General features: G+C 74.2%; 80 protein-coding genes, 1 tRNA gene and 1 pseudogene. 52 read left to right on the forward strand and 30 right to left on the reverse strand.

Annotation, left to right across the window (positions count from 1 at the left end; translation table 11 throughout):
* Positions 1-43: 43 nt before the first annotated feature.
* Positions 44-475, reverse strand: coding sequence for a DUF6153 family protein (locus RM572_RS23615; protein WP_311675427.1), 432 nt, complete (start codon positions 473-475; stop codon positions 44-46).
* Between the two features lie 73 nt (positions 476-548).
* Here RM572_RS23615 and RM572_RS23620 point away from each other — a divergent pair.
* From RM572_RS23620 to RM572_RS23660, 9 genes and pseudogenes are all read left to right on the forward strand, one after another.
* Positions 549-622, forward strand: a tRNA-Met gene (locus RM572_RS23620).
* A gap of 158 nt (positions 623-780) precedes the next feature.
* The gene (locus tag RM572_RS23625) at positions 781-1,587 is read left to right on the forward strand and encodes a MerR family transcriptional regulator (protein ID WP_311675428.1); all 807 of its coding nucleotides are present in this window, start codon (positions 781-783) and stop codon (positions 1,585-1,587) included.
* Entirely contained in the window at positions 1,584-2,291 is a 708-nt protein-coding gene (locus tag RM572_RS23630) for a hypothetical protein (RefSeq protein ID WP_311675429.1), read from the forward strand. Before RM572_RS23625 ends, RM572_RS23630 begins: the two co-directional genes overlap by 4 nt.
* 102 nt (positions 2,292-2,393) lie before the next feature.
* A complete protein-coding gene (locus tag RM572_RS23635; protein WP_311675430.1) occupies positions 2,394-3,200 on the forward strand; it encodes a VOC family protein in 807 nt (268 codons plus the stop codon).
* Between the two features lie 58 nt (positions 3,201-3,258).
* Positions 3,259-3,717 (forward strand): RrF2 family transcriptional regulator, encoded by a 459-nt coding sequence (locus RM572_RS23640; protein ID WP_136183018.1) that lies wholly within the window; start codon positions 3,259-3,261, stop codon positions 3,715-3,717.
* Between the two features lie 176 nt (positions 3,718-3,893).
* On the forward strand, positions 3,894-4,841 hold the full coding sequence (locus RM572_RS23645) for a sulfite exporter TauE/SafE family protein (protein WP_311675484.1): 948 nt from the start codon (positions 3,894-3,896) through the stop codon (positions 4,839-4,841).
* A 70-nt stretch (positions 4,842-4,911) separates the two neighbouring features.
* Positions 4,912-5,886, forward strand: a complete 975-nt coding sequence (locus tag RM572_RS23650) for a LysR family transcriptional regulator (protein ID WP_311675431.1) — start codon at positions 4,912-4,914, stop codon at positions 5,884-5,886.
* A 174-nt stretch (positions 5,887-6,060) separates the two neighbouring features.
* Positions 6,061-7,418: pseudogene (locus tag RM572_RS23655) on the forward strand (carbohydrate-binding protein).
* Positions 7,419-7,693: 275 nt separating this feature from the next.
* On the forward strand, positions 7,694-8,956 hold the full coding sequence (locus RM572_RS23660) for a lipase family protein (RefSeq protein WP_311675432.1): 1,263 nt from the start codon (positions 7,694-7,696) through the stop codon (positions 8,954-8,956).
* A gap of 63 nt (positions 8,957-9,019) precedes the next feature.
* Here the strand turns inward: RM572_RS23660 and RM572_RS23665 are convergent, their stop codons facing one another.
* On the reverse strand, positions 9,020-11,431 hold the full coding sequence (locus tag RM572_RS23665; RefSeq protein ID WP_311675433.1) for a SpoIIE family protein phosphatase: 2,412 nt from the start codon (positions 11,429-11,431) through the stop codon (positions 9,020-9,022).
* A 237-nt stretch (positions 11,432-11,668) separates the two neighbouring features.
* On the opposite strand from RM572_RS23665, the gene RM572_RS23670 reads away from it, so the two are divergent.
* Entirely contained in the window at positions 11,669-11,857 is a 189-nt protein-coding gene (locus RM572_RS23670) for a hypothetical protein (protein ID WP_311675434.1), read from the forward strand.
* Positions 11,858-11,935: 78 nt separating this feature from the next.
* On the opposite strand, the gene RM572_RS23675 is transcribed toward RM572_RS23670, so the two are convergent.
* The 3 genes from RM572_RS23675 to RM572_RS23685 form a co-directional block, all read right to left on the reverse strand.
* Complete coding sequence (locus RM572_RS23675) at positions 11,936-12,964, reverse strand: rod shape-determining protein (protein WP_311675435.1); 1,029 nt, start codon at positions 12,962-12,964, stop codon at positions 11,936-11,938.
* Positions 12,965-13,158: 194 nt separating this feature from the next.
* Entirely contained in the window at positions 13,159-15,066 is a 1,908-nt protein-coding gene (locus tag RM572_RS23680; RefSeq protein ID WP_311675436.1) for an ABC transporter ATP-binding protein, read from the reverse strand.
* Positions 15,067-15,234: 168 nt separating this feature from the next.
* Positions 15,235-16,290 (reverse strand): DUF3048 domain-containing protein, encoded by a 1,056-nt coding sequence (locus RM572_RS23685; protein WP_311675437.1) that lies wholly within the window; start codon positions 16,288-16,290, stop codon positions 15,235-15,237.
* A gap of 455 nt (positions 16,291-16,745) precedes the next feature.
* On the opposite strand from RM572_RS23685, the gene RM572_RS23690 reads away from it, so the two are divergent.
* Entirely contained in the window at positions 16,746-16,985 is a 240-nt protein-coding gene (locus tag RM572_RS23690) for a DUF397 domain-containing protein (RefSeq protein ID WP_027764139.1), read from the forward strand.
* 85 nt (positions 16,986-17,070) lie between these two features.
* On the opposite strand, the gene RM572_RS23695 is transcribed toward RM572_RS23690, so the two are convergent.
* Positions 17,071-17,847 (reverse strand): ATP-binding protein, encoded by a 777-nt coding sequence (locus RM572_RS23695; RefSeq protein WP_311675438.1) that lies wholly within the window; start codon positions 17,845-17,847, stop codon positions 17,071-17,073.
* A 273-nt stretch (positions 17,848-18,120) separates the two neighbouring features.
* Here RM572_RS23695 and RM572_RS23700 point away from each other — a divergent pair, with 273 nt between their 5' ends.
* From RM572_RS23700 to RM572_RS23720, 5 genes are all read left to right on the forward strand, one after another.
* A complete protein-coding gene (locus RM572_RS23700; protein ID WP_311675439.1) occupies positions 18,121-19,014 on the forward strand; it encodes a helix-turn-helix domain-containing protein in 894 nt (297 codons plus the stop codon).
* Between the two features lie 222 nt (positions 19,015-19,236).
* On the forward strand, positions 19,237-19,800 hold the full coding sequence (locus RM572_RS23705; RefSeq protein WP_311675440.1) for a DinB family protein: 564 nt from the start codon (positions 19,237-19,239) through the stop codon (positions 19,798-19,800).
* A gap of 340 nt (positions 19,801-20,140) precedes the next feature.
* The gene (locus RM572_RS23710; RefSeq protein WP_311675441.1) at positions 20,141-21,781 is read left to right on the forward strand and encodes a threonine/serine exporter family protein; all 1,641 of its coding nucleotides are present in this window, start codon (positions 20,141-20,143) and stop codon (positions 21,779-21,781) included.
* 159 nt (positions 21,782-21,940) lie between these two features.
* A complete protein-coding gene (locus RM572_RS23715; RefSeq protein ID WP_311675442.1) occupies positions 21,941-23,743 on the forward strand; it encodes a SpoIIE family protein phosphatase in 1,803 nt (600 codons plus the stop codon).
* Between the two features lie 161 nt (positions 23,744-23,904).
* Positions 23,905-24,183, forward strand: coding sequence for a hypothetical protein (locus tag RM572_RS23720; RefSeq protein ID WP_311675443.1), 279 nt, complete (start codon positions 23,905-23,907; stop codon positions 24,181-24,183).
* Positions 24,184-24,257: 74 nt separating this feature from the next.
* On the opposite strand, the gene RM572_RS23725 is transcribed toward RM572_RS23720, so the two are convergent.
* Both RM572_RS23725 and RM572_RS23730 read right to left on the reverse strand, forming a co-directional pair.
* Positions 24,258-25,904 (reverse strand): glycerol-3-phosphate dehydrogenase/oxidase, encoded by a 1,647-nt coding sequence (locus RM572_RS23725; protein WP_311675444.1) that lies wholly within the window; start codon positions 25,902-25,904, stop codon positions 24,258-24,260.
* A gap of 5 nt (positions 25,905-25,909) precedes the next feature.
* Positions 25,910-26,533, reverse strand: coding sequence for a TetR/AcrR family transcriptional regulator (locus RM572_RS23730; protein WP_311675445.1), 624 nt, complete (start codon positions 26,531-26,533; stop codon positions 25,910-25,912).
* Between the two features lie 20 nt (positions 26,534-26,553).
* Here RM572_RS23730 and RM572_RS23735 point away from each other — a divergent pair, with 20 nt between their 5' ends.
* Both RM572_RS23735 and RM572_RS23740 read left to right on the forward strand, forming a co-directional pair.
* Positions 26,554-28,197 (forward strand): FAD-binding oxidoreductase, encoded by a 1,644-nt coding sequence (locus tag RM572_RS23735; RefSeq protein WP_311675446.1) that lies wholly within the window; start codon positions 26,554-26,556, stop codon positions 28,195-28,197.
* Positions 28,194-29,165 carry a diacylglycerol kinase gene (locus RM572_RS23740; protein ID WP_311675447.1) on the forward strand — a complete coding sequence of 324 codons (972 nt, stop codon included), beginning with the start codon at positions 28,194-28,196 and terminating at the stop codon, positions 29,163-29,165. Before RM572_RS23735 ends, RM572_RS23740 begins: the two co-directional genes overlap by 4 nt.
* A 90-nt stretch (positions 29,166-29,255) precedes the next feature.
* On the opposite strand, the gene RM572_RS23745 is transcribed toward RM572_RS23740, so the two are convergent.
* On the reverse strand, positions 29,256-29,747 hold the full coding sequence (locus RM572_RS23745) for an inorganic diphosphatase (protein WP_027764132.1): 492 nt from the start codon (positions 29,745-29,747) through the stop codon (positions 29,256-29,258).
* 86 nt (positions 29,748-29,833) lie between these two features.
* On the opposite strand from RM572_RS23745, the gene dacB reads away from it, so the two are divergent.
* The 6 genes from dacB (at position 29,834) to folE (ending at position 37,422) form a co-directional block, all read left to right on the forward strand.
* Positions 29,834-31,375 (forward strand): D-alanyl-D-alanine carboxypeptidase/D-alanyl-D-alanine endopeptidase, encoded by a 1,542-nt coding sequence (gene dacB / locus RM572_RS23750; RefSeq protein WP_311675448.1) that lies wholly within the window; start codon positions 29,834-29,836, stop codon positions 31,373-31,375.
* A gap of 123 nt (positions 31,376-31,498) precedes the next feature.
* Complete coding sequence (locus RM572_RS23755) at positions 31,499-32,653, forward strand: zinc-dependent metalloprotease (RefSeq protein WP_311675449.1); 1,155 nt, start codon at positions 31,499-31,501, stop codon at positions 32,651-32,653.
* A gap of 197 nt (positions 32,654-32,850) precedes the next feature.
* A complete protein-coding gene (tilS, locus tag RM572_RS23760) occupies positions 32,851-33,900 on the forward strand; it encodes a tRNA lysidine(34) synthetase TilS (protein ID WP_311675450.1) in 1,050 nt (349 codons plus the stop codon).
* 92 nt (positions 33,901-33,992) lie between these two features.
* Complete coding sequence (gene hpt, locus RM572_RS23765) at positions 33,993-34,532, forward strand: hypoxanthine phosphoribosyltransferase (protein ID WP_311675485.1); 540 nt, start codon at positions 33,993-33,995, stop codon at positions 34,530-34,532.
* Positions 34,533-34,705: 173 nt separating this feature from the next.
* Complete coding sequence (gene ftsH, locus RM572_RS23770; RefSeq protein ID WP_136183000.1) at positions 34,706-36,727, forward strand: ATP-dependent zinc metalloprotease FtsH; 2,022 nt, start codon at positions 34,706-34,708, stop codon at positions 36,725-36,727.
* Between the two features lie 89 nt (positions 36,728-36,816).
* Positions 36,817-37,422, forward strand: a complete 606-nt coding sequence (folE, locus tag RM572_RS23775; RefSeq protein ID WP_027764126.1) for a GTP cyclohydrolase I FolE — start codon at positions 36,817-36,819, stop codon at positions 37,420-37,422.
* 18 nt (positions 37,423-37,440) lie between these two features.
* On the opposite strand, the gene RM572_RS23780 is transcribed toward folE, so the two are convergent.
* The 8 genes from RM572_RS23780 to folP form a co-directional block, all read right to left on the reverse strand.
* Complete coding sequence (locus RM572_RS23780; protein WP_311675486.1) at positions 37,441-38,646, reverse strand: cytochrome P450 family protein; 1,206 nt, start codon at positions 38,644-38,646, stop codon at positions 37,441-37,443.
* A 92-nt stretch (positions 38,647-38,738) separates the two neighbouring features.
* Positions 38,739-40,022: a cytochrome P450 gene (locus tag RM572_RS23785; RefSeq protein WP_311675451.1), complete on the reverse strand. Its 1,284-nt coding sequence runs from the start codon at positions 40,020-40,022 to the stop codon at positions 38,739-38,741.
* Complete coding sequence (locus RM572_RS23790) at positions 40,019-40,639, reverse strand: GTP-binding protein (RefSeq protein ID WP_311675452.1); 621 nt, start codon at positions 40,637-40,639, stop codon at positions 40,019-40,021. The genes RM572_RS23785 and RM572_RS23790 overlap by 4 nt, the downstream gene beginning before the upstream one ends.
* Positions 40,640-40,715: 76 nt before the next feature.
* The gene (locus tag RM572_RS23795; protein WP_199779605.1) at positions 40,716-41,081 is read right to left on the reverse strand and encodes a DUF742 domain-containing protein; all 366 of its coding nucleotides are present in this window, start codon (positions 41,079-41,081) and stop codon (positions 40,716-40,718) included.
* On the reverse strand, positions 41,081-41,524 hold the full coding sequence (locus RM572_RS23800; RefSeq protein WP_311675453.1) for a roadblock/LC7 domain-containing protein: 444 nt from the start codon (positions 41,522-41,524) through the stop codon (positions 41,081-41,083). Before RM572_RS23800 ends, RM572_RS23795 begins: the two co-directional genes overlap by 1 nt.
* The gene (locus tag RM572_RS23805) at positions 41,521-43,347 is read right to left on the reverse strand and encodes a sensor histidine kinase (protein ID WP_311675454.1); all 1,827 of its coding nucleotides are present in this window, start codon (positions 43,345-43,347) and stop codon (positions 41,521-41,523) included. The genes RM572_RS23800 and RM572_RS23805 overlap by 4 nt, the downstream gene beginning before the upstream one ends.
* 198 nt (positions 43,348-43,545) lie before the next feature.
* Entirely contained in the window at positions 43,546-44,004 is a 459-nt protein-coding gene (locus tag RM572_RS23810) for a nuclear transport factor 2 family protein (protein WP_311675455.1), read from the reverse strand.
* Positions 44,001-44,861, reverse strand: a complete 861-nt coding sequence (gene folP / locus RM572_RS23815) for a dihydropteroate synthase (protein ID WP_311675456.1) — start codon at positions 44,859-44,861, stop codon at positions 44,001-44,003. The genes RM572_RS23810 and folP overlap by 4 nt, the downstream gene beginning before the upstream one ends.
* A gap of 384 nt (positions 44,862-45,245) precedes the next feature.
* On the opposite strand from folP, the gene folB reads away from it, so the two are divergent.
* Genes folB through RM572_RS23830 form a run of 3 tightly spaced genes read left to right on the forward strand, consistent with a single transcriptional unit; the run spans position 45,246 to position 46,701 of the window.
* The gene (gene folB, locus RM572_RS23820) at positions 45,246-45,605 is read left to right on the forward strand and encodes a dihydroneopterin aldolase (protein ID WP_311675457.1); all 360 of its coding nucleotides are present in this window, start codon (positions 45,246-45,248) and stop codon (positions 45,603-45,605) included.
* Positions 45,602-46,198 carry a 2-amino-4-hydroxy-6-hydroxymethyldihydropteridine diphosphokinase gene (gene folK, locus RM572_RS23825; protein ID WP_136182991.1) on the forward strand — a complete coding sequence of 199 codons (597 nt, stop codon included), beginning with the start codon at positions 45,602-45,604 and terminating at the stop codon, positions 46,196-46,198. Before folB ends, folK begins: the two co-directional genes overlap by 4 nt.
* A gap of 14 nt (positions 46,199-46,212) precedes the next feature.
* Positions 46,213-46,701 (forward strand): DUF3180 domain-containing protein, encoded by a 489-nt coding sequence (locus RM572_RS23830; RefSeq protein WP_027764117.1) that lies wholly within the window; start codon positions 46,213-46,215, stop codon positions 46,699-46,701.
* A gap of 103 nt (positions 46,702-46,804) precedes the next feature.
* Here RM572_RS23830 and RM572_RS23835 read toward each other — a convergent pair whose 3' ends face one another.
* Positions 46,805-47,971 carry an ABC transporter ATP-binding protein gene (locus tag RM572_RS23835; protein ID WP_311675487.1) on the reverse strand — a complete coding sequence of 389 codons (1,167 nt, stop codon included), beginning with the start codon at positions 47,969-47,971 and terminating at the stop codon, positions 46,805-46,807.
* A gap of 85 nt (positions 47,972-48,056) precedes the next feature.
* Between RM572_RS23835 and RM572_RS23840 the strand changes: the two genes are divergently transcribed.
* The 4 genes from RM572_RS23840 (at position 48,057) to RM572_RS23855 (ending at position 51,654) form a co-directional block, all read left to right on the forward strand.
* The gene (locus RM572_RS23840) at positions 48,057-48,755 is read left to right on the forward strand and encodes an ABC transporter permease (protein ID WP_394813694.1); all 699 of its coding nucleotides are present in this window, start codon (positions 48,057-48,059) and stop codon (positions 48,753-48,755) included.
* 3 nt (positions 48,756-48,758) lie between these two features.
* On the forward strand, positions 48,759-49,535 hold the full coding sequence (locus RM572_RS23845) for an ABC transporter permease (RefSeq protein ID WP_311675459.1): 777 nt from the start codon (positions 48,759-48,761) through the stop codon (positions 49,533-49,535).
* A 58-nt stretch (positions 49,536-49,593) separates the two neighbouring features.
* Positions 49,594-50,589: an ABC transporter substrate-binding protein gene (locus tag RM572_RS23850; RefSeq protein ID WP_394813695.1), complete on the forward strand. Its 996-nt coding sequence runs from the start codon at positions 49,594-49,596 to the stop codon at positions 50,587-50,589.
* 105 nt (positions 50,590-50,694) lie between these two features.
* Positions 50,695-51,654 (forward strand): hypothetical protein, encoded by a 960-nt coding sequence (locus RM572_RS23855; protein ID WP_311675460.1) that lies wholly within the window; start codon positions 50,695-50,697, stop codon positions 51,652-51,654.
* Between the two features lie 63 nt (positions 51,655-51,717).
* Here RM572_RS23855 and RM572_RS23860 read toward each other — a convergent pair whose 3' ends face one another.
* Positions 51,718-52,407, reverse strand: a complete 690-nt coding sequence (locus RM572_RS23860; protein WP_027764111.1) for a response regulator — start codon at positions 52,405-52,407, stop codon at positions 51,718-51,720.
* Positions 52,408-52,459: 52 nt separating this feature from the next.
* The gene (locus tag RM572_RS23865; RefSeq protein WP_311675461.1) at positions 52,460-53,695 is read right to left on the reverse strand and encodes a sensor histidine kinase; all 1,236 of its coding nucleotides are present in this window, start codon (positions 53,693-53,695) and stop codon (positions 52,460-52,462) included.
* Between the two features lie 176 nt (positions 53,696-53,871).
* Between RM572_RS23865 and RM572_RS23870 the strand changes: the two genes are divergently transcribed.
* Entirely contained in the window at positions 53,872-54,882 is a 1,011-nt protein-coding gene (locus RM572_RS23870; protein WP_311675489.1) for an SAM-dependent methyltransferase, read from the forward strand.
* Between the two features lie 54 nt (positions 54,883-54,936).
* Here RM572_RS23870 and RM572_RS23875 read toward each other — a convergent pair whose 3' ends face one another.
* Together RM572_RS23875 and RM572_RS23880 are read right to left on the reverse strand one after the other, a co-directional pair.
* Positions 54,937-56,376 carry a PH domain-containing protein gene (locus RM572_RS23875; protein WP_311675462.1) on the reverse strand — a complete coding sequence of 480 codons (1,440 nt, stop codon included), beginning with the start codon at positions 56,374-56,376 and terminating at the stop codon, positions 54,937-54,939.
* Complete coding sequence (locus RM572_RS23880; protein ID WP_311675463.1) at positions 56,373-56,921, reverse strand: PH domain-containing protein; 549 nt, start codon at positions 56,919-56,921, stop codon at positions 56,373-56,375. Before RM572_RS23880 ends, RM572_RS23875 begins: the two co-directional genes overlap by 4 nt.
* 105 nt (positions 56,922-57,026) lie before the next feature.
* Here RM572_RS23880 and RM572_RS23885 point away from each other — a divergent pair, with 105 nt between their 5' ends.
* From RM572_RS23885 to RM572_RS23935, 11 genes are all read left to right on the forward strand, one after another.
* Positions 57,027-58,172, forward strand: coding sequence for an NADH-quinone oxidoreductase subunit D (locus RM572_RS23885; protein WP_311675464.1), 1,146 nt, complete (start codon positions 57,027-57,029; stop codon positions 58,170-58,172).
* Positions 58,173-58,327: 155 nt separating this feature from the next.
* Complete coding sequence (locus RM572_RS23890) at positions 58,328-59,281, forward strand: Rossmann-like and DUF2520 domain-containing protein (protein ID WP_311675465.1); 954 nt, start codon at positions 58,328-58,330, stop codon at positions 59,279-59,281.
* On the forward strand, positions 59,278-60,228 hold the full coding sequence (panC, locus tag RM572_RS23895) for a pantoate--beta-alanine ligase (RefSeq protein ID WP_311675466.1): 951 nt from the start codon (positions 59,278-59,280) through the stop codon (positions 60,226-60,228). Before RM572_RS23890 ends, panC begins: the two co-directional genes overlap by 4 nt.
* Before the next feature lie 97 nt (positions 60,229-60,325).
* A complete protein-coding gene (locus RM572_RS23900; protein ID WP_311675467.1) occupies positions 60,326-62,107 on the forward strand; it encodes an L-aspartate oxidase in 1,782 nt (593 codons plus the stop codon).
* Positions 62,104-63,195, forward strand: coding sequence for a carboxylating nicotinate-nucleotide diphosphorylase (nadC, locus tag RM572_RS23905; RefSeq protein WP_311675468.1), 1,092 nt, complete (start codon positions 62,104-62,106; stop codon positions 63,193-63,195). The genes RM572_RS23900 and nadC overlap by 4 nt, the downstream gene beginning before the upstream one ends.
* Positions 63,196-63,197: 2 nt before the next feature.
* Complete coding sequence (locus RM572_RS23910; RefSeq protein WP_311675469.1) at positions 63,198-63,992, forward strand: type III pantothenate kinase; 795 nt, start codon at positions 63,198-63,200, stop codon at positions 63,990-63,992.
* A gap of 134 nt (positions 63,993-64,126) precedes the next feature.
* Positions 64,127-64,765, forward strand: a complete 639-nt coding sequence (locus RM572_RS23915; protein WP_311675470.1) for a hypothetical protein — start codon at positions 64,127-64,129, stop codon at positions 64,763-64,765.
* A gap of 322 nt (positions 64,766-65,087) precedes the next feature.
* Positions 65,088-65,306, forward strand: coding sequence for a hypothetical protein (locus RM572_RS23920; protein ID WP_311675471.1), 219 nt, complete (start codon positions 65,088-65,090; stop codon positions 65,304-65,306).
* A gap of 30 nt (positions 65,307-65,336) precedes the next feature.
* A complete protein-coding gene (locus RM572_RS23925; protein ID WP_078529007.1) occupies positions 65,337-65,720 on the forward strand; it encodes a BlaI/MecI/CopY family transcriptional regulator in 384 nt (127 codons plus the stop codon).
* Positions 65,721-65,924: 204 nt separating this feature from the next.
* Positions 65,925-66,422 (forward strand): amino-acid N-acetyltransferase, encoded by a 498-nt coding sequence (locus tag RM572_RS23930; RefSeq protein ID WP_311675490.1) that lies wholly within the window; start codon positions 65,925-65,927, stop codon positions 66,420-66,422.
* 143 nt (positions 66,423-66,565) lie between these two features.
* Positions 66,566-66,895, forward strand: a complete 330-nt coding sequence (locus RM572_RS23935; RefSeq protein WP_027764100.1) for a histone-like nucleoid-structuring protein Lsr2 — start codon at positions 66,566-66,568, stop codon at positions 66,893-66,895.
* Here RM572_RS23935 and RM572_RS23940 read toward each other — a convergent pair.
* The gene (locus tag RM572_RS23940) at positions 66,874-67,575 is read right to left on the reverse strand and encodes an SCO3374 family protein (RefSeq protein ID WP_311675472.1); all 702 of its coding nucleotides are present in this window, start codon (positions 67,573-67,575) and stop codon (positions 66,874-66,876) included. The genes RM572_RS23935 and RM572_RS23940 overlap by 22 nt on opposite strands.
* Positions 67,576-68,022: 447 nt before the next feature.
* Here RM572_RS23940 and RM572_RS23945 point away from each other — a divergent pair, with 447 nt between their 5' ends.
* The gene (locus RM572_RS23945; protein WP_311675473.1) at positions 68,023-70,551 is read left to right on the forward strand and encodes an ATP-dependent Clp protease ATP-binding subunit; all 2,529 of its coding nucleotides are present in this window, start codon (positions 68,023-68,025) and stop codon (positions 70,549-70,551) included.
* A gap of 151 nt (positions 70,552-70,702) precedes the next feature.
* Here RM572_RS23945 and RM572_RS23950 read toward each other — a convergent pair whose 3' ends face one another.
* The gene (locus RM572_RS23950; RefSeq protein WP_311675474.1) at positions 70,703-72,322 is read right to left on the reverse strand and encodes a phosphodiester glycosidase family protein; all 1,620 of its coding nucleotides are present in this window, start codon (positions 72,320-72,322) and stop codon (positions 70,703-70,705) included.
* 92 nt (positions 72,323-72,414) lie between these two features.
* Complete coding sequence (locus RM572_RS23955; RefSeq protein WP_311675475.1) at positions 72,415-75,021, reverse strand: NACHT domain-containing protein; 2,607 nt, start codon at positions 75,019-75,021, stop codon at positions 72,415-72,417.
* A gap of 222 nt (positions 75,022-75,243) precedes the next feature.
* Between RM572_RS23955 and RM572_RS23960 the strand changes: the two genes are divergently transcribed.
* Positions 75,244-75,702: a DinB family protein gene (locus RM572_RS23960; RefSeq protein ID WP_311675491.1), complete on the forward strand. Its 459-nt coding sequence runs from the start codon at positions 75,244-75,246 to the stop codon at positions 75,700-75,702.
* A 45-nt stretch (positions 75,703-75,747) separates the two neighbouring features.
* On the opposite strand, the gene RM572_RS23965 is transcribed toward RM572_RS23960, so the two are convergent.
* Entirely contained in the window at positions 75,748-76,269 is a 522-nt protein-coding gene (locus RM572_RS23965; protein ID WP_311675476.1) for a DUF1707 SHOCT-like domain-containing protein, read from the reverse strand.
* Positions 76,270-76,418: 149 nt separating this feature from the next.
* On the opposite strand from RM572_RS23965, the gene RM572_RS23970 reads away from it, so the two are divergent.
* From RM572_RS23970 to RM572_RS23980, 3 genes are read left to right on the forward strand one after another with little or no spacing between them, the layout of a single operon-like run.
* Positions 76,419-76,988, forward strand: coding sequence for a PadR family transcriptional regulator (locus RM572_RS23970; RefSeq protein WP_311675477.1), 570 nt, complete (start codon positions 76,419-76,421; stop codon positions 76,986-76,988).
* A 49-nt stretch (positions 76,989-77,037) separates the two neighbouring features.
* Positions 77,038-77,466, forward strand: a complete 429-nt coding sequence (locus RM572_RS23975) for a helix-turn-helix transcriptional regulator (protein ID WP_311675478.1) — start codon at positions 77,038-77,040, stop codon at positions 77,464-77,466.
* A gap of 58 nt (positions 77,467-77,524) precedes the next feature.
* The gene (locus RM572_RS23980) at positions 77,525-77,983 is read left to right on the forward strand and encodes a VOC family protein (RefSeq protein WP_311675479.1); all 459 of its coding nucleotides are present in this window, start codon (positions 77,525-77,527) and stop codon (positions 77,981-77,983) included.
* Positions 77,984-78,088: 105 nt separating this feature from the next.
* On the opposite strand, the gene RM572_RS23985 is transcribed toward RM572_RS23980, so the two are convergent.
* On the reverse strand, positions 78,089-79,009 hold the full coding sequence (locus RM572_RS23985; RefSeq protein ID WP_027764093.1) for an HhH-GPD family protein: 921 nt from the start codon (positions 79,007-79,009) through the stop codon (positions 78,089-78,091).
* A 217-nt stretch (positions 79,010-79,226) separates the two neighbouring features.
* Between RM572_RS23985 and RM572_RS23990 the strand changes: the two genes are divergently transcribed.
* Positions 79,227-80,078 (forward strand): hypothetical protein, encoded by an 852-nt coding sequence (locus RM572_RS23990; RefSeq protein WP_311675480.1) that lies wholly within the window; start codon positions 79,227-79,229, stop codon positions 80,076-80,078.
* A 208-nt stretch (positions 80,079-80,286) separates the two neighbouring features.
* On the opposite strand, the gene disA is transcribed toward RM572_RS23990, so the two are convergent.
* Positions 80,287-81,426, reverse strand: a complete 1,140-nt coding sequence (disA, locus tag RM572_RS23995) for a DNA integrity scanning diadenylate cyclase DisA (protein WP_027764091.1) — start codon at positions 81,424-81,426, stop codon at positions 80,287-80,289.
* Positions 81,427-81,588: 162 nt separating this feature from the next.
* Positions 81,589-83,022, reverse strand: coding sequence for a DNA repair protein RadA (gene radA, locus RM572_RS24000; protein ID WP_311675481.1), 1,434 nt, complete (start codon positions 83,020-83,022; stop codon positions 81,589-81,591).
* A 174-nt stretch (positions 83,023-83,196) separates the two neighbouring features.
* On the opposite strand from radA, the gene RM572_RS24005 reads away from it, so the two are divergent.
* Positions 83,197-84,873, forward strand: coding sequence for a BACON domain-containing protein (locus tag RM572_RS24005; protein ID WP_311675482.1), 1,677 nt, complete (start codon positions 83,197-83,199; stop codon positions 84,871-84,873).
* Between the two features lie 24 nt (positions 84,874-84,897).
* Here RM572_RS24005 and RM572_RS24010 read toward each other — a convergent pair whose 3' ends face one another.
* Positions 84,898-85,755, reverse strand: a complete 858-nt coding sequence (locus tag RM572_RS24010) for a hypothetical protein (RefSeq protein ID WP_394813696.1) — start codon at positions 85,753-85,755, stop codon at positions 84,898-84,900.
* 49 nt (positions 85,756-85,804) lie between these two features.
* On the opposite strand from RM572_RS24010, the gene RM572_RS24015 reads away from it, so the two are divergent.
* Both RM572_RS24015 and RM572_RS24020 read left to right on the forward strand, forming a co-directional pair.
* Positions 85,805-86,734, forward strand: a complete 930-nt coding sequence (locus RM572_RS24015) for a Ppx/GppA phosphatase family protein (RefSeq protein ID WP_311675483.1) — start codon at positions 85,805-85,807, stop codon at positions 86,732-86,734.
* A gap of 294 nt (positions 86,735-87,028) precedes the next feature.
* Positions 87,029-87,847 carry a sugar phosphate isomerase/epimerase family protein gene (locus RM572_RS24020; protein ID WP_311675493.1) on the forward strand — a complete coding sequence of 273 codons (819 nt, stop codon included), beginning with the start codon at positions 87,029-87,031 and terminating at the stop codon, positions 87,845-87,847.
* Positions 87,848-87,895: the final 48 nt, after the last annotated feature.

Genomic DNA, 87,895 nt, shown 5'->3' on the forward strand with positions numbered 1-87,895 from the left:
TGCGCATATAGGCGCGCCGGGGTGGCGTCGCGGCCGGGCGCGCCTATATGCGCAGGAGTTGCAGGGCGCTGAGGGACGGCGGGGCGCGGGTGCCCCGGGTGTCGGTGTGGCCCGGGAGAGCGGGCGCGGTGTCCGCGACCGGGGTCCCGGCGGACCGCGGGAGGTCCGGCAGGGCGGGTGCGCCGGCCACACCGGCGGCTGCACAGGTGGCGTCCGCGTGCCGGAGGTGGCCGTCGTGGCCGCCCTCGGTGAGCGCGGCGTGCCCGCACGGCGCGGAGGCCCGGCCGTGCGCGGACGCGGACGCGGGCGCCGTCACCGGAGCGGCGGCGTGGTGGCCGTGCCCCCGGTCGGCCGTGGGGGCCGGGGTCGGCCCCAGGCCGTGCATGGCCAGCACACCGGCCAGCAGCACGAGCACCAGCACCGGCAGGGCTCGTGCCCGACCGTGCCGTGCCGAACGCCGCTGCCGCCCTGTCATGGCGGTCATCGTACGGGTGCCGGGAACGGATTTCGTGGATGGGCGGGGCATGCCGTACAGTAGGGATCACCGACGCGGGGTGGAGCAGCTCGGTAGCTCGCTGGGCTCATAACCCAGAGGTCGCAGGTTCAAATCCTGTCCCCGCTACTGAAGGCGAAGGCCCGGCAGATTCTGCCGGGCCTTCGTGCTGTCGGCATGCGGAAGCCAGGCCGACCCGCGTGCCCTTTCCGCGACCGTTCCGCCCACCGCCGCGCGCCCGTGCGCCGGGTTGACCTTGTCGCGACGTCAACGTTTCTACTGGCCGCATGCGGATCGGAGAACTCGCCGCACTCGCCGGGGTCAGCACCCGCGCCGTGCGGCACTACCACCGGATCGGGCTGCTGCCCGAGCCCGCCCGCCGTGCCAACGGCTACCGCGCGTACGGGCTGCGCGACGCCGCGGTCCTGGTCCGGGTGCGGCGGCTGACGGAACTGGGGCTCAGCCTCGACGAGGTACGGGACGTCCTCGCCGACGAAGCGGGCCGGGACCTGCGGGACATCCTCACCGAACTCGACGCCGACCTCGCACGGCAGGAGGAGGCGGTCCGGCAGCGGCGGGCGCGCCTCGCGGAGCTGCTGGCCCAGGCGGCGGACGGCGAGGGCATCCCCGCCGAGGGCCCGGTGTCGCCCGAACTGACGGAGGTGTTCCGCCGGATGGCCCGCACCTCCGCCCGGCTGCCCGGTCCCGAGCCCGAGATGGCGGCCCGGGAACGGGAGTTGCTCGCCCTGCTGGAGGGCTCGGCGCAGGCGGCCGAGACGCACGGCTGGCTCACCGGCATGCTCCAGGCTCTCGGCTCCGATCCGGATGCGATGCGCCGTGCGTACGACGTGTACGCCCGGCTGGACGAACTGGCGGAGGCGGACGTGGACGACGAACGGATCGACGCCGTGGCCCGGGCCGTGGTCGACGCGGTGCCCGAGGAGGTGGCCGCGACGATGGGCCGCGGCGTACGTGAGGCGACGCGCAGCGCGGACGACGACGCTTTCGCGGACGCGCTGTTCGCGGACTTCGCGCCCGCCCAGGCGGAGGCGGTGCGGCGGGCGATGCGGCTGATGCAGGAGCGTGCCGGATGAGCCGGGCGGTGAAGCGGACGCCCGGCGCCCTCGCGGCGGTGGTCGCGTCGCGGTCCGGTCGCGCCCTCGCCTCCGTGGCCGGAGCCGTACGGGCCGCGGTGCCCGTGCCGCTGCGCCGGTTGCTGTGGCACGAGCTGCTGCTGTGGGCCTCCCTGCTGCGCTGGGTCGCACGGCGGCCGCAGGGCGTCGGGCCGGGGGACACGGCGGTCGCCTATGCCGGGGCGCAGGCGGCCATGGCGTGGGGGCTGCTCTTCGTGTCCGTGGTGGAGACGGTCGCTCTGGCGTTCCTGATCCCGTGGCCGCTGGTGCACGCGGTGCTGCTGGTGGTCGATGTCTGGGGGGTGTTCTTCGTGGTCGGACTGCACGCCTCCTGCGTGGTGCGGCCGCACGTCGTCGGTGCCGACGGTTCGCTGCGGGTGCGGTACGGGGCGCTGGTCGACGTCACCGTGCCGGCGCACCTGATCGTCTCGGCCCGTGTGGACCGGCGGTACCCCACCGGATCGCTGCTGCACCTGGGCGCGGACGACGCGGTGGACCTGATCGTCGGGTCCTCCACGACGGTGACCGTGCGGCTCGCCGAGCCGGTCGCGTTCCGGCGGCCGCTGGGGCGCACGGCCCGGGCGCGGACGCTGCGGTTCCACGCGGACGAGCCGGGGCCGCTCGTGGCCGCCCTCGCCCCGCGCGAGCCCGAGGCGAAGCGGTAGCCGCCGACAGCCCCTGCGGGGCGCGCCGAGCGGCGGGTGTCGGTGGGTGGTGGGACGCTGAGAGAGCAGAGGTGCTGCGACCGGAGGACAGAGGGGCTCCCCATGATCACCACCGACTTCGTGAACGGATCACCGTGCTGGCTGGACCTGGGGGCGCCGGACGTCGACGCGGCGGCCTCCTTCTACAGCGGGGTCTTCGACTGGGAGTACCAGTCCTTCGGGCCCGACGCGGAGGGCTACGGCGCGTTCCGCAAGGACGGCAGCACGGTGGGCGCCGTCGGAAAGCTCACCGAGGAGGGCGCCCGCTCGGCGTGGATGGTCTACTTCCGCACCGACGATGCCAAGGCCGTCGCCCAGCAGGTGGAGAGCGCGGGCGGCGCGTTGCGCGGCGAGCCGATGGACGCCGGTCCGTGGGGCACGATGGCGCAGCTCACCGACCCGCAGGGGGGCCAGTTCGCGGTCTGGCAGCAGGGGGCCGAGAGCAGCGGTCTGGAGCGCGTGGACGACACGGGGTCGCTCGGCTGGATCGAGTTGTACACCCCGGACGCCGGAGGTGCGAAGGACTTCTACCGCGGGCTGTTCGGCTGGCAGTACGAGGACATGCCGATGCCGGGCGACGACAGCATGACGTACACGCTGATCACCCCGGCCGGGAAGGAGGCCGAACGGATGCACGGCGGGCTGATGCAGATGCCCGCCGACCAGCTTCCGCAGACCGGCGGCAAGGCCTACTGGCACCCCGTCTTCGGCACGGACGACTGCGACGCCACCGTGGCGCGGGTGCGGCAGCACGGCGGCGACCTGCTGATGGGCCCGGAGGACGCGGAGGGCGTCGGCCGGATGGCGGTCTGCACCGACCAGAACGGCGCCGAGTTCGTCGTCCTCAAGCCCGCGCCGATGGAGGGCTGACGCCGCGTCCGGCGGGGCCTGCGCCCGGCCGGTCCGAGGCGTGCACGATAATGGGCGCATGCGGATCTCGGCCAAGGCGGACTACGCGGTGCGGGCCGCGCTCGAACTCGCGGCGGCGGGGGACGCCGGTCCGGTGAAGGCCGAGGCGCTCGCCCAGGCGCAGGGCATTCCGCACAAGTTCCTCGAGGGCATCCTCGGCGACATGCGGCGCGGTGGACTGGTGGTCAGCCAGCGCGGAGGCAACGGCGGTTACCGGCTGGCCGCGCCCGCCGAGAACATCACCATCGCGGACGTGATCCGCGTCGTCGAGGGGCCGCTGGTGTCCGTGCGCGGTGCCCGGCCCCCGGAGCTCTCCTACACCGGCCCGGCGGAATCGCTGCTGCCGCTGTGGATCGCGGTCCGGGCCAACGTGCGGCAGATCCTGGGCGAGGTCTCGCTCGCCGACGTCGCCGCCGCGCGGCTGCCCCGTCGCGTGCACGCGCTGGCCGAGGATCCGGACGCCTGGACGAACCCGTAGTACTGCGGTGCTCTCGATGATCATGCTCTGAACTGCGGCGTTCTCACCCTTCGAGACCGCGCTTGCGCGGCGTCGTGTTCTCGTGGACTCTATTCCTGTAAAACCAGTAGGGAAACTAGGGAAACGAGGGGGCGGCGCTCCCGGACGATTCCCGCGGTCGAGTGAGTGGGGTGGAGATGCGCACGCTGATCGTGCTGGCGCTGGCCGGCCTGGGGGCACAGCTGGTCGACGGGAGCCTGGGCATGGCCTACGGCGTCACCTCGACGACGCTCCTGCTCGCCGCCGGCACCAATCCGGCCGCCGCCTCGGCCACCGTGCACCTGGCCGAGATCGGGACCACGCTCGCGTCCGGCCTGGCGCACTGGCGCTTCCGCAACGTCGACTGGCGGCTGGTCGCCAAGGTCGGCGTCCCCGGCGCGGTCGGCGCGTTCGCCGGTGCCACCGTGCTCAGCGGGCTCTCCACCCAGATCGCCAAGCCGGTGATGGCGGTCATCCTCATCGTTCTCGGCCTCTACGTGCTGACCCGGTTCACCCTCGCCGGCCTCCCGACCGGCAATCTCGGCAAGCCGCTGCGGAACCGTTTCCTGTCGCCGCTGGGTCTGGTGGCCGGGTTCGTCGACGCCACCGGCGGCGGCGGGTGGGGGCCGGTCGCCAACTCCACCATCCTGGCCAGCGGCCGGCTGGAACCGCGCAAGGTCATCGGCTCGATCAGCACCAGCGAGTTCGTGGTGACCGTCGCGGCGAGCGCCGGGTTCCTCGTCGGCCTGGGCACCGAGGGGGTCAACCTCGGCTGGGCGGCGGCCCTGCTGGTCGGCGGCGCGGTCGCCGCGCCGTTCGCCGCCTGGCTCGTACGGCACGTGCCGCCGCGGGTCCTCGGCTCCGGCGTCGGCGGCCTCATCATCGTCACCAACGTCCGGACGCTGCTCGACGGCGACCTGGTCACCCTGGGCGGTACGGCGACGACCGCCGTGTACGCCGCGCTGTTCGCGGTCTGGGCCGCCGCGCTGACGTACGCGGTCCGCGCCCACCGGCGCACCCGCGCCCGGGAGATCGAGGTGGCGCGCAGTCGCGTGGCCGAGGGTGCGGAGGAGCACGAGCAGCAGCGGGCGGTTCCCTCCGCCTGAGCCCGGCCCGTGGCCGGGACCGCCGCACGCGTCTTGCCGAGACGGCCTCCCCGCACCAAGCTGTCCTGGTATGGACCTGGAGCTGCGGCATCTCAAGGTGGTCCGCGCCATCGCCGAGGCGGGGAGCCTCACCGGCGCGGCGACCCGGCTCGGGCTCGCCCAGCCGGCCCTGAGCACCCAGCTCAAGCGCATCGAGCGGCTGCTGGGCGGCCCGCTGTTCGAACGCGGCAGGTCGGGCGTCCGGCCCACGCCCCTCGGCGAACTCGTCGTGGCGCGGGCCGCCTTCCTGCTTCCCACGGTGCGCGATCTGCAGGAGGAGGCGGTGCGCCTCGCCCAGGGACGGGACGCCGGCACCGACCGCTTCCGGCTCGGCGGTACCCACGGGCCGCTGCTCGGCGGCCTGGTGGACCGGCTCGCCACCGTCCGCCCGGACGCGCCGGTGAGCACCTGCACGTCCTGGTCGGAGGGCGAGATCGCCGAGTCGGTCGTGCGGGGCCGCCTGGACTTCGCCCTCGTGGGTGCGTGCGGGGAGAGCCCGGCGCCGCTCGCGGACCGGCTCGTGTGGCGGGAGGTGGGCGTCGATCCGGTGTTCGTGATGCTCGCGAACGACCACCCGCAGGCCGCCCGGGAGGAGGTCGCCCTGTCCGAACTCGCCGGTGAGGCGTGGACGGACGTGCCGGGGGACGGCTGCTTCGCCGACTGTTTCGCCGCCGCCTGTGCGCGGGCGGGATTCACCCCGGCGCGGGTGTACGAGACGGACACCGCGTCCTGCGTGCACCTGGTGCAGGTGGGGCGAGCGGTGGGACTGTGCCGCGCGACCTTCCCCACGACGCCCGGCATGGTGACCCGCCCGCTGGCCGGGGCGCCGCTGCGCTGGCGGCACCTGCTCGGCTGGCACGAGGGTGCGCCGGCCGCACGGCGCGCCGCCGAGGTCGCCGCCGCCGCCCGCGCCGCGCACCGGGGCGCGGTCGCCGGCAGCACCACGTACCGGCGGTGGCGCGAGGCGCACCCGGAGTTCGCGGACGGTTCACCGGCCGCGGCCTGAGTCCCGGTGGTGTCGCCGGAGCGTTCGTCGGGGCCTCGCGGCGGCCGGGGCGGACACGAGCGGACCGTCGGCGGGCCCGGGACATAGCACCGGGGGAGGGGCGGGATGACAGCTCCCGGGAGGGCGGGCGCGGTGCCAGATTGGGCGGGCACCCCCGACCCCAAGGAGAATCCCATGCTCCACAGACGTGCCCTGGGCGTCTGCGCGGCCGTGCTCGCCGTCGGCGGCCTCGGTCTCGCCGGACCGTCCGCCGCGGCGCAGCCGGACGCGCGCACCGCGGCCTACTCCGCGGCCACCGCCGACGACGTGCCGCCGTCCCTGCTGGCCGCGATGCAGCGCGACCTCGGACTCACCGCCTCCCAGGCCCGGGAGGCGCTGGTCAACCAGTACGAGGCGGGCGCCACCGCGGGCGAGCTGCGGCTCGCGCTCGGCGACAGCTTCGCAGGCAGCTGGGTGACCGGCAGGACCGGCGCCACACTCACCGTGGCCACCACCGACCGCGGCGAGGCGGCGGAGATAACCGCCCGCGGCGCCCGCGCCGAGGTGGTCGAGCACAGCCTCGCCGAACTCGACGCCGCCAAGGCGGAGCTGGACCGGGCGGCCGAGCGCCGTGCACCCCGCCACTCGCCGGTCTGGTACGTGGACACCCGTCACAACCAGGTCGTGCTGCTCAGCTCCGACCCCTCGCGGGCAGGGGAGTTCGTCCGCGCCGCCGGGGCGGACCGGGACGCGGTGACCGTGCGGCGTTCCGACGAGCAGCCGCGCCCGTACTACGACCTGCGGGGCGGGGACGCGTACTACATGGGCAGCAGCGGGCGCTGCTCCGTGGGCTTCGCCGTCACGCGCGGCGGGCAGGCAGGGTTCGCCACCGCCGGGCACTGCGGCAGGACCGGCACCAGCACCTCCGGCTTCAACCGCGTGGCCCAGGGCACCTTCCAGGGGTCCAGCTTCCCCGGCAACGATCACGCCTGGGTGGCGGCGAACGGCAACTGGACCCCCACGGCCCGGGTGAACGGCTACGGCCGCGTACAGGACCGCGCGGTGACCGGTTCGACCGTGGCGCAGCCCGGTTCGGCGGTGTGCCGCTCCGGTTCCACGACCGGCTGGCACTGCGGCAGGTCCAGCAGCTCAACACCAGCGTCACCTATCCGCAGGGCACGGTGTCCGGGGTGACCCGCACCACCGTCTGCGCCGAACCCGGTGACTCCGGCGGGTCGTTCATCGCCGGCACCCAGGCGCAGGGCATGACCTCCGGGGGCTCCGGCAACTGCTCCTCCGGCGGGACGACCTACTTCCAGCCGGTGAACGAGGCGCTCCAGACGTACGGACTCACCCTGTACACCGGCGGTTCGGGCGACCCCGGAGACCCGGGGGGCCCCGGTGATCCGGGCGGCACGTGGGCGGCCGGCACCGTCTACCAGGCCGGTGACACCGTGACCTACGGCGGGGCGACCTACCGGTGCCTCCAGGGCCACCAGGCGCACACCGGATGGGAGCCGCCGAACGTACCGGCGCTCTGGCAGCGCGTCTGAGGCGTGTGCTCCGCGGCTCCGCGGCTCCCCGTGGATGCCCTCCTCCGGTCTCGTGGGCCGGAGGAGGGCATCCCCGTGTACGGGGTGCGGGTGCGGGCGGGCCGGAGGGCGGACGGGGGCGGCCACGAAGAAACCTACTCGCGAGTATTGACAGGGCTGCGACACGCCCAGCATCCTCCGGATAACTTACTCAAGCGTAAGTTACTGTCGGTAATCCCCCCCAGTGCCCGACCCCCACCCCACGGCACCCCCGACGCTCCCGTGAGGAGTCGCCCGTGAAGTCCCGCCTGCTGCGGGGCGGCAGCCGCCTGCCCCGAAGAGTTCTGACCGTGCTGCTCACCGCCGCGACGGCCGCCTCCCTCGGTCTGGTCTCCGCACCCGCGGCGGCCGCCGAGGAGAACCGGCCGCCGTTCTACGAGCCCCCTGCCACCCTCCCCGCGCACAACGGCGACGTCGTCCGCTCCGAGCCGTCGGTCTTCTACCTCGACCCGCTCAAGGTGCTGAAGGTCGACGCCGTCGTGAACCGCGTGATGTACCGCTCGACCGACGGGAACGGCGAGGCGATCGCCGTCACCGGCACCGTCATCACCCCGAAGACGCCCTGGACCGGCGAGGGCGAACGGCCCGTCATCGGCTACGCCCCCGGCACCCAGGGGCTCGGCGACCACTGCGCGCCGTCCCGCCGACTGGCCGGCGGCACCGAGTACGAGGGCCTGTTCGCCAAGGGCCTGCTCGCCCGCGGGTACGCGATCGCCATGACCGACTATGCGGGCCTCGGCACCCCGGGCGTGCACACCTACGTCAACCGCGAGGTGTCCGGCAACGCCGTCCTGGACGTCGTCCGCGCCGCGCAGCGGCTCCCGGAGGCGAAGCTGCCGGACGACGGCCCCGTGGCGATCACCGGATACTCGCAGGGCGGCGGCGCGGCCGCCGCCGCGGCCGAACTCGCCCACAGCTACGCCCCCGAGCTGGACCTCGAGGGCGTGGCCGCCGGAGCCGTCCCCGCCGACCTCGCCCCCGTGGCCGACCAGCTGGACGGTTCGCTGTACGCGGGCTTCCTCGGCTACGCCGTCGCGGGCCTGTCCGCCGGCTACGACCTCGACCTGGGCCCGTACCTGGACGAGGACGGCGAGCGGTTCGTCGCCAGGGCGCAGGAGTACTGCACCGAGGAGGCCGTGCTGCGCATGGCCTTCACCCGGTCCAGCACCCTCACCGAGGACGGCCGGCCGCTGACCGACTACCTGGACGAGGAGCCGTTCGCCTCCGTCGTCGCGGAACAGGAGATCGGCGACGGCACCCGCGCCCCGCAGGTGCCGACACTGGTGACGCACAGCCTGCTGGACGACGTGATCCCGTACCGGGTCGGCCGGGAGATGGCCGCCGACTGGTGCGCGGCGGGAGCGGAGGACGTGCGGTTCGTCTCCAACCTCGGGCCGACCCACCTGGGGGGCGCGGTCGCCGGGTTCCCGACGGTGTTCGGCTGGCTGGAGGGGCGGTTCGACGGCCGTCCGGCGCCGTCCAGCTGCAGCCGCCTGTAGCGCGCGGTGAGGGAGGCCGGGCGACGCGCCGTCGCCCGGCCCGGCCCTCGCGGCGCACGCCCGTCATCCGCACACGTCCGCGCCCGTCGGGCCCGTCGTGTCCGCAGCGCTCCGCGCCGCGGTCGCCGCGGCCGGCCCGGGCGCGGCCGTGAGCCGTACGAGCACGGCCGCGATGTCGTCGTGCAGCGGCCGGGACGCGGCGGGTTCGGCGATCCGCTGCACCGCCGCCTCCAGGCCGCCGCCGGCCCCTTCCGGTCCTTCCGGTCCTTCCCGTCCGCCCGGCGCGCCCGGCGCGCCCGGCGCGGACCCTGCCGTACCGCCCCACCAGGCCAGACGTTCGCAGAGCGCGGCCACCCCGTCCGCGTAGTCGCCGCCGCGGCGTTCCACCAGGCCGTCCGTGTACAGCAGGAGGGCGCCGCCAGGCGGCAACGCGGTCTCCGTCACGGGGTAGTCGCGCTCCTCGAAGGTGCCCAGCGGCACCCCTCCCGGCACCTCCAGCTCCCGCACCCGGCCGTCCCCCTCCAGCAGCAGCGGGTACGGGTGGCCCGCGCGGGCGACGCGCAGCACGCCGTCGCGCGGGTCGATCTCCGCGACGCAGCAGGTGGCGAACCGGTCGGTGTCCAGCTCCTCCAGTGCCAGACCGCCGCGCACCAGCAGGTCGGCGGGCCCGTGACCCTCGGAGGCGTAGGCGCGCATCGAGGTGCGCAACTGGCCCATCACGCCCGCCGCCTGGACGCTGTGCCCCTGCACGTCGCCGATGATCACCGCGACCCGGCCCTCCGAACGGGGCACCACGTCGTACCAGTCGCCGCCCACCTCCAGGCCCGCCGAGCCGGGCCGGTAGCACGCCGCGACCTCCAGTCCCGGCGTCTGCGGCAGACGCATCGGCAGCAGCAGGCGCTGCAGCTCCGTCAGGTACCGGCGGCGGGTGTCGTGCAGCCGGGCACGGGCGATGGACTGGCCGAGGATGCCTCCGGCGGCGGTCAGCACCGTACGGTCGTCCGAGGTGAAGGAGCGCGGCCGGTCGTAGATGAGCGTGCAGACGCCCACCAGTCCCTCCGCCGACGTCATCGGCAGCAGCGCCCACGCCTGCTGGCCGGCGGGCGGCGCGAAGTGCTCGCCCGGCATGCGTTGCGTCCACTCGCGGGGCGACTCCACGAACATGGGGTTTCCGGAGCGGAGCGCGTCCAGCAGCGGGTCGCGGTGCACGCGGCGGGCGAGCCGTTCCATGCGCCGTGCGTCCGCCGCGTCGAACCCGGTGCTGCCGACCAGCCGCGCCGGGCCGTGCTCCTGGCGCAGGTACACCGCGAGCCACCGGGCGCCGAGGGTGGGCATCGCCTCCCGGATGACGGTCTGCACCACGTCGTCCGTGGTCACGGCGGCCGTCAGGCCGCGGGTGAGGTTGAGGACGAAGTCCCTGCGGGTGCGCCGTTCCTCCTCCCGCTCGATCTCCTCCGTGCGGTCCTGCGCGATGCCGGTCATGCCCCGCGCCTCGCCGCCGTGCAGGAACACCACCCGGCTCTCCGCGTCGATCCAGCGCACCGAGCCGTCGGGGCGGGCGATCCGGAACACGGCGTGGTACCTGCCGGTGGTCCGGCTCTCCGCCACGGCCTCCTCCACCACCCGGCGGTCCTCGGGCAGCACGGCGGCGAAGAACGTCTCGATCCGGCCGTCGAAGGCGTCCGGTGCGATGCCGAACAGCCGGCACAGCCGCTCGTCCCAGACCAGCCGCCCGCTCGGGAAGTCCCAGTCGAAGGAGCCGATGCCCGCGCCCGCCATGGCCAGGTCGAGCATCGAGACCCGGCCCCGGTCGGTGGCCAGCGCCACCGGAGGCTCCCGCTCCGTCGCACTGCCGGACGCCACGGAGGCGCCCCGCGACCTCGCGGGCGAGGGCCCGCCGATGGCACCCGGGTTGCCGTCGCCGCCCGCGTCGCCGACCCCGTCGTCGCCGTCGTCGCCGTCGTCGCCGTCGCTCGCGAGGATCCGCTGCCGCCGGTGCGCGCATACGGTGGCGACGGCTCGCAGCCTCGCCCGGTGCCCGTCCATCGCGGCGAACCCGGCGGGCAGCAGGAGGGCGAGGACGCCCAGGCAGTCGCCGTCGGCGAGCAGCGGCAGTGAGACGTAGACGTAGTCGGCGCCGGCGCCCCGCAGCCGTGCGGCCGGCTCCGCCAGGGTGCGGGGGAAGTCGGCGGCGGGCGAGTAGACCGGCACCCGCGAGCGCACCGCCTCCGCGACGGGGACGTCCCAGCCGACGGTCATCGTGGCGTACGCACGGAGGGCGGCTTCGCTCACACCGAGGGAGGCGTCCAACGTCAGCCGCCCGTCGGCGTGCTGACGGTAGAGCGCGCCGACCCGCTGGGCGTCCTCGGGAAGGGCGGCGTCCATCGCGGCGGACAGGAGCGTCGGGGCGTCCACGCAGGTCAGCAACCGGACGAGGGCATGGTCGCGCCCCCACGTGATCGGGTCGCCTGCCATCTGCGGCTCCTCGGCACCGGAGCGTTCGCCTCCCTTGTCATGGTGGGGCAGAAGGGGCCGGACCGCACTCCCGGGGCGGTGGGGACGGGGCCGGGCCGACGGCGGGCGAACCGGCCGAAAATCGTTCCCCGGAAGAGGCGGAAAACGCTGGCTCACGGGCGCCGCGCGAGGCACCATCGGCGGTACACCCTCTTGGTCGCCGGGGTCCCCCGGCCGGTAGCAGGAGACCGATCCCCCATGCGCGCATCCTGGACCACCGTCGTCCGCCTGTGCAGGGAAGTGGCCTACGGCATCGATGCGGTGACCGCCGTCAGGCACGGCAGGCAGCCGGGCGTGCCGCCGTATCCGCCGCCGTCGCTCTTCAGCGCGCCGTCCGACGTTCCGGCACGCGTTCCGCTGCCGCAGCCGCGGCCACCTCGCTCCTGACGAACGGGCAGCCGCCCGGGGCGCCCGGCAATCCGTCCTCCGGTCCGGCCACGGGTTCCCCGTGCGCCGTGCGCCTCGTCAGGCGCGTGCGGCGGCGGCGAGGGGCCGGACACGGCCCTCGATCATCGCCGCCAGGCCCCGTACCGCGCACCCCGCCGGATCCTCCGCGACGTGCACCGCCATACCGGTGCTCGCCCGCAACCGGCTGTCCAGGCCGGGCAGCAGCGCGGTCCCGCCGGCCAGCACCATGCCCCGGTCGGCGAGGTCGGCGACCAGGTCCGGCGGGCAGCGGTGCAGCACCGAGCGGATCGCGTCCACCAGACCGGTCAGCGGTGCCTGGATGGTGGCGCGCACCTCGCCCGGGTCGATCCACACCGTCCGGGACAGGCCGGTGACCACGTCCCGGCCGTGCACCTCGGTGGGCCCGGCCGCTCCGGAGGCCGCCCCGTGCAGCGCCAGGTGCAGCGGCCGTACGGACTGGTTGAGCAGCACGATCTCGTGCTCGTTGCGCAGGTGCTGGACCAGGGCCGTGTGGATGGTGTCGCCGCCCATCGGCACCGTCGCCGCCGCCACCACCGCACCCAGCGCCAGCACGGCCACCTGGGTGGTGGTGGCCCCGCAGACCAGGATCATGGTGGCCTCGGGCTGCTCCACCGGCAGTCCGCAGCCGATGCCGGAAGCGGTCGGCGCGTCGACCAGCTCGACCCGACGGGCGCCCACGCCGGCCAGCGTCTCGATGGCCGCGCGGCGGGCGAGCGGGCCCGCGTCGTGCGGCACGCAGGCGGCCGCCCGCAGCGTGGGCCGGAACCGCCAGGCACGGCGCACCTTCCCGCCGATCATCGCGCGCAGCATCCGCTGGGCCATCTCGATGTCGCTCACCGTGCCGCCCGCCACCGGCCGGACCACCCGGATGTGCTCCGGCGTGCGCCCCTCCATCCGTTCCGCCGAGGCGCCCACCGCGATCAGCGCGCCGGAGAGGGTGTTGACGGCGACCACGGAGGGGGCGTCGACGAGCAGCCCCGCATCCTTGACGTGCACCCGTGTTCTGGCGGCACCGACGTCGACGGCCACGGAGCAGCGGCGCAGCTGGTCAAGGCTGAAGGTCACGGCGGATCGGGTCCTTCCCGGTGGGTGGTCGGCGGGCCCGGGCCGCCCACCCCGGCGGCCCTCACGACCACTCTGCGGGCGTCCGGGCGGTCCCGCCCGCTGGGATGGTCCGGACGGGCGAGGCCCGGTTGCGGGGCGTCCCGCCCGGTCCTCCACCGCCTACTCCGCCTGTGCCACGCGGCGCTGACGCCGGGTCAGTCGCGGGCGGCCCGGGCCAGCGCCCCGGAGGTGTCCTCCTCCGCCTGCTCGCTGAACTGGGTGCGGTACAGCTCCTCGTACCGTCCGCCCAGGTCCAGCAGTTCGGCGTGCGTCCCGCGCTCCACGATGCGGCCCTCCTCCAGCACGAGGATCTGGTCCGCCGCGCGGACCGTCGACAGCCGGTGTGCGATGACCACCGAGGTGCGGTCCGCCAGCGCCTCGGCCAGCGCCTCCTGCACGGCCGCCTCGGAGGTGGAGTCCAGGTGCGCGGTGGCCTCGTCGAGGATGACGACGCGCGGCCGGGCGAGCAGCAGCCGGGCGATCGTGAGCCGCTGGCGTTCGCCGCCGGAGAGCCGGTAGCCGCGTTCGCCGACGACGGTGTCCAGGCCGTCCGGCAGGGCCGCGACCAGGCCGTCCAGGCGGGCGCGGCGCAGCGCGTCCCACAGTTCCTCGTCGTCGGCGTCCGGCCGGGGCAGCAGCAGGTTGGCGCGGACGGTGTCGTGGAAGAGGTGGCCGTCCTGGGTGACCATGCCGAGGGTCCGGCGCAGCGACTCGGCGCTCAGGTCCCGCACGTCCGTCCCGGCCAGCCGCACGGCGCCGCTGTCCGTGTCGTACAGCCGCGGCACGAGCTGGGCGACGGTGGACTTGCCGGCGCCGGACGAGCCGACCAGGGCGATCATCTGCCCGGGCTCCGCGCGGAACGAGACGCCGTGCAGCACCTCCTCGCCGCCGCGCCGGTCCAGGGTGGCGACCTCCTCCAGCGACGCCAGGGAGACCTTGTCGGCGGAGGGGTAGGAGAAGCGGACGTCGTCGAACTCCACCGACACGCCGCCCGCGGGGACGGCTGTGGGGCGGGGCCGCTCGGCGATCAGCGGCCGGAGGTCGAGCACCTCGAAGACCCGCTGGAAGCTCACCACGGCGCTGCTCACCTCCACCCGTGCGCTGGCCAGTGCGGTCAGCGGGGCGTAGAGGCGGGTGAGCAGCAGGGCGAGGGCGACCACCGAGCCGGGGTCCAGCGTGCCGCGCAGCGCGTAGAAGCCGCCGAGGCCGTAGACGAGCGCGAGGGCGAGCGCCGAGACGAGGGTGAGCGCGGTGATGAAGTAGTGCTGGAGCATCGCGGTCCGCACGCCGATGTCCCGCACCCGCCGCGCACGGGCCGCGAACTCGTCGGACTCCTCCGCGGGCCGTCCGAAGAGCTTCACCAGTGTGGCGCCGGGCGCGGAGAAGCGTTCGGTCATCCGGGTGCTCATCGCGGAGTTGTGGGCCGCGCGCTCGTGCTCCATGGCGGCGAGCCGGGTGCCCATCCGGCGGGCGGGCAGCACGAACACGGGCAGCAGGGCCAGCGCCAGCAGGGTGACCTGCCAGGAGAGCGTCAGCATGACGACCAGCGTGAGCAGCAGCGTCACGAGGTTGCTGACGACGCCGGAGAGGGCGCCGCTGAAGGCGCGTTGTGCGCCGATCACGTCGTTGTTCAGCCGGCTGACCAGGGCTCCGGTGCGGGTGCGGGTGAAGAAGGCGACGGGCATCCGCTGCACGTGGTCGTAGACCGCGGTGCGCAGGTCGAGGATGAGGCCCTCACCGATCCGGGCGGACAGCGCACGGGTGGCGATGCCCGCCGCCGCCTCGGCGAGCGCGATGCCCGCGATCAGCGCCGCGAGGCCGAGCACCATGCCGGTCGACGCGCCGCCCACGATGGCGTCGACCACCCGGCCGGCGAGCAGCGGGGTGGCCACCGCGAGGCCCGCGACGACGCTGCTGAGCAGCAGGAAGAACAGGATGCGGCGGTGGTGGGGGCGGGCGAAGCGGACGATGCGGCCGAGGGTCTCCCGGGAGAACGGGTTCTCGCCCTCCTTGGCGTTGCGGGCGTGGTGCAGAGCGCTCCACGCGGTGATCTCCATGCTCATCGCGTTCGTCCTCCGTGAGGTCTCGCCGGGTGCGACAACTGCGACGCTAGAATTTCAACTTCACTTGAAGTCAAGGGGCGGACGGACGTCGCTATTCCGCCGGCGGACCGCAGGCGGCCCCGGCCGGCCGCTGCGGGTGCCGGGCGGGGGACCACTGCGGGCTGCGGCTCAGCGTTCCGCGTAGACGATCCACACCTGCCCGCGGTCGAAGGGCATCCGCGCGCCGCCGGGCAGGGTGAACGCGGTGCCGTCGGCGGCCGAGGGCCGCTTCCAGCGCACGTCGTACGCCCGGCCGTCGCGCAGCACCTTCGCCCGCCCGGAGCCGACGCTCTCGATGTACGGCGTGACGGCCCCGGCGACGTCGCGGAACCGCGAAGGGCGCATCGTCACGTACTGCACGACCACGGTGGGGGCGCCGAGCCGGTCGCCGTCCGTGCCGCGTGCCGGTGCGCCGTCCATCGAGACCAGCCAGCGCTCCTGTTCGGCCGACCAGGTGAAGCCGAAGCGCGCGGCGGGGTAGCGCACGGTGTGGCTGCCGTCCTTCGTCCCGCCGTCCGGTGCGGGGCCGAAGCGGAACCCGATGTCGCGCGGCCGGCTCGGGTCCTCGGCGGTGCGCAGGGCGGCCTTCGGGCGAACGTAGAGGTTGTCGGGCACGGCCCGGCCGGAGGAGCGCGTGTACGCGTTCGGCGACTCGCCGGCCGGCACCCGGCGGACGGGCGACTTCCGCAGGTCGTCCTTGAGGGCGCTGCGCACGCCCGAGTAGGCGAACGCGGGGTGGCCGAACTGCCGCAGCAGCTCCAGGTCGGACTCGCGGGCGCTGCGCACCGGGCCGACCCGGTCGGGCGTGCGGCTCGCGTAGACGGCCATGAGGCGGCTGAGGCCGCCCTCGACCTTCTCCACGTACACCAGGTCGGCCGCCCGGAGGCCGGTGTGCGGGCGGGCGGAGGGGGTGTTGCCGAGCTTGACGGCCAGCACCCCGTGCGGCTTCCCCTCCTCCCCGGTGAAGGGGGAGACCGCGGGCGCGTCGGGTGTCTCGGGTGTGCCGGTCGGGGGCTGGGCGGTGGGCTGCGGGGTCGGGGTGGAGGGGGGATCCTCGTCGCCGTTCTGGCCGGTGCAGGCCGCGGCGGCGAGCGCGAGGACCAGCACCCCGGCCGGGACGGTGCGGCGCCGCGCCCGCTGACGCCGTCGTCTCGGGCGTATGTCGTCCCTGGCGAGTGTCCCCACGGCAGCCACCTCCCGTACGGGTCGTCCTGGTGTTCGACCCCTGCCTGCAGTGGTACCCCCGAACGAGGGAGCCGCACCGCGGGTGGGTCTGGTGAAGATCCTCCGCTCCGTCGGGCCGCCTCGCACGCGGGTCTATCCGCCGATGGTCTACGGAAAGTGATTCCGCAATTCCGCATTGCACCGTCCTTCGGGTCGGTGGCGCGTTTTCGACGGTCGATATCCACGTTCCGTCATGCAGTGCCTGCACGCCGCACGCAAGGGCGGTGGATGAAATTCCGCTTTCCTTCGCGACTCGCCTACGCACCTCTCTGACCGGCTGTGATGGCGTCACGACCTGGAGTCGCACCCGAGATTCATGCATGCGGAAGCGGCAGCAACATGGTTATGATTCACGGCAGTTGAATCGTCTGCGTCATGCGGGCCACCCAACTTCCCTGCGTTTCACGGAGATTGCAATGCCTCACCCGTACAACGGCATGACGGCCGCCGACCTGCACGACGTCGCATGGCAGAAGAGCCGCTTCAGCAACCAGCAGGGTACGTGTGTGGAATTCGCGAAGCTGCCGGGCGGCGACGTCGCGGTGCGCAATTCCCGGTTCCCGGGCGGCCCGGCGCTGGTCTACACGCCGGCCGAGGTGGAGGCGCTGCTGCTGGGCGTCAAGGCGGGCGAGTTCGACCACCTGGTGCACGACTGACCGAGTCCCGCCGGGCTGCTCCAGGGCTGCCCGGACGCGTGGTGCCCCGGACCCGTGTCGGCAGGGCGGACGCGGTGCCGGGGATTCAGGCGCGGGACGTGCCCGGCCGGGACGAGCGGGGCGCGTAGCGGAACATCGCCCACACGACCTTGCCGGTCCGCACCCCGGTCAGCCGGTGCCAGCCCCAGCCGTCGCTGAACGAGTCCACCAGGTACAGCCCCCGTCCCGATTCGGCGGCGAGTCCGGGGCACGCCTCCAGCGCGTCGAGGTCGGCGAACTCGGCCAGGTCCCGCAGTTCCTCGCTCAGGCCCGCCGCCTCGGTGGGCAGACCCGGCGCGGACCGCCTGCCGGACGCCGGACCTGCGGCGTCGGGACATCCGGCCGAGGAGGGTCCGCTCTTCTGCGGCGGCGCCTCGCTGGGGTCGCGCACCGCGCACACGAGCCGGGCCGACCAGCGCATCAACTGGAGCCGCACCCCCTGTCCGTGGCCGCCCCCGGGCTCCTGCCGCGAGGGTCGCGGGTCAGGGTGCCGTGCGTCCGGGCGGCGCTGGTCCGGAACGCGCCGATGCCGCACTTCCGGGGCCACCGGGTGCGCGGGTCCCGGCGGGGCGTCCGTGCGCAGTTCCAGACCGTGCCGCAGGGCGTTGGTGACCAGTTCGGAGACGACCAGGGCGATCTCGTCGAGGTCGCGGGTGATCTCCCAGCGCTGCAGGGTCCGACGGGTGAAGTCCCGGGCGCTGCGCACCGCCTCGTGGCGCGGGGGCAGCGCACAGGTGGCGGAGCCCGACAGCGTCTCGGAACCGAGCGGCGGGAGGCCGCGCCATAACGGCTCGATCACGGCGGTCGGTCGTTCGGTCCCCATGACGAGCCACTCCAGGCATGTGCGGTCGTGAACGATCCTGGTCGGATCCGGTCGTTCGTGTTCCCCGTGCGCGCGGTCCTGCCCGTGGTGTGGTCGAGGGTTCAACTTCTATGGCCGCGCGTGCACTTGTGCGATGTCATCGTTCCGAATGCTCCGTACATATGCAAGGGCAGATGCACGTGCATCTGTAAGTTTCCGTCGTGTGTAACCGCACGGGCACGGAACGGAGCCCGAGATGGCAGACTGCTCCGTTCAGGGGTGGAGGTTGACGAGATGGACACCAGGACGGCGGGTGCCGTGGGCGGCGCAGCGCAGGGCGCCAGCGGTTCGATGGTCCGCCGCATCCTGCTCGGGTCCCAGCTGCGGCGGCTGCGGGAGGCGCGCGGGGTGACCCGGGAGGCCGCGGGCTGGTCGATACGCGCCTCCGAGTCCAAGATCAGCCGCATGGAGCTCGGCCGGGTCGGCTTCAAGACCCGCGACGTCGAAGACCTCCTCACTCTCTACGGCGTCACCGACGCCGGGGACCGCGAACCGCTGCTCGACCTGGCCCGGGACGCCAACAAGGCCGGCTGGTGGCACAGTTACAGCGACGTGCTGCCCGGCTGGTTCCAGACCTACGTCGGACTGGAGAGCGCGGCCTCCGGGATCAACACCTACGAGGTGCAGTACGTCCACGGCCTGCTCCAGACCGAGGAGTACGCCCGCGCCGTCGTCACCAGCGGCCGGAACGGGCTTCCCGCCGAGGAGGTCGAACGCCGGGTCGCGCTGCGCATGGAGCGGCAGAGACTGCTGCTCGCCGACGACCCGCCCCGGTTCCTGTGCGTCCTGGACGAGGCCGCTCTGCGGCGGCCGTTCGGCACCCCGGCCGTGATGAACCGGCAGCTCGAACACCTCGCCCAGCTCTCCGAGCGCGACAACGTCACCCTCCGGGTCTTCCCGCTCGGCGCCGGCGCGTACTCGGCGGAGAGCGGCGCCTTCACGCTGCTGCGCTTCCCCGAGTCCGACCTCTCCGACATCGTCTACATCGAGCAGCTGACGAGCGCGCTCTACCTGGACAAGCCGGAGGAGGTCGAGCGCTACGACGGCGTCCTCTCCCGTCTGGTGGAATACGGCCGCTCCGCCGCCGAGACCCGCGACCAGCTGCTGCGCCTCCGCCGCGCCGACTGAGCGGCCCCGCCCCGCCGGTCTCCGGACGGCGGACGCCCCCGGCGTCCGCCCCGCCGCCGCCGCACCAGCTTCCTGCCGCCTTCGGCGCTCTCCCGCACGCCGCCCTCGAGGACCGGAATCGTCCGCAACTCTCCGTAGCGTGAGAGGTGACGGGAGAGGGAGGGCCGGTTCCCCGGCTCGCGACACGCGAGCGGGCGGCGGCCCCGACGAAAGGTGGCGATCATGCCGGTCGTGGTGGAGAACGAGGCCCCGGGCGACGAGCGCGGCGCGCTCCTGGCCTACCTGGAGGCCCAGCGCGGCGGTGTCCGCCGGGCCCTGCACGGGCTGACCGAGGAGCAGGCGCGCAGCGTGCCGTCGGCCAGCGCCCTGTCGGTGCTCGGTGTGCTCAAGCACCTGGCGCACGGCGAGCGCGGCTGGTTGCGGACCATGCGCGGCGGGACGACCGACTACGAGGAGGCGAGCAAGGAGTGGGAGGACAGCTTCACGCCGCACGCGGACGAGACGGTCGAGGCGCTGCTGGCCCTCTACGACGAGGTCGCCCGGGAGACGGAGGAGTCCGTCCGCGCGGTCGCGTCCATGGACGCGACCTTCACCGTGCCGCCCGCCCCGTGGGACGCCGGCGGCGACCGGAGCTGGCGCTGGGCGCTGCTGCACCTGATCGAGGAGACCGCGCGGCACGCCGGGCACGCGGACGTGATCCGCGAGTCGATCGACGGCAAGGGCGCGTTCGACCTCGTCTTCGAGACCGGCGCGATGCCGGAGCCGGACTGGTCCGCCTTCGAATGAGGCTCCCGTTCCGGAGGGCCGCGGGCGGAGGGCGGTGGGCGGAGGGATGCGCCGAGGGTTCGGCCTCCCCGCGGCTCTCCGCGGCGCGGGGTTTCGTCCGTATCGCGGTGTGACATCCCCGACAGGGGGTTTCACCCGTTTCGGGGTATGCCGGGGCATGCGGCATGCTTGCCGGGGCGTGCGGAGAGACATCACCTCGACCGGGCGCCCACCCTGGTGCCTCCTGTGACGGACATCGCAGTTTCGGTGTGCCCGTTCCGGGAACGGCGAGGGCCGGAAACGGCGTTCTCCCCCTCGGCGTCCAGGGTGGACGGCGAGGTACCGAAGGAGCAGGAGGACAGTGGCCGGGGAGCCCAGGTGGAACGGCGCCGACGCACAGGCGGAGGACGCGAAGCCGCAGTCGGACGAGGCGCGCAGCGCATTCACCCCGCCGCAGGGGCTGCCCCTGCGGCCGCCCGCCGAAAGTGACCATCCCTCCTCCGAGTTCACGATCCCGGAGGGTCTGCGCACCCAGTCGGTGTACGAACCCGGCAGCCACTTCACCCCGCCGGACGGAATCCCGGTCCTCGCCGGACTCGACCGGCCCGGCCTGCCCTGGCAGGACCGGATGCGCACCATGGTGCGGATGCCGCTGGCCGAGCGGCCGGCGCCGGAGCGCCCGGTGCGCACCGAGGACGGCGAGAGCGGCCCGTCCGTGCCGCGTGTGCTCGACCTGACGCTCCGTATCGGCGAGCTGCTGCTGGCCGGTGGCGAGGGAGCGGAGGACGTCGAGGCGGCGATGTTCGGCGTGGCCCACGCCTTCGGGCTGGACCGCTGCGAGCCCACGGTGACCTTCACCCTGCTGTCCGTCACCCACCAGCCTTCGCTGGTCGACGACCCGGTCACGCTCAGCCGGACGGTGCGGCGCCGCGGCACCGACTACACGCGGCTCGCCGCGGTCTTCGAACTCGTCACCGACATCTCGCACGGCGAGGTGACGCTGGAGGAGGCCTACCGGCGGCTGGCCCGCATCCGCCGCAACCGGCACCCGTACACCAAGGGCGCGCTGACGGTGGCCAGCGGCCTGCTCGCCGGCGCGGCCTCCCTGCTGGTCGGCGGCGGGTGGCTGGTGTTCCTGCTGGCCGCGCTGGGCGCGATGCTGGGCGACCGGTTCGCCTGGTACCTCGCCGGGCGCGGGCTGCCGGAGTTCTACCAGTTCGTGGCGGCGGCGATGCCCCCCGCCGCGATAGGGGTCACGGTGGCGCTGGTCAGTTCGGGGCTGACCGCCGACATCCGGGCGGGGGCGGTGATCACCGGTGGGCTGTTCGCGCTGATCCCCGGCAGGGCCCTGGTGGCGGCCGTGCACGACGGGCTGACCGGCTTCTACATCACCGCCTCGGCACGCCTGCTGGAGGTCGTGTACCTGATCGTCGCGATCGTGTGCGGCGTGCTGCTGGTGCTGTACGCGGGCGACGAGCTGGGCGCAGAACTGGACCCGGAGAACCAGCTCCACCTGGAACGTCCGGCGACGCAGCTCGTCGCCGCCATGCTGCTGGCGCTGGCGTTCTGCGTCCTGCTGCAGCAGGAACGTCACACCGTCCTGCTGGCCACCGTCAACGGCGGCATCGCCTGGCTGATCTACGGCACGCTGCACGACCTGGCAGAGCTGAACGCCGTCGCGTCCACGTTCGCCGCCGCCGGACTCGTCGGCCTCTTCGGCCAGCTCGCCTCCCGGTACCGGTTCGCGTCCTCACTGCCGTACATCACGGCGGCGATCGGGCCGCTGCTGCCGGGCAGCGCCACCTACTTCGGTCTGCTGAACGTGGCCCAGGGCAACGTCGAGGCCGGCATGGGGGACATCGCCCGTGCCGTCGCACTGGCGTTGGCCATCGCCATCGGCGTGAACCTCGGCGGCGAACTCGCGCGGCTGTTCATCAAGACGCCCGGTGTGGAGACTCCGCTGCCGGGCCGCCGGGCGGCGAAGCGCACCCGCGGGTTCTGACCCGCGGTTCGGGCGCGTCTCGGTTCCATCTCCCTTGCCGTATCGGGGCCGTAACGCGCCTTGCGTGGCTACGATGGCGTCTCAGCAGGCGGGGCCTCCGGAGCAGGGGGCACACTGGAGTCGGCATGGCGTCGATCGGCGCGATGGGAGGCCAGCACGGTGAACGGCGGCAGCCGCGCCCGGCGCCTGACCAGTCGTCTGGCCGCACAGGGAGCCGTCTTCGGCAGGGGGTCGGCGGCCCGGCGCTTCCGCATCCGCCGCACCCTCGCCGCGCAGGACGAGGGGTTCACCACCCGCAGCCGGCTCGGCTGGCTGAACGCCGCCGGCACGCGCATCGGCACCACCCTCGACCTGGAACGCACTGCGCAGGAGCTGGCCGAGTACGTGGTGCCGCGGCTCGCCGACGCCGCCGCCGTGGACCTGCTGGAGTCCGTGCTGCGCGGCGAGGAGGGCGACCACGTCGTGGGCACCGGGGTGCCCGTCACCCGTGCCATGGCGGTGGCGGCCGTGGAGGCGCTGCGCGAGCTGGAACCCTCGCCGGTCGGGGAGATCGTCGACCGCGAGCACCGCCGCGAGACCCTGCTGACCACCCGTTGCCTGGGCGCCCGCGAGTCGGTGATGGTCGCCTCGATGACGGCCGAGGACCTGGACCGGGTGGCTCCCACGGAGAGCGCGGCGGCGGCGATGCGCCGGCAGGGCGTGCACAGCTACATGGCGGTGCCGCTCATCGCCCGCGGGGTGCTGCTCGGCTCCGCCGACTTCGTACGGGCCGGGGACAGCCCGCCGTTCACCGGCACGGACCTGGCGCTGGCCGAGCAGCTCGCCTCGAAGGCGGCCGTCTACATCGACAACGCCCGCCTGTACGGGCGGGAACGCGAACACGTCGTCTCCCTCCAGCGCAGCCTGCTGCCCCGGGCGACGCCCAACACCCCCGGCCTGAAGGTCTCCACGGACTACGCCCCCGCGGTCGATGCGCGGGGCGTCGGCGGCGACTGGTACGACGTGGTCGCGCTGCCGAGCGGCCGCACGGCGCTGGTCGTCGGCGACGTGATGGGTCACGGACTGCCCGCGGCGGCCACCATGGGACGTCTGCGGTCGGTGGCCCGCACGCTGATGACCCTGGACATCGCTCCCGACCGGGTCCTCGCCCGGCTCGACCTCGCCACCCGTGACCTGGAGGACGACCAGGTCGCCACCTGCCTGTGCGCCGTCTACGACCCCGCCGACGCCAGCTACACCCTCGCCAGCGCGGGGCACCCGCCGCCGCTGCTGATCGAGGGCCCGGACGGTGTGCCGCGCTTCCTCGACGTGCCGACCGGTGCCCCGCTCGGTACCGGCGTCATCCCCTACGACCCGCTGCGGCTGGAGAGCGCGCCGGGCAGCCGGCTCCTGCTCTACACCGACGGGCTGATGAAGACGCGCACCGAGGACGTCGACGCGCAGCTCGCCGGGCTGCGCGCGGCCGTGACGGGGATGAGCGAGGAGCAGCTCGCCGACGGCGGGCTGCTGGCAGCGGCGCCGCAGGGCGACGGACGCTTCGACGAGGCGGTCCTGCTGGTCGCGCAGGGTTGCGGGCCGGCCGCCGGGACGGAGTTGCGCACCTGGACGCTGCCCGAGGGCGGCACGGCGGCTTCCACCGCCCGCCGTCTGGTCACCGAGCAGCTCGCCGCCTGGAACCTCGGCGAACTGGCGGACGTCACGGAGCTCGTGGTCAGCGAACTGGTCGGCAACGCGCTGCGGTACGGCGGCGGACCGGGGCAGCTGCGCATGCTGCGCAACGAGCGCCTGATGGTCGAGGTGTCGGACACCGGGCCGGACCTGCCGCAGATCCAGCACGCGGACGTCAGCGACGAGGGCGGGCGCGGGCTCCAGCTGATCAACATGCTCTGCCGCCGCTGGGGCTCCTGCCGCACCGCTGTCGGGAAGGTTGTCTGGGCGGAGCAGAACATCCCCCGCGGGTAACCGTTTCTCCGTGGTCAAGCAACCGGGCTCGGTGTGTCGCGGGCCGGTCGGGTGGTAGGGCGCGCGAAGGCTCAAGGAGCGCCGTTTTCGCGCCGATTCTCATCTTGTCGGATCACGAGCTCACGGCTCGTGGCGATTCTCTGAGGAATAGAGGAGAAACCATGCGTAAGTTCCGCTCCGCGGCTGCCGTCGCCGCCCTCGTCGCCGCCCTCGGTACCGCCGGTGCCGGTACCGCCGTCGCGGGTGGCCCGGCCGTCGAGTTCGAGCAGGAGAACGGCGCCGTCTGCAAGCAGTCGGTCAAGCAGGCCTCGAACTCCCTCATAGGGGACATCAACCTCGGCCTGGGCATCGGCGTGCTCGGCGAGGGCGAGGGCGAGGCGGCCTCCGACCGCTCCGTCGAGGTCGAGTGCGAGATCGTTCAGGGCAACGAGGTCGACTGACCTCGGTCCGCGTTCCGGACGGAAGCGCTCCGGTGCCGGCGGCCCCGCCTCGTGGGGCGCCGGTACCGGAGCGCTCACCCGTTTTGGGGCGGACCCGCGGGCGACACCGGCGACGACGTTGCGGGCGAGGCCGCGGCGAGCGCCGCCCGCGCCGCGGGAAGGGCGCGCTCGCGGTCCGCGGGCACCAGCCCGACGCGCGTACGGCGGTCGAGCACGTCGCCCTCGTCCAGCGCTCCCTCGCACCGCACGGCCCAGGCCAGCTCGGCCTCGGTCACGCCCGCGGAGACCTCCGTCGCCGCCCCGCAGCCGAGCACCTCGGGAGCCTCCGTCCCGTACCGCGCGACGAGCCGCGCGGGAGCGGGTACGCGTGACAGCGCCGCCGCCGACCCCGCGCCGACGAGTGGCAGCCGGCCCGTGCGGCAGGGTCCGGCGGCGAGTCCGCCGCCCGTGACTGCCGCGTCCACCGCGTCCTGGGCCATCCGCCGGTAGGTCGTCAGCTTGCCGCCGACGACGGTGGTCACGCCGTCCGGCGAGGTGAGCACCGCGTGCCGCCGGGACAGGTCGGCGCTCGACCCGGTGCCGTCGCCGGACTCCAGCAGCGGTCGCAGTCCCGCGTACGAGCCGAGTACGTCCTCCCTGGTCAGACGCGCGTTCAGGGCGCCGCCCACGACGTCCAGCAGGAAGTCGACGTCGCGCTGCGGGACGGTGGGCACGTCGGGCACCGGACCGTCCAGCGGCTCGTCGGTGAGGCCGACGTACACCCGGTCGCCGTCCTCCTGCGGCAGCACCATGACGAACCGGCTGAGCGCCCCGGGCACCGGGATGGTCAGTGCCGTGCGCAGGCCGCCGAACCGCTCGCCGGACAGCACCAGGTGGCTGCCCCGGCTGGGACGCAGCCGCACGCCGGGCACCAGCCGGTCCGCCCACACCCCGGCCGCGTTCACGACCGCCCGCGCGCGGATCTCCAGCCGCTCGCCCGTGAGTCCGTCGCGGAGCACCGCACCCCGGCCGTGCAGTTCCTCCGCCGCGCAGCGGGTCAGGACCGCCGCGCCCTCCCGGGCGGCCGTACGCGCCAGGCCGACCACCAGCCGGGCGTCGTCGACCAGTTGGCCGTCGTAGGCGAGCTGGCCGCCGCGCAGTCCGTGGGCCCGGACCGACGGGGCGAGGTCGAGCACCCGTTCGCGCGAGACGCGGCGTGCGCGGGGCAGCACGCCGCGCCGCGTACCGGCGGCGACGCGCAGCGCGTCGCCGAGCACGAAGCCGGCCCGGGTCATCGCGGCCTGCGCCGGGCCCACGCTCTCGTGCAGCGGCAGCAGCATCGGCAGCGCCCGCACCAGGTGCGGAGCCGTGCGGGAGATCAGCACGTGCCGCTCGCGGGCGCTCTCGTACGCGATGCCCATCCGGCCCTTGGCGAGGTAACGCAGCCCGCCGTGCACCAGCTTCGAGCTCCAGCGGCTCGTGCCGAAGGCGAGGTCGTGCTGTTCCACCAGCACCGTGCGCAGCCCGCGTGCGGCGGCGTCCAGGGCGATGCCGGTGCCGGTCACCCCGCCGCCGACCACCAGCAGGTCCACCTCGGGACGGTCGGCGAGCCGTTCCAGTTCGCGGGAGCGGCGGGTGGCGTTCAGCGCGGCGGCCTCGCGGGCCGCGCCGCGCGCGGCGGCAGCGGCGGACGCGGCCGGTGTCGGGGCCGGTGTCGGGGCGGCGGAAGGGGCTGGGGGCATGGCGCTCAGGCCTCCTCGGGGCGCAGGTAGGAATCCAGCAGGCGGCGCAGTTCCTCGGTGAGCCGGTCCAGCGGCAGCACGTCGTCGACGAGCCGCCAGGACAGGGCGGTCGTCTGGACCTGGAGCATGACCATGCGGGCGAGCGCGTCCGGGTCGCCGGCGCGGACGGTGCCGTCGGCCTGGCCGGCGGTGATCTGTGGCCGGAGCAGTTCCAGCGCGCCGCGCTGGCTGGAGCCCAGCCGCTGGAAGGTGTACGTGACCAGCGCCTCGGGCTCGGTCTCCAGGATCCGCGTCAGCAGCGGGTGTCCGCGCAGCGCCCGCAGCAGCTCGGACGCCTCGCGCACCAGCCGCTCGCGGACGCCGCCGGGCCCGTCGGCCGGGCCGGCCTGCTGCGCGGCGGTCACCAGCGCCGCATGCATCTCGCGGGTGAGCAGGTCGGCGACGAGCGTGTTGACGTCCCGCCAGCGCCGGTAGACGGTCGGGCGGCTGACGCCCGCCTGCCGCGCCACGTCGGTGAGGGTGATGCGGCGCAGTCCGAACGCGGCGATGCAGTCGTACGCGGCGTCCAGCAGCGAACCGGCCACCGGGTCCTGCGGAGTGTCGTTCTCGTCCTCGTTGCTGATTGACATCACATGTAAGACTGTAACGCATGACGACTCCCAGCACCCCGGTCGGTGAGATGTCCTGGAACGCCTGGGGCGACCCCGACCGCGCCTCCGCCCTCCCCGAGTCCGTACGCGGCCTGGTCGCGTCCGTCCTCGGCGTCGCCCTGCGCGACGCCCCCGCCGTCGAGGAGTCCGCCCTCGCCGTCCCGCCCTCCGCTCTGCCCGCCGCCGCGCGCGACGCCCTGGCCGCCGCCGTCGGCCCGGACCACGTCGACCTCGCCGACGCCGCCCGCGTCCGGCGCACCGGTGGGAAGAGCACGCCCGACCTGCTGCGCCGCCGGTCCGGGGACGTCGCGGACGCCCCCGACGCCGTCGTCCGGCCCGCCTCGCACGCGCAGGTGCTCGACGTGCTCCGGGCCTGCGCCGAACACCGTGTCGCCGTCGTGGCGTTCGGCGGCGGCACCAGCGTGGTCGGCGGCGTGGAACCGCTGCACCCCGGCTTCGAGGCGGTGATCTCCCTCGACCTCGGCCGGATGAAGGCGCTGCTCGCCGTCGACCCGGTCTCCCGCACCGCCACGCTCCAGCCCGGCCTGCGCACCCCGGAGGCCGAAGAACTCCTCGCCGCGCACGGCCTGACGCTCGGTCACCAGCCGCAGAGCTACGAGTACGCGACCATCGGCGGCTACGCCGCCACCCGCTCCTCCGGCCAGTCCTCGGCCGGGTACGGCCGGTTCGACGCCATGGTGCTGCACCTGCGCGCCGCGACCCCGCGCGGCACCCTCGACCTCGGCCGCTCGCCCGGCTCCGCCGCCGGACCGGACCTGAAGCAGCTCCTCCTCGGCTCCGAGGGCGCGTTCGGGGTGATCACCGAGGTGACCGTACGGGTACGGCCGCTGCCCGAGGCGCAGCGCGACGAGGCCTGGACCTTCCCCGACTTCGCCACCGGAACGGCCGCCCTGCGCGCCCTCGCCCAGGGCGGGGTGCCGCCCACCCTGGTGCGGCTCTCCGACGAGACCGAGACCTTCGTCAACGCGGCCCTCGCCGGCGAACAGGCGACCGGCGGCTGCCTCGCCGTCGTCGCCCACGAGGGCACCGCCGGCCAGGTCGCCTCCCGCCGCGCGGAGACCGCTGCGGCGCTGGAGGCCGCGGGCGGCACCTGCCTGGGGGAGGAGCCCGTCGCGCAGTGGCGGCACAGCCGCTACGCCGGCCCGTACCTGCGCGACGGGCTGCTCGGCGCGGGCGTGCTCGCCGAGACCCTCGAGACCGCCACCACCTGGAGCCGGCTGCCGGAACTGCGCGAGGCGGTCACCGAGGCCCTGACCGGCGCGCTCGCCGTGGACGGCACGCCCCCGGTGGTCAACTGCCACATCTCGCACGTCTACCCGGAGGGCGCCTCGCTCTACTTCACGGTCGCCGCGGCCGGGGGCGACGACCCCGCGGGCCGCTGGGAGCGCGCCAAGCGGGCGGCCGGCGACGCGATCGCCGGGCACGGCGGCACCATCACCCACCACCACGCGGTGGGAGCCGACCACCTGCCCTGGATGGCCGACGAGGTCGGTGACCTGGGCGTGGAGGTGCTGCGCGCGGTCAAGCGCACCCTCGACCCGGCGGGTGTCCTCAACCCGGGCAAGCTCATCCCGCCCTCCCCGGCGGCCGTCGCCGAGGCGGCCCCGGCAGGCGACGCGTGAGCGCCACGGGCGCGCGGCGCCGGGTCGCGATGCTGGTCAACCCGGCGGCGGGCGGCAGCCGCGGCACGGACCTGGCGGCGACGGCCGCCCGGCGGCTCCTCGCCCGCGGCGCCGAGGTCGAACTGATCGCCGCGCAGGACGTCGGCGCCGCCCGGGACCAGGCCCGCCGCTGTGTCGCGGACGGCGTGGACGTGCTCGCCGTCGTCGGCGGAGACGGCATGGTCCACCTGGCCCTCCAGGCCCTCGCGCCCGCGGGCGGCGCTGTCGGCCCCGGGACGCCTGCCACGGCCGGGGCGCCCGCCCTGGCCGTGGTGCCGGCCGGCACCGGGAACGACTTCGCGCGGGTCCTGGGCATCCCCCGACGGGACGCGGAGGCCGCGGCCGATCTGGTGCTGGACGGTGAGGAACGCACCCTCGACCTGGGCCGCGTCACCGGCGACGGCACGCCGCCGCGCTGGTTCGGCACCGTGCTGACCAGCGGATTCGACGCGCTCGTCACCGACCGGGCCAACCGGATGCGGCGCCCGCGCGGCCGGATGCGCTACAACCTCGCCATGGTCGCCGAACTGGGGCTGCTGCGGCCCCTACCGTTCGTCCTCGACGTGGACGGCGCACGGCACGAGCTGGAGGCCACGCTGATCGCCGTAGGCAACACCACGACGTACGGCGGCGGCATGCGCATATGCCCGCACGCCGCCCCGGACGACGGGCGCCTCGCCGTCACCGTGGTCCCGGCGGTGGGGCGGGCCGAGCTGCTGCGGGTGTTCCCGCGGGTCTACCGCGGCACCCACGTGAGCCACCCGGGGGTGCGGACGTTCACCGGGCGGCGGGTGCGGGTGGAGACGGCGGACATGCGGGCCTACGCGGACGGCGAGCCGCTGGGGGCCCTGCCCCTGGAGGCCGAGGCCGTTTCCGCCGCGGTAGGCGTCCTGGTCCCGCCGCACCGACGTCGCGCCGCGCGTGCGTGAGGGGCCGGGCGGGCCGACATCCGCCGGCCCGCCCGACCCCTCACGCACGGGAAGGTCCGGCCGGGCGTCGGCCGGACCTCCGCGGGAGACTCAGTGGCCGCCCTGCGCCTCGAGCCGCTTGACCGAGGCCTCGACCTCCGCCTCCGCCTCCGAACGGCCGACCCAGTCGGCGCCCTCGACCGACTTGCCGGGCTCCAGGTCCTTGTAGACCTCGAAGAAGTGCTGGATCTCCAGCCGGTCGAACTCGCTCACGTGGTGGATGTCGCGCAGGTGCTCCATCCGCGGGTCGGACGCCGGCACGCAGAGCAGCTTGTCGTCGCCGCCCGCCTCGTCCGTCATGCGGAACATGCCGATGGCGCGGCACTTGATGAGACACCCCGGAAAGGTGGGCTCGTCGAGCAGCACCAGCGCGTCGAGCGGGTCGCCGTCCTCGCCGAGGGTGTGGTCGACGAAGCCGTAGTCGGCCGGGTACACGGTCGAGGTGAAAAGGTGACGGTCCAGCCGGATGCGACCGGTCTCGTGGTCCACCTCGTACTTGTTCCGCGAACCCTTCGGGATCTCGATGACGACGTCGAACTCCAAGGGAGGCTCCTCCGTGATCAACACATGTTCTGGTGATTAAGTGTCCCTCACGCAGGTTCGTGCTCGCGAAAGGGGCTGGTCTTCCGATGCCTGACGACACGGTCCGGGCACGTGCCGCGGCCCTCGCCGCCTCCGCGCGCCGCAGCGTGCGGGGTGCCCCGACGGCGCTCCGGCGGCGGTGGCGGACCGCCCCGCCGCACCAGCGGCAGACCTGGCGGCTGTCCGTGACCTCCGCCGTGGTCGGCCTCGTGGTCGCGTTCACGGCGGTGGCCGTGGCGGGACCGTGGGACTCGGGTCAGCGTACGGCCGAGCGGACGCGTGCGGGCACCTGGCCGGACGACAGTGGCAGGGACCACACCGCCGAGGACCCGGCCCTGCCCGAACCCGCGCCGAGCGCACCGGAGGTGCTGCGGGCCCTCGGCGCCGCGCCCGCCGACGGCGCCGAGGGGGCGGGCGACGACGCGCCGCCGCCCGCGCCCACCCCGACCGCGCTGGCCGACACCCTGGAGCCGCTGCTGGACGACCCGGCGCTCGGCCCGGTCGTCTCCGCCTCCGTCGTCGACGCCCTCACCGGCAAGCAGCTCTTCGGCGAGGGCGCGGCCCGACCGGTGACGCCCGCCTCGACCGTCAAGATCGCCACGTCCGTCGCGGTGCTCTCCGCGCGCGGCCCCGGCCACCGCATCGAGACGCCCGTCGTCCGGACCGGCGAGGGGCGCATCGTGCTCGTCGGCGGCGGCGACCCGACGCTCACCGGGAAGGACCTCGACGCCCTCGCCGCCGACGTCGCACGGGAGCTGAAGCGGGCAGACGACGCGTCCGACGTCCGCCTGGGCTTCGACGTCTCGCTGTACTCCGGGCCCGGCCTGCACCCCATCGGCCCCAACGACAACCTGGCGCCGGTCAGTCCGCTGATGCTGAACGAGGCGCGGCTCGACGGCAGCGATCACGGCCCCGCCCCCCGCGCCGCCGACCCCGCGGCCGAGGCCGCGCGCACGTTCGCACAGCGCCTCGACGACCACGGCGTCACGGTCTCCGGCCGGCCCTCGAAGGTCACCGCCGGGGACGACGCCGAACGGATCGCCGTGCACCGGTCCGCGACCGTCGCCCGGCTGGTGGAGCGGACCCTGACCCACAGCGACAACGACCTCGCCGAGGCCCTGGCGCGGCAGACCGCGCTCGCCGTCGGCGAGCCGGCGAGCTTCGACGGCGCGGGCCAGGCCGTCCGCGCCCGGCTGAAGGACCTGGACCTGCCGGTGCGCGGCGCCCGCTTCGCCGACGGCAGCGGCCTCGACCGCACGGGCAAGGTGACCGCCGGACTCCTCACCGGGCTGCTCGCCCTCGCCGCCGACCCCGGACGGCCCGAGCTGCGCGTCGCCCTCACCGGCCTGCCCGTGGCCCACTTCACGGGCACGCTGCACGGGCGCTACGAGGGCGCGCGGGGCGCCGGCGTCGTCCGGGCGAAGACGGGGACGCTGACCGGGGTGAACACCCTGGCCGGCACGGTCGTGGACGCGGACGGGCGGCTGCTGGCCTTCGCGTTCCTGACGACGGGCACGAAGGACCGCTACGGCGCGCAGGCGGCCCTGGACCGCATGGCCTCCGCCCTCGCGAACTGCGGCTGCAGGTAGGTCGCCTGCGGCCGGAGTCCCCGGGCCCTTCGGCCCGTCGCGGTCCCGTCGCGGTCCCGTCGCGCCGGAGGGACTCTGCTCCGTCGGCTGCCGCACCGCGCGGCGGGCACGTACCGTGAAGGCATGACGAGCCTCGGTGGTGTGCAGATGGTCGACTGGAACCTCGCGGTCACGACCGCGACCCGGCTCGTGCGGCCCGGGCCGGAGATCAGCCGGGAGGAGGCCCGCGCGGTCGTCGCCGAGCTGCGCCGCCACGCCACCGCCTCCGAGGAGCACGTGCGCCGCTTCACCCGCATGCATCCGCCCACCCCGGACGGCGGCCCGGCCGGGAACGGCGACGCGGACGCCCCGGTGCTCGTCGTGGACCGGGCCAGCTGGGTACGGGCCAACGTGGCCGGTTTCCGCGAGCTGCTGGCGCCGCTGCTGGGCAGGATGAGCGAGCGCCGCGCGGGCAGTCCCGGCGGCGCGGTGCTCGGTGCCGTCGGCGGCAAGGTCACCGGCGTCGAGGTGGGCATGCTGCTGTCGTTCCTCGCCTCCCGCGTGCTCGGGCAGTACGAGACGTTCGCACCGGTCTCCCGCGACCTGCCGGGCGCGGCGGACGGCGGCGGCCGGCTGCTGCTCGTCGCCCCGAACATCGTGCACGTGGAACGGGAACTGGAGGTCGCGCCGCACGACTTCCGGCTGTGGGTGTGCCTGCACGAGGAGACGCACCGCACGCAGTTCTCCGCGGTGCCGTGGCTGCGGGACCACGTGCGCGGCGAGATCCAGGCGTTCCTCGCCGAGACGGACATGGACGCGTCCACGCTGCTGGAGCGGCTGCGGGACGCCGTGCAGTCGCTGACCGGCGCCCGCCCGCAGGGCGAGGAGGGCGAGGAGAGCGGCGACCGCAGCTTCGTGGAGCTGGTGCAGACCCCGGCCCAGCGCGAGATCCTCGGCCGGCTGACGGCCGTGATGTCGCTGCTGGAGGGCCACGCCGACTACGTGATGGACGGCGTCGGGCCGCAGGTGGTGCCGTCGGTGGTGGAGATCCGGGAGAAGTTCACCAAGCGGCGGGCCAGCGGAGCCGGGCGGCTGGACCAGGCGCTGCGCAAGCTGCTCGGTCTGGACGCGAAGCTGCGCCAGTACCGCGAGGGCGAGCGGTTCGTACGCACCGTCGTCGACGAGGTGGGCATGGAGGGCTTCAACAAGGTGTGGACGTCGCCCAACACGCTGCCGACCAAGGCGGAGATCGCCGACCCGGCCGGCTGGGTCGCGCGCGTGCACGGTAAGGGCGAGTGAGCCGTCGGGGGCGGCCGGACAGGGCCGCCCGCGCCACGTAATCACCCGTCCGAGGGACCGTCCGCGCGGGGTCGGCGTGCGATGCTCGGGGAACGCAACTCGTCTCTGTCACCATCGACACACGCACCGTGATCGGGGCGGGTGTCGTATCGGCTCGCATCGGCGCGATCAGACTCCCTCGAGGAAGTGAATCGGACATGGGTCCCCATCCCGCGGTCGCCGCAATACGCCTGGCGGTCCGCCGCGTTCTCCACGACGTCCTCCGGGACGCGACCCGGGGCCGGGCGGCCCCGGCCGGCCCGCACCTCCGCGGCGGCGGGACCGAGCCGCCGCTCGCTCTCGTCGCCTGCTCCGGCGGCGCCGACTCCATGGCGCTCGCCTCCGCCGTCGCCTTCGAGGCGCCCCGCCTGGGCCTCCGGGCCGGCGCCGTGACCGTCGACCACGGTCTCCAGCCCGGCTCCGCCGGACGCGCCGCCGAGGTCGTCTCCCGCCTCGCCTGCCTCGGGCTGGGCCCCGTCGACTCGCTGGCCGTGACCGTCGGCCGCAAGGGCGGCCCCGAAGCCGCCGCCCGCGACGCCCGGTACGCCGCGCTCGACGCCGCCGCCGAACGCCACGGCGCCGCGGCCGTCCTCCTCGGCCACACCCGCGACGACCAGGCCGAGACCGTCCTCCTCGGCCTCGCCCGCGGCTCCGGCACCCGCTCGCTCTCCGGGATGGCCGCCGTCTCCGGGCCCGGCGGCCGCTACCGCCGGCCGTTCCTGGCGCTGGACCGGCAGACCACCCGCAAGGCCTGCCTGGAGCAGTCCCTGCCGGTCTGGGACGACCCGCACAACGCCGACCCCGCCTTCACCCGCTCCCGGGTGCGGCACGAGGCGCTGCCCAGTCTGGAGAAGGCCCTGGGCCGCGGCGTGGTCGAGGCCCTGGCCCGTACGGCCCGCCTGTCCCGCGACGACGCCGACGCCCTCGACGCCTGGACCGACGAGGCGGAACGGTCCTCCCGGGCCGACGACGGCGCTCCCGGCGAGCTGGACGTCGGCCGGCTGTACGCCCTGCCGCCCGCCGTGCGCCGCCGGGTGCTGCGCCGTACGGCCGTCGCGGCCGGTGCCCCGGCCGGGTCGCTGTTCGCCCGGCACATCGAGGAGGTGGACCGGCTCATCACGGCCTGGCGGGGTCAGCGGGCCATCAATCTCCCGGGCCGGGTCGAGGCACGCAGGCAGGGTGGCAGACTGGTCATCCGGCAGAGCTGAGCCGAGCCGGGGCGCGCCCGCGCGTGGCGGTGCGGACGGCGGCCGGCGTACCGACATCGAGCGAGAGCGGCTACCGGGTGGACGAGAAGGACATGGGCACCGACCTGAAGAAGGTGCTCATCACCAAGGAAGAGATCGACGCGAAGCTGGCCGGCCTGGCCGAGCAGATCGACGCCGAGTACGCGGGCAGGGAGCTGCTCCTGGTCGGCGTGCTCAAGGGCGCGGTGATGGTGATGGCCGACCTGGCCCGAGCCGTGCGCACGCCTGCCACCATGGACTGGATGGCGGTGTCGTCCTACGGCGCCGGAACGCAGTCCTCCGGGGTGGTGCGCATCCTGAAGGACCTGGACACCGACATCCAGGACAAGCACGTGCTGATCGTCGAGGACATCATCGACTCCGGCCTGACGCTCTCCTGGCTGCTGTCGAACCTGGGTTCGCGCGGCCCGGCCTCGCTGGAGGTCTGCACCCTGCTGCGCAAGCCGGACGCCGCCAAGGTGGCGATCGACGTCAAGTGGGTCGGCTTCGACATCCCCAACGAGTTCGTCGTCGGCTACGGTCTCGACTACGCGGAGAAGTACCGGAACCTGCCGTTCGTCGGCACTCTGGCCCCGCACGTCTACGGCGGCTGACCCGTCCGGGGGCCGTACGGGAACGTACGGCCGTCCCCTACCGTTGGTGAGGGGAGGGCATACGGTTGCCCGTCCGCGGCGGCACCTCGCGTCGATGCTGAGGTACCGTCCGAACGTCAGGCTATTTCAACTCACTGTGGCAGGAGGGACGGGGCGCGAGCCGCTCCGTGTGGATGGACGTGAAGAGATACTTCCGCGGGCCGGTCATGTGGATCGTGCTGGCCGTCCTCGCCGTAGTCGTGTTGATGCAGTTCGTCAGCTCGTCCGGCGGCTACAAGACGGTGGACACGGGCCAGATCGTCAAGGCCATCAGCGACCAGCGGGTCGCCTCGGCCGAGATCACGACCGGCGACGAACAGATCGTCAAGATCGACCTCAAGGGCGACCAGAAGATCGAGGGCGCCAACAAGGTCAAGGCCAGCTACATCGACGACCAGGGCGTCGACCTGCAGAAGCAGCTCCAGGCGCAGTACCAGAGCGGCGACCTGCGGGACGGCTACACCGTCGCGCCGACCGAGCAGAACATGTTCGTCGGGTTCCTGCTGTCGGTGCTGCCGTTCCTGCTGATCATCGTCGTCTTCCTGTTCCTGATGAACCAGATGCAGGGCGGCGGCTCCCGGGTGATGCAGTTCGGGAAGTCGAAGGCGAAGCTGATCACCAAGGACACGCCCAAGACGACCTTCGTGGACGTCGCGGGCGCGGACGAGGCGTGTGAGGAGCTCCAGGAGATCAAGGAGTTCCTCCAGGAGCCCGCCAAGTTCCAGGCGGTCGGCGCCAAGATCCCGAAGGGCGTCCTGCTGTACGGCCCGCCCGGTACCGGTAAGACGCTGCTGGCGCGCGCCGTGGCCGGTGAGGCCGGCGTCCCGTTCTACTCGATCTCCGGTTCCGACTTCGTCGAGATGTTCGTCGGCGTCGGCGCCTCCCGGGTCCGCGACCTGTTCGAGCAGGCCAAGCAGAACGCCCCGGCCATCGTCTTCGTCGACGAGATCGACGCCGTCGGCCGCCACCGCGGCGCCGGCATGGGCGGCGGTCACGACGAGCGCGAGCAGACGCTGAACCAGCTGCTCGTCGAGATGGACGGCTTCGACGTCAAGGGCGGCGTCATCCTGATCGCCGCCACCAACCGGCCGGACATCCTGGACCCGGCGCTGCTGCGCCCCGGCCGCTTCGACCGCCAGGTCGCGGTGGACCGCCCGGACATGCAGGGCCGGCTGGAGATCCTCAAGGTGCACCAGAAGGGCAAGCCGGTCGCCCCGGACGTCGACCTCGGCGCCGTGGCCCGCCGTACGCCCGGATTCACCGGTGCGGACCTGAGCAACGTCCTCAACGAGGCCGCGCTGCTCACCGCCCGCAGCGACCGGAAGCTGATCGACAACCACTTCCTGGACGAGGCGATCGACCGCGTCGTGGCCGGACCGCAGAAGCGGACCCGGATCATGAGCGACAAGGAGAAGAAGATCACCGCGTACCACGAGGGCGGACACGCCCTGGTCGCGGCGGCCTCACCGAACTCCGACCCCGTCCACAAGATCACGATCCTCTCCAGAGGCCGTGCCCTGGGCTACACCATGGTCCTGCCGGACGAGGACAAGTACTCGACCACGCGCAACGAGATGCTCGACCAGCTGGCGTACATGCTGGGCGGGCGCGCGGCCGAGGAACTCGTCTTCCACGACCCGACCACGGGCGCGGCCAACGACATCGAGAAGGCGACCGCGACCGCCCGCGCGATGGTCACGCAGTACGGCATGACCGAGCGGCTCGGCGCGATCAAGTTCGGCTCCGACAACTCCGAGCCCTTCCTGGGCAAGGAGATGGCCCACCAGCGCGACTACTCCGAGGAGGTCGCCGGGCTGGTGGACGAGGAGGTCAAGAAGCTGATCGAGACGGCGCACAACGAGGCCTGGGAGATCCTGGTCGAGAACCGGGACGTCCTGGACAACCTCGTGCTGGCGCTGCTGGAGAAGGAGACGCTCAACAAGGAGGAGATCGCCGAGGTCTTCGCCCCCATCGTGAAGCGCCCGGCCCGCCCGGCGTGGACCGGCTCCACCCGCCGCACGCCGTCGACCCGGCCCCCGGTCTCCGTGCCGGCCGCCGTGTCCGCCAACGGCGAGCACCCGGTGCTGGAGAAGGGCAAGGAGATCGGCCCGACCGACTCCGTCGAGCTCCTGGAGGACCCCCGCAAGGAGTCCTGACCCGCCCGGAATGCGGAGCCGCGCCCCCAGGGTTCTACCCTGCAGGGGGCGCGGCTTTCTGCTGCACTGGCACGAGAAACGAGGCACACATGACCGATCCGGTGACGCTGGACGGCGAGGGCACCATCGGAAAGTTCGACGAGAAGCGGGCCCAGGACGCCATCCGGGAGCTCCTCATCGCCGTCGGCGAGGACCCCGACCGGGAGGGCCTGCGGGAGACCCCGGCCCGGGTCGCACGTGCGTACCGCGAGATATTCGCCGGTCTCTGGCAGGAGCCCGAGGACGTCCTGACCACCACCTTCGACCTCGGCCACGACGAGATGGTGCTGGTCAAGGACATCGAGGTGCTCAGCTCCTGCGAGCATCACCTGGTCCCCTTCGTGGGCTTCGCCCACGTCGGCTACATCCCGTCCGCCAGCGGCAAGATCACCGGCCTGTCCAAGCTGGCCCGCCTGGTCGACGTCTACGCCCGCCGCCCCCAGGTGCAGGAGCGGCTCACCACCCAGGTCGCCGACTCCCTGATGGAGATCCTCGAACCGCGCGGCGTCATCGTCGTGATCGAGTGCGAGCACATGTGCATGACCATGCGCGGGGTGCGCAAGCCCGGCGCGAAGACCCTCACCTCCGCCGTTCGCGGCCAGCTCCGCGACCCCGCCACCCGCTCCGAGGCCATGAGCCTCATCATGGCCCGCTGAGGCCGGCCCTCCGCCGGCTCAGACCCCCAGCCGCACCGGCAGGGCGTACAGCTCATTCTGCGTCACCGTCGGCTTGTTCCGCAGCTCCGTCGCCGGCACGGCCAGCTCCAGCCCGGGGAACCGCGCGAACAGCGCGGGCAGCGCGATCCGTGCCTCCAGCCGCGACAGCCCCGCCCCGGGGCACACGTGCGGCCCGTGCCCGAACGACAGGTGCCGGTTCGGGGAGCGCGTGACGTCGAAGCGGTCGGCGTCCTCCCCGTGCTGCTCCGTGTCGTGCCCGATCGCCCCGTACGACATGATCACCGCGTCGCCCTGCGGGATCACCGTGCCGCCGACGGCCACGTCCTCGGTGGCGAACCGGATCAGCACGTGCGAGGTGGGCGCCGACCAGCGCAGCGTCTCCTCGATGACCTCGTCCCAGCCGACCCGGCCGTCCCGCACCATGGCCAGCTGCTCCGGGTGCGTGAGCAGCGCCACCACCGCGCTGACGATGAGGCTGATGGTGGTCTCGTGCCCGGCGGTGACCATCACCTGCAGCGTGGAGACGATCTCCGCCTCGCTGAGCCGGTCACCGTCCTCGCCCGCGGCGATCAGCGCACTCGTGAGGTCGTCGCCCGGGGCCTGCCGCTTGCGGTGCACCACGCCGGTGTAGAACGTGCGCAGCTCGCCGATGACCTGCTGCACCAGTTCCGGCCGGGTGAGGCTGGAGAAGAAGCTGTCGTACAGCTCCAGGAGCCGCGGGTGGTCGGCGGCGTCGATGCCCATCAGGTCGCTGATCACGGCCATCGGCAGCCGGTACGCGAAGGACTCCTTCAGGTCGACGTGCCCCTCCGCGTCGGCCCGGTCTCGGGCACGGTCGAGCAGCCCTGCCGTGATCTCCTCGATCCGCGGCCGCAGCTCCTCCACCCGGCGCGGAGTGAGCGCCTGCGCGACCAGCGTGCGCAGGCGCCGGTGGTCGGCGCCGTCGAAGGTCAGCATGCTCGGCCCGGGTGCGGCCAGTCCGATCAACGGCCAGGTCTTCGGGATCTCCCCGCGCTGCCAGGCCGCCCAGTGCGCGATGTTCTTCACCAGCCGCGCATCGGTGAGCAGGCGCCGGGCCTCGGCGTGGTGCGTCACCGCCCACACCGGCACCCCGCCGGGCAGCTCCACGGCGGCGACCGGGCCGGCGTCGCGCAGGGCCGCCGTCTCGGCGGCCAGGTCCCGCACGAGCGGGTCGATGGCGATACGGCCGCCCGCGCCCCCGCCGCCGGAACCCCCGGCGGCAACCGCCGCGCTCTGCCCCGTGGCCGTCGTCTGCGGCGTCTGTCCGGGTCCGGTCACCGTGAGCCTCCAGCGATGTGCGTCGGGGTGAAGTGGACGGGCAGGCTGACCAGTCCCCGCAGCCAGGGCGACGGCCGCCACACCAGGTCGTGCTCCGCGACCGCGAGATCGACGTCGGGCAGCCGGTCGAGCAGCACCTCGATGCCCTTGCGGGCGATGGTCTCCGCAATCTCCTGGGCCGGGTAGGGGCAGCGGTGCTCGCCGTGGCCGAAGGAGAAGAAGGCGTTGTTGCCCCCGGTCAGCGCGTGCTGGTCGGGCCGCACCTGCGGGTCGCCGTTGGCGGCGGCGAAGCTGAGCACCAGCAGGTCGCCGGACCGGATGCGGGTGCCGGCCAGGCGGGTGTCGCGGGTGGCCCACCGGCCGGCGATGTTCTGGGTGGGGGTGTCCTCCCACAGCACCTCGTTCATCGCCTCGGCGACGCTGTGCCGGCCGCCGGTCAGCGAGGCGGCGAACCGGTCGTCGGTGAGCATCAGGCGCAGCGAGTTGCCGATCCAGTCGGCGGTCGGCTGGTGCCCGGCGGTCATGATGACCCGCATGTCCTGCACCAGCTCGTCGAGCGTGAACTCTCCGGCGTTCGGGTGTGCCAGCATCCGCCCCGCGACGTCCGCGGGCGGCCCCGCCGCATCGGGCACCGCGCGGCGCGACTCCAGGAGCCACTGCATCGCCCCGGTGGCGTGCCGGGCGCCCGCGATGGCGTCGGCGCCGCCGTTGACCAGGGCGTTCACCGCGTGCGCCAGGTCCTTGCCGTCCGCGTCCGGGAAGCCGTAGAGGCGGGCGAGGACCAGGGCGGGCAGCATCTTGGCGTAGTCGGCGGCCAGGTCGGCGCCGCCCCTGCCGCAGAAGGTGTCGATGAGGTCGTCGGCGAAACGCTCCACGTGGTCGCGCAGCTCGAACGGGTCCACGTCGGCGAGGGCGTCGCCGAGCACGGCCGAGCGCCGCCGGTGCCGCTCGCCGACGGTGTAGAGGATGGACGGCTGCTTGCCGACCATGGGCAGCATCGGCCAGTTCTCCGGGATGCGGTCCCACATGTTCCACAGCGCGGAGTCGCGGCTGAACAGCACCGGGTCGGAGGTGACCTGGTGCAGCTCGCGGTAGCCGAGCACCAGCCAGGCGGGAACACCGCCGGGCAGCTCGATCGGCGCCACCGGGCCGTGATCGCGCCGCAGTTCGCGGTAGAACCGCGCCGGTCCGGCCAGGAAGCGTTCGCCGCCCAGCGGCACCGGGCAGCCCGCAGCCTGCGCCTGCCCCTGGGCCTGCGTGGGTACGGTCGGGCCGTTCATCGGGCGATCTCCTCCTCGGCGCCGTTCTGCGCGTAGTGCGCGGTCGCCAGGGCGTGCAGGTGGTTCACCAGGGTGAGCAGCACGTCCTTGCTGGACTCGCGGGAGCGGGCGTCGCAGTCGATCAGCGGTACGTCCGGGGAGAGGTCCAGCGCCTCGCGGATCTGGTCGTGCGTGTGGTGCGGGCCCCCGAAGTCGTTGTGCGCCACGATGAAGGGGGTGCCGTGGTGCTCCAGCCTGTCGATGGAGTACCAGGAGTCCGCGAGCCGCCGCGTGTCGACCAGCACGACCGCGCCGAGCGTGCCCGAGAACAGCCGGTCCCACAGGAACCAGAAACGTTCCTGTCCGGGAGCGCCGAACAGGTACAGCACGGTCTGCTCGTCGATGCCGATCCGGCCGAAGTCGAACGCGATCGTCGTGGTGGTCTTCCCGGCCACCGCGCTCGGGTCGTCGACCCCCTCGCCGGCACGCGTCATCGTCTCCTCGGTGTTCAGCGGACGGATGTCGCTGACCGAGCGGACCATGGTCGTCTTGCCGACTCCGAAGCCGCCCACGATCACGATCTTGAGACCGTTCTCCGCACTGTCGCGCAGCGGCGGGCGCCAGGACCGCGCCGGCACCTCGGGGAGCTCCGGCGGGACACCGCGGTCCGAGGCGCCCCCCTGCGGTGACGCACCGGGGAAGCGGGAGGTCGGGTCAGAGGTTGCGGAGGCCAACGAGCACCTGCTTCAGAAGTTCGGGGTCGGGCATGCGGTCCGTCGCCGCGGCGGCCGTACGGGGGTGGCGGGCCGTGATCCGGCCGGCGGCCAGCAGGTCGCCGAGCAGGATGCGGACGATGCCCACCGGGAGGCCGAGGTCCGCCGCCACCTCCACCACCGCCGTCGGGTGGCGGCAGATCCGCAGGATCGCGGCGTGCTCGGACTGCATCGCCGGGGTGGGGTCGCACTCGGCGACGACCAGGGTCACCAGGTCGAAGGTGAGAGTGTCCGAAGCGTCCGACCGGCTGCGGCCACCGGTGACGGTGTACAGCCGGTCCGGATCGTCGTCCCGTCCCGGGCGCATCAGGCGGCGCCGCGGTCCGTGCGGTCGCCCCGGGCGCCGTCCCCGTCGCCGCTCTCGCGGGGCGGGGCACTGAGGTGCTCGCCGATCTGCTCGACGAGCTCGTTCATGTTGTGCCCGACCAGGCCGACGTCCGCGTCCTCACCCGCCACGACCGCCAGGTGCGCGCCCTCGCCCGCCTCCACGACGAACAGGATGCCGCCGTAGAACTCCGTCATCGCCTGCCGAACGCCGCCCGTGCCGTCGCCGAACTCCACGGAGGCGCCGTGCGACAGGCTCTGGATGCCCGCGGCGATGGCCGCGAGCTGGTCCGCCTGGTCCACGGACAGCTCCGGCGAGCGGCACAGCTTCAGTCCGTCGCGGGACAGCACGAGCCCGTGGCGCGCTCCGGGCGTCCGCTCCAGCAGGTTCTCCAGCAACCAGTCCAGCTTGCCGTCGGTCATCATTCCGGGCGTTCCTCCGCGCGCGAATCGGAAAAGGTGGGCGAGGCGGCGGCTTCGGTGGCCGCCTCGGTGGTCGCCGGGCCGTTGCCGGGCGGTGCGCCGGGGCCCGTGGTGGCGGGCGCCGGAGCGTCGCCGCGGCCGGCGGAAGCGTCGCCGCGCACGGCCGGAGCGGTGTCCGTGCCCGCCGCGGGGGTGTCGCCGCGCACGGCCCGCCGGAAGGCGCCGAGCCGGGAACCGGCGTCGGCCGCGGTGCGCGGGCGGCGCGGGCGTTCGGCGGCGGCGGTCTCGGCCGCCCGCCGTGCCGCGGCGAGCGTACGGCCGCGCCGGCGCCGGGGCAGCCCGCTCTCGCCGTACTGCACCGTCTCGTCGCCGGGAGCCTCGTCGGCCACGCGCCGGTGCTCCCGGCCCTCCGGCGCCTCGGCGGTGTCCGCCTGGCGGCCGGCGTGGTCCGGGGTCCCGGGGTAGCGGGGGATCACCATGGTGGCGTCGTCCGCGGCGGGCTCCGGAGCAGCGCCGGGGCCCGCGGTGAGGCCTGCGCCCGCGGACGCTCCCGCGCCCGCCCCGGCGGCTGCGGGGGCTGCCGTGCCGGCGCCGGCCTCCGTGCGGGCGCGGTCGGGGGCGGGCGGAACGTCGCCGGTCCCGCCGCCCTGCCGGGCGGCGGGGTGGGGGAGTCCGCGGCCGTGGGTCTCGCCGGACGACGGCGTGCTCTCGGTGACCAGCTCCTGCGGAATGCGCAGCAGCACGCCCGTACCGCCGTGGGCGGAGGGGCGGAAGGAGACGGACAGACCGTGCTTGTGCGCCAGGCGTCCGACGACGGAGAGGCCGAGACGGGTCCCGGGCAGGGCGCTCAGGTCGCGCGCCGAACGCGGCTCCACCGCCTCCTGGGCGCGGCGCAGCGCGACCTCGCCCATCACCAGGCCGCCGTCCTCGACGGTCACCACGACCCCGGCCGACACCTGCTCCACGTACACGTGGACCTCGGCCGTGGGCGGGGAGAAGTTCGCCGCGTTGTCCATGAGTTCGGCGAGGGCGTGCATGACGCCCTCCGCCGCGTGTCCGGCGACCGCGACGGTGGACGTCGAGTGCAGCCGCACCCGCTGGTAGCCCTGGATACGGCCCATCGCGCCGCGCAGGATGCTCTCCATCCGGATGGGCTTGGCCCAGCGGCGTCCCGAACGGGCGCCGGTGAGCACGGCGATGCTGTCCGCCAGCCGCCCGGTCTGCGCGGTGCGGTGGTCCAAGTGCAGCAGGTCGCCGAGCACGTCCGGGTCGGAGTGCCGGTGTTCCATCTCCCGCAGGTCGGCGGCCATGGACGTGGTCAGCGCCTGGACGCGGCCTGCCGCGTTGGCGCAGGCGGCCATCGCAGCGGCCCGGCGGCTCTCGCCGCGGTGCACCTCGGTGGCCAGCGTGCCCAGCACGCGGCGCTGCGCGTCGTCCTCGACGCGTCCGGCCGCGGCGAGCGCGGTCTCCGCGGAGGCGCCCTCGCGCAGCCGGCGCACCACCTCGGGCACGGTCATGTCGGCGAAACGGTCGGTGGCGGCGCGGTGTTCGGCGGCGTCGGCGTCCCGTGCGGCCAGCTCGCCGCGCAGGCGGCGGGCGGTCAGCCGCTGGTACGCGGCCACGGCGACGCAGACGCACAGCAGCAGCGCGACGGCGCCGGACGTCCAGGCGATCTCGGGGCGTAGCGACGTCGGAGCCAGGTACACCGCGAGCAGGCAGGCGGGCGAGGTCACCGTCACCGCGATCAGCAGGGCGAGCGCGGTCCCCGTCGCCGCGCCGGCAGCCGCGGACGGACTGTTCCGCCGGGGGGCGTTTTCGGTCGTCATCTCTTCTGGTCCTCGGGACTGGTCAGGTCCGGACAGCGTGACCGTGATCAATAGAGGACCAATATAGAAGAGTTCACGTCAATAAGAGGTGCCCGGTAGGTGAACAACCCGACGGGCGAGGGTGGTTCGTGACCGTTCTGGTCCGTTTCGGGTGCCCGCATGACCGGACGGGCGTCCGGCGGGTCCGAACGGGGCCCGTCAGGCGCCGAGTTCCTCGCTGCCGTCGTCGTCCTCGCCCTCGACCAGGACCGGCGAACCGTGGTGCGACCACAGCTTCCAGCTCCCGTCCTCGACGCGGCGGAAGACGTTGGTGGCCACCACCAGTCCGCCGACCAGCGGGCCGAGGTCCCCGTCCTCCTCGGCCTGACCGCCGCTGAGGATGTTCTCCGTGCAGCTGACCACCGCGGTGTCGCCGATGACGGAGATCTCCACGTTCGTCAGGAAGAACTGGATGTACTCCGTGTTCGCCATGATCAGCGCATAGCTGCGCATCACCTCGCCACGGCCGGTGAGCACCGGCCAGCCGGGGTGCACGACGCTGACCTCCGCGTCCAGCCACAACCCGCCGAGCGTCTCCAGATCACCGCGCTCGACCGCCTCGTACAGCGCGGTGTTGGCCTCCTCGACGGCCTCGATGTCCGTGCGGGCGCGGCTCACGCGGCTCCCTCGACGGCCCGGGCGACGCGCACGGCGTCGGCGCTCGCCCGCACCTCGTGCACCCGCACCGCCCAGGCACCCTCCCGGGCGGCGAGCGCGGTCACGGCGGCCGTGGCGGCGTCCCGTTCCCGGGCGGGCGGCGGCGCCGCGTCCCCCTCGCCCGCCAGCACCCGGCCGAGGAAGCGTTTGCGCGAGGCGGCCACCAGCAGGGGCAGCCCCAGTTCCGCGCGGAACCGCCCCAGCGCGGCCACCAGCGCCAGGTCGTGACCGGCGTTCTTGGCGAAGCCCAGGCCCGGGTCGACGACGATCCGTTCCGCCGCGATGCCGCCCGCGACCGCGCCGTCCACGGCCGTGCGCAGTTCGTCGATCACCTCGGCGACCACGTCGCCGTACACCGCCCGGTCGTTCATGTCGACGGACCGGCCGCGCCAGTGCATCACCACGAACGGGGCACCCGCCGCGGCCACCACCGGCACCATCGCCGGGTCGGCCCGGCCGCCGCTGACGTCGTTGACCAGCGACGCACCCGCCGCCAGCGCCCGTTCGGCGACCGAGGCGCGCATGGTGTCGACGCTGACCAGCACCCCCGCCGCGGTGAGGTCACGCACCACCGGCAGCACCCGGCGCAACTCCTCCGCCTCGTCCACCCGTGTGGCCCCCGGCCGGGTCGACTCCCCGCCGACGTCCACCAGGTCCGCGCCCCGGGCGACGAGGTCCAGCCCGTGCTTGACCGCCACCTCGTGATCGAACCACCGGCCGCCGTCCGAGAAGGAGTCCGGCGTGACGTTCACCACGCCCATCACCGCACAGCGGTCCCACTCCGGCAGACCGGCGACCCGGCCACGCAACGCTCTCATGGCCCCAAGACTAGGCCGTCGTACCGTCGCGGCGTCCTACCCGTCGCGGCCGGGGCCGCACGTCAGCGCGAGGCCCGCGGACCACTCCTTCGTGCCCACCGAGGGGCGTGTGAGACTGTGCCGCCACGCTGCCGGGTAGGTCCCGCGCACCACGGCGCGGAGCTTCGACCGGCCCCGCGCACGGGCGCCGGCGGAGCCCGCGGGTAGATTCGACCCGCGGCGCGCCCCGGCGCGCCGCGTGTCCGTCCGGACACGTACCGACATGCACCGACCCGTACCGGCCCGCACCGGTGTGTACCGGCGCGCGACGTGTACCGGCACGCACGCGCCCGTCACGAAACGGGCGGCCAGGACCGCACCGGACCCGGAGGAAGGAGAGACGCGATGGACCGAGTGGCGCTGCACGGCCTGCGTGCCCGCGGGCATCACGGCGTGCTTCCGCGGGAACGGGAAGAGGGACAGACCTTCGTCGTGGACGTCGACATGGGCGTGGACACCCGCGCCGCCGCGACCGGCGACGACCTGGCCCGGACCGTGCACTACGGCGTGGTGGCCGAGGAGGTCGTGGCCGTCGTGTCGGGCGAGCCGGTCGACCTGATCGAGACGCTCGCCCAGCGCATCGCCGACGTCTGCCTCGCGCACGAGGCCGTCGCCGAGGTGCGGGTCGTGGTGCACAAGCCCGAGGCCCCCGTCACCGTGCCCTTCGACGACGTGACCATCACCATCCAGCGGAGCCGCGCATGACGCCGAACAGTGACCCGACCGTACAGCCGGTGCCCGCCTCCGTCGTGCGCCAGGTGGATGCGGCCGACATCACCCTCAGCAACCCCAAGCACGCCGTGATCGCCCTCGGCAGCAACCTCGGCAACCGCCTGGAGACGCTGCAGAGCGCCGTCGACGCGCTCGCCGACACCCCCGGCCTCAAGGTGAAGGCGGTCTCCCCGGTCTACGAGACCGAGCCGTGGGGCGTCGACCCCGCGAGCCAGCCGGCGTACTTCAACGCGGTCGTCCTCGTCCGCACCACGCTGCCGCCCGGCTCGCTGCTCGAACGCGGCCACGCCATCGAGGAGGCGCTGGAGCGGGTGCGCGACGAGCGCTGGGGGCCGCGCACCATCGACGTCGACATCGTGTCCTACCAGGACGTGATCTCCGACGACCCGCTGCTCACCCTGCCGCACCCGCGCGTGCACGAACGGGCCTTCGTCCTCGCGCCGTGGCACGATGTCGACGCGGAGGCCGAGGTGCCCGGCCGCGGCCAGGTCGCCGACCTGCTGACGGCCGTGGGGCGCGAAGGCGTCTCCGCGCGCAACGACCTGGAACTGAGCCTGCCCGACTGAGCGTTGGTGTCCGCGTGAGAGAACTGCGAATCAGGGTTCTGGCGGGCGTCTTCGCGGTCGCCGCCGTCCTCGGCTGGGCGCTGGCCGGACTGCTCGACCGCTGGGGCGCGCTGCCGAGCGTCCCGGTCGCCGCGCCCGTCGTGCTGGCCGTCATCGCGACCGTGCTCCTCGCGACCGCGCTCGGCCTGCGCGCCCGGCTGAAGGCGCAGCGCGAACGGCAGCCCGGTGCGAAGGGCGTCGACCCGATGATGGCCGCCCGCGCCGTCGTCTTCGGCCAGGCCAGCGCGCTCGTGGCGGCGCTCGTCGCCGGCCTCTACGGGGGGACCGGCGTCTTCCTGCTGCTCAGCGACATCGAGGGCCCGGCGCGGCGCGCCGACACGCTCTACGCGGGCCTGTCCGTCGCCGCGGCCGTCGCCGTCGTCGCGACGGCCTTCCTCCTCCAGCGCGTCTGCCGCCTCCCGGACGACGACAACGACGACCCCCAGGCTCCCGCCGCCGCGTAGCGCCGCGCCCGCCCGCCCGCCCCGTCGCGCGTACGGGCGCCCGCGTCGTGCCGGGGTCGTGCCTGCGCGCTGCCCGCGCCCTGCCCGCGAGAGCGGGGTGCGGCTACGCGCCGGTGATGGAGTGCAGGTCGACGTCCTCGCGGGGGACGTCGCGCTCGTCGGCGTCGACGGACCGGCGCAGCGCCTCGTGCAGCCGGGCCGGGGTGAGGACGCCCGCGAAGCGGGAGCCGTCGCCGTCGAGCACGGCGACCCAGCCGGCGTCGTACTGGAGCATCGTGCTGAACGCCTGCTTGAGGGAGGCCCCGAGCGGCAGCCACGCCTTCATCCGGCGGGCGTGGTCGCGGACGGTCCCGTCGCCGGAGGCGGAGACGTCGTCGGCGTCGATCCACCCGTGCAGGCTGCCGTCGTCGTCGAGGACGACGGCCCACCGCGCCGCGTCGGCGCGCATCCGGTGGGCGGCGTCCGACACCGCGTCGTTCCTGCGTACGACGGGTGGCTGCACCAGATCGCCGGGCTCGATCGGTGTCACCGACAGTCGCTTCAGGCCGCGGTCCGCGCCGACGAAGTCCGCCACGTAAGGCGTCGCCGGGGCGCCCAGCACCTTCGCGGGAGGGTCGAGTTGTTCGATGCGCCCCTCGCCGTAGACGGCCATCCGGTCGCCGAGCCGGACGGCCTCCTCGATGTCGTGGGTGACGAAGAGCACCGTCTTGCGCACCTGCGCCTGCAGCTTGAGGAACTCGTTCTGGAGGTGTTCGCGCACGACGGGGTCGACCGCGCCGAACGGTTCGTCCATCAGCAGAACGGGCGGGTCGGCGGCCAGCGCCCGCGCGACGCCGACCCGTTGCCGCTGCCCGCCGGAGAGCTGGTCGGGGTAGCGGTCGCCGAAGACCGAGGGGTCGAGTCCGACGAGGTCGAGCAACTCCGCCGCCCGCTTCCGCGCCTGCGCCTTCTTCACGCCCAGCAGGTGCGGCACGGTGGCGGTGTTGTCCAGCACGCTGCGGTGCGGGAAGAGCCCGACCTGCTGGATGACGTAGCCGATGCGCCGCCGCAACTCCACCGGGTCGACCCGGGCGATGTCCTCGCCGTCGACCAGGATGCGGCCGGAGGTCGGCTCGATCAGGCGGTTCACCATCTTCATGGTGGTGGTCTTGCCGCAGCCGGACGGGCCGACGAGCGTCACCATCTCGCCCTCGGCCACCTCGAAGGTCAGGTCGTCCACGGCGACCGTGCCGTCGGGGTATCGCTTGCCGACGCTCTCGAAACGAATCACACTCGTCATACTGACAGGTGATCGTGAGGCGTGTCCGGGTACGTCCGCCCACAGACCGGAAAGCGCGCGAACCGGCGAAAGCGGGATGGGAGCCCTGGTGGCCTCGAGGGACTGCCTCAGAGACAACGACTGGATATGCGCCGAGTACCTGCGCTCCCGCAGCGGAGAACTCGCCGACGCGACGGTCCAGCACATCGGCATCGCGGCCGTCTCGGTCGTGCTGGCCGTGCTGGTCGCCTTCCCCCTGGCACTCGCCGCCCGCCGCTGGCGGGCCGCCCGGGAACCCGTCCTGGGACTGACGACGGTGCTCTACACCATCCCGTCGCTGGCGATGTTCGCGCTGCTGCTGCCCGTCTTCGGCCTCTCCGTCTCGGTCGTGGTGACCGGGCTGGTGCTGTACTCGCTCACCATCCTCGTGCGCAACATCCTGGCCGGCCTCGACGGCGTGCCCGCCGAGGCCCGGGAGGCGGCACGCGGCATGGGGTACGGCCCGGGACGGATGCTGTTCGAGGTGGAGCTCCCACTCGTCGTCCCCGCCCTCATGGCGGGCGTACGGATCGCGACGGTCTCCGCCGTCTCGCTGACCACGGTCGGCGCCATCGTCGACTACGGCGGCCTCGGCAACCTCATCTACAGCGGGCTCCAGACCGTCTTCAAGGCACAGGTGCTCACCGCGTCCGTGCTCTGCGTGGTGCTCGCCGTGCTCGCCGACCTGCTGCTGCTCCGGCTCCAGCGTGCGCTGACGCCGTGGACCCGGCACCGGGCCGCTACGGGGAAGGGCTGAACCATGGGCGTGTTCCAGGGAGCCTGGACCTGGCTGACGACAGCCGGCAACTGGACCGGCGACGGCGGTGCGCTGGCCCTGCTCGGCGAGCACCTCTACCTGACCGCGGTCTGCCTCGGCATCGCCGCGGCCGTGGCGCTGCCCACGGCCGTGTGGCTCGGCCACCTCGGGCGCGGCGGGCCGCTGGCGATCAACCTGTCCAACGTCGGCCGCGCCGTCCCCACCTTCGCGGTGCTCGTGCTGCTGATGCTCACCCCGCTCGCCACCGTCGGCGGCGGCGACCTGCCGACGATCGTCGCGCTCGTGCTCTTCGCGATCCCGCCGCTGCTCACCAACGCCTACGTGGGCATGCGCGAGGCCGACCGGGAGGTCGTGGAGGCGGCCCGCGGGATGGGCATGTCCGGTGGACAGCTGCTGTTCCGCGTCGAACTGCCGCTGGCGTACCCGCTGCTGATGACCGGCGTCCGGTCGGCCGCCGTGCAGGTGGTCGCCACCGCGACGCTCGCCGCGATGGTCGGCGGCGGCGGCCTGGGCCGCATCATCACCGCCGGCTTCAACACCTACGACACCGCCCAGGTGGTGGCCGGCGCGGTCCTGGTCGCGGTGCTGGCGCTCCTGGTCGAGTTGGCGATGATCGCCCTCGGCCGCGTCCTGGACCCGATGCGCGGACGTCGCGGCGCCAGGCGTACGAACGGCCGCAGCGGGGAACCGGCCGACGAGGACGGTCACGACCGTACGGGTGCCGCACCGGAGCGCGAGTCGCTGAAGGCGCCCGTCTGACAGCCTTCCGTGGCATGCTGACGCCTCGCTCATATCGAACAGATGGACGGTGAAGAACGTGATCGGGACGACCAGAGGGACCCGCGCACGCCGCGGCGTGCGCGCCGCGGCGGCCGCCGGGACGGTGGCGCTGCTGGCCGCCGGCCTGACCGCCTGCGGCGGCGGCGAGAGCCTGGAGGAGCAGGGCGGCGCCTCCGACGGGGGCGGCGGGAAGTCGCTGGTGATCGGCTCGGCCGGGTTCACCGAGTCCAAGGTCCTCGCGAACCTCTACGCCCTGGCGCTGGAGGACGCGGGCTTCGACACGACCATCAAGACGGTCGCCAACCGCGAGCTGTACGAACCGGCCCTGGAGAAGGGCCAGATCGACGTGGTGCCGGAATACGCCGCCACGCTCGCCGAGTTCCTCAACGCCCAGGTCAACGGCGCCGACGCCCCGGCGGAGAACCCGGTGGCCTCCAGCGACGTGGAGACGACCGTCGCCGCCCTGGAGAAGCTCGCCGGGAAGCGGGGCCTGAAGGTGCTCGACGCGGGCGAGGCCGTCGACCAGAACGCCTTCGCCGTCACGAAGGAGTTCGCGGCGAAGCACGATCTGGAGACCCTCTCCGACCTCGGCGAGGCCGGCGTCGAGGTGCGCCTCGCCGCGGGCGACGAGTGCGTGGAACGCCCCTTCTGCCAGCCCGGCCTGGAGAAGACCTACGGCATCGACGTCGCCGAGGTCGACCCCAAGGGCGTCGGCACCACCCAGGCCAAGCAGTCGGTGAAGAACGGCACCAACGACATGGTGCTCACCACCACCACCGACGCCACCCTGGAGGACTTCGGGCTGGTGCTGCTGAAGGACGACGAGGGCCTCCAGAACGCCGACAACGTGCTCCCCGTGGTCAACGCGAAGGACGCGGGCGGGAAGAAGGTCGCCGAGGCCCTCGACGGCGTCACCGCGGCGCTCACCACGCAGGACCTGGTCGGCCTCAACCGCCAGGTCGACGCCGACCGCCGCAAGCCGGAGGACGTCGCCCGCAGCTACCTGGAGGACGAGGGCCTGCTGAACGGCTGAACGCCGGGGCCGCACGGGACGCCCGTCCGCCGGACCGATGACCGGCCGATAACAATGCCTTCGTGAGGTGTCGCACAGCGGGGCACACACGGTAAATTTCAGGCCATGCCACGTGGACGTCATCGCCATGAGCAGCCACTGCACCGCCTCCTCCCACCGGCGGCGGTCGCGGCGGCTGCTCTGGCGTGTGCGGGCGGCGCCTGGCTGGTCGGCCCCGCCGGACTCGGCGACACCGACACCGTGGTGCTGCGCGGTCTGGCCGCCGCTGCCGCACTCGCGGCCGTGACCGGCGCCGTCCTCACCCGCCGCTGGGACCGCCGGGCGGGCCGTCGCGTCTCCGAACTCGACGCGCGCCGCGCGAGCATGGAGTGGCGCGCGGAGGAGCAGGAGGCCGAGCACGAGGCGGAACTCGAGGAGGCGCGCGAGCTGCGTGCCGCGGTGGAGCGGAAACTCACCGCCAGGCGGGCGGAGCTGGGCCGCCTCCGCAACGAGCACGCCGCGCTGCTGCGGCGGTACGCCAACGCCGAGACCGAGCGGGCCAGCGCCCTCGAGGGCCGCCGCCTGCTGGAGCTGGAGGCCGCGGCGCCCGTGCGCGCGGCGCTCACCTCCGGCGCGGCGGACCACCGCAGCGCGTCGGGAGCCCCGACACCGCTGACCTATCTTCAGGCGAGCGAGGCGCTGCGGCATCTGCGGCGCAGCGCGGAGCGGCAGCGGAGGCTCCGGGCCGTCGAGGGCGGCGAGGCGGACGGGCCGCCGACGCCGGCATCCCCGGCCACTGCCGCCGCGCCGGTGCCGCCTCCCGCGGTGCGTCCGGCGCCCGCACCCCGCCGTCCCGGCGGCGGCTTCGACTTCTTCGGGGCCGCCAGGGCGAAGCCCGCCGGCGCCCCGCATGCGTCGGGCCCGGCGCCGCGCCGGGACGCCGGTTCTCCCGGAACCGCGGAGGACGCGGAGCCCGAACCCGCCCCCCGCTCCCGCCGGACGCACCCCGCGGCGGGCAAGGTCGTCGACCTCGCCGACGACGCCGCCGCCCTGGACATCACCGAGCTCCGCAGCGCCCTCCCCTGACGGGCCGGGCCGGGCCGGGCCGCGGGCCGCCGTCCGCCGCCCGCGCCGACCGGCCGCCGGGCGTCAGCGGGACCCGTCGCCGGCGCGGACCAGGCCCGTCTCGTACGCGAGGACGACCGCCTGCACCCGGTCCCGCAGGCCCAGCTTCCCCAGGATGCGCCCCACGTGCGTCTTCACCGTCGCTTCGGACAGCACCAGCCGCGCCGCGATCTCCCCGTTCGACAGGCCCTGGGCGATGAGCACCAGCACCTCGCGTTCCCGGTCGGTCAGCCGTTCCAGCTCGCGGGCGACGGGCTGTTCCACCGCCGAGGGCAGCACGGTGGAGAAGCGGTCGATCAGCCGCCGGGTCGTGCTGGGCGCGACGACCGCGTCGCCGCTGTGCACGGAGCGGATCGCGGACAGCAGCTCGTCCGGGGGCACGTCCTTGAGCATGAACCCGCCGGCCCCCGCCTTGAGCGCGCTGAACGCGTACTCGTCCAGGTCGAAGGTGGTGAGGATGAGCACCTTCGGCGCGCCCGGCCCGCCCTCGCCGCCACAGATCCGCCGGGTGGCCTCGACGCCGTCGAGGTGGGGCATCCGCACGTCCATGAGCACGACGTCGACCGCACGGGAGCGCAGCACGTCGAGCGCCTCCGCCCCGTCGCCCGCCTCGGCGACCACCTCCATGTCGGGCTGGGCGGCCAGCACCATGCGGAAGCCGGTGCGCAGCAGTGCCTGGTCGTCGACCAGCATCACGCGGATGGTCGTGGTCATCGCGTTCCCTTTCCCACGGTTCCCCCTCGGAGCCCGGCGGCCGGGCGCGGTCTCACTGCGTTCCGCCCCTGAGCGGCAGGACGGCGCTGATCCGGAAGCCGCCGCCCGGTCGCGGCCCCGCCTGGAGGCGGCCGCCGACCATGCCGACGCGTTCCCGCATGCCGATGAGGCCCTGCCCGAGCCCGTCCGCGCCGCCGTCCTCGTACAGTTCGGGCTGCGCGCCCCGCCCGTCGTCCTCGGCCAGCAGCTCCAGCTCGCCGTCGCCGTACGTCAGCCGCACGTTCGCGCCCACGTGCGGGCCGCCGTGCTTGCGGGTGTTGGTCAGCGCCTCCTGGACGATGCGGTACGCCGTCAGTTCGACGCCGCTGGGCAGAGGGCGGGGCGTCCCCTCGATGGCGAACTTGACCGTCACCCCGGTGCCGCGCACCTGGTCGACGAGTTCGGCGAGCTGTTCCACACCCGGCTGCGGCACGTACTCGTCGCCGTCGCGGCGCTGCTCGCCGTCGCCGGTGCGCAGCACGCCCAGCAGACGGCGCATCTCGGCGAGCGCCTGCCGCCCGGTGCCGGAGATGGTCTGCAGCGCCTGGCGCGACTGCTCCGGCGCGCTGTCCAGCACGTACGCGGCGCCGTCCGCCTGGACCACCATCACCGACACGTTGTGCGCCACGACGTCGTGCAGCTCGCGCGCGATGCGGGCCCGTTCGGCGGCCACCGCGACCTTCGCCTGGGCCTCGCGTTCCTTCTCGAGCCGGGCGGCGCGCTCCTCCAGCTGCTCGTAGTACGCCCGGCGGGTGCGCAGCGAGTCGCCCATCACCCAGGCCAGGGCGAAGGGCACGGTGAGGAACAGCCAGCCGAGCACGGTCTGCGGGGCGGACTGCTCGGGCGGCCAGCGCAGCGTGGCGATGAGCGGTGCCAGCAGGCCGCCGACCAGGGCCAGCCGCGAGGCCCAGCGCACGTGCCGGGAGGCGACAGTGAAGATGATCACCAGGAAGGCGAAGTCGCCGGGGTTGGTCTCCACGCCGGTGATCAGCTGGGCGATGCCGGTGCCGATCGCGAGCAGCAGCATCTTCTCCGGGGCGCGCCGCCGCAGCGCGACCACCAGTGACAGCGCCAGGGCGATGGGGACGGCGGCGATCTGCTGAGCCGTGCTGTCCGCCATTCCGGTGGCCTGCGGGGGTGCGGCGATGCTCGCGACGATCCACACCGCCGACGGCAGGAGCAGGACGAGCGCCCAGAGGCTGTCCACCCAGGTCGGGTGACGGCGGACGAACTCGTAGATGCGGTGCACGTGACCCAGCGTATGCAGGCCGGGCACGTGCCGGGGTCAGCCGTGAAGCGGATCCTCCGGCCCGCGTCTACTCCGCAAGGTGGAGGCGCCGCCCGCCCCCGCGTCGCGCCCCCGCGCGTACCGTGAGCCGCGTGACGGACGCAGAAGCGGAATCGCCGCGCCGGTGGCGGTCGGCGATGACGGACAGCCTGTACGCGCCACCGCACGGCTTCTTCGTGCGCGAGGCGCCGGGAGCGCACTTCCGTACCTCCGTCCACGTGTCGCCGCTGTTCGCGCGGGCGGTGACACGGCTGCTGCTGCGCCTCGACGAGGCGCTGGACCGCCCCCGCGAGCTGACCCTGCTCGACGTCGGCGCCGGGCGGGGCGAGCTGCTCGCACAGGTCGCGGAGGCCGTGGCGGAGGACGATCCGCACGGTCTCGCACGGCGGCTGCGGCGGGTGGCCGTGGAACTCGCGCCCCGCCCGGACGGGCTGGACCCCGGCATCGTCTGGCAGGACGTGCTCCCGCCGCCCGGTTCCGTCACCGGACTCCTCTTCGCCAACGAGTGGCTGGACAACGTGCCGTTGGACGTCGTCGAGGCGGACGACGCGGGCGTCGTGCGGTACGTCCTGGTGGACCGGGAGGGACGGGAGTCCGCGGGTGAGCCCGTCGCCGGCGAGGACGCCGCGTGGCTGCGGCGCTGGTGGCCGCTCGACGCCGAGCCGGGTCTGCGCGCCGAGGTCGGCCTGCCCCGGGACGTCGCCTGGACGGCGGCCGTCCGCACGCTCCGGCGCGGACTGGCCGTTGCCGTGGACTACGCGCACACCCGGGCCGCCCGCCCGCCGCTGGGCACGCTCACCGGCTACCTCGACGGCCGGGAGGTGCCGCCCGCGCCGGACGGGGCCCGCGACCTGACCGCGCACGTCGCCGTCGACGCGTGCGCGGCCGCCGCGGGCGGGCCGTGGCGCACGCTCACCCAGCGGGAGGCGCTGCACGACCTCGGCGTGCACGGCGGAAGACCGCCCCTGTCCTGGGCGTCCACGGACGCCCTGGCGTACGTGCGGGGGCTCCGCGACGCCTCGCAGGCGGCGGAGCTCACGGACCTCGCCGGCCTGGGCGCCTTCACCTGGCTGACCCGTCCGGTCGACGCGCCCGACCTCTTCGGCGCGCCCGCGCAGACTCACGCCGTGGCCGGGCCCGACGGCTGACGCCGCCCGGCCCGTGCCCGGCGGACCGGGGCGATCCGCCGGGCAAGGCAGGGCCTACGTCAGCCAGCGCTCCGGGCGGGCCGTGCGGCGGCCCGTGCGGGACCGCTCGGCCTGCGCGGCGACCAGGGCGCGGGCCTCGTCCGCGTCGCGCAGCCGCGCCCTCGCCCAGCCGTTGGCCCCGTGGTCCACGGTGACGTCGGCCAGCCCCAGCCGCCGCTGCCACGGCCCCTGCTCGGAGCGGACGCTCTGCACCTTCGCGTGCGGCACCAGCTCGGTCTGCCGGCGCACGCGTCCGGTGCGCGTGGCGAAGACGGTGCCGGTCACGCCGTGGGCGTAGGAGCGCCACCAGAACGGGGCGCACCAGCGGGCCCGCGGCGGCGCGGGCGACAGCGACGCCGCGACCGCGTCCAGCTCCACGCCGGGCAGCGCCCGTGCCAGCACCCGTGCGGCGTCCGCCCGGGTCGCCACCGGCAGCAGCACGCCGCCGCGCTCCTTCCCGGCGCCCGCGACCTGCAGCTCGACCCGCACCCAGCCGCGTCGCCGCCACAGCAGCGGCTCGACGACCCGCACGTACTGGATGCGGCCGGGCGGCACCGTCTCGTGCGCCCGGTCGAGCAGGCCGCGATCGATGCGCAGGCCGTCCGGCGACTCCTGGACGGTCCAGTCGAACTCCTTCAGCACCCGCCCGGCGGTGTTGCCCCACATCGCGCCCGCGAGCGGTACCACGGCCGCCAGCGCGGGCCACACGTTGCCGGTGGCCGTGTAGATCAGGGCCGGGACCAGCACCAGAGCCACGAGCAGCAGCCAGCCGCCGGACAGCAGCAGCACCGAGACGATCAGCATCCGGGGGGTGACGCGCAGCAGGTCGCGGGCCGGGGCCTCGCCCGCCGTCGGTGCGGCCTCGGGCGCCATCCCGGCGGCGCGGGCGAGCAGTTCGGCGCGCAGCGCCACCGCCTCCCGTTCGCCGAGGAACGCCAGCTCGTCCTTGGCGTCGGCGCCGACCACGTCCAGTTTCAGCTTGGCGACCTGCGCGATCCGCGCCAGCATCGGACGGCCGACGTCCACGGCCTGGATGCGGTCCAGCCGGATGTGCGCGGTGCGGCGGAAGAGCAGGCCGGTGCGGATGCGCAGCTCGGTGTCCGTGACCAGGTAGCTGGTGTACCACCAGGACAGGAAGCCGTACGCGGCGGCGACCGGCACCAGCACGGCGAACGCCGCCAGCAGCCAGCCGAGCGTCAGCTGCTCGAACCACTGCCGGGTGCGTTCGAAGTCCTGGAAGGTGAAGGCGGCCAGGCCGGCGATCGGCGCCCAGGCGCGGCGCCAGGGCGTCACCGGGTGCAGCCGCTTGCCCTCCGGCTGTTCCTCGGTCGCCGCGGAGCCCTGCGGCCGCTCCTCGGGCGCCCCGGAGCCCTGCGGCCCCCGGCCGGTGTCCTTGCCCTCTGCGACGTCCTCGGTGGCGGGCCGGGTGACCGGCGCGCCCTCCCCGCTGCTCACAGCCCCGCCGATCGGGCCTCGCCCAGCTCGGTCAGCCGGTCCCGGAGCCGTTCCGCCTCCTTGGGGGTGAGCCCGGGGATCGTCGCGTCCGTGGTGGCGGCCGCGGTGTGCAGCTGGAGGGTGGCCAGCCCGTACCGCCGCTCCAGCGGGCCGGAGGTGACCTCGACCAGCTGCATCCGGCCGTACGGGACCACCGTGATCTCGCGCCACAGGACACCGTGCGCGATCAGCAGGTCGTCCGCGCGTTCGGCGTAGCGCCAGGACCGCCAGTTGCGGGCGAGGGCGCCCCAGCCCCAGGCGGCGAAGCCGAGCGGCACCAGCGCGGGCAGCGCCCACACCGGCCCGGCCAGCAGACCCGGGAGCCCGCCGGCCACCGCGGCGACCGGGAGCAGCGTGCTCAGCAGCACCACCCGCCGCAGTGGCAGCAGTGCGGGTTCCACGCCCCGCCACTCGTCGGCTGCGGGCAGCGGGGCCGCCGCGTCCCGTGCGCCCGGGGCGTCCGGTGTGCCTCGTTCACCGCGCCCGTCATCCGTCGCCGTCGTCATGCGCCCAACCCTAGGTTCCCGCACCGTCGCCCGTATCCGCCCGGAGGAGGACGTGTGGGCCGCCCGTCTCCTCCTCGCCGCCGCGGTGCTGACAGACTGGACGTCATGACGCAGACGACGACGGTCGGCATCGGGGGCGCCGCGGAGAGCACCGACATGGTGCTCAACATCGGCCCGCAGCATCCGTCCACGCATGGTGTGCTGAGGCTGCGGCTCGTCCTGGACGGCGAGCGCATCGGCGCGGCCGAGCCCGTCATCGGCTACATGCACCGCGGCGCGGAGAAGCTGTTCGAGGCGCGTGACTACCGTCAGATCATCGTCCTGGCCAACCGCCACGACTGGCTGTCCGCCTTCTCCAGCGAGCTGGGCGTCGTCCTCGGCGTCGAACGCATGCTCGGCATGGAGGTGCCCGAGCGCGCGGTGTGGCTGCGCACCCTGCTCGCCGAACTCAACCGGGTCCTCAACCACCTGATGTTCCTCGGCTCCTACCCCCTGGAACTCGGCGGCATCACGCCCGTCTTCCACGCGTTCCGCGAGCGCGAGGAGCTGCAGAACGTGATGGAGGAGGTCTCCGGCGGGCGCATGCACTACATGTTCAACCGGGTCGGCGGCCTGAAGGAGGACCTGCCCGCCGGCTGGCTCGGCCGCGCCCGCCGCGCCGTCGCCGACGTCCGGTCCCGGATGGACGTCTTCGACCGCCTCGTCCTCGGCAACGAGATCTTCCGCGGCCGCACCCGCGACGTGGGCACCCTCGCGCCGGAGACCGTGCACGCGTACGGCGTCAGCGGGCCCCTCGCCCGTGCCTCCGGCGTCGACTTCGACCTGCGACGGGACGAGCCGTACCTGGCCTACGGAGAGCTGGGCGACGTGCTCCGGGTGGTGACCCGCCCGGAGGGCGACTGCCTGGCCCGGTTCGAGGTGCTGCTCGGCCAGGCCCACAACTCCCTCGACCTCGCCGACGCCTGCCTCGACCGCATCGCCGACCTCCCGCCCGGTCCCGTCAACCAGCGGCTCCCCAAGGTGCTCAAGGCCCCCGAGGGCGCGACCTACACCTGGACCGAGAACCCGCTCGGGCTCAACGGCTACTACCTGGTCTCCAAGGGCGAGAAGACGCCCTACCGCCTGAAACTGCGCTCCGCCTCCTACAACAACATCCAGGCCCTCACCGAACTGCTCCCCGGCACCCTGGTCGCCGACATGGTCGCCATCCTCGGCTCCTTCTTCTTCGTCGTCGGCGACATCGACAAGTAGCCCGCGCGGCGCCGCTCCGGCGCGCGGACTCCCGCCGGCCGGGCCGTCCGGCCCGTCCGGACCGCGCCCGGCCCGGCCGCGGCCAGGGCATAGCATGGCCGGGAACGTCCGGTACCCGGCAGCGGACCGGAACGGCAGACGGAAGGTTCCACTCCGTGCACCCACAGCACCCGTCCGGCACGGGCCGGCAGCCGGAGGCCGCGCGCGCCGAGGACCGGCCCGCGCGCCTCACCGTGGGCGTCGTCGGCGCCGGCCGCGTCGGCCCGGCGCTGGCAGCCGCGCTGCGGCAGGCCGGCCACCGGCCGGTGGCCGCGTCCGGTGTCTCCGACGCCTCCCGCCGCCGCGCCGAGACCCTGCTCCCCGGGGTGCCGCTGGTCGACCCCGGCGAGGTGCTGGCCCGGTCCGACCTCGTCCTGCTCACCGTCCCCGACGACGCGCTGCCCGACCTGGTCACCGGACTCGCCGGGACCGGCGCCGTACGGCCCGGCCAGCTCCTCGTCCACACCTCCGGCCGCTACGGCACCGACGTCCTCCGGCCGGCGCTGCAGGCAGGAGCCCTGCCACTCGCCCTGCACCCGGTGATGACCTTCACCGGTACGCCGGTCGACGTGCAGCGGCTGGGCGGCTGCTCGTTCGGCGTGACCGCGCCGGCGGAGCTGCGGCTCGCCGCCGAGGCGCTGGTCATCGAGATGGGCGGGGAACCGGAGTGGATCGCCGAGGAGGTCCGCCCGCTGTACCACGCCGCCCTGGCGCTCGGCGCGAACCACCTGGTCACCCTGGTCGCCCAGTCGATGGAACTGCTCCGCGAGGCGGGCGTCGGCGCCCCCGACCGGATGCTCGGCCCGCTGCTCGGCGCCGCCCTCGACAACGCCCTGCGCTCCGGCGACGCCGCCCTCACCGGGCCCGTCGCCCGCGGCGACGCCGGCACGGTCGCCGCCCACATCACCGAACTCCGCGCCCACGCGCCGCATGCCGTCGCCGGCTACCTCGCGATGGCCCGTACGACCGCCGACCGGGCGCTCGCGCACGGCCTGCTCAAGCCGGAACACGCCGAGGACCTGCTGGACGTGCTGGGCGCGTCCGGCGACGAGAGCGGAGGTACGCGATGACGACACCCGGGCCCGGAAGCCGTACGGGCACGCGTCCCGGGGCCGCCCCGGCCGTCACACCCCGCCTCGCCCGCAGCGCGGCCGCACTGCACGCGGCGCTGCCGCGCCGGCGGGGCGCCGACGCCGGACGCCGTGCGGTCGTCATGACCATGGGCGCCCTGCACGACGGCCACGCCGCACTCGTCCGCGCCGCGCGCGAGGCCGTGGGAGACCGCGGGCAGGTGCTCGTCACCGTCTTCGTCAACCCGCTCCAGTTCGGCGCCGGGGAAGACCTCGACCGGTACCCGCGCACCCTGGACGCCGACGTCGTCCTCGCCGTCGACGCGGGCGCCGACGTGGTCTTCGCCCCCGGCGCGGGCGAGGTCTACCCCGGCGGGGAGCCGCAGGTGCGGATAGCCGCCGGACCCATGGGGGAGCGCCTGGAGGGCGCCTTCCGCCCCGGCCACTTCGACGGCATGCTCACCGTCGTCGCCAAGCTCCTCCACCTGACCGAGCCCGACCTGGCCTTCTACGGCCGCAAGGACGCACAGCAGCTCGCCCTGATCCGCCGCATGGTGCGGGACCTGAACTTCCCGGTGGACCTCGTCGGCGTGGACACGGTCCGCGAGCCCGACGGCCTGGCGCTGTCCAGCCGCAACCGGTACCTCGCGCCGCAGGAGCGGCGGGCGGCGCTCGCGCTGTCCCGCGCGCTGTTCGCGGCACGCGACGCGGTGGCCCGGGGCGCCGGACCGGAGGACGCCCGCGCGGCCGCGCACCGCGTGCTCGCCCCGGCGGCCGACGGCACGCCCCCGGTGACCCTCGACTACCTCGCCCTGGTCGACCCGTCCGACTTCACGGACGTCGCCGCGGGCTTCACCGGCGAGGCGGTCCTGGCCGTCGCGGGCCGTGTCGGCACCACCCGGCTCATCGACAACATCCCCCTCCCCTTCCCGGAGGGCCCCGCATGATCCTGCCCCGGGCGTTCCCTCCCCCGGCGTTCCACGTGGAACCGTCCGCCGCTGCCGGTGCGGGACCGCAGCCTCTCCGTGCCGCAGGAGGCCCCGCATGAGCAGCCGCACCGGCATACCCGGCGCCGACCCGCGCGGGCGCGCGGCGCTCGTCGCCCCCGCGCCCGGCTGGACCCTGGACGCGGACGTCGTGGTCGTCGGCTCCGGCGTCGCCGGCCTCACCGCCGCCCTCCGCTGCGCGGACTCCGGCCTGCGCACCGTGGTCGTGACCAAGGCGCGGCTCGACGACGGCTCGACCCGCTGGGCGCAGGGCGGCATCGCCGCGGCCCTGGGCGAGGGCGACACTCCGGAGCAGCACCTCGACGACACCCTGGTCGCCGGGGCGGGCCTGTGCGACGAGGAGGCCGTGCGCACCCTGGTCACGGACGGCCCCGCAGCCGTCCGGCGCCTGATCGCGGCCGGTGCGCAGTTCGACCTCTCCGCCACCACCGGCGAGATCGCCCTCACCCGCGAGGGCGGGCACCACCGCAGCCGCATCGCGCATGCCGGGGGCGACGCGACCGGCGCGGAGATCTCCCGGGCCCTCGTCGCCGCGGCCCGCGCGAAGGCCGTCCGCACCGTCGAGAACGCGCTCGTCCTCGACCTGCTCACCACCCCGGACGGGCACACCGCGGGCGTCACGCTGCACGTGATGGGCGAGGGCCAGCACGACGGCGTGGGTGCCGTGCGGGCGCCGGCCGTCGTCCTGGCGACCGGCGGCATGGGGCAGATCTTCTCGGCCACCACCAACCCGGCCGTCTCCACCGGCGACGGCGTCGCCCTCGCACTCCGCGCCGGCGCGGAGGTCAGCGACGTCGAGTTCGTGCAGTTCCACCCGACCGTGCTGTACCTGGGACCGGACGCCGAGGGACAGCAGCCGCTGATCTCCGAGGCGGTACGCGGCGAGGGTGCGCACCTGGTCGACGCCGACGGCGTGCGGTTCATGCAGGGGCAGCACGAACTCGCCGAACTCGCCCCCCGGGACATCGTCGCGAAGGGCATCATGCGGCGGATGCGCGAGCAGGGTGCCGCCCACATGTACCTGGACGCCCGCCACTTCGGCGCGGCGATGTGGGAGTCGCGGTTCCCGACCATCCTCGCCGCCTGCCGTGCACACGGCATCGACCCGGTCGCCGCCCCGATCCCGGTCGCCCCCGCCGCGCACTACGCGTCCGGCGGCGTGCGCACCGACCTGCACGGCCGGACGACCGTCCCCGGGCTGTACGCGTGCGGCGAGACCGCGTGCACCGGCGTGCACGGCGCCAACCGCCTCGCCTCCAACTCCCTTCTGGAGGGCCTGGTCTTCGCGGAGCGCATCGCGGACGCCGTGGCGGACGCGCGCGCGACGGCGTCCCCGCGCGAAGAGGCGCGCGAAGAGGCGCGCGAAGAGGCCGCACCCGGCGCGACGGCCACCGCACACGCCCCGCTCCTGCCGCCCGAGGCACGGGCCGAGATCCAGCGGATCATGACGCACGGCGCGGGCGTGCTCCGGTCCGCCGACAGCCTCGCCCGTGCGTCCGCCGCACTCGACGCGCTGCCCGCCGCCGGTACGGCCGCCCCCGCGAAGACCGCCGAACCCGGCGTCGACACCTGGGAGACCGCCAACCTCCACCTGGTCGCGCGCGCCCTGACCGCAGCCGCCCTCCGCCGCACCGAGACCCGCGGCTGCCACTGGCGCGAGGACCGTCCCGACCGGGACGACGCCGCCTGGCGCCGCCATCTCGTCATCACCCTGCGCCCCGACGCGCAGAGCCCTACGCTCGACTCGCTCGACCTCACCACGACCGACTCGACGGTCTTCCCGCCCGTAAGCCCGGTCATCCGCAAGGAGTACCCGTGACCAGCCCCTCCTCCGACGAAGAACGCCGTCCGCAGCCCGTGGACGTGCCGCTGCTCCAGATCGGCGGCCCCGCCGCCGGCGCCGCCCTGTCCGCGTCCGGCGGCTGCGGCGACGCGTGCGGCTGCGGTGCGGGCGGCCCGGACGACGACGTCTTCGACCCGCTGGACTGCGGCCTCGACCCCGACCTGGCCCGGCTGCTGGTCGACGCCGGTCTGGACCCGGTGCAGGTCGAGGACGTCGCGCACCTGGCCATCGAGGAGGACCTCGACCACGGCGTGGACGTGACGACCGTGGCGACCGTGCCCGAGGACGCCGTCGCCGTCGGCGACTTCACCGCCCGCGAGGCGGGCACCGTCGCCGGCCTGCGCATCGCCGAGGCGGTGCTGTCGGTGGTGTGCACCGACGAGTTCGAAGTCGAGCGGCACGCCGAGGACGGCGACCGCGTCGAGCCGGGCCGGAAGCTGCTGACCGTCCGCACCCGCACCCGCGACCTGCTGACGGGCGAACGCAGCGCCCTCAACCTGCTCGGCCGCCTCTCCGGGATCGCCACCGCCACCCGCGCCTGGGCCGACGCCCTCGCCGGCACGTCCGCCCGGGTGCGCGACACCCGCAAGACGACCCCCGGGCTGCGCGCGCTGGAGAAGTACGCCGTGCGCTGCGGCAGCGGCGTCAACCACCGCTTCTCCCTCTCCGACGTGGCGCTGATCAAGGACAACCACGTCATCGCGGCCGGCGGCGTCGCGCAGGCCTTCAAAGCAGTGCGGGAGGAGTTCCCCGACCTGCAGATCGAGGTCGAGGTGGACCGCCTCGACCAGATCGAGCCCGTCCTCGCGGAAGGCGCCGACCTGATCCTGCTCGACAACTTCACCCCCGAGGAGACCGCCGAGGCCGTCGCCCTCGTCTCCGGGCGCGCCCGGCTGGAGTCGTCCGGGCGGCTGACCCTCGCCGACGCGGCCGCGTACGCCGCGACCGGCGTCGACTACCTCGCCGTGGGCGCGCTGACCCACTCCTCACCCGTCCTCGACATCGGCCTGGACCTGCGCGACGTCACCGGCGACCGGCCCGCCGGCGCCGGGAAGGGCGCCTGACCATGCTGCTCACCATCGACGTCGGCAACACGCACACCGTCCTGGGCCTCTTCGACGGCGAGGACATCGTCGAGCACTGGCGCATCTCCACCGACGCCGGCCGCACGGCCGACGAACTGGCCGTCCTGCTCCAGGGCCTGATGGGCATGCACCCGCTGCTCGGCGAGGAACTCGGCGACAACATCGAGGGCATCGCCATCTGCTCCACGGTCCCGGCCGTGCTGCACGAACTGCGCGAGGTCACCCGCCGCTACTACGGCGACATCCCCGCCGTGCTCGTCGAGCCCGGCGTGAAGACCGGGGTGCCGATCCTGATGGACCACCCCAAGGAGGTCGGCGCCGACCGCATCATCAACGCGCTCGCCGCCGTCGAGCTCTACGGCGGCCCCTGCGTCGTCGTCGACTTCGGCACCGCCACGACGTTCGACGCGGTCTCCGCGAAGGGGGAGTACGTGGGCGGCGCGATCGCCCCCGGCATCGAGATCTCCGTCGACGCGCTCGGCGTCCGCGGCGCCCAGCTGCGGAAGATCGAGCTGGCCCGCCCGCGCAGCGTCATCGGCAAGAACACGGTCGAGGCCATGCAGGCCGGCATCCTGTACGGCTTCGCGGGCCAGGTCGACGGCGTGGTCCGGCGGATGGCCGCCGAGCTCGCGGACGACCCCGACGACGTCACGGTCATCGCCACCGGAGGGCTGTCGCCCATGGTGCTCGGCGAAGCCGAACTCATCGACGAGCACGAGCCCTGGCTCACGCTGGTGGGCCTCCGCCTGGTCTACGAGCGCAACGTCTCCCGCTGACGACCGCGGACGCCCGCCGCGCCTGCGCGCCTGCGGGCCTCCGCTGCGGGGAAGGGCGCGGAGGACGTCCGTCCGCCACGCCCGCAGAACGGGCGATAATGCACTTTAGTCGGACAAGCTCGTACAGTCGGACCATGCCTACGCCCTACGGTTCCCGAGGTGGCATGGCGTTCAGCGCGGACGAGCTGCGTGTGCTCCGAGGCGCCCTCGCCGTAGCCCTCCAGTCCAGCCGCGCCTCCGCATGGGAGGTCCGGGAGGTCCTGCAGCTCACCGAGTCCCTCGACGAGGCCGAGCGCGAGGGCCACCGGCTCCGGTCCTTCCTCCTCGCGGATCTCGCCCGCTACCGCGCCGCCCTGCCGGGCACCGCGGGCGGGTACCTCGACCTGCTCGACGACGCCCTCGCGGCCGGCTACCTGCCTCGTCCGGAAGACCTGAACGCCCTCCGTTCGCTCGCCCGGACGCCTGCCGGCCGGCCCGCGGCCGAACGCCGCGCGGAACTCCTGCGGCGCTGCGAGGGCCTCGCCGAGCAGGCCGTACGCGGCCGGCTGCTGGTCCTGCCCGGCGGGCGCGCCGCCGTGCGGGCGGAGCCGGACATGGCCGAGGAGAAGCCCAAGCGGGACCCGAAGAAGGAGCCCCCCAAGGAGCCGCGGCGCGAGCCGGCCAAGCCCGCGCCGCAGCCGGGCCGCCGCCCCGTCCCGACCCCCGGCGAGGTCTTCCCGCCGCGGCGCCGCCCCGCCACCCCGCCCGAGGAGGCCCACGCGCTCCCCGCCTGACCCCCGCACGTCGCCGCCGAACACGACCCCGCTCCCACCCGCCCGCCGGTCGGCGCCGGGCGGACGCGACTCCTCGAGTCGTCCGGGCCCCGGGGAGGAGAGACGCGCCGAACGGGATGCCCGAGGGCGCGCGCTCGCCGTGGCCGGCGCCCGCGCCGGAACGGTGCAGGGGCTCGCCTGCCACGCCCTGCGTCGCGTCGCGGCGCCCGGACCCGGCACGCAGGGGCGCAGAGGCCGCCCGCCCCGCGGATGCCGACGGCCCGGCGCTAGGCTGAAGGGCGCACACGCGCCCGCACGCGCCCCGTCGCAAGGAGCCCCCGGCATGGACTACGTCGCCGCCCTCACCCCGCCCCTCGTCATGGCGATCGGCTTCACCGCCCTCGTGGTGACGATCGTGAAGAACCAGGGCGGCGCCAACAAGGCGAAGGAGGACGCCGCCGTCGACGCGGCGCTGGACTCCGCCTCCGGCGGCGCGAACCGTCCGGTCGCCGCGCGCTCCGCCTCTTCCGCGGACGCGGCCACGCGCGCGACGGACGGCTGAATTCGCCTCATCTGCGCCTATTATTCTCCCGTGCCTCGGCCATTGGGAGAGTTGGAAGACGCCGTGATGACGCGGGTATGGCAGTGGAACCGCCCGGTCACCGTGCGGGAAGTCCTGGAGGATCTGCAGGAGCAGCGGACGATCGCGTACACCACCGTGATGACCGTAATGGACAACCTTCACCAGAAGGGCTGGTTGCGGCGGGAGCAGGAGGGGCGGGCCTATCGATATGCGGCCGTCTCCACGCGGGCCGCGTACTCCGCCGCCCTGATGCATCAGGCGTGGTCGGCGAGCGGCAACAGCGCCGCCGCTCTCGTGGACTTCTTCGGCATGATGTCGGCCGAACAGTCGGACGCGCTGCGGGATGCTCTGCGGGTCGTACAGCTGAGCGGTGTGCGCGTCGACTCGACGTAGAGATAGCGTCGCGGTATGGCAGATCCCCGGACCACTCCAGAAGCCGAGACGACCGCCACTTCGCCGAACGCCGACCGGAACGCGGAGCGAAACGCCGACCGGAACGCCGACCGGAACGCCGACGCAAACGCCGGGACGAACGCCGGGACGAACGCGGCGCGCGACCGGGCAAACGCGCACGGTCTCGCGAAGGCGCCTGTCGCGGTGACGGTGCGGCGCGCGCGAACGAGTGATGTCCGTACCGTCCGCCGGCTCCTCGACGCCTACTCGCGGGACCGCATCCTCCTCGACAAAGCCACGGTGACGCTTTACGAGGACATCCAGGAGTTCTGGGTGGCGGAACGCGACCACGACGCGCAGGTCGTCGCCTGTGGCGCGCTGCACGTGATGTGGGAGGACCTGGCCGAGGTCAGGACGCTCGCCGTGGACCCTGCGCTGAAGGGCACCGGCGTCGGCCACCAGCTCCTGGAGAAGCTGGTGCAGACCGCACGCTGGCTCGGAGTACGCCGCATTTTCTGCCTCACCTTCGAAGTCGAGTTCTTCACCCGGCACGGCTTCACGGAGATCGGTGAGACGCCGGTGGACGGCGATGTCTACAGCGAGCTGTTGCGTTCCTATGACGAAGGCGTCGCCGAGTTCCTCGGTCTCGAACGGGTGAAGCCGAACACCCTCGGCAACAGCCGGATGCTCCTGCATCTGTAGCAGTCAGATGTCCGAAAGGTCCCGCTGTGCGGGGCGGCGATCGCCCGGGAAGTCGGCCGAGGGTTTGTGTTTCCCGGAGAAAAGCGGTTTCCTTCCATCGTCGGTATCTGTAATCCGTATTCGAAGACGAATGGGAGAACCCCGTGGCGCAGAAGGTGCAGGTGCTTCTTGTCGACGACCTCGACGGCGGCGAGGCGGACGAGACGGTGACCTTTGCTCTGGACGGCAAGACCTACGAGATCGACCTCAACACCGGCAACGCGGACAAGCTCCGTGACGCGCTGGCCGACTTCGTGAAGGCCGGTCGCCGTACCGGTGGCCGTTCTTCCCGCGGAAAGGGCGGGCGTTCCTCGTCCGGTAGCCCGGACACCGCGAAGATCCGCGCCTGGGCGAAGGAGAACGGTTACGAGGTCAACGACCGCGGACGCGTTCCCGCGACCGTGCGGGAGGCCTACGAAAAGGCCAACGGCTGACGCCGCAGCAGAGCGCGGTGGCATTCCGTCGCCGCGGCGTCGACGAGGCGTACGAGATCGGGCGCACCCGCGGCGGACGGGCGGCCGATCGACACGGCGGGCAGCCGCAGCCTCCCGTCGCGTCCCGGCCGGGGAGGCCGCAACCACACCGCGGCCTCCCACGGACTTCCGCCGCCGTCCGTCCGGCCCGCCCCGCCGTCGGGTGCGGGCATGCGGGCGCCCGCGCCCAGTGCCGCCAGCCCGGCCCTGTGGGGCAGCGTGCCCCACTCGAGCCAGCGCAGCAGCCCTGGGAGCTCCTCAGCGGCCCCCTCCGCGACGAGCAGCCACATGTCCGCCCCGGCCCGCAGCGCGGGCCCCGCGGACCGGGTACGGGCCAGCAGTGGCATCCCGGCCGCCGCGGGAAGCCGCAGGGCGTCGAAGCACACTCCCAGTTCGAACCAGGGCGCCCGCCCCGGGGCGGTGGGTCCGCGTGCCTCCTCCCACCACTCCCGCCAGTCCCACGGCTGCCAGGACTGTCCGGGCGCCCGCCACTGCGTTTCCGGAGTGCGCGGCTGCGGGAACAGCGGGCTCCGGACCGGTGGGCGAGGACGGTGCGCCCGCTGCGGGTCCGGCGGGCGCGGCCCCGTCGGCGCGGCGGCCCGGTTGTCAGGGGGTGTGGTGCGCGAAGCTGATGCGGTCATGACCGGAGCAACTGCGGAAACCGCCCCCGGTCACGCCCCGGTCCCGTGCGGCCGCCGCCCCGCCGTCGGTCCGACCCGGCCCGCAAAGGTGTTCGCCATGAGCTGATCCGTTCGCGACACAGCGTGCACGACGCATGGACTGTCGGTGCCGGAGGGTAAGAAGTCCCTAGTGGGACGGGGGTGTGAGACGACGATGGAGGACCATGGCGGGCGTGTCGACGCGGGGCCGTTCGCCGTCGGCGTAGTGGATCAGGGTGAATACGCCTGGCCTGCGGGAACATCGTCTCGCACCATCGGGTTGGTACTGGTGCCGGCCGTCCTGGGCGGGAGCCCGCGGGCGGCTGACGGCAGTTGGAATGAGCGGTCCCCCGTTGCGGGACTAAGCTGCGGAAGGACGGGGAGGGGACCGACCCCTTCTTGCCTGACCGCTCTGAGGAGCGATTAACGATGTTCGAGAGGTTCACCGACCGCGCGCGGCGGGTTGTCGTCCTGGCTCAGGAAGAAGCCCGGATGCTCAACCACAACTACATCGGCACCGAGCACATCCTTCTGGGACTGATCCACGAAGGAGAGGGTGTCGCCGCTAAGGCCCTGGAGAGCCTCGGGATTTCGCTCGAGGCGGTCCGCCAGCAGGTGGAGGAGATCATCGGCCAGGGCCAGCAGGCGCCCTCCGGCCACATCCCCTTCACGCCCCGTGCCAAGAAGGTCCTGGAGCTGTCGCTCCGCGAGGCCCTTCAGCTCGGCCACAACTACATCGGGACCGAGCACATCCTGCTCGGCCTGATCCGCGAGGGCGAGGGCGTCGCCGCCCAGGTCCTCGTGAAGCTGGGCGCGGACCTCAACCGGGTGCGGCAGCAGGTCATCCAGCTGCTCTCCGGTTACTCCGGCGGCAAGGAGGCGGCCACGGCAGGCGGCCCCGCCGAGGGCACGCCGTCCACCTCTCTCGTGCTGGACCAGTTCGGCCGCAACCTGACGCAGGCCGCCCGCGAATCCAAGCTCGACCCGGTCATCGGGCGCGAGAAGGAGATCGAGCGGGTCATGCAGGTGCTGTCCCGCCGCACCAAGAACAACCCGGTGCTCATCGGCGAGCCCGGCGTCGGCAAGACCGCCGTCGTCGAAGGGCTGGCGCAGGCCATCGTCAAGGGCGAGGTGCCCGAGACCCTCAAGGACAAGCACCTCTACACCCTCGACCTGGGCGCGCTGGTCGCCGGTTCCCGCTACCGCGGTGACTTCGAGGAGCGCCTGAAGAAGGTGCTCAAGGAGATCCGCACCCGCGGCGACATCATCCTGTTCATCGACGAGCTGCACACCCTGGTCGGCGCCGGCGCCGCCGAGGGCGCGATCGACGCTGCCAGCATCCTCAAGCCGATGCTGGCCCGCGGCGAGCTGCAGACCATCGGTGCCACGACGCTCGACGAGTACCGCAAGCACCTGGAGAAGGACGCGGCCCTGGAGCGCCGTTTCCAGCCCATCCAGGTGGCGGAGCCGTCGCTGCCGCACACCATCGAGATCCTCAAGGGCCTCCGCGACCGGTACGAGGCGCACCACCGCGTCTCCATCACCGACGCCGCCCTGGTCGGCGCGGCCACGCTCGCCGACCGGTACATCTCCGACCGCTTCCTGCCGGACAAGGCGATCGACCTCATCGACGAGGCCGGCTCGCGCATGCGCATCCGCCGGATGACCGCGCCGCCGGACCTCCGCGAGTTCGACGAGAAGATCGCGAACGTCCGCCGGGACAAGGAGTCCGCGATCGACTCGCAGGACTTCGAGAAGGCCGCCTCGCTCCGCGACACGGAGAAGCAGCTCCTCGCCCAGAAGGCGAAGCGGGAGAAGGAGTGGAAGGCCGGCGACATGGACGTCGTGGCCGAGGTCGACGAGGAGCTCATCGCCGAGGTCCTCGCCACGGCCACCGGCATCCCGGTCTTCAAGCTGACCGAGGAGGAGTCCTCGCGCCTGCTCCGCATGGAGGACGAGCTGCACAAGCGCGTCATCGGGCAGAAGGACGCCATCAAGGCGCTGTCGCAGGCCATCCGGCGTACCCGGGCGGGCCTCAAGGACCCCAAGCGGCCCGGCGGCTCGTTCATCTTCGCCGGCCCGTCCGGCGTCGGTAAGACGGAGCTGTCCAAGACGCTCGCCGAGTTCCTCTTCGGCGACGAGGACGCGCTGATCTCCCTCGACATGTCGGAGTTCAGCGAGAAGCACACCGTCTCCCGGCTGTTCGGCTCCCCGCCCGGCTACGTGGGCTACGAGGAGGGCGGCCAGCTCACCGAGAAGGTGCGCCGCAAGCCGTTCTCCGTGGTCCTCTTCGACGAGGTCGAGAAGGCCCACCCGGACATCTTCAACTCGCTGCTGCAGATCCTGGAGGACGGTCGCCTGACCGACTCCCAGGGCCGGGTCGTGGACTTCAAGAACACGGTCATCATCATGACCACCAACCTCGGCACCCGGGACATCTCCAAGGGCTTCAACCTCGGCTTCGCCGGCCAGGGTGACGTCAAGACCGGCTACGAGCGCATGAAGGCCAAGGTCAACGACGAGCTGAAGCAGCACTTCCGCCCGGAGTTCCTCAACCGTGTCGACGACACGGTGGTCTTCCACCAGCTCACGCCCGAGGACATCATCCAGATCGTGGACCTGATGATCGCCCAGGTCGACGAGCGGCTGAAGGACCGGGACATGGGCATCGAGCTGTCCACGGAGGCCAAGGAACTGCTTGCCAAGAAGGGCTACGACCCCGTGATGGGCGCCCGGCCGCTGCGCCGGACGATCCAGCGCGAGATCGAGGACCTGCTGTCGGAGAAGATCCTCTTCGGCGACCTGCGTCCGGGCCACATCGTGGTCGTCGAGACGGAGGACGGCGAGGACGGCGAGAAGGGCTTCACCTTCCGCGGCGAGGAGAAGTCGACGCTCCCCGACGCGCCTCCCGCGGAGGCTGCGGCCGGCGGCTCGACGCCGAACCTCTCCAAGGAGTAATCCTCCTCCGACCGCTCACCGACCCCCGGGGCCCGGCATCACGGATCACTGATGCCGGGCCCCACCCCTTTCCCGCAGCGCGGCGGGCCCGGCTCCTCACCTCCGCCGCCCCATGGCGCCCCCGGAGGGCGGGGCACCGTCGTGCGCGGGTTCAGTTCCGGAGGAGCAGCGCGTCGCCGACCGCCCGCTCGCCCGCCGCGTCGGAGGGGCGCGTCAGCAACGCGCCCCGCAGGGCCATCGCGGTCGACCCGCCGCCGTCCAGGTTCATCGCGCCGCGCGCGCCGAGGGCGTCCATGAAGCGTGCCGCCTCGTGCAGCGACAGCCCGTCGCTGTGTCCGGGGTGGCGCCCCGACGCGGAGACGAGGAGCAGGCGCCCGCGTCCGTCCACGCCGACCATCGTCCGCGGATGCCGCTTCAGCGCCCACGCGTACGCGAAGCCGGGGTCGTCGGGGTGGGCGAAGCCACCCGCGCCCGTGGTGAGCGCGACGCGTCCGTCCCGCACGAGCTGCGGTCCGCCGTTCACCACGTCGTCGCCGCCACCGAGCCGCACCGGGCGCCCCCGCGCGTCCTCGACGCGGTGCGTCAGCGACACCCGCGTGCCCGGCTCCGCGTGCGCCCGCAGCCAGTCCGCACCGCCGCCGGTGCCCGCCAGGACGCTGCCGCCCTCGGGCACCGGCCCGCCGCGGGCCCGCAGCTCCGTCACCCGGCCCCGTGCGTCGAGCACCGCCTCGACCCCGGCGCCCTCCGGCGTCGCCGCTCCCAGCTCGTCGGTGAACTGGACGACTTCGTGCGCGTCCGTGCAGGTGACGTCGTGCAGCGGGCGTTGCGTGGGGCGGTCGCCGCCGACACCGCCGCAGTTGCGGATCGACCCGGGGCGCCGGTTCACGCCGTCCAGCTCGCGTCGCGCGCCGTCCGCCGAGATCCGCGAGACCGTCGACAGCCGCCCGAGTTCCGCCCTCAGCCCGTCGCCGCGCAGGACGAGCGCGATGCGGCCGTTCACCGCCGAGGACTGGACCTCGCCGTCGTAGACCCCGATGCCGGCGGGCGCGCCGGGCACGCCGTCCCGGTCCTCCATCACGAAGAAGCCCGCGTTGACGGCGAGCAGCGCGTCGCCGGCCGTGCCGGCTGCCGCCATGTCGGTGACCTTCTCGCGCCCGGCGACGCCCGCGCCGTGACTCGCCTCCAGTGAACCGCCGAAACGCCGGGGGTCGACGACGGCGACGTTCACCCGTGTCTCGCCGGTGCCGGTGTTGCCGTCCGAGCCGGTCCACTCCACGATCGCGTCGAAACCGTCCGCCGCGAGGGCGCGCTGCAGCGCCTCCGCGCCTTCGCGTTCCTCGAACGCGCCGACGCGCACCCGTACGCCGAGCAGCCCGCTGAGGTCGGAGCCGCGCGGCCAGGTGACGCGTTCCGTGCCCGGGGAGTGACCGGCGTCCCGCAGCCGGGCGGCCAGGTCCCGTGCCGCGGACGCGGTGCGGAGGGGGCCGTCGTCGCCCGTGAGGGTGACCGTCCAGTGCGAGGCGCCGGGGCGGTCGGCGAGCACGCCCCGGTAGACGTCGAGACCGGGCGCCGGCCGCTCGTGCTCCCAGCCGGCGAGGACGCGCGGCTCCCTCGGCGCCGCGGCGGCCGGAGGCGCGGCGGGAGAGACCAGCGACGTGCCGAGGACGGTGAGCAGCACCGCCGTCGTCGCGGACCTCGACCTCCACCGGGACCGGGACGTGGACGCGGCACCGGAACGCGGTGCGGTCGGGCGGAGTCGGGCGGATTCCATGGGCGCTCCCGGGCGGTGGTCGGCGGTTCACGGGCCGGACGCGCGGAACGATGTCATGCCCCGCCTGCCGTCACCACCCCGCGCGGAGGCGTTCAGGAGATGATCCGGATGCCCTCCGGGACGCCTCCGACCCGCGGCAGGCGGGGGTTGACGCGGAGCGTGGTGAGCGAGGGGAAGTCCGCCAGCCATTCCATGGACACGCCCAGGTCGTGGGTGAGCCAGAGGTGGCGCAGCGGTCCGCGGTCGAGGCCCGCGAGCAGTTCGTCGGGGGTGAAGTGGCCCGCGACCTGCACGCACTCCCGGCCGCCCAGGCGGCGCAGGACCGCCAGTTCGACCCGGTCGGTGACCGGGAAGTACAGGCCTTCCGGGTCGAGGTGCGCGACGACGTCCTCCGCGTATCGCTCGGTGTCGAAGTTCCGCCAGCCGCGCATCAGTTCGGCGCGCAGGGTCAGCGGCAGCGACGGGCGCCGCCGCAGCCGGGAGAGGTAGTGGACGGCCGCGTCGTCGGCGATGCGGGTGACGGTCACCGCGATCCGGTACGCCTCGTCGTCGGCGACGGTCTCCGGGTCGGGCAGCATCTCCAGCACGATCGGTCCCACCCAGCCCAGGCCGCGGGCGGCGGCGATGCTGGTCGGGCGCACCATGTGCCGGGTCTCGCGCCGGATGCGGGCGTGGGTCACGGGGTCGAGTTCGGTGACGTGTTCCAGGCAGGCGGCGGCCAGCAGACGGCGCCGGTTGCGCTGCATGCCGACCTTGCCGGGCGCCATCAGCCCGGCCAGCAGTTCGCCGCACTCGCCGGGCCGGGCGTGCGCGACGGCCATCCGGATGACCTCCTCCCACTGCGGCTCGTGCGCGTGCTCCAGCAGCAGCGCGAGGTCCCCGCGTTCGACGGCCTCCTTGGCGGCGAGGTAGTCCTGCACGGTGCGGTGCACGAACTCCACCGCGCCGTCGGCCTGTTCCCGCAGCAGACCGGTGCGCTGCAGCAGGTGGCCGAAGATCTGCGCCGGCGTGCCCTGCGCGGCCGCGGCGGGGATGGCGGGCAGGCAGCGGGCGATCTCCTCGACGGCCGCCGCCTCGCCGAGCACCGCACGGTCCTCCAGCAGCATCCGGAACGCCAGCTTGCGCAGCAGCCGTTCGCGCGCGGCGCGCTGGAGATGGACCTCGTCGGCGTGGAGCACCCGCCGCTCCGGGTCGCGCCGCTGGAGCAGCATCTCCATCGCGGCCTCGTACAGTTCGCGGCGCCCCTTGGGCAGCGAGCCGGAGCGGTCCCGGTTCAGCGCGCAGATCAGCCCGCACATCAGGGGGTTGGTGGCCAGCCCGCGCAGTTCGCGGTAGAGCGGAATGGTCTGCAGCAGCCGGTCGCGGTACTCGTCGAGGTGCGCGTGGTCGTCGCCGGTGTCCGTACGGGCGGCGGTGTGCCAGGCGGTGATGAACGCGGCGACCTGGTCGCGGTTCATCGGGGCGAGCGTCAGCTCGTCGAAGCCCTCGTCCGCCAGCCACTCGGCGTCCACGGCCGGTGGCCGCGCGGTGACCAGGCAGCAGGTGCCGCTGTAGATGCGCATCATGCGGCGCAGCGCGTCCCGCACTGCCGGGCGCTGGTCCTCGGGCGCCTCGTCGATGCCGTCGACGAGCAGCAGCGCACGTTCGTCGGCGAGCAGCCGCGCCATCCAGCCGTCGGGTGCCTCGTCGGCCAGCGGGTGGCCGACGGCGTCGAGGAAGTCGTCCGGCGCGGGGAAGCCCTGGCGCGCGAAGCGCCGCACCGGAAGGACGACCGGTACCCGGCCGTGCAGCGCCGCGAGCTCTTCCGGCAGCCGCCCGCGGGCGGTCGCCACCGCGAGCCACTGCACGAGGGTCGTCTTGCCGGAGCCGGCGACGCCGCGCAGCAGCACGCGTTCCTGGCCGGCGAGCGCGCGGTCCGCGGGCATCACGGGGTCGGCGCCCCCGGCCGCACCGCCTTCCTCCGGCGGGGCCGGGGCGTCGTCCCGGCCCCTGCCCCCGGGTCCGCCGAACTCCGCGCCGAGGCTGAGGTAGGTGGTCTCGAGCGGCCAGCTGTCCGGGGTGTTGGGGTTGGGCAGGTCGATGCCGTAGATGGTGACCCGGTTGTACTCCTCGACGACGCTGCGCAGGTAGCGCTCCTCGAACGCGGAGTCCTCGGGCGACGGCTGCCGTCGTCGCTCCCGCAGCGCCGACACGTCTCCCAGGTCCACGAGCTGGCGGATGCGGTGGCTCCTCTCGGGCAGCCGGTCGGCGATGTACGGCGAGCGCTGGACGAACAGGTGCAGCGCGTGCAGACAGACTGCGACCAGCAGGCTGTCGTGGAACCAGGCCGACTCCTCGGTCAGCTTCCGGTCGGCGCCGGGCACGTGGGCCCGCAGCAGCCGTGCCCAGTCCTGCGGCCCCAGCCGTACGGCCTGCACGTCGGTGGTGTCCAGCTCCCCCATCACGGCCAGCGTGCGTGCCAGCACGGCGGCGACCGCGGTGTCCTCCCGCAGCGGGAGGCTGCGGCCGTCCAGTCCGTGCCGGACGAACTCCCGTGCCAGGCGCTCCAGGTCGCCGTAGGTGGTGGTGGGGCGGAGGCCGCGGAAGGAGACGGTCCCGGCGATCAGCTCCTCGCCCTCGGGCGGCCGCTGCGGCGGCACGAACAGTTCCCGCACCAGCGGCGCGGCGACACCGGAGGCGAGACGTACGGCGGGTTCCATGGGGCTCCCCCGGGGCCATGTGGCCGCTGTGCGACGGCCGTTGACGGGTCGTCGTCTCAGCCTAGTCTTCCGGCCCGACCCGTCGACCCGTCAGCCGAACGTTGTGCGCGCACCCGGCGGACGGTGTCCGATACTCGTCTCGTCCGAAGACACCACACGCCAGACGGGGGAGCCGTGACCGACACACGCAGGGGGCCGTCACCGACGGCGGGGGAGCGGGAGATGCTGCGCGACTACCTCGACTACCACCGGGCGACGCTCGCCATGAAGTGCGAGGGGCTGACGGACGAGCAGATGCGGCGCCGGTCGATGCCGCCGTCGACGCTCTCGCTGCTCGCCCTGGTGCGCCACATGGCGGAGGTGGAACGGGCCTGGTTCCGCCGCACCCTCGCCGGGGAGGACGTCGGCTGGGTGTGGTCGGACGAGCGCGACTACCAGGAGGCGTTCCGCGTCGGCGACGCCACCCGGGCGGAGGCGTTCGACGCCTGGCAGGCGGAGGTGGAGCACAGCCGGCGCATCGAACGGGACGCCCCTTCGCTGGAGGTCACCGGCTACAACCCGAAGTGGGAGTCGGACGTCTCGCTGCGCAGGGTGATGCTGCACCTCGTCCACGAGTACGCCCGCCACAACGGCCACGCCGACCTGCTGCGCGAAGGCGTCGACGGCGTCACCGGCGCCTGATCCCCCGCCGGGCGCGGACGGCGCGGGGGCGGGGCCGGCGGGGGATCAGTCGCCGACCTCGCCGGTGGGTCCGGAGCGGCGCCCGCTCAGCACGTGGAAGAGGATGCCCAGGCCCCACGGGCCGATGACCCACATCGGCCAGAAGTTCAGCAGCTGCTGGGCGGCGAGGGAGCTGATGCCCCAGACGCCGGTGACCATGACGCTGACCGCGAGCCAGGTGCGGACGTTCAGCGCCTTGTGGTCCTGTGGCCGGGCGGCGGGGGCCGGCCCCGGGGAAGCGGCCTTCTCCAGGGAGGTCCGCGCGCCGCTTCCCGGGCGCTCCCGCTCCGCGGGCAGGTCCGTCATCAGGACGTCCAGCTCGCCCAGTGTGCGCGCGGCGTAGGCGGAGGACGCGCGTTCGTCGAACTCGGCGGTGTCCAGCCGGCCGGCGGCGAGGTGGTCGCCCAGCTCGGCCACGACCCGTTCGCGGTCGTCGTCGGACGCGCGGAGGGCACCGCGCTGCGGTGTGCCGGGCGCTCCCGGCCGGTCCGGCAGCCCGTCCGGCCCGTCCGGTGTCTTCGGCGGCATGGTCACCGCCTCCTTCCTCGACCCACCGTCCACAGTGGAAGATAGTGTGGGCAACCATGCTTCACCGTCCACTGTGGACTGTCAAGGCTGCTCAGGGACGCCCCGGCGGCGACGGCGGACGGTCACGGGTCGCCCGGAGGGGAGACGTCATGCCGCGCACGCCGAACGCCACCGCGGGCTCGCTGCTGGGGTTCCTGCACGCCGGGCCGATGAGCGGCTGGGACCTCGCCGAGGTCGCCCAGCGGGCCGTCGGCGAGTTCTGGTCGGTCACCCGCAGCCAGGTCTACCGCGAACTGGCCCGCCTCGCCGAGGACGGCCTGGTCGAGGTGGGGGAGCGCGGCCCGCGCGATCGGCGGCCGTACGCGCTGACCGAGGCCGGCCGCCAGGCGTTCCTCGCCTGGCTCGACCGGGAGCCCGAACCGGAGCAGATCCGCTTCCCGCTGCTGCTCACCCTGAGCTTCGGCCGGCACCTGTCCCCCGAACGCCTGGCCGCCTTCGTCGCCGCCAACCGCCGCGTCCACCGGGAACGGCTGGCCCGTCACCTCGCCGAACGGGAGGCCGTCGACGCCGACGTGCGCGCCGGGCGGCACGACCCCTGGGCACTGGCCACCCTCGACTTCGGCATCCGCTACGAGACGGCCGTGACGGAGTGGTTCGACGCGCTGCCGGAGGCGATCACCGGCCCCGCGGACGCGGTGCGGGCACGGCCGGACGAGTGACCCGCCGCGGCCGGGCGCCGCTGTCACACCCCCGTGTCACCATCGGAGCATGACCACCCCCGGCCTGGCCCGGCTCCGCGCCCTGCGCAGGGCGAAGGACGCCATGGACCGCGACTGGGCCGACCCCGGCCTCGACCTGGGCGCGGTGGCCGCACACGCCGGGTACTCCCGCTACCACTTCGTGCGCGCCTTCAAGTCCGCCTACGGGGAGAGCCCCGGCCAGTACCTCGGCCGCCGCCGCATCGAGCGGGCCGAGGAGCTGCTGCGCACGGCGGACCTCTCGGTCACCGAGATCTGCATGCTCGTCGGCTTCAGCAGCGTCGGCACCTTCTCCGCCCGCTTCAAGCAGCAGACCGGCGTCACGCCCCGCGACTACCGCGCGCAGCACGTACGCAGCGGCGCCGCGCTGATTCCCGGCTGCTACGCGATGCTGTGGACCGGCGGATTCCGGCAGCGCAATTCTGGAGAAGCGCAGTGAGCCGGGCGCTGCCTAACGTGAGAGGCGTTCCGCACCACACCCCTTCGGGAGCACCCTCATGATCAAGAGCCTGGCCCTCACCACCGTCTGGTCCACCGACCAGGAACGCGACAAGAAGTTCTTCGTCGAGGCCCTGGGATTCGTCGAGCGCACCGACATGGAGATGGGCGACATGCGGTGGATCACCGTCAGCCCGAAGGACCAGCCGGAGGTGCAGCTCACCCTGATGCGCCCGGACGGCTCCGGGCTCGACCCCGAGTCCGGCAAGGCGCTGCTCGCCCTGGTCACCAAGGGCGTGCTCGGCGCCGGCGCCTTCCGCACCGACGACTGCCACGCCACCTACAAGGAGCTCAAGGAGAAGGGCGTCGAGTTCCTCCAGGAGCCGCAGGAACGTCCGTACGGGATCGAGGCCATATTCCGCGACCCCAGCGGCAACTGGTACTCGCTGACCCAGGAGCGGGAGGAGCTGGACCTGTCCAAGCCGTGGGACTCCACCTGCTTCGACGAGAACCCCTGACGCCGCCGTCAGGCCGCCGGGCCACACACCCATGGGCGGGTGTCCCCTCCGGGGAGGCGACACCCGCCCATGGTGCGCTCGTGCGGCGGAGCGCCGCACGAGCGGTCAGGCGTGCGGGAGACGGTAGAGGCCTCCGGCGAGTGGTTCGACGAGACCGTCCGAGACCAGGCCGTCCAGCGCCCGGGCCCGCTGCACCGGCTCGTGCCACACCCGGTCCAGCACGGCCTGCGGCACCGGTGCCGTCGACTCGCGGAGCACCGCCAGCAGCCGGCCGCGCACCTGGCGGTCCGTGCCGGCGTAGGCCTGGGTGCGGCGCGGCGGGCCCTCGTGCGGGGGCGCACCGGCGAGCTGCCAGGCGCACTGGGCGGCGATCGGGCAGCGGCCGCACTCCGGACTGCGCGCCGTGCACACCAGCGCGCCGAGTTCCATCGTGGCCGCCGCCCATCGCGCCGCGGTCGCCTCGTCCTCGGGGACGAGCGCCCGCGCCAGCTTCCGTTCGGCGGCCGTGGTCGCGTTCGGCGGGTACTGCCGTCCGGCCACCGCTCGCGCGAACACCCGGCGCACGTTGGTGTCCAGTACGGCGTGCCGCTGCCCGTAGGCGAACGAGGCCACCGCCGCGGCGGTGTACTCGCCGACGCCGGGCAGCGCCAGCAGTTGCGCGTGCTTCTTCGGCACGTCGCCGCCGTGCCGTTCCGCTATGGCGGCGGCGGCCCCGTGCAGCCGCAGCGCGCGTCGCGGGTAGCCGAGCCGGCCCCAGGCGCGTACGGCCTCACCGGGCGCCTCGGCGGCCAGGTCGGCGGGGCGCGGCCAGCGTTCGAGCCACTGCTCGTACACCGGCAGCACCCGGTTGACGGGGGTCTGCTGCAGCATGAACTCGCTCACCATCACTCCCCAGGCGCCCGCCTCGGGGCGGCGCCAGGGAAGGTCGCGGGCATGCGCATCGAACCAGTCGACGACTGGCGCGTGGAGGTCTGTCCGGTCGTGGTCCGGGGAGGCGTTCGCGGCGGTTTCCGTGGTCGCAGTCATGGCAAAGCGATCCTGACACGACGGCACGCCGCGCAGAAACGGCCACGCGGCCGGGTCCCCCGGGTGCGCGCACGATTAGCGCGGGTGGACCTGAGGGGGCTGTGGCGCCGACGTTTGTCACACCTCGGGGTGTTCGTCGTGTCTCTCATCGGAAAAGTCGCCTACTCCGGCGGCGGGTGGGGGCCTTGGGGCGCCTGATGTCTCGTAAGGTTTCCGCGTGGGATCACTGCGCAATCCGATCGGACCGCTCCCCTCCTCCATCTACTGGCGGCGGAGGGCCGTCGCGCTGGCCCTCCTGGCGCTGGTCGTGCTTCTCGTCGTGTGGGCGATCAGCCTCGGCGGGGGCAAGGGCGACCAGGGGCAGGACGCCGCCGGCGGCAGCGACGGCAGCCGGGGCCCCACCGACCCCATCACCCCCGGGCCCACCGACTCGATGCCCTCCGTCACCGAACGTCCCGGCGGACGCGACGAGGTGGACGGCGGCGCCGGCTCGGGAGGCGACGACGGGTCCGGCTCCGGCGGAGCCGAAGGCGCCGGCGGGTCGGGCGGCTCCGAGGGCGGTTCCGGCGCGGGCGGCGGCTCCGGTTCCGGCAGCGGTGGCGGCGGCGCCCTGGCCGGGTCCAGCGGCGGCCTCACCGGCGGCGACGGCATCCCGGCGGGCCCGGGCCTGGCCGACTGCTCCCCCGGCGACGTGAGCGTGGCCCTGAAGAGCGTGAAGAACGAGTACGAGCCGGGCGACACCCCCAAGCTGAAGCTCACCCTGGCGAACGACTCCGGCGAGGCCTGCCGCGTCGACCTCGGCCGGACCGCGACGGTCCTCACCGTCACCGACTCCGACGGCGACCGCGTCTGGTCCTCCGACGACTGCCCGCCCGGCCGCGGTGCCGCCTGGATCGAGGTTCCCGCGAAGGGGGACAGCGTCCACACGCTGGAGTGGGACCGCGAGCGCAGCAAGCCCGAGTGCGCCACGCCGGAAAGCGGCAAGGTCCCGGCAGGCAGCTACCTCGTCGAGATCGAGGTCGCGGGCCTGCCCACCGAACAGACCTCCTTCGTCCTGGCCAAGGACTGACCCTCGGCGGACCGCTTCCCCGCGAACGCCCCAGGACGGCCGGGCGCCCGGTCTGGTGGGCCGCCGCACTCCTGAGCGTGCGGTGCTGGGGCCGGGCGCGCCCTCGTGCCGCCGCAACGGCGTGCGCAGGCGGGAGGGGCACGGCGGGAGGGGCCCGACGCGCGCCGCGCGTCGGCGGCATCCCTACGCGTCGGCTGCGCGCCGCAGGCTAGACGTACCGCTCCAGGATGGAGGACTCCGCGAGCCGCGACAGGCCCTCGCGGACGGAGCGGGCGCGGGCCTCCCCGACGCCCTCGACGGTCTGGAGGTCGTCGACGCTCGCGGCCAGCAGCTTCTGCAGCCCGCCGAAGTGGTCCACGAGACGGTCGATGACCGCGCCGGGCAGCCGCGGCACCTTCGCGAGCAGGCGGAAGCCGCGCGGCGAGACCGACGAGTCGAGCGTCTCCGGCGACCCGGAGTACCCCAGGGCCCGGGCCACCGTGGGCAGCTCCAGCAGTTCGGTGTGAGTGAGGCGGTCCAGTTCGCCGAGCGCTTCGGGGACCGTGCGGGAACGGCGGCCGGACGTGCCGGGCTGCGGGACGTAGTCCCGCGCGACCAGCTCCCGCTCCGGCTCGACGCCGGCGATCAGCTCGTCGAGCTGGAGGGACAGCAGACGGCCGTCGGTGCCCAGCTCCACGACGTACTCGGCGATCTCCGTGGCGATGCGGCGTACCATCTCCAGCCGCTGCGCGACCGCGGAGACGTCCCGGACGGTCACCAGGTCCTCGATCTCCAGCGCGGACAGCGTGCCGGCGACCTCGTCGAGCCGGAGTTTGTACCGCTCCAGCGTCGCCAGCGCCTGGTTGGCGCGGGACAGGATCGCGGCGGAGTCCTCCAGCACGCGCCGCTGCCCGCCCACGTACAGGGCGATCAGCCGCATCGACTGGCTGACCGAGACCACCGGGCAGCCGGTCTGGATGGAGATCCGCTGGGCGGTGCGGTGCCGGGTGCCCGTCTCCTCGGTCGGGATGGACGCGTCGGGCACCAGTTGTACTCCGGCGCGCACGATCTTGGTGATGTCGCGGTCCAGGATCAGCGCGCCGTCCAGCTTGCACAGCTCGCGCAGCCGGGTCGCGGTGAAGTCGACGTCGAGCACGAAGCCGCCGCTGCACAGCGACTCCACGGTCCTGTCCATGCCGAGGACGATGAGTCCGCCGGTGTTGCCCCGCAGGACCCGCTCGAGTCCGTCGCGGAGGGCCGTTCCGGGCGCGACCGCACTCAGCGAGGCGCGCATCAGACTGTCGGCGCGGGAGCCGCCGAGGGTCCCACCGGACCTTCCCGGAGCCGTTGCCCGGTCGTTGGCTGCCACTGGACTCCTTCGGTCGTGCGGGTGCCTGTCGGCATCACGTCGTCACGTTCGGCTCCGGCACACCCCCAGGGTGCGCCCCGCGCCTCCACAGGCACTCCCGGGCGATTGTCGTACACACGTGCCGTACGCGAATGTCGCCGACGGGCGAGACCGGGGCAAAGTCTACCGGCGGGCCTCCTCCTCTTGGGGCTCTTGGTCCGCGCCGGGGCCCCGGCCGCGCTGCGGGCGCGCCGGGAGCACGCGCAACGCGTCCCCGATGTCGGCCACCTCCCGCACCCGCATGCCGGACGGTACGCGGCCCGGATCGCCCGGCACCAGCGCGTGCGTGAAGCCGAGCCGGGCGGCCTCCGCGAGCCGCCGCTGCACGCCCGTCACCCGCCGCACCTCGCCCGCCAGACCGACCTCGCCGATCGCCACCAGGTTCTTCGGCAGCGGTGTGTCGCTCGCCGCACTGGCCAGGGCCAGTGCCACGGCGAGGTCCGCGGCCGGCTCGGACAGCTTCACGCCGCCGACGGTCGCGCTGTAGATGTCCCGCTTCCCCAGCGCGCTGATCCGGCCGCGCTGCTCCAGCACCGCCAGCATCATCGACACCCGCGACGTCTCCAGCCCGGACGTCGTACGCCGCGGCGACGGGATCTGGCTGTCCACGGTCAGCGCCTGCACTTCGGCGACCAGGGGCCGCCGCCCCTCCAGCGTCACCGTCAGGCAGGTGCCCGGCACCGGGTCGTCGCGGCGGGTGAGGAACAGCCCGGACGGGTCGGCGAGGCCGGTGATGCCCTCGTCGTGCAGCTCGAAGCAGCCCACCTCGTCCGTCGCGCCGTACCGGTTCTTCACGCCGCGCACCAGACGCAGGCGGGCGTGCCGGTCGCCCTCGAAGTGCAGCACGACGTCCACCAGGTGCTCCAGCAGGCGCGGGCCGGCGATCGCGCCGTCCTTGGTGACGTGGCCCACCAGCAGCGTGGACATGCCGCGTTCCTTCGAGGCGCGGATCAGGGCGCCGGCGACCTCCCGCACCTGCGCCACGCCGCCCGGCGCGCCGTCGATCTCCGGGGAGGCCACGGTCTGCACCGAGTCCAGGATCAGGAGCGACGGCTTCACCTCGTCCAGGTGGCCGAGCACGGCGGAGAGGTCGGTCTCCGCCGCCAGGTAGAGGTGGTCGCTGAGCGCGCCGATCCGGTCGGCCCGCAGCCGCACCTGGCCCGCGGACTCCTCGCCCGTCACGTACAGCGTGGGCCGCTGCTCGCTCGCCGCCTTGGCCGCGACGTCCAGCAGCAGCGTGGACTTGCCGACGCCCGGCTCACCGGCCAGCAGGACCACGGCCCCCGGCACCAGCCCGCCGCCCAGCACCCGGTCCAGCTCCGGCACGCCGGTGCCGCGGGCGGTGGCCTGCCGGCCGTCCACCTGGCCGATCGGCAGCGCCGGCGACACCACGCGGCTGGCCGCCGTGGTCCGCACGGCGGGGGCGCCGCCGGTCTCCTCGACCGTGCCCCACGCGTGGCACTCCGGGCAGCGGCCGAGCCACTTGGCGGTGGTCCAGCCGCACTCGGTGCAGCGGTACGAAGGACGGTCCCTGGCGGACGACTTGCGAGCAGCCATGACCGCCACGTTAGCGGCGCGCGCCGACACTCCGCCCCCACGAGTCCCCGGGCTGTGGACAGACGTCACCCTGTGGCCGCGACATGTCCCCCATCGAGGGAGATCGTCACTCGGAAGAGGTAAAGCTGCTCAAGTTGGTCCGACGACACGCCGCTGTCGTCCTACCGTCCTCGAATGAGCACCAGGCGCGAGCACTCCACGCACACCACCGGCGCACACCGAGCGCACTCGGTGCGGCGGCCGACGCCCGCACCCCGCTCGGACCGCTACGAATCCTGTCTCGACGGGCTGTTCACCTACTGCCTCTCCGTCATGTGCGAGCACGACGCGGCCACCGCCGCGCTCGGCGAGGCCCTCGCTCTCGCCGACCGGCAGCACGAACGCGACCGCGCGCCCGCCGACCGCGGACTCCACCGACCCTGGCTCTACGCGCTCACCCGCTGGGCCTGCCTGCGCCGCCTCGCGCAACAGAGCCCCGGCGACCGCGGCCCGGCCACCTCGCCGCAGCTCTCCGGCGCCGCCGCGACCCAGCGCCGCAGGGAACTCGCCGCCCTCGCCTGGCCGGAGGCCGCGGGCACCACCCCCGAACAGCGCGAGGCGCTGGAACTCTCCGTGCGGCACGGGCTGCCCACCCGTGAGGTGGCGGCCGTGCTGTCGCTGAGCACCGAGGCCGCCGGCGACCTGCTGACCAGCGCGGCCTGCGAGGTGGAGCGGACCCGCGCCGCGCTCGCCGTGGTCGAGTCCGGCGGGTGCCCGCTGGTCGGCCGGCTCGCCGGCGACGACCGCCTCCTGATGGGCTCCGCGCTCCGCCGCGAACTCGTCCGGCACGTCGACGACTGCGCCGAGTGCCGCCGCGCCGCGGAGCGCGCCATGGCCGGCATCGGCTGGCCGGGCACCGCCCCCACCGGCCCCACCTCGCTCGCCGTGCTGGAGGCGCCGCGGCACTCCGTGCAGGCCGCGCTCCGTGCCGCCCGCCGCGCGCGCTGCCAGCACAGTCCCCGCTTCGGCAGGAACGGTTTCCCTGCCGAGGTCAGGGACCGCGCGGCCCGGATCGAACGCCTCCGCAGCCGGGCCGTCACCACCACCGTCGTCGCCACCGTGGTGGCCGCCCCGGTGCTGGCCCTCTGGGCGGCGTACCGGGGCGCGCCGCTCACCGGCGAAGGGCGCAGCACCGCGCCCGTCTCCGCCACCGAACAGGACGACGGCGCGCAGAACGGCGGCGACTCCGCCTACCGGCACGTGGGCCGCGCCGAGCCCGGCCCCGGCAAGCACCGCAAGGGCGACCCCGACTCGCGCGTCTCCGTCCGCGTCGAGGGCGGCGACGGGTCCGGTCCGGGCGGCCCCACCACGGGTGCCCGGCGCCTCACCGTCCAGGCCCAGCCCGCCGGCGACGGCACGCTGATCACGCTCACCGCCACCGGCGGCAGCGCCGTCCACTGGACGGCCGGCACGTCCGCCGACTGGCTCGTGCTGAGTCGTTCCTCCGGGGTGCTCCAGCCCGGCCAGTCCGTGTCCTTCTCCGCCTACGTCGTGGAGGCGCGGGAGCCCGCGGGCGCCTGGTCGGCGCGCATCGGCATCGGGCCGGTGGGCGCCGTCGTCACCATCGAGGGCCACGGCGCGGGCAGTCCGCAGCCCCCCGGGGGCGGGCCGCAGGACCCCGGGGGCGGCACCCAGGAACCTCCCGGCTCCCAGGAGCCGACGCCCTCGCCGGACCCGGAGCCCGACCCCGAGCCCGATCCGGACCCGACGCCGTCGCAGGAGCCCACGCCGTCCGAGGAGCCGACGCCCTCACCGGAGCCGGACCCCGACCCGACCCCCACGGTCTCCGAGCCCACTCCCAGCACCAGCTGAGGCCCGTGCCGTGGCCGTGCGGGGTCACACCGGGTCGGCGGGATGCGGGGCGACGAGCGGGAGCTGCGAGGCGATCCGCGCCTCGCAGTACCCGACGAGCACCTCGTACCCGGCCTCACCCATCAGCTCGATCAGCTCCGGCCGGTACGACGCGTACACCGGCTTGCCCGCCCCGTGCGCCGACGGCGCGGCGGTGCACCACCAGTGCAGGTCGTGGCCGCCGGGCCCCCAGCCGCGGCGGTCGTACTCGCCGATCGACACCTGGAGGACCTGCTCGCCGTCCGGCAGCTCGACCCACTCGTACGTGCGGCGGATCGGCAGCTGCCAGCACACGTCCGGCTTGGTCTCCAGCGGCTCGCGGTCCTCGCGCAGTGCGAGGGTGTGCAGCGCGCAGCCCGAGCCGCCGGCGAACCCCGGCCGGTTGTGGAAGATGCACGCGCCCTTCCAGCGGCGGGTCTGCCGCTCGCCGTCCTCGTTCTCCTCGGCCCAGCCGGACGCCGTGCCCACGTCGTGGAACTGCCAGGTCTCCGGCGTCAGCCGGGCCACGTGTTCGGAGACGCGGCGCTCGTCGTCCTCGTCGGTGAAGTGGGCGCCCAGCGTGCAGCAGCCGTCCGACGCGCGGCCGGGGCTGATTCCCTGGCAGCCCTGCCCGAACACGCACTGCCACCGGGAGGTCAGCCAGGTGAGGTCGCAGCGGAAGACCTGCTCGTCGTCCGCCGGGTCCGGGAACTCCACCCAGGCCCTGGCGAAGTCCAGCCCGACCTCTTCGTCCCGGGCCGCCACGGTCGCGGGGGCCGGACCGTCCACAGGGGTCGCCTCGCCTGCCGGGGCCGCCGTGCCGTCGCCCCGCTTGTTCCGCTTCGCCGGTTTCGTCTTTCCCACACAGGACAGGGTAAGCGCCGGGCGACCGGGTGACGCTAGCGTGCGGTACATGAGACTCGGTGTCCTGGACGTGGGATCGAACACGGTGCATCTGCTGGTGGTGGACGCGCACCCCGGCGCGCGCCCCCTTCCGGCGTACTCCCACAAGGCGGAGCTGAAGCTTGCGGAACTGCTGGACGCCGACGGCGCCATCGGCGAGGAGGGCGTGGAACGGCTGACGCTCACGGTCCGTGAGGCCATGCAGGTCGCCGAGGACAAGGGCGTCGAGGCCGTTGTGCCGTTCGCCACCTCCGCCGTGCGCGAGGCCGCCAACGCGGAGGCCGTCCTCGCGCGTGTCGCGGCCGAGACGGGGGTGGAACTGGAGGTCGTCTCCGGCGAGGACGAGGCCCGGCTGACCTTCCTCGCCGTACGCCGGTGGTTCGGCTGGTCCTCCGGGCGCCTGCTGGTGTTCGACATCGGGGGCGGCTCCCTGGAGATCGCCTACGGCCTGGACGAGGAGCCGGACGCGGCGGTGTCGCTGCCGCTGGGCGCGGGACGGCTCACGGCCGGCCGGCTGCCCGGCGACCCGCCCGCGGCGGACGACGTCCGTGCGCTGCGCCGTCATGTGCGGGCGGAGATCGCCCGCATCGTCGGGGAGTTCACCCGTTTCGGGGAGCCCGACCACGTGGTCGCCACGTCCAAGACGTTCAAGCAGCTCGCCCGCCTGGCCGGCGCGGCCCGTTCCGCGGAGGGGCTGTACGTGCAGCGCGAACTCGCGCGGACCTCTCTGGAGGAGTGGGTGCCGAAGCTGGCCGAGATGCCCGCGGACGAACGCGCGAACCTCCCCGGCGTGTCCGAGGGCCGGGCGCGGCAGCTGCTCGCGGGCGCGCTGGTCGCGGAAGGGGCGATGGACCTCTTCGGCGTCGACACGCTGGAGATCTGCCCCTGGGCCCTCCGCGAGGGCATGATCCTCCGCCGTCTCGACCACCTCCGCCCCTGACGGCCCCTCTGCGGCGCCGGGCGGGCGAGCCCGGTCCCGAGGTGCGCGGGGGCAGGGACCCGGCCACCCGGAGCCGCACGCGGCCGGCGTGAGCCGTCTCACGCGGAGCGCCCCGGCCCCCTGCAGAACCCCTGGCCGGGGCGCTCCGCGCCCCGCGCTCGTCACCCGCCGCACGCACCCGTACGGCTACCCGGCCGTAGGCTGTCCCCCGTGGCAGCAGCATCCGCGTGGGAGACGGGCCCCGGCACGCGCCGGGGCGTCGCGTCGGTTCCCGGCCTCCGCCCGGCGCCCAAGGTGGCCCTGTCGACCGCCTCCGTCTACCCGGAGTCGACCGCGGCCGCCTTCGAGATCGCCGGTCGCCTCGGCTACGACGGCGTCGAGGTCATGGTGTGGACGGACCCGGTGAGCCAGGACGTCGAGGCGCTGCGACGCCTCTCCGACCTGCACGGCGTGCCCGTACTCGCCGTCCACGCCCCGTGCCTCCTGATCACCCAGCGCGTCTGGTCCAAGGACCCGTGGACGAAGCTCCGGCGTGCGCGTTCCGCCGCCGAGCGGCTGGGCGCGTCGACGGTGGTCGTGCACCCGCCGTTCCGCTGGCAGCGGGCGTACGCCCGCGAGTTCGTGCAGGGCGTGTGGCGCATGGCGGACGAGACCGACGTGCGGTTCGCCGTGGAGAACATGTTCCCGTGGCGGTACCGGGACCGGGAGATGCTGGCCTACGCCCCCGACTGGGACCCGACGCGGGACGACTACCGCCACTTCACGATCGACCTGTCCCACACCGCCACGTCCCGCACGGACACGCTGGCGATGCTGGAGCGGATGGGCGACCGGCTCGGCCACGTCCACCTCGCCGACGGGAACGGCTCGGCGAAGGACGAGCACCTGGTGCCCGGGCGCGGCTCGCAGCCCTGCGCCGAAGTGCTGACGCACCTGGCGCACAGCGGCTTCGACGGCCACGTCGTGGTCGAGGTCAACACGCGGCGGGCGATGTCCGCCGCCGAACGCGAAGCCGATCTGGCCGAGGCCCTCGCCTACACCCGCCGCCACCTGGCGGCCGCCGTGGCACCGCCGTCCCCCTCGCCCGAGCCCTCCCGGGCGAGGCGTTCGTGAACCGCGCGGACGGCACCCCCCCCCCCCCCCCCCCCCCCCCCCACCCCC

Source organism: Streptomyces hazeniae, from assembly GCF_031845485.1.
Lineage (GTDB): Bacteria > Actinomycetota > Actinomycetes > Streptomycetales > Streptomycetaceae > Streptomyces > Streptomyces hazeniae.

Bases quoted from the DNA above. Each gene is read 5' to 3' on its own strand.
- RM572_RS23615 (WP_311675427.1), bottom strand. From the start codon at position 475: ATGACAGGGCGGCAGCGGCGTTCGGCACGGCACGGTCGGGCACGAGCC.
- RM572_RS23625 (WP_311675428.1), top strand. From the start codon at position 781: ATGCGGATCGGAGAACTCGCCGCACTCGCCGGGGTCAGCACCCGCGCC.
- RM572_RS23630 (WP_311675429.1), top strand. From the start codon at position 1,584: ATGAGCCGGGCGGTGAAGCGGACGCCCGGCGCCCTCGCGGCGGTGGTC.
- RM572_RS23635 (WP_311675430.1), top strand. From the start codon at position 2,394: ATGATCACCACCGACTTCGTGAACGGATCACCGTGCTGGCTGGACCTG.
- RM572_RS23640 (WP_136183018.1), top strand. From the start codon at position 3,259: ATGCGGATCTCGGCCAAGGCGGACTACGCGGTGCGGGCCGCGCTCGAA.
- RM572_RS23645 (WP_311675484.1), top strand. From the start codon at position 3,894: ATGCGCACGCTGATCGTGCTGGCGCTGGCCGGCCTGGGGGCACAGCTG.
- RM572_RS23650 (WP_311675431.1), top strand. From the start codon at position 4,912: ATGGACCTGGAGCTGCGGCATCTCAAGGTGGTCCGCGCCATCGCCGAG.
- RM572_RS23665 (WP_311675433.1), bottom strand. From the start codon at position 11,431: ATGGCAGGCGACCCGATCACGTGGGGGCGCGACCATGCCCTCGTCCGG.
- RM572_RS23670 (WP_311675434.1), top strand. From the start codon at position 11,669: ATGCGCGCATCCTGGACCACCGTCGTCCGCCTGTGCAGGGAAGTGGCC.
- RM572_RS23680 (WP_311675436.1), bottom strand. From the start codon at position 15,066: ATGAGCATGGAGATCACCGCGTGGAGCGCTCTGCACCACGCCCGCAAC.
- RM572_RS23690 (WP_027764139.1), top strand. From the start codon at position 16,746: ATGCCTCACCCGTACAACGGCATGACGGCCGCCGACCTGCACGACGTC.
- RM572_RS23695 (WP_311675438.1), bottom strand. From the start codon at position 17,847: ATGGGGACCGAACGACCGACCGCCGTGATCGAGCCGTTATGGCGCGGC.
- RM572_RS23700 (WP_311675439.1), top strand. From the start codon at position 18,121: ATGGACACCAGGACGGCGGGTGCCGTGGGCGGCGCAGCGCAGGGCGCC.
- RM572_RS23705 (WP_311675440.1), top strand. From the start codon at position 19,237: ATGCCGGTCGTGGTGGAGAACGAGGCCCCGGGCGACGAGCGCGGCGCG.
- RM572_RS23720 (WP_311675443.1), top strand. From the start codon at position 23,905: ATGCGTAAGTTCCGCTCCGCGGCTGCCGTCGCCGCCCTCGTCGCCGCC.
- RM572_RS23725 (WP_311675444.1), bottom strand. From the start codon at position 25,904: ATGCCCCCAGCCCCTTCCGCCGCCCCGACACCGGCCCCGACACCGGCC.
- RM572_RS23730 (WP_311675445.1), bottom strand. From the start codon at position 26,533: ATGTCAATCAGCAACGAGGACGAGAACGACACTCCGCAGGACCCGGTG.
- RM572_RS23735 (WP_311675446.1), top strand. From the start codon at position 26,554: ATGACGACTCCCAGCACCCCGGTCGGTGAGATGTCCTGGAACGCCTGG.
- dacB (WP_311675448.1), top strand. From the start codon at position 29,834: ATGCCTGACGACACGGTCCGGGCACGTGCCGCGGCCCTCGCCGCCTCC.
- RM572_RS23755 (WP_311675449.1), top strand. From the start codon at position 31,499: ATGACGAGCCTCGGTGGTGTGCAGATGGTCGACTGGAACCTCGCGGTC.
- tilS (WP_311675450.1), top strand. From the start codon at position 32,851: ATGGGTCCCCATCCCGCGGTCGCCGCAATACGCCTGGCGGTCCGCCGC.
- hpt (WP_311675485.1), top strand. From the start codon at position 33,993: ATGGGCACCGACCTGAAGAAGGTGCTCATCACCAAGGAAGAGATCGAC.
- ftsH (WP_136183000.1), top strand. From the start codon at position 34,706: ATGGACGTGAAGAGATACTTCCGCGGGCCGGTCATGTGGATCGTGCTG.
- folE (WP_027764126.1), top strand. From the start codon at position 36,817: ATGACCGATCCGGTGACGCTGGACGGCGAGGGCACCATCGGAAAGTTC.
- RM572_RS23785 (WP_311675451.1), bottom strand. From the start codon at position 40,022: ATGAACGGCCCGACCGTACCCACGCAGGCCCAGGGGCAGGCGCAGGCT.
- RM572_RS23795 (WP_199779605.1), bottom strand. From the start codon at position 41,081: ATGCGCCCGGGACGGGACGACGATCCGGACCGGCTGTACACCGTCACC.
- RM572_RS23800 (WP_311675453.1), bottom strand. From the start codon at position 41,524: ATGATGACCGACGGCAAGCTGGACTGGTTGCTGGAGAACCTGCTGGAG.
- RM572_RS23805 (WP_311675454.1), bottom strand. From the start codon at position 43,347: ATGACGACCGAAAACGCCCCCCGGCGGAACAGTCCGTCCGCGGCTGCC.
- folP (WP_311675456.1), bottom strand. From the start codon at position 44,861: ATGAGAGCGTTGCGTGGCCGGGTCGCCGGTCTGCCGGAGTGGGACCGC.
- folB (WP_311675457.1), top strand. From the start codon at position 45,246: ATGGACCGAGTGGCGCTGCACGGCCTGCGTGCCCGCGGGCATCACGGC.
- folK (WP_136182991.1), top strand. From the start codon at position 45,602: ATGACGCCGAACAGTGACCCGACCGTACAGCCGGTGCCCGCCTCCGTC.
- RM572_RS23840 (WP_394813694.1), top strand. From the start codon at position 48,057: ATGGGAGCCCTGGTGGCCTCGAGGGACTGCCTCAGAGACAACGACTGG.
- RM572_RS23845 (WP_311675459.1), top strand. From the start codon at position 48,759: ATGGGCGTGTTCCAGGGAGCCTGGACCTGGCTGACGACAGCCGGCAAC.
- RM572_RS23855 (WP_311675460.1), top strand. From the start codon at position 50,695: ATGCCACGTGGACGTCATCGCCATGAGCAGCCACTGCACCGCCTCCTC.
- RM572_RS23860 (WP_027764111.1), bottom strand. From the start codon at position 52,407: ATGACCACGACCATCCGCGTGATGCTGGTCGACGACCAGGCACTGCTG.
- RM572_RS23870 (WP_311675489.1), top strand. From the start codon at position 53,872: ATGACGGACAGCCTGTACGCGCCACCGCACGGCTTCTTCGTGCGCGAG.
- RM572_RS23880 (WP_311675463.1), bottom strand. From the start codon at position 56,921: ATGACGACGGCGACGGATGACGGGCGCGGTGAACGAGGCACACCGGAC.
- RM572_RS23885 (WP_311675464.1), top strand. From the start codon at position 57,027: ATGACGCAGACGACGACGGTCGGCATCGGGGGCGCCGCGGAGAGCACC.
- panC (WP_311675466.1), top strand. From the start codon at position 59,278: ATGACGACACCCGGGCCCGGAAGCCGTACGGGCACGCGTCCCGGGGCC.
- RM572_RS23900 (WP_311675467.1), top strand. From the start codon at position 60,326: ATGAGCAGCCGCACCGGCATACCCGGCGCCGACCCGCGCGGGCGCGCG.
- RM572_RS23910 (WP_311675469.1), top strand. From the start codon at position 63,198: ATGCTGCTCACCATCGACGTCGGCAACACGCACACCGTCCTGGGCCTC.
- RM572_RS23915 (WP_311675470.1), top strand. From the start codon at position 64,127: ATGCCTACGCCCTACGGTTCCCGAGGTGGCATGGCGTTCAGCGCGGAC.
- RM572_RS23920 (WP_311675471.1), top strand. From the start codon at position 65,088: ATGGACTACGTCGCCGCCCTCACCCCGCCCCTCGTCATGGCGATCGGC.
- RM572_RS23940 (WP_311675472.1), bottom strand. From the start codon at position 67,575: ATGACCGCATCAGCTTCGCGCACCACACCCCCTGACAACCGGGCCGCC.
- RM572_RS23945 (WP_311675473.1), top strand. From the start codon at position 68,023: ATGTTCGAGAGGTTCACCGACCGCGCGCGGCGGGTTGTCGTCCTGGCT.
- RM572_RS23950 (WP_311675474.1), bottom strand. From the start codon at position 72,322: ATGGAATCCGCCCGACTCCGCCCGACCGCACCGCGTTCCGGTGCCGCG.
- RM572_RS23955 (WP_311675475.1), bottom strand. From the start codon at position 75,021: ATGGAACCCGCCGTACGTCTCGCCTCCGGTGTCGCCGCGCCGCTGGTG.
- RM572_RS23960 (WP_311675491.1), top strand. From the start codon at position 75,244: ATGCTGCGCGACTACCTCGACTACCACCGGGCGACGCTCGCCATGAAG.
- RM572_RS23965 (WP_311675476.1), bottom strand. From the start codon at position 76,269: ATGCCGCCGAAGACACCGGACGGGCCGGACGGGCTGCCGGACCGGCCG.
- RM572_RS23970 (WP_311675477.1), top strand. From the start codon at position 76,419: ATGCCGCGCACGCCGAACGCCACCGCGGGCTCGCTGCTGGGGTTCCTG.
- RM572_RS23975 (WP_311675478.1), top strand. From the start codon at position 77,038: ATGACCACCCCCGGCCTGGCCCGGCTCCGCGCCCTGCGCAGGGCGAAG.
- RM572_RS23980 (WP_311675479.1), top strand. From the start codon at position 77,525: ATGATCAAGAGCCTGGCCCTCACCACCGTCTGGTCCACCGACCAGGAA.
- RM572_RS23985 (WP_027764093.1), bottom strand. From the start codon at position 79,009: ATGACTGCGACCACGGAAACCGCCGCGAACGCCTCCCCGGACCACGAC.
- radA (WP_311675481.1), bottom strand. From the start codon at position 83,022: ATGGCTGCTCGCAAGTCGTCCGCCAGGGACCGTCCTTCGTACCGCTGC.
- RM572_RS24005 (WP_311675482.1), top strand. From the start codon at position 83,197: ATGAGCACCAGGCGCGAGCACTCCACGCACACCACCGGCGCACACCGA.
- RM572_RS24015 (WP_311675483.1), top strand. From the start codon at position 85,805: ATGAGACTCGGTGTCCTGGACGTGGGATCGAACACGGTGCATCTGCTG.